Below are 115,343 nucleotides of genomic sequence, written 5' to 3' on the forward strand. Positions count from 1 at the left end.
AAGCAACGGCACGACGTTCTTTCTTATTATAAAGGATAAATTTGTATTCCAACGGGAAATTGATTTTACCGGCATCGACTTCTACCTGCCATTCGGGGAAGTTGATATCGCTCATCAGTACGGCTTTATTTGCATCCCAGTTCCCGAAAATAGGCTGATTACCACAAATGCCCAGGCAATGATCGCTGTCGATGCAAGGCGCATATGCTTTTATCAGTAAACCCTTTTTATGACCTTTGGGGGCAGTGCTGCGTTCTCGATGGGCCAATAGGGATTCTGTGAAAGCAGAAGAATAGAAATATTGCTGTTCCGGTAGATTTTTCCAGCAATCTTCTATTTTATAGAGTTTCTTTGATGTCCCAGATACATAGAGGGTACGTGGAAGGCTGTTCCATTCGGTTCTTAAAGTTTTGCCGTCGCGATAAATGTGATAACTGTACTGGACAATACCGTTTTCTGGTATCTTGATGTCCACTTCTGCAGTCCAATGGATGCCGTCTACCGTTTGTAAGGGTAGGGCTTGTTCGGGCTGCTCGTTACCAAGTTCGGGGATTGAGCCTAACACTCTTACTTCTTCTCCCCAATTGGTTCGGTACTCGATATTAAATAATAGTATCATATATATTAGATTTAGAAATGACAATAGCTGTAATGATTATGCAAGTATAGAAAATTATCCTCATAATCATACAGCTATCGTTATCTAAGTCATTTAAATTCCTATGCAAACGTTTGTGTTTGGCCTGAGCCTATCCGCAACGTGATGCTCCACACGTTTTGCAGATGAGGCATCCTTCTTGATAAACTAATGTTTCGTTGCCGCAATTCGGACATTTCTTTCCTTTGGCTTCCGTTCCGTCCTGAACATATTTTTTCAGTGCGCGTTCCACACCGTTTTTCCAGGTATTGATGTTCTCACTGTCTAACTGCAAAGAACCTACCAACTTGATAACCTGCTCAATAGGCATGCGGTAACGCAATACACCGGAAATTAGTTTGGCATAGTTCCAATATTCTTTGTTGAACTTCTCGGAAAGACCTTCGATGGTAACCTTGTATCCTCGTTTGTTCTCGAATTGGAAGTCATAGCGTTTATTGCCGCTTTCATCGACTTTTTTGATGATATGTCCTGATGAAACGTTCTTCGGCAGGATGATACCTTCGTCGTCGTCCTGAAGACCGGTGAAGATTTCGTATGGATGTCCATCCAACAAACCGACGAATGCGACCCATTTCTCTTTGTTGTTCTGGAAGCGGACTACATCTGCGTCGAGCACTGCCGGGCGGGTTTCCACAACTGTAGGTGGTTTGCAGGGAGGAAGTCCTTCTTTCTTGTCGCTCTTGGTAGAGATGAGCACACCCGAACGGGAACCGTCACGGTATACCGTACAACCTTTACAACCGGACTTCCATGCTTCAACATATAAACGGTTCACTAAATCCTCGTCCACGTCGTTCGGCAGGTTGATGGTTACACTGATGGAGTGGTCTACCCATTTCTGGATACGTCCTTGCATCTTTACTTTCATCAGCCAGTCCACGTCGTTGGAGGTTGCCTTATAATATGGTGATTTTGCTACCAACTCGTCTATTTCCTCTTGGGTATAGCGTTTGGCGGGGTTGTATCCTTGAGCTTCCATCCAGGTAACAAACTTGGGATGGAAAACGATGTATTCTTCGAACGCATCTCCTGTTTCATCTACAAAGTCGATGTGTACGTTGGAATCATTCGGATTTACTTTACGGCGACGTTTGTACACAGGCAGGAATACAGGTTCGATACCGGAAGTAGTTTGTGTCATCAAGCTGGTTGTACCTGTGGGTGCAATGGTGAGACAAGCAATATTACGGCGTCCGTATTTCTTCATGTCTTCGTACAGTTGCGGATCGGCTTCACGCAGGCGGTTAATGAAGGGATTGTTCTTTTCACGTTCGGAATCGTATATTTCGAATGCTCCACGTTCTTTTGCCATTTCTACGGAGGAACGGTAAGCATTCAGGGCTACTGTCTTGTGTACTTTCTCTGAGAATTCGGTTGCTTCTTCAGTACCATAACGTAAACCTAATGCGGCAAGCATATCTCCTTCGGCAGTGATACCTACACCGGTACGACGGCCTTGACCGCTCTTCTTGTATATCTTTTGCCACAAAACGCTTTCTGTATGTTTCACGTCTTCGTTTTCCGGGTCTGCATTGATCTTGGCCATAATACGCTCGATCTTTTCCAGTTCCAGATCAATGATATCATCCATGATACGTTGAGCTAACGTCACATGCTTCTGGAACAGTTCAAAATCGAAATATGCGTCCGGTTTGAATGGATTGACTACATACGAATAAAGATTGATAGCCAACAGACGGCAGGAGTCGTAGGGACACAACGGGATTTCACCACAGGGGTTGGTAGATACGGTACGGTATCCCAAATCGGCATAGCAATCGGGCACGGATTCTTTCAGGATAGTATCCCAGAAAAGTACACCCGGTTCGGCGGATTTCCACGCATTGTGTACGATCTTCTTCCATAAATCGGTGGCGTTGATTTCTTTTTGGAAAGAAGGATTGCTTGATTCGATAGGATATTGTTGAGTATAAGGTTTGCCGTCAATGGCTGCCTGCATAAAAGCATCGTCCAATTTCACTGAAACATTAGCTCCGGTAACCTTTCCTTCTGTCATCTTGGCATCGATGAATGCTTCCGAATCCGGATGCTTGATGGATACGCTCAACATTAGTGCACCACGACGTCCGTCTTGAGCTACTTCACGTGTTGAGTTGGAATAACGCTCCATAAATGGAACCAGACCGGTTGAAGTTAATGCGGAGTTCTTTACCGGAGAACCTTTCGGGCGGATATGTGATAAATCATGACCGACGCCTCCACGACGTTTCATAAGTTGAACCTGTTCTTCATCAACTTTAAAGATTGCACCGTAGGAATCTGCTTCACCGTCTACACCAATCACGAAGCAATTGGAAAGAGAAGCTACTTGATAGTTGTTACCAATTCCTGTCATCGGGCTTCCTTGCGGGACGATGTATTTGAAGTGGTCGAACAATCCGAAAAGTTCTTCAGGACTTAATGCGTTAGGATATTTGGCCTCGATACGGGCTACTTCATTGGCTATTCTCCAATGCATATCTTCCGGAGACTTTTCGTAAATATTTCCGAAAGAATCTTTGACTGCATATTTGTTTACCCAAACCCTTGCAGCCAACTCGTCGCCTTGGAAGTATCGTAAAGATTCTTCGTAGGCTTCGTCATAAGAATAATTTTTCTTTTCCACGATGCTGTAAATCTTAGATTTAATTGAAAATAAGTAAAAGTGTAGAAGTCATACTTATTGTTAACAGATGCATTTGCAAATCTATGAATGTTTTTTGTTATAGCAAAATAAAAATAGATTTTTTTGTTGATAGAATGAAAGTTTTCTGTTTTGGTTTGTTATTCTTTTGATTTATAGGATTTTATTATATTTGAATAGATGAAAAGTTTTCCAAAAAGAAAATGAATGGTTTATTTGTAACAGTAACTTCTTGAACTTTTTAGGAAATCGCACTGAATATAAATAGGTATACGAAATAGCATATTGTGATTCTTTTTATATATTTGCAGAAAAAAGAAAGAATGGAAAGCTTAAAACAAAGAAGGACAATACGTAAATATCAACAGAAAGATATTTCTGCTGATTTGTTAAATGATTTGCTTGAAACCTCTTTCCGTGCTTCTACGGTCGGAAACATGCAGGTTTATAGTGTAATTGTAACTCGTGACTCAGAACGTAAGGCGAAGTTGGCACCGGCTCATTTTAACCAGCCTATGGTACAGGCCGCTCCGGTTGTTTTAACTTTTTGTATTGATTTGCGCCGTTTCAGTAAATGGTGTGAGCAGAGAAAAGCAGAACCGGGGTATAATAATTTTGAGTGGTTTGTAACCGGTTCGGTGGATGCGTTGCTGGTAGCTCAGACATTTTGTGTGGCAGCGGAAGAGAAGGGACTGGGGATTTGTTATTTAGGTACTACCACTTATAATCCTCAGATGATTATTGAAGCTTTGGAACTACCAGAGTTGGTTTTCCCGATTACTACGGTGACTGTGGGTTGGCCTGAGGAAATTCCCGCACAAGTAGATCGTCTGCCATTGGAGGCTATTGTACACAAAGAAACTTATCATGACTATACTTCAGCGGATATTGATCGTCTTTATGCATACAAAGAATCATTGCCGGAGAATAAACAGTTTGTAGCGGAAAATAATAAGGAGACTTTAGCTCAAGTGTTTACAGATGTACGCTATACAAAGAAAGATAGTGAGGCGATGTCTGAAAACCTTTGGCAGGTGATGAAAAAGCAGGGGTTTTAACCCTGTTTTTTCAGCGTTGCCTGAATTTCGTCAATCTCCGCACGGAAAGATTTATCGACTTCTTTCAGTTCCTTTATTGTTTTGCAGGCATGCAATACGGTGGCATGGTCTTTATTTCCAATTAATGTTCCGATTTTTGCTGTGGAGAAATCCGTATGATTTTTAGCGAGGAACATGGCGATTTGCCGGGCTTGTACTACCTCGCGCTTTCTGGATTTGGTATGTATGGCTGCCGTTTCCAGCCCGAAATGCTTACATACCGTATTGATGATATCGTCAATTGTCACGGATTTACTTTCACAGTTCACTACCTTACGAACGATACGTTGTGCTAGTTCCAGATCAATTTCTTTATTATAAATGGTAGAGTGTGCCATAATGGAAATTACGATACCTTCCAGATCGCGTACACTATTACCCACGTTCTCTGCGATATAATCGATAACTTCAGGAGGGAACTGTAAACCATCACGATGTATCTTGTTGCGGAGGATATTTTTACGCAATTCTACGGTCGGTTTTTCCAGTTCTGCCACCATTCCCCATTTAAAGCGGGTAATCAGTCGTTCTTCCATACCTTGCAACAAAACAGGAGCACGGTCAGAAGTCAGGATGAGTTGTTTCCCGTTCTGGTGTAAATGATTGAAGATATGGAAGAATGTATTTTGTGTCTTGGTGACCCCTGCAAATTCTTGAATATCATCAATAATTAAAACATCAATTGTTTGGTAGAAGTTAATGAAGTCATTAGTCGTGTTGTTACGTACAGAATCTGTATATTGTACCTGAAACAGGTGGGCAGATACATATAAAACCCGCTTATCGGGATATAATTCCTTGATTTTAGTACCAATAGCATTGGCAAGGTGAGTTTTACCTACACCGGATGCGCCATACAGGAATAGCGGATTAAAAATCGTTTTTGCCGGATTGAGTGCAACTGCTTCTGCAACACTACGAGATAACTTATTGCTATAGCCTTCAATAAATGTTTCAAAATTGTATTCAGGGTTCAAGTGTGGATCCAAATCCGGAACAGGAATTTGAGGGATTTGTTTATCCAATACTTGTTTTTGTGGAATAATAGTCCGCTGGGTAGATTCCAGATCAACGGTTTTCCGCGAACTTTTATCTACCATTACATTATACATCAACTTTGTTCCCTCACCGATTACCTTGTAAAGTGTTTTACGCAACAAGTCGACAAATTTGTCCTCTAGAAATTCATAAAAAAACTGGCTGGGCACTTGTACAACCAATGTTTTGTCCTCATATTTTAATGGAATAATGGGGAGAAACCAAGTTTTATATGTCTGCTCTGGAACATTGTCTCTAATAATTTCGAGACACCGATTCCACAACCCGACATGATCCTGTTCACTCATAACGGCTATAAATACATTTATTAATTAAGCAAAACTTCTACGCATGCAAAATTGGCAATCTTATTTGAAAAAAACAAATTACTTTTTTCTTGCGTAATTAGTAAAAGCAATAATTACTTTACTTTCAATGACTTATAAGTAGATATAAAAATAGCCCCTCACAGGGGGCTATTGCATTTGTGTAATGCCTTTTAAATCAGCTACGTAGGTGGTAAATTAGTTCGTGCCTCTCTTATAAACAGCCATCCCTGAAAGCCTTGTTTTTATTCTCTATATAGACTTGTTAGGGACTTTTCTTTCCAAACTTAAATTTCCTTTGTTATTTAGACAAAATCTATATAATCGGATTTGACTACTTATCTTTTTTACCAAACAAAGAGAAATGGACATATCGTTTCGGATGTGATTTCAAATCTTCCAATAGACTTGCTGCATTTGCAGTTGTGGCATTTAGGTTATTGTAAAGTGAGGGGTCATTGAATAATAATCCAATTGTATTATTCTTCTGGTTTAACTTATCTGTAATCATTTTTACATTAGCCAATGTAGAGTCTACTTTCTGCATGGCGGCTGCATAATCAATCTCTTTTAAGTTATTGGAAATGAGTATAAAGTTGTCCCCGATAGTATTGAGCTTTCCCGTGAGTTGCGGAATATCTTTGCCCATCAATGTTTGTAGTTGACGGCTGGTAGCGGTCATACTTGCTGTCAAATCTTGCACATTGTGAAGTGTTGCAGGGATAGCAGGATCGGACAATACTGCATTCAGTGATCCTAATATAGAATCCAATTTGGGTAGCATCTTTTCTATTTGTGGCATCATAGTAGCTACTTTTTCCATCATTCCATTATTAAGTACTCCGGGAATGGTATCTCCTATCTGATATTTCTCGCGTGGATTGTTGGCGAGGAGCAAATTCATCTTGACACCGCCGAGCATTTCAGCCATGAGCTCTGCCGTACTTCCTTTAGGAATACGTAAATCCGGATCAACATCTATCTCGGCAACTACTTTACCAGGTTGGGTATAGTCATAATATAAATCGCGTACGATACCTACACGAAAACCATCTGCAAATACCGGACTAGATTTGGTAAGTCCATTGACATTATGGAACTTTACGTAGAAATAGCTGGACGGTTTGAACATATTGATACCTTTCAGGTAATTGATACCATATACCAATATGCATAGGGCGGCTATACCCGCAATTCCTATTCTGACCTCTTTTGTGATATACTTCATGATGTATCTTTATTATTTATTTTTTTTCTTTTTGAATTCGTTGATGGCAGCATTGACGTTTGTTTTCTGACCATCTTTAAAGGCTATGATGAATGCATCCTTAAATTGAGCTGCAATGGTACGTTTAGTACGCACTACTTTATTATAATCGGGCGATGTACCATAAGTGTATTTATATAGTCCTCCTTCTTTATAATAATCCACATTCTTCAGTCCTTTCAGTCTTTTATCGTTTTTTGCTATAGGGCGTGAGGAAGTGAGTATTTGTATCTTAAACACGATACCTGTACGTTCTGTTTGATTGACAACGGCTTTTTCTACTTGTTGAGGAGATGGCGATACAGGGTTTACCTTTGATTGGGGAACCTTATTTTTTACTTTTGTATCGGCGGAAGCTACTGTTTCCTCTATTGCTTCCGGTATATCTTCCGGTAGAATGGTCTTACTGCTTCCATTTAGCCGTATTTCTTGTTCTCGCTTGTAGGTGAGGAAAGCACGAAAAATTCCGTTGGCAAGAGTTGTCGTACCGGTTTCACTGTTTAGATAGCGTTCCTCTTCAGGGGTTGAGATAAATCCCAATTCTACCAATATACTGGGCATGGCACTGGCCTTTAACACCAAAAATCCTGCTTGATGTACACCTCGGTCTATGCGGTTACAACTATGTCGGAATTGCTTTTGTACGAGTGATGCCAAATGTACACTTTGTGACATATATTTATCCTGCATGAATTCGAAAATGATGTAGGACTCGGCAGAGTTTGGATTGAAACCTGCATATCTTGTCTTGTAGTCACTTTCGTAAAGGATTACGGAATTCTCACGTTTTGCCACTTCAAGGTTAGCGTCAGACTTGGCAAGACCTAATGTCCAGGTAGATGCCCCTTTGGCAGTTCGGTTGTTTGCCAAAGCATTTGTGTGAATAGAGATGAATAAATCTGCTTTTGCGTTGTTGGCTATTTCGGCGCGGCGATCCAAAGGGATGAATACATCTCGTGTGCGGGTATAGATTACTTTCACATCCCCGCAATTCTTCTGAATTAGTTTACCGAATTTCAAGGCAACATTCAAATTGATATTTTTTTCTTTGGAGATTTTACCAATGGCTCCAGGGTCATGCCCCCCATGCCCCGCATCAATGACGACAACAAAATTTTTTGCTTCGGCACTGCCGGCACAGAAAAAAGAAGTGAGCAGCCCCAAGCAAATACTTGTATATAATATGTATCGTCTGTATAGTTTCATAAATAATATTGCTGCAAATGTAGTAGAAATTTATAGAAAACTCATACTTTGCCTTTAAGTTTTGTTCTCATTGTGTTCTTTTCGGTAGATTTAGTCTTGGCTTTATCTGATTTATTGAGAATATCAGTAACTTTGCTGCGGCTAATTTAAAAATAGATAAATATGATTCTTCGTTTTTTGAAGAACTGGACATTGCCGTTGGCAATGATGGCCGGCACTTTGGTATATTTCTTTTTTGCAAGAATTTCTTTTTTGGCACCGGTTAAGCCTTATGTAAATGTTTTGGTTGCCATCTTGACTCCGGCTTTGATTTTTGCCCAACTCTTACTTACGTTCTGCAAGGTGGAAGTGCATGAGTTGAAGCCAAAGTCGTGGCATGGTTGGTTATTGTTGTTTCAATCTGTTTCGTGTCTTGTGGTAGCAAGTATATTGATACTTTGTCCGATGGAAGAAGTCTACCGGGAGGTGTTTGAGGGAGCGATGGTTTGTCTTATCTGTCCAACAGCTACAGCGGCGGCCGTTATCACTGGTAAGTTAGGTGGCAGTGCAGCAAGTCTCACTACATATACATTGTTATCCAATCTATTGGCGGCTATATCAGTTCCATTAGTGTTTCCTTTGGTAGAACCGCATGCGGAAATCACTTTTTGGGTGGCATTTCTGAAAATTTTGAGCAAAGTGTTTCCACTTTTACTGTTTCCTTTTTTCTTGGCCTGGTTTTTACGTGTGTTTTTACCTAAAGTGCATCATTTCTTATTGGGTTTTCATGATGCTGCTTTTTATTTGTGGGGAGTGGCACTTGCCATTGTTTCAGGGCAAACGGTACGTTCATTGATGAATAGCGAAGCTCCGGTTTTTGTAGAAGTACTGATTGCTTTGGCAGGCTTGGTCGCTTGTTGTATTCAGTTTTATTTAGGGAAAAAAATAGGCGGACATTACAAAGAACGCATCAGTGGTGGGCAGGCGTTGGGGCAGAAAAATACGGTACTTGCCATCTGGATGGCCTATACCTATCTCAATCCGCTTTCTTCCGTAGGGCCTGGGTCGTATGTATTGTGGCAAAACATCATCAATAGTTATCAGTTGTGGAAGAAAAGGAGAAAAAGTGAAATGTATAGTGATGTAAGGAGATAAACTATGATAAAATTAAAATAACGTCTTTATGGGAGACTCCAACTCTAACAGCTTCTTTTTTGCGTCGAGCCCACCGGCATAACCTGTAAGTGAATGATTGCTGCCAATGACACGGTGGCAAGGTACAATAATAGAAATTCCATTTGCTCCATTGGCGTTAGCAACGGCACGAACAGCGCGAGGAATATTCAAACGCTTTGCTAATTCGCTATATGATATGGTGGTGGCGTATGGTATTTTCAACAACTCATACCAGACATTTTTTTGAAATTCCGTACCAGCAAAAAGCAATGGGAGATTAAACGTGGTTCGTTTTCCTTCGAAATATTCGTCCAATTGTCTACGGGTTTCTTCAATGACAGACGATGAACTTTCTTCATAACCAGTTTGTAGCATTTTCCTCAATCTTATATCTACTATATCTCTGTGCTTTTCTGTCGCCCAGTCGCATAAACAAAGTTTATCTTCAAAAGAACCAAGCATTAAATCTCCGCAGGGAGAGTGATAACGTTGTATACGTATTTTATTCATCATATCCCAATTTTTTTTCGTTATAATCGGAGGCAATATAAGTAGGTCTTCTTTTCGTTTCTTTAAAGATACGTCCGATGTATTCGCCTATCACTCCAAGGGAGAATAATTGAATGCCACCTAAGAAGAGAATTACTACAATCAGAGTAGGGAAACCAGCTGCCTGGTCACCATAAACAATCGTTTTTATCAGAAAGTAGATAGCATAGATAAAACTGGAGATGGAGAATAATACTCCACAAATGGTGGCGATACGCAGTGGAGCGGTAGAGGAGGAAGTGATACCTTCAATTGCCAAGTTCAGCAGTTTAAAAAAGCTCCACGAAGAATGTCCGGCAAGGCGATCTCCACGATCGAATTCTATACTTTTCTTCTTGTAACCAATCCAACAGAACAACCCTTTGGTATAGCGTTCTTGTTCACGTAAACGGCGAAGTGTCAATACGCATCGACGGTCAAGTAAGCGGAAATCTCCTACATTGGGTAGTATATCTATACGGCTCATCTTCTGCAATATTTTATAGAATGCTAAAGATAATCGCCGGCGTAACCAACTTTCTTCTCCGCGATTACGACGTTTGGCATAAATATCGTCGTATCCTTCTTCCCAATATGTCAACATTTGGTCTACGAGTTCGGGAGGATCTTGCAAGTCGGCGTCCATCACTACACAACAATCTCCCGTGGTATAGTCAAAACCAGCCAACATGGCAATTTCTTTACCAAAGTTACGTGAGAGGTTTACGTAATTCACCCTTTTATCAGTCTGTCGAAGTTGGCGGATACTTTCAAGAGTTCCGTCACTGCTACCGTCATTAATGAATAAAATCTCCCACTCGTACGTATTGTTCCGATTGATAAGTTCTATCAAACGTTTGTAGAGAGCAGGTAGCATTGCTTCTTCATTGTATACCGGAATTAATAGGGTTACTTTCTTCATTTCACACAAGAGTATGATTAAATACTTCGCAAATATATTACTTTTACGGAAGTATATGGCATTATTATTTGAAAAACATGAATTACCGATGAAAGATAAAGAAGGTAAGGATACGATGATGGAGCGGTATACGCAGTGGGTTATTATAACGCCTTTTGTTTGAAGACAAAGCGTACCAGTAAAAAGTTGACGGGAATGGCGATGGCGAATACCGGGATAGGGGCGAATGGCTTGGAAAGCCCCATCCATAAAAAGAAGTTCAATAATCCCATATGTAGGAGGTAATTTATCAGATGTGCTCCACCGAATCCGAGTAATTTTCCCCAGGAAGGCTTTTTATAGAATGTGAAGTAGGCGGTCAAATAGAAATTAACGGTGAAACTGAATGCATAACCGAGCGTATAAGCAATGTTGACATTGATGATCCGTTGTAATAGGAAATAAAGTCCGTAATGCAAAGCTGTTGCCAGAATCCCTACTAAGGCGAAACGTATAAACTCCGGTAATTGTTTCAGTTGCTTCATCTTCTGATTTATAGTTGTAATAGTTTTGTAATATGATTACGGCAACAAAGTTAGGTATTGTTGCAGAATAATTAGTACTTTTGTTCCTTGAAAACGTAAAAAAAGAAAAGTATGTCAGACAAAAAGAAGGCGTTCTGGTTCATAGCACTGCTCAGTGTGCTTGTAATAGTTCCCTTTCTGGGAGAAACCATTTTTTATTCTAAAGGAGAGCCGCGTGAAGCGATAGTAGCTTATACGATGTTGAAGAGTGGTAACTGGATACTTCCGGTAAATTATGGGGTCGAAATAGCTTATAAACCTCCTTTTCTTTACTGGGCGATTGCAGTTGTATCTTCCATCATGGGAGGAGTGACAGAATTCTCATCCCGTATGCCGTCGGCGCTGGCTTTTCTGGCTATGCAGTTGGTATTTTTTTCTTTTGTAGCTAAGCGAAAGAATATAAAAACGGCATTCTTGACTTCTATTCTTCTTTTGTCTTCCTTTGAAGTGCATCGGGCTGCAGTAGCTTGTCGACTTGATATGGTACAAGTCTCCTTTATTGTGATTGCTTTGTGTCTACTTTTCCGTTGGGATGAAAAAGGCTCTAAGGAGATACCTTGGTTGGCAGTGTTGCTAATGGCATGTGCCACTTTGACAAAAGGTCCGGTCGGTTCTATTTTTCCATGTGTGGGTATCGGCATCTATCAATTGTTGCGTGGGCGTTCGTTCGGTAAGACCTTTTTCTCTTTGTTGGGCATCGGATTACTTTCACTCGTTCCGTTGGGAATATGGTTCTGGGCTGCCTATCAGCAGGGTGGAGAGTCATTCATAAATCTGATGATGGAAGAGAATACTGGACGCTTCTTCCGTAAGATGTCATACGCTTCCCATGAAAATCCGTTGTGGTATAATTTTGTGACTATCATTTGGGGGTGGATACCGTGGACTTTAGTCTTGTTGATTTCTCTTTTTGGTTTGAAATGGAAAGAAATGCGTTTTTTACCGGAAGGTTCTTCGTGGAGTGAACGTTTTAATAAAGCTTGGACTAAATTTCGCTCCCAGTCTCCTCTTCATTTGTTTACATGGGTGGTTATCTTGTTCATTTTTATCTTTTATTGTATTCCGAAGAGTAAGCGTAGCGTATATCTGTTGCCTATCTATCCGTTTATGGCAATGCTGATTGCTGAATATTTTTTGGCATTGGTACAGCGCAAAGCAAAAGTTTTTAAGATTTCTGCCTATATTTTTGCTTCATTGGCTTTGTTACTTACGGTAACATTTATTATAGTGCGTTTCGGGCTAATTCCTGATAGTGTTTGGGGTACGGGTAAACATGCTGCCGAGAACATTGGATTTATGCATGCATTGGAAAATGTGGATTTACCCTTTTCTAAATGGTTGATTGTGGCATTACCGGCAATAGCGGGCATCTGCACATTGATAGCGTTGGTAAAGCGGGCGGATACACGTTCTTTACTGTACAGTATAGCCGGGTGCATTTTGTGTCTGTTTGTTTCTTTAGATGGCGTTTATCAGCCTACGGTGCTGGCTACGAAGTCGGACAAACGTCTGGCCGAACAAGTAAATACATATGTACAGGATGGATTTATGTATTCGTATACTCCCCCACTCATCCGTTTTTATTGTACTAATTACTATTTGAACGACCGGATGAGGGATTTCGTTCCTGGTCTTTCCGGTACAGGATATGTAATGCTTTCTAAGTGGACTAAGGAGGAATTTTTGAAGAAATATTCAGATGAGTATCGACTGGAGGAGGTTTACACTACTCCTTATCGCAGTTGTGATTTACGTGATAAAATATTGATTTATAAATTCAGTGAGAAATAAAATGAACCCGCTAGAATTGATTGATAAATATTATCCGGAGGCGAATGAACTGAAACATATATTGCTGACTCATAGCCGTTCGGTGGCAGACAAAGCTCTGTGGATTGCCGATCAGCATCCGGAATTGTTGTTAGACAAGGATTTCCTGTACGAAGCGGCCATATTGCATGACGTAGGGATTTTCCTGACGGATGCCGATGGTATTTATTGTTTCGGTGATAAACCTTATATCTGTCATGGCTATTTGGGAGCCGATTTAGTGCGTTCTGAAGGTTATCCTCGCCATGCTTTGGTTTGTGAAAGACATACAGGAGCTGGACTTTCATTAGATGAAATCCTTGCACAAGAACTTCCTGTGCCACACCGTGATATGCTTCCGGTAAGCTTGGAGGAACAAGTTATTTGTTTTGCAGATAAATTCTATTCTAAAACGCGTCTGGAGTATGAAAAGAGTGTAGAAAAGGCACGTAGGAGTCTCGAACGGTATGGTGAAGCAGGATTGCAACGTTTCGACCATTGGTGCGAACAGTTCTTGTAGCAATCTAAATTTCTTTAAAAAGGGAGATTATACCGTATAAAATACGTACTTTTGCCCCTTCAAGCGTAAACTATTAGTTAATGACGCCATTGAAAGCAAATACATTCATATCATTCATACTACTATTCGTCTTACTCTTTCTTTCCGGTGAGGCAGTTTCCCAGCGTCGCCGGGGTGGAATTGTACCTCCGGAGAATCTGCAGGCTGATACCTTACGAAGTGATTTAGTGGGGAAGAAGTCTATGCGTGCTCGTTCGAGGGTAAATGGGATTTCACAAACAGATTCTTTGGAAGTAGATTCTGTAGCGGTTCCCGAGAAGAAGAAACAACCACTGGATGCTCCTGTTACATACGAAGCCAATGATTCTATCGTCTTTGCTCAAGGTGGATATGCACATTTATACGGGCAGGGTAAGGTTAATTATCAGCAGATAGAATTGGCTGCTGATGTCATTACCATGAATATGGATAGTAGTACAGTGTATGCTCATGGTGTAGAAGATTCTTTGGGTGTAGCCCAAGGTACTCCGGTTTTTAAAGATGGAGAGACTCCTTATGAAACGAATACTATCCGGTATAATTTCAAGAGTAAGAAAGGCATTATCAGTAATGTTGTCAGCCAGCAAGGCGAAGGATATGTTACCGGTAATAATGCCAAAAAAGGTACTAATGATGAGCTTTACATGAAGAGTGGCCGATATACCACCTGTGATCACCACGAACATCCTCATTTTTATATGCAGATGACATATGCCAAAGTACGTCCGAAAAAGAATGTGGTGACGGGACCTGCCTATCTGGTGGTGGAAGATGTTCCTTTGCCACTTGCGGTACCATTTTTCTTTTTCCCGTTTTCAAGTAGCTATTCCTCCGGCTTTCTGATGCCTACTTATATGGATGACTCCAGCCGTGGTTTTGGTTTGACAGATGGTGGATATTACTTTGCCATCAGTGATAAGATGGACTTGAAGTTGCGTGCGGATATTTTTACCAAAGGTTCTTGGGCATTGAATATGGAGTCCAACTACGTGAAAAGATATAAGTACTCTGGTTTATTGCAGGCAAGCTACCAGGTGACGAAGACGGGAGATAAAGGTTTGCCGGATTATTCGGTTGCCAAGGATTTTAAAATTGTATGGTCTCATCGTCAAGATCCTAAGGCAAGTCCTAACTCAACTTTTTCTGCCAGTGTGAACTTTGCGACGAGTAGTTATGAGCGTACCAATATCGGTAATATGTACAATTCGAATGCTATGTCCCAGAATACGAAGACGTCAAGTATCAGTTATTCTCGCACTTTCCCTGACCAGCATTTGACTATTGCTGCAACAACCAATATAGCTCAGACTATGAAAGATTCTTCTGTAAACATGACATTGCCTGACTTGAATATCACATTGAGCACTATTTTCCCGTTTAAGAGGAAACGGGCTGTGGGAGATGAAAAATGGTATGAGAAGATATCTGTTCGATACAGCGGGCGTCTTTCAAACAGTATCAAAACCAAAGATAACCTGTTGTTCAAATCTAATTTGATAAAAGACTGGGAAAATGGGATGAAGCATGAAATTCCTATTAGCGCTACTTTTACTTTGTTCAAATACTTCAATGTCACACCCTCGGTCAGCTATACAGAACGTTGGTATACGCGTAAAGTTATGAAAGACTGGGAACCGAATGAAGCTGGTACCGGTGGACAAGAGGTGAATACTGATACGATTTACGGTTTCCATCGTGTATATAATTATAATGCCAGTTTGGGCATTAATACCAAGATATATGGTATGTATAAACCATTGTTTCTTCCTAAGAAAGAAATACAAATTCGCCATGTCATTACTCCCTCGATAAGTATCAGTGCAGCGCCGGACTTTGGTTCATCCCGTTATGGTTACTACGATTCTTATATCAAGACGTATGCCGACGGGAGGCGTGATACTGTGACTTATTCACCGTATGCCGGGCAGATGTTTGGTGTACCGGGGCGTGGAAAGCAGGGAAATATCAGTTTCAGTATTTCCAATAACTTGGAAATGAAGTATAAGGATAAGAATGACTCTATCAAGAAAGTCAGCTTGATTGATGAATTGGGTGCAAGCATAAGTTATAACATGGCTGCAGCAACGCGTCCGTGGAGTGACCTTAATCTGAATTTGCGTTTGAAACTTTCCAAAAGTTATACTTTCAGTATGAGTTCTTCATTTAAAACGTATGGTTATGCTTTCGATAAGAATGGTAATGTAGTACCTAACAATCGTACAGAGTGGTCTTACGGGCGTTTCGGTATTTTCCAAGGATATGGTTCTTCTTTCAGTTATACGTTTAACAACGATACCTGGAAAAAATGGATGGATAAGTTACATGGAGTAAAAGAGGATGACGCAGGCAAAAAAGGTGATGAAAATTCGGATCCCGAAGAAGGTGATGAAGAAAGTACTGAGAGTGGCATACCTAAGAAGAAGGTGGAAAAAGCTGCTGTGGATGCCGATGGATATCAAGTATTCAAAATGCCTTGGTCTTTGAACTTGAATTATAACTTCAATATTTCTGAAGATACCTCAAAACCTATCAATCGGAAAACGATGCGTTATCCTTATCGTTATACTCATAATCTGAGTGCTTCCGGTAATATTAAGATTTCCAATAAATGGGCCATCAGTTTCAATTCCGGTTATGATTTTGAGGCCAAGAAGATTGTACAAACCTCTTTTAATATTACTCGTGACTTACATTGTTTCAGTATGTCTGCCAGTCTTTCTCCTTTCGGACAGTGGAAATACTACAACTTTACTATTCGTGCTAATGCCAGCATTCTGCAAGACTTGAAGTGGGAGCAGAGAAGTCAGACACAAAGTAATATTCAGTGGTATTAGGTGATGGAAGTTGAGGTTTATGCTGAGAGATGTTCTTACCAAATAATTTCCGTTTCTCCGTGTGACTTTAAGTATTCATTTGTTTTGCTGAAATGCTTGTTCCCAAAGAACCCATTATAGGCCGAAAGGGGAGAAGGATGTGCAGAAGTCAGCACTAAATGCTTATTACGGTCGATAAACGCTCCCTTGCGTTGTGCATAAGCCCCCCAAAGAATAAAGACGAGATGCTCTTTTTGTTCTGCCAGTATGCGGATAGCGGCATCTGTGAATGTTTCCCAACCACGGTTTTGATGTGAACCGGCCTGATGGGCACGTACGGTAAGTGTAGCATTAAGTAGTAATACACCTTGTTCTGCCCAACGAGTCAGATTGCCGGTAACCGGTGCATCTGTACCTATATCCTCTTTAATTTCTTTGAAGATGTTGACTAAAGAAGGAGGGAAAGGAACACCGTCGTTTACTGAAAAACAAAGTCCATGCGCTTGTCCGGGACCATGATAAGGATCTTGACCGATAATCACAACTTTTACTTTATCGAAGGGACATAAGTTGAAAGCGTTGAATATTAATTTTCCCGGAGGATATATAGGACCATGTTGATATTCGGTACGTACAAACTCTGTTAGCATACGAAAATAATCTTTATCGAACTCGGGTTGTAAACGCACTTTCCAGCTTTCTTCTATCTGAACATTCATAATCGTAGTTGTTAGTAGTTTCGGATGCTAAGATACAAATTTCTTACTATAGAACACAAGAGTCCCACAGAGTTTTGCTTATTTTCTTTTAAACTCTGTGGAACTCTGTATACTCTATGGTGAAATGATTAAATCAAGTGTATATCATGCATCTTACATTCTTTACGCATATCTTCTGGCCATATGCTTGCCTGTATTTCTCCGATGTGCGCCTTGCGCAGATAGAACATACAGAGACGAGACTGTCCGATACCGCCACCGATAGAGAGTGGGAGTGTATCACTCATCAGGCGTCTGTGGAAATAGAGTTCCAGCCGTTTCTCTTCTCCTTCCTGTTTGAGCTGACGTTGCAAAGCTTCCTTGTCTACGCGGATACCCATCGAAGAAAGCTCTATACTACGTTGTAACACATGATCCCATAATAATAAGTCACCGTTCAGTCCGGGCAAATCATTCAGTCCGGGGGTAGTGTAGTCATCATAGTCCGGAGCACGTCCATCATGTTTCTTGCCGTCACTTAGTTTACAACCGATACCAATAATGAAAACAGCGCCATATTTTTTGCAAATGGCATGCTCACGACATTTCGGTTCTAATTCGGGATAGAGTTGGCGTAACTCTTCTGCATGGATAAAGTGTAGCTTTGGAGGCAGGCAAGGTTTGATTTGTGGGTACATTTCATATACCATATATTCTGTACGTACCATAGCGGCATAAATGCGCGTAACGATTTCTTTAAGGAACTCCACATTACGGTCTTCGACAGTGATAACACGTTCCCAGTCCCATTGATCTACATAGAGAGAATGTAGATTTCCCAGCTCTTCATCTGCACGGATAGCATTCATATCCGTATAAATTCCATAACCCGGTTCGATGTGATATTCAGCAAGCGTTAAACGTTTCCATTTGGCAAGAGAGTGTACTACTTCCGCCTGCGCGTCGCCCAGATCTTTAATAGGAAAAGAAACGGCACGTTCCACTCCATTGAGATCGTCGTTGATACCCATGCCCTTCAATACAAAGAGGGGTGCGGTGACACGACGCAGGCGAAGTTCGGAAGAAAGGTTCAACTGGAAGAACTCTTTTATCTGTTTAATACCTAATTCTGTTTGTTTTAAGTCTAATAAAGGTTTATATCCTTCGGGTTTTATCAGATAGCTCATAGGTTTATTATATATATCTTCTATTAAATTGTTCGGCAAAGATAGGAATAATATTAATACTTGCTTTGGTTTTAATCAAAAAAAGAGCAAAATGTATCAATATTCTCTCTGGGTATTTGCAAAATAATAATGAGGATAGGAACGGGAAGTAAATAGAAAAAACGAAAGAACGTTAGGAATATGCAGAGATTTTTTATACTTTTGTCCCCGCATTTAGGCCTGGTAGCTTAGTGAATAGAGCGTCAGATTCCGGTTCTGAAGGTCGTGGGTTTGAGTCCCACCCGGGTCACAATCGAATAAAAAGTCCTTATGAGTGTTATCTTATAAGGACTTTTTGTTTTCTGCCATAAATACCCTTTTCCCCTTTCTTTGTATAATCATAGTAATATGCCTATGTTTAATTAAGATTTAGATATAATCAATGCCGGTAATACGATGATATCCGTTTCATAGCTTGAAACCATTCTTTTCTTTTATCAGTTCCTCCCAGTTATCGCAAAATGCCTGCATAGATGGGAAAAGCAGGTCGGCTCCGGCATCCAGTAACACTTGTCCGTTCATTGGTCCTGTATTGACTGCAACAGTAAATATACCCGCTGCCGTTCCGGCTTGTACCCCAATGGGAGCGTTTTCTACAACGATGGCTTCATTGGCTTTTACTCCGGCTTTCTCCAGTCCCATCAGGTAGGGTTCCGGATGAGGTTTGCCATATTTCACGTCGAAAGCGGTCACCATGCGTTCACGTACAAATATACCGGGAAAATTATGGGCTAAGCGGTCGAGCAAGGAATGTTGTCCCGACCCGGTTACCAAAACGGGAATGATACCTGCCTCCTTTACCTTTTGTAATACCTCCCAAGCACCCGGCATACGCTCCGGATCGGGATTTTTGTTGAACTCGGCACTTTTCTCAGCATAAATGCTTTCTATCATTTCGGGAGTAGCGTCTTTGCCATACTGACGTTGATAGACAATATTGATGGTAGCGGCTCCGGTTCGTCCTTCGTGCATATAAGCTTCTTCACGGCTCAAGTGCAGGCCATGGCGCTCCATCACTTTGTGCCATGCGTCAGCATGATAAGGCATAGAGTTGAACAGTACGCCGTCCATGTCAAAAAGAACTGCTTTTAACTGGATATTGGAATACCCGTACTTTTCCAGATAACGGGCGATAGATTTCTCGAACATAAATACCTGTTATTTTATACCTTACAAAAATACAGAAAAAGCGCGGATAACACGGATTTCACAGATTTAGAGAAGTGATTACTTCACTGGTTTCCATGTAATTCGCGTAATCCGCGCCTTGAAAGGACGTATTATAGTCTTGCTTGAATAGCCTTGGATTCTTCTTCGTATCCCGGTTTGTTCAGCAATGCAAACATATTCTTCTTGTAAGCCTCTACACCCGGTTGGTTGAACGGGTTGACACCCAGGATGTAACCGCTGATACCGCAAGCTTTTTCAAAGAAATATAGCAAACCGCCGATACTTTCTTCGTTTAGTGCAGGGATAACGATACGCATGTTGGGTACACCACCGTCCACATGAGCCAACTGTGTTCCCAATTCGGCCATTTTGTTTACTTCATCCACACGCTTGCCGGCAAGGAAGTTCAGACCATCCAGGTTGGCTTCATCACTGGGCACTTGCAATTTATGCCGGGTGCTTTCTACTGAGATAACGGTTTCATAGATAGTACGTTCACCTTCCTGAATCCATTGTCCCATAGAGTGCAAGTCAGTAGAGAAATCTACGGCAGCAGGGAAGATACCCTTGTTTTCTTTACCTTCCGATTCTCCATAAAGCTGTTTCCACCATTCACTTACATAGTGCAATTTAGGATTGAAGTTTACAAGAATTTCAATCTTCTTACCACTCTTGTAAAGTTCGTTACGGGTAGCAGCATAGATCGCAGCCGGATTTTCTGCAAACGGAACATCAGCGCCGCAAGCTTTTTCCATAGTCACTGCACCGGCCACCAGTTTTTCGATGTCGAAACCTGCCACTGCGATCGGCAACAAACCTACCGGAGTCAATACAGAGAAACGGCCGCCTACATTGTCGGGGATGATGAATGATTTATAACCTTCATTGTCAGCCGTTACGCGGGCAGCGCCCTTTTGGGCGTCTGTGATGGCAACGATTACTTTCTTTGCCATATCCTTGCCGCGTTGATCCTCACATTGCTTCTTTAGCAAGCGGAAAGCCAAAGCGGTTTCAGTAGTAGTTCCTGATTTGGAGATATTGATAACACCGAATTTCTTGTCTTTCAGGAATTCTGTGAGTTCGTACAGATAATCTTCACCTATATTGTGTCCTGCATATAGGATAACAGGAGCTGTTTTCTTCTCCTGCAACCAAGTGAAACTGTTTGATAAAGCCTCGATAACGGCGCGTGCACCGAGATAACTTCCGCCGATACCGGCAACGACTATCACTTCGCAATTGTCACGCAGAACTTGTGCGGTAGTTTTCAGGTCGTCCAGATGCTCCTTGGTGATGGAAGAAGGAAGATGCAACCAGCCTAAGAAGTCATTACCTTTACCTGTACCATTCTCTAATGCTTCCTGAGCAGCCTTAACCTGTGTCTCATAAGCGAAAACATTCTCTTTGGAAATAAATCCTAAAGTCTTTTCAATGTTCAAACTAATCATAATATTCTAGGTTTTAAATTCAGTATTTCGTCCTTTCGGCTTACCGGGTTACCGGAACGAGTCGGTCAGTAACTTAATCTCAATCATTGGTGAGATGCGTTCATACAATATATTGTATACAGCATCCAGTATCGGCATATTGACATGATGGTGCTTGTTGATTTCCTTGATACATTTCGTACCATAGTAACCTTCCGCTATCATTTCCATTTCAATCTGCGCGCTTTTCACAGAGTAACCTTTACCGATCATCGTACCGAACGTACGGTTACGGCTAAAATTGGAATATCCTGTTACCAGCATGTCACCTAGATAAACAGAATCGTTGATGTTTCGGTTCAACGGATGCACTGTTTGAAGAAAGCGGTTCATTTCCTGTATAGCGTTAGACATCAATACAGCCTGAAAGTTATCACCATATTTCAGACCGCTGCAAATGCCGGCTGCAATGGCATATACATTTTTCAACACAGAACCATATTCTATACCGGCAACATCATTGCTGACGGATGTCTTGATGAACGAACTTGCCAGACGACGGGCAAAGGTACAGGCTTTATCGGTATCCGGACAAGCGATTGTCAAGTAAGAAAGGCGTTCCAACGCCACTTCCTCTGCATGGCAAGGACCTGCCAGTACGGCTATATTTTCGGAAGGTACGCCATATTCTTTCCTGAAGTATTCCGAGACAATCACATTGTCATCGGGAACGATACCCTTGATGGCGGTGATGATGAACTTATCCTTAATCTTTGTTTTGAGTTTCTTCAAGTGGGATTTCAGATAGGGAGAGGGAGTGACGAAGATAAGCGTATCCGATTCTTTCACCACATCATTGATGTTGGAATTGAAGTTGATGCGCTTCGTATCAAATTTTACGCCCGTCAGGTAGGCAGGATTGTGCCCAAGGCGTTTGAAATCGGCAATGCGGTCATCGCGTCGCATATACCAGTTTATGGTGTCTTGTTGTGCCAACACCATTTTGGCAATGGCTGTTGCCCAACTTCCTCCGCCCATGATGGCTATCTTACCGGGTAGTTTCATATCGAAATTAATAATTAAAAATTAAAAATTAAAAGAGGGAAAGGAGCACCTCTCCCTCTTTCGATCTTTAATCTTACTTATTTAATTTTTAATTCTTTAATTCTTGATTTTGCTGACCCAGTCAGCAACTTCATTCACGGTCGGGTTTGCCAACTCCAGTTTATACTTTTTGTTGATACCACAGATGTCCATATGCAATTTCTGCGGGTTCACATCTTTCATGTCGCCGACGAGATTATATCCCGCTTTCTGAATAACGGCTACCCATTCTTCGGGAATGCCCAATTCCATAAACTTGGCAGGCGCATCTTTCGGAACTACTTTCTCGGGACGCATTTGGGGGAAGAACAACACTTCCTGGATGAATGACTGTCCGGTCATCAACATTGTCAAACGGTCGATACCGATACCGATACCGGATGTAGGAGGCATACCATATTGCAGTGCTTTCAGGAAGTCCTGGTCGATGAACATTGCTTCATCATCTCCCTTTTCGCTCAGTTTCAACTGATCTTTGAAACGCTCTTCCTGGTCGATGGGATCGTTCAACTCGCTATAGGCATTTGCCAATTCTTTACCGTTCACCATCAGTTCGAAACGTTCGGTCAGTCCCGGTTTACTGCGGTGCATCTTGGTCAGCGGACTCATTTCTACAGGATAGTCGGTGATGAAAGTCGGTTGTATGAACGTACCTTCGCAGAATTCACCGAAAATTTCGTCAATCAATTTACCCTTACCCATAGTATCATCAATCTCCATTTTCAGCTCACGGCATATCTGGCGTATTTCGTCTTCGTCCTTACCATTGAGGTCGTAACCCGTCTTTTCCTGAATGGCTTCCAGAATGGGCAAACGGCGATAAGGAGCTTTGAAACTGATTGTTTTTCCGTCGATGGTGGTTTCCGTACAACCATTTACGGCGATACAGATACGCTCCAGCAATTTTTCGGTGAAACTCATCATCCAATTGTAATCTTTATATTGTACGTAGAGCTCCATACAAGTAAATTCGGGGTTATGGTTCTTGTCCATTCCCTCGTTGCGGAAGTTCTTTCCGATTTCATATACACCTTCGAAGCCGCCTACAATCAATCGTTTCAGATAAAGCTCCGTAGCGATACGCAGGTAGAGATCTATATCCAGCGAGTTGTGGTGGGTGATGAACGGACGTGCGCTTGCTCCACCGGGGATGGATTGCAGGATAGGAGTTTCTACTTCGGTATATCCGGCCTCGTCCAGTACGGCACGCATAGTCTTGATGACGGTGGCACGCTTTAGGAAGGTGTCTTTTACACCTTCGTTCACAATGAGGTCTACATAGCGTTGGCGATAACGTAGCTCGGGGTCTTCAAAGGAGTCGTAAGCCACACCATCCTTGTATTTTACAATAGGCAACGGCTTGATACTCTTGGAGAGTACGGTCAACTTCTTGGCGTGGATACTGATTTCGCCCATCTGGGTACGGAATACAAAACCCTCGATGCCGATGAAGTCGCCCAGGTCTAGCAAACGTTTGAACACAGTGTTGTACATTTCTTTGTTTTCGTCCGGACAGATATCATCACGGGTGATATATACCTGGATACGTCCTTTGGAGTCCTGTAATTCGATAAAAGATGCTTTACCCATGACACGGCGGCTCATCATACGTCCGGCTACGGACACTTGGCGCGGTTCTGCGTCGTCTTTGAATTCGGCTTTAATATCGGTAGAGAAAGCGTTGGTTACATACTCTGCTGCGGGATAAGGTTCGATACCCATCGCGCGAAGTTCATTCATGCTGTTACGGCGAATGATTTCCTGTTCACTTAGTTCTAAAACGTTCATATCGTTATTATTCAACTCAATTTGGGTACAAAAATACGAAACATTTTTCAGAAATGCGAACCTTTTGCTTAAATAAAGCGAACAAAGCGGTTTGTGGCATTGTAGTCAGTGGCAGTTCGCTGGGGGATAGTTGTTGACGGCGCAGGTATTGGTAATGAGGCTGTCTTATGTAAGGCTTAAACTTATCCAATCCTTACTATAAAGCTGTCTAAAGTAAAGGATAAACTTCATCTTAGCTGCTAAGATATACATCTTGGCTGCTCGGATGGCTATCTCGCGTGCTGAGATGTATATCTCGGCACGCGAGATGAAGATTAAATCAAGGTTTATAGCTCTTTACCGGTAAGATGAAACATTCCTTTGTCATGTTTGTAGGGAGTTTAAAGTCAATGTTAGAGGATTTGCTTGCTTGCCTTCCGGAATTTGAGTACTTTTGCACCCTCTTAAAGCATAAAGGTATTAGTATGACAGGACAAAAGACGCCCACAGCGTTGGGTACGGAAAGTATAGGTAAGCTGTTGATGCAATATGCCATACCGGCAATTATCGCCATGACGGCTTCTTCCTTATATAATATGGTGGATAGTATCTTCATCGGTCATGGTGTGGGAACAATGGCAATCTCCGGATTGGCGTTGACTTTTCCGTTGATGAACCTTGCCGCCGCTTTCGGGTCGCTGGTGGGCGTGGGTGCTTCCACGTTGATTTCGGTGAAGCTGGGACAGAAGGATTATGACACGGCGCAGCGGGTATTGGGCAATGTCGTTGTCCTGAATATCCTTTTAGGCGTTGCCTTCACGGTTGTGGTGATGGCTTTCCTTGACCCTATTCTCTACTTCTTCGGCGGTAGCGACCAGACGATAGGCTATGCCCGGGACTATATGCAGATTATCCTCCTGGGGAATGCCGTGACGCATCTGTATTTAGGACTGAATGCCGTGCTGCGTTCCTCGGGGCATCCGCAGGAGGCTATGTATGCCACGATAGCTACCGTGGTTATCAATACATTGTTGGATCCCTTGTTTATATACGGTTTGGGCTGGGGCATTCGTGGGGCGGCGATTGCTACCATTGTAGCGCAAATCGTCTCGTTGCTTTGGCAGCTTAAGTTGTTCGGCAACAAGGACGAACTGCTGCATTTCCATCGCGGTATCTTCCGCCTGAGACGCAAGATCGTATCCGATTCGCTCGCCATAGGCATGTCTCCTTTCCTGATGAACCTGGCAGCATGTTTTATCGTTATCCTCATTAACCAGGGATTGAAAGAATATGGCGGAGACTTGGCTATCGGGGCTTTCGGTATCGTGAACCGGCTGGTGTTTATCGTCGTGATGATTGTGATGGGGTTGAATCAAGGGATGCAACCTATCGCCGGATATAATTTCGGGGCGAAGCGGTATGACCGCGTGAATCGGGTGTTGAAACTAACGATAATCTATGCTACGGGGGTGACTACATTCGGTTTTTTCGTGGGGATGCTGATGCCGGATTTGGTGGTGGGCATTTTTACGTCAGACCGGGAACTGGTTGATATTTCGGCAAGGGGATTGCGGATTGTAGTGATGTTTTTCCCGATTATCGGTTTCCAGATGGTGACGGCGAATTTCTTCCAAAGTATAGGAATGGCGGGTAAGGCGATCTTTCTTTCCCTTACCCGCCAGATGATGATATTGCTTCCTTGTCTGCTCATTCTTCCTCGCTTTTATGGTACGGCGGGGGTGTGGTACAGTATGCCGGTGTCCGACCTTATCGCGAGTCTGATAGCTGCGGCGATGCTGATTTGGCAGTTCCGTATGTTCAGAGAGAAGGCTTAGTTGGAAAGTGCATGTTCCTCATAGCCTGCCAGGTTGTAGCAAACCGGGATTGTGCTATTTCCTACACGGTATATGCCGAATTTAAAATAATAACCTTCTTCGTCATTACGGCCTATCAGTATTTCTTCGTTGTCGACGATGTGTTTCTTGGTTTCTTTACCTTTTTCGGGATAAGTCATGGTAACATCCAGACGACCCGGTTTGAGGATTGTTTCCGCTTCTTTGCCATAGCTTGTCCAGTTAATATTCACCTCAAAAGTTATCCAGCAATCCTTAGGAAAACTTTCGAAAGGCATCTTATAGGCAATTGTGGAAACTTTATATCGTGAACTGACAGATTGCATGATGGCCGTATTGCCAGGATTGGCATTGCAACGGTCGGTCTTGTCACTCAACCATTTCCGGTCCGAGTTGGCTTTGATGTAAAAGTATCCTTGTGAGAAGCCGAAAGCGAGCGGAGGATATCCGCCTTGTTCCACCAGCCAGCCATTCGGTTTCCCCGCTTTGTACAAAGTATCACCTTTCGCGTTGACTTTGATTATCTTCTCGTGTGCGATATTCTTCTTGAAAATCATTCGTTTCTCCAGTTTGAGGAATTCTTTTACGCTCAGTCGCATTACCTTGCCCGACGGGTCGGAAACCAATGTACGGCTTGGCATGCCGTGCCATTGGGCGAAGATGGTGGATACATCTTTGTCTAATGTACGAGGTATGTAAACTGAGAAAGTGTAGCTCATGGATGAACCTTGTGGGCAACTGCCTTTCCCGTAATGGTATACGGTCTTCGTTTTTTGGGCGTTGGGATATTCGTCTGCCTGATGGTCACGGAAATCATTTGCTGTGGCGTAACAGTAACAGAGTTCGGCACGCCCTTTGGTCTCTCCCTTAGCGTAGCCTTCCAAGGTGTTGTCTTCCTCTTTCAACTCAAAACGATAGGATGGTTTACCCTGAAACAAACGGGTATAATCCAATTGGAGAGTATGCGGCTTATTTGTGCCGACTGCTACCCAACGGCCATCGATAATTTGATTTGTACGCGCCGAGTCGGCTTGAACGTTGACGCGTGCCGTCAGGGGAACTGATTTGCCGGATTGAGCGTGACATGTAACTGTTGCAGGCAAGAGGCAAAAGGTGATTAATATTGTTGCTTTCATTCTTTTTGATATTTATGTATTGTTATCAATTAATAAATCGTTAATCAGGACCGGAGTATGGAGACATCTGTTAAATGGGAACTATGAATATACGAACAAACAGCCTTATTCTCCCTTTTTTAGGTGCATGAAATTTTTGTGTTCACTAAGGTAACGGTATCATCGGTCTACGTCCGTAATTTAGTTTCAAGCCTTTTTCATAAGCTTCGGGCCCATGCAGGTTTTTAATGTCCAGTTCCCCTATATTTACGAGGATACCACGTGCCATAAGGCCGGCGTCTTCATTCTGAATACGTGGCAAGGTTTCTGCGGCTTCTTTCAGTTGAGGTAAGAACGGACGGATATAATCACGCATGGCAGGATCTAAAGATAGACATTCCAATAGAGAATACCCTATTTTTCTGTCTTCTTCCTTTACGGGAGTAATCAGGCGGGAAATACCTTCCTGCATTTTATTTAGATAAGAAACGGCATATGCTGCTTCGGAAGCGATGTAAGGATTGTTATCATAAAGAAGCGCTAACAGAGCTTGCGGACAAGTGGTAATTTGCTTTTCTCTGGCAAGTTGGGCATAACCTGCTACTCCCCAAAATCTCATATCGGGATGAGGGCTGGTAATGGCTTTCTCCAATAGCGGGAGGACGGCAGGGGTTGCTGTTCCTGCAGTTTCTACAAGTGTATATAGTTCTTCCAACGGATATTTCTCTTTGCGTACAGTTTCATAAAGGATATGCCCTGTGCGGGAATTCGGAAGGAAGAAACCTAGGTCTTGGGTGGAACGTATATGGTCTGACAAACCTTTGCGCATCTTTACCAATATATCTGCGTGTTCGGGAGAGGTGGATAGATCGTATAGTTCACCTGGGTCTTTTTCGAGGTCGAACAGCATTTCTGCCGGATGCGCTTTGAATGTCAATTCCCAGTCGGGATTGGTGTTGTGCCCTTCCAATACGAGTTTGTCCCATGCTTTATTAGAGGGCATACCCCATTGGTAATAGTTGCGCAAGGCAAACTGGCGATAAGGGATGTAACTGCGGATGTACTTGAAGTGTCCGTCGGTGACGGCACGTACAGGCATAAAGTGGTGCAGTTGGTTGGCGGCTAATGCAAACTGCATTTTGCGTTTTTCTTTGTTTGCGAATTGGCCGAAAAGCGCTTTACCTTGCATATGTTTAGGAGGTTTTATTCCTGCAAGGCTGAGTACGGTTGGACCTAAATCGGTAAAATTGACTAAGTTGAAATCTTTACCGGAGGTCCTGTCTGTTAGATGTCGCCATTTGGGAGGGAAGTAGACTATGAGGGGAACATTCAAGCCGCTTTCGTACAAATAGCCTTTACCGCGTGGCACACAACCGCCGTGATCACTGAAGAAAAATATAATAGTATTGTCATCTAGTCCTTTGTCCTTCAAATCTTTTAGATAGAACCCCAACCAGGTATCTACATCTTGTACGGCTTCCAAATGACCGGCATAGTCGGAACGTACTTCGGGCAGGTCGGGAACATAAGAAGGTAGCGTGAGCAATTCAGGATAAATACCTTCTTTGGTATAGTCTCTGCGTCCGTCGGTGTGGAAGGTGCGGATACGTCCCATGTGTGAGGTCACGGTATTGAATACGGCAAAAAAAGGTTGGGTTTTGCCACGTTTAGGGCTGTTATAAGAAGCTTTAGGCGTACATTCGTCCCAGCAGATTTTATTATCGGTGGTGGAGTTATAATGTGTCTTGCTGTTGTTTGTGCAATAATAACCAGCTTCGCGTAACTTCTGTGGAAAGAAGATGTCGGCAGGAGTATCGTAGGGCACAGGATGGATATCCATTCCATAGGTAGTGGAATAGCATCCGGTGATGAGAGAAGAACGGGCTGCCGAACTTTGCGGGGCTACAGACCATGCATTCATAAACTGTATACCTTGAGTTGCCAGACTGTCGGTATTGGGAGTATGTACGTCTTTGTTGCCGTAACAACCGAATTCGTACGCACTGGTGTCTTCAAAGGTTAGCCAGAGAATGTTGGGCTTTTCATCTTTTTTGTCTGTAGTTGCTGCTTGTGCGGAGTAAAATCCGCAAGTGGCAGTACATACTAGTAATGGTAAGTGTTTCATAATATTAAATGTTAATGTATGATTATTTTCTTTTGCTAAAATAGGGTGTTTGTGCCGAATATTTGCTTTTTTATGTTCAAAAGTCTACCAATATTGTTTTCGGAGGTAATGTTTCGACAAAATTAGTAAGGATTGAACAATATTAGGGTCTCACGTAGACATAAGTACGCAGGATATAAATAAAATAGGGCGATAATATGGGGATAAAGGCGTATTTTTGATTTGAAATCTAACATAGAAAAAATGAAAACCACGTTCTTCGTAATATTACTGTTATATGCTATATCCTTGCCTGCCCAGATACAGGACATAAACAATCAATCATTGGATAATTCTCTGCGTGGTGAAGCTGAGAAACTATTGACTGAGTGGATGGATACGCTGTTGACTTATCAGTGCGTAAATTTACACTCTGCATTGGATGGAGGTATTTTGTGTCCGGCATGTGCTCGTATACATGGGCGCATTGGCGATGCTGTACTTCCTCTGATGTATTTGGCGGACAAAACGGGTAATGATAAATATTTACATGCTGCTAAAAGTCTGATGGCGTGGATGGAAAATGTACATTACCCAGATGGTTCTTGGATGAATGATGTACATGTTTCGGACTGGAACGGTACGACCGTATTCGCAGCTATCGCCCTCTATGAAGCTTTGCATTATCATGGGCATTTACTGGATGACTCTACCCGGAATCATTGGAAACAGCGGTTGGCGGAGGCCGGTGAGTTTATCATGAATAATCCTTTTATCTACAGCCGCAAACGGGAGGGAATGAGGAATATGAATGTGAACTATTCCGCTTCCGCCACTTATGCATTGTATGCCATTGGAGAAATGTGCAATCGTTCCGGTTTCAAGGCACAAGCCCGGGAGATTGCCACTGATTTGAAAGGTTATTTCACGGAACATGAATACTTTGTTTTCGGTGAAGGTCCTAATGTACGGACTAAAACGAAGAATGGTTGCCTGCCTGTAGATTTGCTTTATAACGTGGAGGAAACCTTGCCCAACATGGCGTATTATGCCAAGATGGCAAAAGATACCGAATTGCTGTCGCTTATTGAACGCTCCATGAGTACTCATCTGGAATTTATGTTACCTGATGGCGCTTGGGATAATAGCTGGGGAACCCGTAGTTTTAAATGGACTTATTGGGGTGGGCGTACAAGCGATGGTTTTATGGGAGGTTATTATTCGCTGGCTACTCATCATCCCGAATACGTGGAGGCTATCCGCCGGAATATCGGATTATTGAAGAAAGCCACTTACGATGGATTACTTTATGGTGGCATGCACTATCGTGTTTCAGGTATTCCGCCCTGTATACACCATACTTTCGGACATGCCAAAGCTTTGGCGTCTTTTCTGGAACAGGCTCCGGTGGATATGGTTACTTCCAAAGAACTTCCTCGTGATGTACCTTATGGGGTAAAGTGTTTTCAGGATATCCGTACATGGTTGATCGCACAGGGATCTTGGCGTGCCACGTTTACCGGATATGATGCTGAATATAAGACGAAAGGAACACATCCCATAGGGGGAGCTCTTGCCTTGTTATGGCATGCGGAGGCAGGTCCTGTCTTTGCTGCGACAATGAATAAATATCAGTTGATAGAGGCTCCTAATATGCAGGGTAGTACTCGGAAATATCTGATGGGAGGTACTCCTCGTATAGAGTTGATTGAGGATGGAAATGTATATACTAATCTGGATGATTTAAACACGGACATTGTTTGCCATATAGATAAGAATAATTATTGTTTTCAAGTGAATACTCATTTGGTGGATATTAGTCAAAAATCTCCATCAGGAGGAGAAGTACCTGTAGTGGTGAATTATGTCTATTCGGAACAAGGGGTTCGAATCTGTGTGCGACATTGTCCTGATAGGGCTTATTTGGTATTGCCAATTATAGCATCGCCAGTTGAAACAGTAGAGATAAGCTCAAAGGCGATGCGTATTAATAGAAATAATGGTGTGCTGAATGTAAAATGTGAAGCGGGAACTGTTGAAGTAGGACCAACCGATGATGATGGGCGTATATTTAATCCCGTTCCCGGTTTTTCTTTTGTACCTTTACGTATTCTCCCCGATAGTGAAGATAAGAAAGTTCTGATAAATATCTATTTCTATTAATATATTTTGTTTATTTGCTTCATAATAGATTACGATTATGAAAATATTTCAATTTTTGTTAGTACTATTAGTTGGATTATTTCCTATGATGTTAAATGCTAATACTTCGGAAGATATCCATTTTACTCATATTGGTCTGGAGGAAGGATTATCGCATAGTACTATATTTGCAATTAATCAAGATAAAGAAGGAAATTTATGGTTTGCTACGTATGATGGGCTGAATAAGTATGATGGTTATAACTTTACGGTCTATCGTCATCAGTATATGAATTCCAATAGCATTGCCAGTGATATCTCACGTTGTATTGCAGTCGATGATGTTGACCGGATTTGGGTAGGAACACGCGAAGGTTTGTCTCTTTATAATCGTCGTAAAGATGCTTTTTCTAACTATTACTATAAAAAAAATGGACAGAACGTGGCTATTACCAGTATTGTTCCAATAAAACAGGATTTGTTAATGCTGGGTACAATGGAGGGCATTTTGATTTTTGATGTGGAAAGAGAATGTTTTCTGAGTGATACGTTATCCTCTTCGTTACATTTGTTAAAACCTACTGCTTTAGTACGTCAGGGTGATTGTGTTTATATCGGTGCTGAAGATGGAGTGTATACTTACTCTCTCACAGGGAATACATTGAAAAAGTTGGTAAGTATGCCCGAAGGGATAAGGGTACATTCTATTTTGTGCCAGATGTTCAGCAGAATATGGATGGCAACGGAAGGAAATGGCTTGTATTTGTATGATACCAATTCTAAAGAACTAAAAAATTATCGGTATGAAGATGGAAAATCCGGCCTGAACTCAAACTATGTGCGGTCACTGGAACTGGATACGGAAAACCGTTTGTGGGTAGGAACTTATAGCGGCCTGAATATTTATAAAGAAGGAACTGATCGCTTTACGTCTATAAGAAATTCTGAAATACAGGAAGGTAGTTTGTCACAGAATTCCGTGCGCTGTATATTCAAAGACTCGCAGGGAGGCATGTGGTTGGGTACTTACTGGGGTGGTTTGAATTATTATCATCCTTTGTGTAACCGTTTTCAACGTATCAAGCATGTACCTTTTTTAAACTCCCTGAGTGATAATGTGGTCAGTTGCATTGTAGAGGATAACGAACATAATTTGTGGATTGGGACAAGTGACGGAGGACTGAACTATTATGATAATGTTTCGAAGCAGTATAAGAATTATTTGTTTAATTCCACTCCGATGATGATGGATACTCCTTTTAAGGACATTAAAACTGTATATGTAGATGAAGCGCATGATAAGGTATATGTAGGAGCACATGCAGGAGGAATGATGGTATTGCACAGAAAGTCGGGATACGTTGAATATTATAATCGGAGAAACAGTAATATACCGAGTAATAACATTTATTCTATCCTTTCGGATGAAAATGGAGGACTTTGGGTGGCTTCATTGGAATATTTGTTACACTTTGATATAAATAAGCAAAATTTTACAATTATAGATAAAGATAAGAATGGAGAGAAACTCCAACAATACAATCGTCTTCTATTCCGTGATTCGAAGAAACGTATTTGGATAGGAGGAGAAAGGGGGATTTCTGTCTATAATCAAGTTGGTGGTTCTTTGTTGGCTAACAAAGAATATAATATCATTTCGGTTTTGAGGCAGGCTTTTGTGAATTGTTTTTACGAATCTTCATCAGGAACTATATGGGTTGGAACTCGCAACGGACTTTTTGCTTTGAAGGAAAGGAGCGGAGAGTTGCAGCAATATACCACAAACAATGGTTTACCGAGTAATGTTATTTATGGAATTCTGGAAGACGCTTACGGCAGGTTGTGGATAAGTACAAACTTGGGACTGAGTTGTTTGAACCCCGAAAATGGAAAATTCCGTAATTTTACGATTTTGGATGGTTTGCAGAGTAATCAGTTCAATGCAGGTTCTTATTGTCGTAAAGATAATGGTTATATGTTGTTTGGTGGTGTCAATGGCATTACTTCTTTCCGTCCCGAGACCTTGATTGACAATCCTTACGCTCCCAAACCTGTTATCAATAAGTTGTTTGTCTTTAATAAAGAAGTACTGCCCGATGATGAGACCGGTATCCTGAAAGAAAGTGTTGAATATGTAGACCATATTACGTTGACATCTTCCCAAAATTCTTTTGCTATATCGTTTGTTGTGTCTAATTATATTGCAGGTAGGCATAATACCTTTGCTTATAAACTGGATGGATATAATGATGTGTGGTACAAACAAAGTGACATAAGCCCGGTTTCATATTCCAATCTACCGGCAGGAGATTATACCTTTTATATAAAAGCGGCAAATAATGATGGAAAATGGAATGAAGAACCTACTACTCTTCATATCCGTATTCTACCTGTTTGGTATCGTACGTGGTGGGCTATAACTTTGTTTGCCTTATCTGCTGCTCTATTGATATTTGGTGTTGTACGTTTTTTCTGGTTACGTAAGAGTATGCAGGCTGAGATAGCTATGGAACGGATGGATAAAGAGAAACAAGAAGAAATCAGCCAGATGAGAATTCGTTTTTATGTTAATATATCGCATGAGTTACGAACTCCGCTGACGTTGATTGTTGCACCTTTACAGGAACTGCTTGGTCGTATTAAAGGGCATTGGGAACATGAACAGCTACTTTATATCCAACGAAATACAAATCGTTTGTTACACTTAGTCAATCAGTTGATGGACTATCGACGTGCGGAATTGGGCATTTTTGAACTTAGACCGGTATGTGCCAATGCTTATAAAAGGGTGATGAATTGCTTTATGAACTATGACAATCTGTCAAAGCGGAAAGATATAGATTATAATTTTTACACGGAATTGCAGGATGAAAATGTATTGTTTGATGAAAACTATTTGGATTTGATAGTGAATAACTTACTTTCAAATGCTTTTAAATATACAGAAGTGGGTGAAAGTATTACGGTAAAACTTTATAAAGAAGAAAACCAACTTGTGTTACAGGTAGCAGATACGGGTATAGGCATTCCCAAAGAAAAGCAGGAGAAGATTTTTGAACGTTTCTATCAGGTAGAAAATGGACGTGAAGGGAGTGGAATAGGTTTGTCTTTGGTACAACGCTTAGTAGAACTTCATCATGGACGGATTACATTGCAAAGTGAAGTGGGCAAGGGTTCCACCTTCACCGTTTATTTACCTCAGGATAAATCGGTTTATACACAGGAGGAACTGCTTAGTAGAGAAGGAGATGTGGAAGAGCAACGTGTGTATTCCACTAATGCGCATGATATCTATATCGGCGATGAAGAAAAGAAAGAGTTGGATATTGATGAAACCGTTGAAGAAGGTAGTAAACGTGGAACCATTCTGATTGTGGAGGATAATGAAGAATTGCGGCAATATCTGGTAAATGGTTTGTCCGATCAGTTTAACATGTTAGAAACAGAGAATGGACAAAAGGCATTAGATCTCTTGAAAGATGAAGATGTGGATTTGATTGTTACAGATGTGATGATGCCTGTGATGGATGGTGTCAAATTATGTAAGTGGGTGAAACAAAATCTGCGCACATGTCATATTCCTGTTTATATGTTGTCTGCTAAAGCAGATATGAAGTATCAATTGGAAGGATTACAGGTCGGTGCTGATGATTATATTTCCAAACCATTCTCGATGACTGTGTTGAAAGCTAAGATATTGAATATGTTACGTACACGTTATCGGATATTTGAACGTTATTCTAATATGACGGAAGTCGAACCGGAGAAACTTACCAATAATACGATGGATGAGGAATTATTACGGAAAGCCATAGCGGTTGTTGAAAAAAATATGGATAATGTGGAATTTTCTACAGAGTTGTTTGCGCGTGAAATGAATATGAGCCGTTCTAGTCTCCATCTGAAATTGAAAGCGATTACCGGTAAGTCGGCTATTGATTTCATCCATAAAATACGCTTCAACCGGGCTTGTCAATTGCTGAAGGAAGGGAAGTATACGGTTTCCGAAATCAGCTTTATGGTAGGCTATAATACCCCTTCTTATTTTGCGGCACGTTTTAAAAAGTATATGGGTTGCCTACCCACAGAGTATGGAAAGAAATAATATTTATTTTCGCATGAAAACACGTATCATTTTACTTTTAACAACAGTTCTGTTTTTATTTGTTTCGTGTATGCAACCCCTGATAGCAGGGCTCTCTGTATCTAAAGAAAAAAACATCCAAGATGGAGATAAAATCATCGAACTGTTCAAGCTAACGAATGCAAATGGTATGGTTATTAAAGTAACTAATTATGCTGCTTCATTGACTTATGTTTCTGCCCCTGATAAAGACGGACATTTCGAACCGGTAGTTTTAGGATTTGATAGTCTGAGAAATTATTTAGGTAAACACCCTAAATTCGGTGCTACAATCGGAAGATATGCCAATCGAATAAGCAATGCGGAATTTCACCTGAATAATCAGACTTATCATTTGGAGAAGAACAATAAGGAACACTCCATTCACGGAGGAACGCAAGGATTTAATCGTCAGGTATTTGAGATAGATACTTTTTATACAGTAAAAGATACAGCTGCTGTTATTTTTAAGTATCAAAGTGCTGATTTGGAAGGAGGTTTTCCCGGAGTGTTAAATCTTTTAGTGGCATATAAGCTGACCAATCAAAATGAAATTATTCTTGATTATACGGCTTCTACGGATAAACCTACGGTTGTCAATCTTACCAACCATAGCTATTTTAATTTGACCGGTTGTAGAGGAGCTGTACTCAATCATCTTTATAAGATAAAGGCGGATTTTATCACTCCGGTAGATACTGATGGCATTCCGACAGGAGAGTTCATGCCGATTGCCGGAACAGAATATGACTTTACTTCGCTACGAAATGTTGAAAATAGGGTAAAACAGTCGGGAAAGGGATATGATGTGAATTATAAACTTGATAAGTCACTTGATTCCTTGGAATTGGTGGCAACGGTGATTGACCCTGAGTCGGGTAGGGTATTGGAAGCCTATACTACAGAACCCGGGATGCAGTTCTACATCCCGAATTCAAATATGGACTATCTTACTGGACATGGAAATAAAATATATGGAAAATATTATGGATTTTGTCTTGAAATGCAGCATTTCCCTGATTCTCCCAATAAACAGCAGTTCCCCTCTACAGTTTTATTGCCCGGAAAGACTTATAAACAGATTACTATTTATAAATTTGCAACATTATCAGAACAATATAATTTAAACGACTAAAAACTTATTTGATTATGGAAATGAATGTATGGAAGAAGTGTGTATGTATATGTGGAATGTCACTCCTTATGATAACTACTTTATATGCATCGCAGGTTACGAGTAATGTCACTCCTGATGAACCAGTTAAAAAAACAAGAAGTACTACTTTTATCTATGAAAAAGATAAAACATGGGAACCTGCTGGTGAAGGTGTTACCAGGCAAATTATGGGTTATGACGGCCAAGTGATGTTAGTGAAGGTTAAATTTGAGAAAGGGGCTATTGGAACTCCTCATAAACATTATCATACACAAACTACATACGTTGCGAGCGGTAAGTTTGAATTTACGGTAGGGGGAGAGAAAAAAATAGTTGAGGCTGGTGATGGCATTTACATGGAACCGGACGTTTTGCATGGTTGTGTTTGCTTGGAACCGGGTGTTCTTATCGACTGTTTTGCTCCGATGCGTGCCGATTTTCTGAAATAGAATTGATACAACCGAATATTGATAGAAATTGAATACGTAAAATAATATAAGTCATTTGTTTCTTAGGGTGATAATGAGGAATGTTTGGATATCCGATATTCCTTTATTATCATCCTATTTTTTTGTTTGAAAAATGATACTTTCCGAGATATGTTTTATTGGTTGAATAGGTCTCTGAAGTGTCTAAAACCGCCTTTTAAAAGTGTTTGTTGTGACTTTTACACGAAATTAGGGTCGCATAAACAATATTTGCATGAGAGCTGAGGAAAAGTAGGGGGAATTAAAACAATATTTTCATATTGTGTTGATTGTCGGTGATACATTTGTGGTCGAGATAAAACTATATTAATGTTAACTTAGATTTAATTATTATGCACAGTTTAAAAGAATTGTTTTTGATCTTTTTCTTTGCTCTTGTAAGTATGGTCACATACGCGCAAAGTCAGACTGTTACCGGTAAGGTCGTTGACAGCGAAGGATATGAGGTAATTGGAGGTAGCGTTACTGTTAAAGGTGCCGCCGGTGTTGGAACGGTAACCGATATAGAAGGTAACTATACTTTAAAAGTGAATGACGCTTCTAAAGATGTATTGGTGTTCTCGTATGTGGGAATGACTACTAAAGAGGTGAAGGTCAATGGTCAGAAAGTTGTTAATGTAACGTTGCAGGTTGATGCCAAAGTATTGGATGAAGTAGTTGTTATCGGTTACGGTACAGTTTCCCGTAAAGATTTGACAGGTTCCGTTGTGTCGGTCAAAAGTGATGAATTGCTGAAAGTTCCGACTTCTGATATTTCGCAAGCATTGGCCGGACGTGTTGCTGGCGTACAGGTTACTCAGAGTGAAGGTGCTCCGGGTTCATCCATTTCTATTCGTGTACGTGGTGGTATCTCCATTACTCAAAGTAATGAACCTCTTTACATCATTGATGGATTTCCCAGTGAAGACGGTATGAGTAGTCTTGACCCTGCTGAGATTGAGACAATCGATATCTTGAAGGATGCATCTTCTACCGCAATCTATGGTGCACGTGGTGCAAACGGGGTTGTTGTTATTACTACAAAGAGTGGTGCCAAAAAGGGACAAAAGATGACTGTTTCGTTTGATAGTTATGTAGGGTTTAAGAAGATTGCCAGAAAACTGGATGTACTTTCTCCACAAGAATTTGTATTACTGGACTATGAACGTACTGTAGGGCTTTCTCAAGATCTGGAAAAAGATATAGCCAAGTTTGAGGAACGTTATGGTAAGTTTGGCGATATTGCTGCCAATTATGCTAATCGTGCCGGCATTGATTGGCAAGAAGAAGCTTTGGGACGTACGGCACTTACACAAAATTATCGTGTCAGTGTGGCTGGTGGTACCGATAAACTGAAATATAACGCTGCTTACTCTTATTTTAAAGATGAAGGTGCCATGGTATACAGTGGTAATAACAAGCACAACATCTCCATGAGTTTGAGTCATGATACCAATGAGCGTCTCTCTATCAATGCTCGCATTACTTTCGACCAAAGAAAAGTATTTGGTATGGGTACTTCAGAGAATGGCGACCGTTTCAATAAGTTACAGCATATTTTGCAATATCGTCCTACTATCGGTATCACGGGAGATGATCGTACTCTTGTTGAATCAGATGAAGACCCGCTTTTGGCTGATGATTCTGGTAACGTTATGCAAAATCCTTTATTGTCCGCCGCAGAAGAGACAAACAATAAAGAGTATCGTACATTCCAGGCAAATGGAGGGTTTAATTATAAAATACTTAAAGGTTTGAGTTTCCGTAACAGTACCGGTATGAATTATTATACTCGTCGTAATGAAATTTTCTATGGCGATAAATCTATTACAGCCAAACGTACTAATATTAATGGTAGTATCCAGAATACAGAAGGTGGTAGTTTCCAAATTTCAAATGTATTGAGCTATAATTTGGAAAAAGCCAAGCACAATTTAACGGTGATGGCAGGACAGGAATTTGTCAATCGTTGGACACGTGCTTTCAAAGCTTCGGCTACTAATTTCCCCAATGATGAAATTGGTTTGGGAGATTTGTCTTTAGGTTTACCGGGGACTCCGACATCCAGTCAAAATTATGATGATAAACTCCTTTCTTTCTTTGGACGTGTTAATTATGGTTTTGCTGACAAGTATTTGTTTACGGCTTCATTCCGTGCCGATGGTTCTTCTAAGTTTGGTAAGAATAATAAATGGGGGTATTTCCCTGCCGTCTCTGCTGCATGGCGTATTGGAGAAGAAGAATTTATTAAGAATTTAAATATTTTCTCCGATCTGAAATTCCGTATAGGCTATGGTATGGCTGGTAATAATCGTATCGGTAGCTACAACAGTCTGGCAATTTTGTCTTCCGTAACGGCTCCAAACGGTGATAGTACAACTCCTGGTTATGCATTTAGCCAGATCCCCAATCCTAATTTGAAATGGGAAGCCAATAAGACATTCAATATGGGCCTTGACTTGGGTTTCTTCAACCAACGTTTAACAATCTCTCCCGAGTTCTATATTAACCGAAGCAGTAATCTTCTGTTGAATGCCAAGTTACCATACTCATCCGGTCATAAGAGCATGGTTGTGAATGCAGGTGCTACAGAAAACGTAGGTATTGATTTGTCAATCAACTCTGTAAACATTCAGACAAAAGATTTTACATGGAATACAAATGTAACTTTCTCACACAATAAGAATACAGTAAAAGAGCTGACCGGTGAGTCTGTACAGTTATGGGAGGCCAGTTTCGGATATAATCAAAATACACATATTGTAGCTGTAGGGCAATCTATGGGACAGATGTATGGTTATGTTACTCAGGGTTTATACCAGGTAGAAGATTTTGATTTTGATGCAGCAACCAATACCTATTTACTTAAGAAAGGTGTTCCCTACAGTGGCAACCGTTCGGCTGTAAAACCCGGTATGTGGAAATTTGCAAATCTTGATGGAAATGCAGTAGTAGACAAGGATGGTACTCCACTTATCACGGAAGATGATAAAAAGGTTATTGGTAATGCTAATCCTAAGTTCTATGGCGGTATCAATAATACATTCAATTACAAAAACTTTGATTTAAGTATATTCCTTACTTATAGTTATGGTAACGATGTATTTAATGCCACAAAATTGACCAATACCAAGAGTGGTTCTAAAAATCAGAATGTATTGGCAGTTTGCGGAAGTGATAAACGCTGGATGACCGTTAATTCACAAGGACAAGTCGTTACTGATCCTACTGAATTGGCTGCATTGAACAGAGGTAAATCCGTAGCTGCATATTATGATATGGAGATTGGTGATACTTACATCCATTCATGGGCTGTAGAAGATGGTTCATACCTGAAGTTGAGCAATATAACATTAGGATACACATTCCCGCGCAAGTGGCTCACCAAAGCAGGAATTAATTCATTACGTCTGTATGCTACGGCAAACAATCTTTGGACATGGACAAAATACTCCGGTTATGATCCTGAAGTATCTACTATGGGTAACAGTTTGACTCCGGGTGTTGACTTCGGCGCTTATCCTCGCAGTCACTCTTATGTATTCGGTATTAACTTGACATTCTAATTCCAATTTAAAATTATACAGCAATGAGAAAATATAAATTTATATATATATTGAGCGCTTTGTTCGTTTTAGGATTTGTTTCCTGTGATGATTTGTTGACGGAAAAGCCTGATTCTTCTTACAAGGAAGAAGACTTCTTCACTTCCGAGGGAAATGCGCAAATGGCTATCTATGGCATTTATAATTCATTTGCCAAACCGGCACATTATGGACAAGATGAAATGGCAATGCCGGCTTCGGATGATACATATTATATTAATGGTACCGGAACAGACAATACACGCCGCGATATAGCTCATTATATGGTGAAGAATACCAATACATGGATACAATCTTTATGGGAACTCAAGTATCAAGGTATCGACAGGGCCAGCTATGCCATACATGGCATTGAAAACATGGCAGGATACAAAGACAATAAGAAACTGGTTGCTATGGTAGCCGAAGCGCATTTTCTGCGTGCTTTCCTTGCGTTTGACCTTGTTAAGTATTGGGGAGACGTTCCATATAAGACAACTTACACTTCTGGTCGTGAAGACGCTTTTCAGCCTCGTGTAAGCCGTGAAGTTATCTATGACGAAATTATCAATGATTTAAACTTTGCAAAGAATAACCTGGAATGGGCCGACGGTTCTTCTTCTCCCGAAAGAGCATCTCAAGGAGCTGCCCGTGCATTGTTGATGCGTGTTTATTTACAACGTGCCGGTTATAGTTTGCAGATGGATGGTAAATTGACCCGTCCGGATGATGCAAAACGTAAAGAGTATTTTGAAGCGGTTATTGATGAATGGGAAGCTTTTCAAGCCAAGAAATACCATGATTTCTATAAAGATGGATATTTGGAGCTTTTCAAAGGTTTCTCTAAAGGTACGCTGAACAATCAGGAGAGTTTGTTTGAGATAGCATTTTTTACACCTGATGGCAACAATGAGGGTGGTGGTACATGGGGTACTTATAATGGACCGTTGGTAGCTGCCCCGGGTATTAAGTCTACAGAAACAGGAAGCTATATGGGACGTGCTAACGCTTTTTTCCGTGTGGTACCTGAGTGGAAAAATTTCTTTGAAGATAAAGATGTCCGTAGAGATGTGATGGTTTGTACCTATCAATATAAGTGGAATGCTAATTCTTACAGTCACGTATTGACTCAAAATAAGAATGGCAAGGATTGGTATCCAGGTAAATGGCGTCGTGAATGGATGCCGTTAGGTTTTAAAAATCCTAATAATACCGATGTTAATTTCTGTGCGTTGCGTTATGCTGATGTTGTTTTGATGGCTGCCGAAGCTTATAATGAAACCGATAATACTCCTGAAGCTTGGAAGTTATTAAATAGTGTACGTACTCGTGCGAATGCTACCCCCATTACTTCTGCCAATTATGCCAGTCTGATGAAGGCCCCGAAAGTATTGGATCTTCCATTTATCTCGGATGCAGATGAGGCCGGTAAATTCCGTACTGCTTTATATTGGGAACGTGCTTTTGAACTGGCTTTCGAAGGGCAGCGTAAGTATGACCTTCTTCGTTGGGGTATTTTGAAAGAGGCATTGGTGTTGATGGGAAACGCCACCAGTGTGAATAAAGTAGCAAACCAGCCTTATCCTGCTTATAAGAATTTTGAAACGGGTAAACACGAACTATTCCCTATTCCATTGTCAGAGTTACAAAGTAATCCACTTTTGGAAGGCAAAAATAATCCGGGATATGAATAGTCCTGAGTAAAAAGTAATTTTGATGGAGAGGAGGTAATGAGGTAATATTTACTTCCTCTCTTTCTCTTTTATAGAAGGAATATTTTATTGAAATTGGATGAATGTTATGTAAAATTCAACAGAAGTGATATTATTCCACTGTTTTTGTGAGATTTTTTGGATATTATTGTCAATGAAAGACAGGGCTTCTCTGTAGATTTGCAGATAAACATGTATTACAAGAAACAAATGTATTGATATGAAGAAAATTTTATTGTTTTGTTGCGCAATTACTACGTTGCAGAGTTTCTATAGTTGTACTTCTACCCAGTCTAAGGAAGATTATACTTGGTTGAAAAATGCGATAGATGTATCGGCAGAACAACTGAAGGGAACGGTAACTGATGTAGGTGATTCTCTTTTATTGCCTCGCTCCATTTGGACAGGGTATGATATGGACTTTCTTTGCAGCCAGTTGCAAAGAGATCCTGCAACTTTTAAGGACTCTTTGCGGGTGAAACCAGTGAAGGATGTAATAGGTACCCGCCGTTATTGTTCCTCCGTCTATGATTGGACCAGTGGATTTTTCCCCGGTAACCTGTGGTATGCTTACCAGATAACGGGTGATGAGGATTTGAAAAAAGACGCTATTAAGTTTACAAACTATCTTTATCCGGTGAGAGAGTACAAAGGTACGCATGACATTGGCTTTATGATGAATTGCAGTTATGGCAACGCCTATCGGTTGTGTCCGGCAGACAGCGTTCGTCAGGCATTGATACAAACAGCCGATAATTTGTGTGAGCGTTTTGACCCGCAGATTGGTTGCATCCGTTCCTGGGATTTTGGAAAATGGAACTTCCCGGTAATCATAGACAATATGATGAACTTAGATTTGTTGTTCTACGTTAGTAACCTCACAAACAATCCTGAGTATAAAGAAATCGCATTGAAACATGCCGATACTACTCTGAAGAACCATTTCAGAGAAGACCATTCTTCTTATCATGTGGTAAGTTACAACAATGACGGAACCGTAGAACTGAAATGCACACATCAGGGAAAGAATGACGATTCTTCATGGGCACGTGGCCAGGCTTGGGGAGTATACGGATATACTTCTTGTTACCGTGAATCAAAAGATGAAGTTTTCTTACAACAAGCTAAGGACATTGCCAATCTGATTATGACACGTGTAAAAACCGAAGATGCCGTTCCTTTGTGGGATTATGATGCACCGGACACGCCCCAGACACCTCGGGATGCTTCTGCCGCTTCTATCACAGCTTCTGCATTGATAGAACTCAGCACGTTGGTAGAAGACGGACAAGTTTATTTGGACTATGCCGAGAAACTTCTCAAGAGCCTTTCTTCCGATGCGTATCTGGCTAAATCCGGTAGTAACCAGGGATTTATCCTGATGCACTCTACCGGATCACTGCCTAATGGCTCTGAGATTGATACTCCTATTAATTATGCTGATTATTATTATCTGGAGGCGTTAGTCCGTTATATGCAGGTAAAAGGTCTTGATTATAAATCTCTCTAATCTAAATTTATATACCATGAAAACGATAAAGTATATTTTGGGTATCATGTTCCTGATGATTGCCGTATGTACAGAAGCGCAGCAACTCAGGAAAGAAGCTTTCGACCTGTTGAACCTGGATTATCCGGGCTTGGAGAAGGTGAAAGCAGCCTGTGGCCAACAGCAATGGAATGAAGCGGCTCAGGCTTTGCTGGACTATTACCGGAACCGTACGGGAATTGTACATCCCGATCTGGACTTGAAGAACCTCAAAATCTCCAAAACCGAACAAAAGTGGGCGGATGATGCCTTGGAGCATACGTTTTTTGTACACTATGGCTATCAGCCATCTTTCAATTATGGAAAAGATATCAATTGGCAATATTGGCCGGTTCGAGATAATGAACTTCGTTGGCAGTTGCATCGCCATAAGTGGTTTACTCCGATGGGAAAAGCATATAGGCTCTCGGGCGACGAAAAGTATGCAAAAGAATGGGTATTACAATATATAGACTGGGTTAAGAAGAACCCTTTGACACAAGTAGAGAAAGAAGAATATGAACTTGTAAGTGCCGGTGAAGTAAAAGGTAATGCTGAAAATGTACGTTTTGCGTGGCGCCCGTTGGAGGTGAGTAACCGTTTGCAAGACCAGACCTCACAGTTCCTTTTGTTTATTAAGGCACAAGCCTTTACTCCGGAGTTCCTGACTGAATTTCTGGTTAATTATCATCGCCATGCATTGCATATCCTGGCAAACTATTCAGATCAGGGAAATCATTTACTCTTTGAAGCGCAACGTATGGTATATGCCGGTGCGTTCTTTCCGGAATTTAAAGAAGCTACGGGATGGAGAGAGAGTGGAATCGGCATTCTGAATCGTGAAGTAAAAAAACAGGTCTATCCCGATGGTGGTCAGTATGAACTCGATCCCCATTATCATTTGGCTGCTATCAATATTTTCTGTAAAGCTCTGCGTATGGCAGATGTCAACGGTTTTCGCCAAGAGTTCCCCGCTGAGTATATCAATACGATAAAAAAGATGATTGAGTTCTACTCTGGTATCTGTTTCCCCGATTACAGTAATCCTTGTTTCAGTGACGCCAAGTTGGGTGACCGTTCCGCCGAAATCCAGAATTATAAAGAATGGCTTTTGATTTTCCCTGATTGCGAGTGGATACGTTATTATGCGACAGAAGGTCGTGAAGGTACTCCGTTACCTTATCTTTCTCATGGTGCCTTGAAGTCCGGTTTCTTCACTTTCAGAAACGGATGGAAACAAGATGCCACGGTGATGGTAGTGAAAGCCGGTCCTAAAGGCGAATGGCATTGTCAACCCGATAACGGAACATTTGAATTGTGGTTCAATGGACGTAACCTGTTTCCGGATAGTGGCTCTTACGTATATGCCGGTGACAGTGAAGTGATGAAACTACGTAACTGGTTCCGTAGTACTGCCGTTCACAACACCTTGACACTGGACGAGAAGGATTTGCAAACTACCGAGTCTGTCACCAAGCTTTGGAAACCCGAAGGTGATGTGCAGATTTTGGTAACGGAAAATCCACATTATGCCGGGCTGAAACATAGACGTTCTGTCTTTTTTGTAGACCAATCCTATTTTGTCATTGTCGACGAAGCCGTAGGTGATGCCAAGGGTACTGTCAATCTGAACTATAATTTATGTGAAGGTACTGTCAATGTAGACGGGAAAAACAATATCCTGACTTCTTCCTACGAAGGTGCGAGCAATGTAAAGCTGCAATGTTTCTCTGAGAAGAAAATTTCTGCACGGCAAAAAGAAGGATGGCGTTCCATCGCCTACCGCCAACGTGTGCCTCGCACTTCCGTTTCATTTGATGTGAATAAGAACAGTTCGGAGCCTGTACGTTACATAACCGTTATTTATCCAACGAAAGACTCGTCTCTCTTACCCACATTCAAAGCTAAGTTCTTGAATAAGACTTTCGATGAGAAGGCTGTGAAAGTAGAGGTATCCGTTAACGGCAAGAAACGCCAATTGGAGTTTCATTTATAAGAAAAATTTATGATTATGAATCGATTGTCATATTTATTTTTACCTCTTACCGCCATCAGCGTGTCAGCCTGTAGTTCGGGTAAGGTCAAGGAAGAGGTAAAACGTCCGAATATCATCTTTATGATGACGGATGACCATACTACTCAGGCAATGTCTTGTTACGGCGGTCGTTTGCTGCAGACCCCAAACATGGACAGAATAGCCAACGAAGGTATCCGTATGGATAATTGTTATGCTGTCAATGCATTATCCGGTCCGTCAAGAGCTTGTATTCTGACAGGGAAGTTCAGCCATATTAATGGATTTACAGACAATGCCAGTACTTTCGACGGCAGTCAGCAAACGTTCCCAAAACTGTTGCAGTCAGCCGGTTACCAGACCTCCATCATCGGTAAATGGCATCTGATAACAGAACCTCAAGGCTTTGATTACTGGTGTATCCTGACCGGTCAGCACGAACAGGGAGACTATTATGACCCCGATTTCAATGAGAACGGAAAACAGGTAGTGGAGAAAGGTTATGCAACAGATATCATTACCGATAAAGCCATTGAATATCTGGAACATAGGGATAAGGATAAACCTTTCTGCATGATGTATCATCAGAAAGCTCCTCATCGTAACTGGATGCCGGCTCCCCGCCATCTGGGAATGTTCAATAATACGGTTTTCCCCGAGCCGGCCACTCTTTTCGACAATTACGAGGGTAGAGGCTCGGCTGCCAAGGAACAGGATATGTCCATTGAACATACTTTGACCAACGATTGGGACCTGAAACTGATGACTCGTGAAGAGCTGTTGAAAGATACCACCAACCGTCTATCGCAGGTTTATAGACGTATGCCTGCCGATGTGCAGGAAAAATGGGATTCTGTATATGCCCAGCGTATCTCCGAGTATCGTAAAGGTGATCTGAAAGGTAAAGAGCTGATTAGTTGGAAATACCAACAATATATGCGTGATTATTTAGCTACCGTCGTAGCAGTAGATGAGAACATCGGCCGCCTGCTTAATTATCTGGAGAAAACGGGAGAATTGGATAATACAATTATCATTTATACTTCCGACCAAGGTTTCTTCCTGGGCGAACATGGATGGTTCGATAAACGCTTTATGTATGAGGAATGTCAGCGCATGCCGTTGATTATCCGTTATCCCAAGGCGATAAAGGCGGGAACTACTTCAAGTGCCATTGCCATGAACGTGGACTTTGCTCCTACAATCCTCGACTTTGCGGGCGTAGAGTTGAACTCTACAGATGCAGAGGGCAACTTGGGGATGCAAGGTAAATCCTTGAAGCCGATTTTGACCAATGCCGGAAAAGTACCCGAAAATTGGCGTAAGGCTGCTTATTACCATTATTATGAGTATCCGGCTGAACATTCGGTGAAGAGGCATTACGGCATTCGTACGGCAGATTTCAAACTAATCCACTTCTATAATGATGTGGATGAATGGGAAATGTACGATATGAAGAACGATCCCGGTGAATTGAACAATGTATTTGGAAAAGCTGAATATGCCGATAAACAAGCCGAGTTGATGTCACTTTTAAAGGAGACACAGAAAGAATATAAAGACGATGACCCTGACGAGAAAGTGAAAGAATTGTTTAAAGGTGATAGGCGTTTTATGAAAAATAGATAATCTTGAAAATACTATGGATAGAAGAAGTTTTTTAAAAAACACAGGCTGGTCTTTTTTAGGACTGGCTGCTTCCGGTAGCTTGTTGTCTGCATGCCAGATGGGAAATGCTTCCGGTAAAAAAGTGATGCCGTCGGCCAGTAATCTGAAATATTTCTGGGGAGACCTGCACAACCACTGTAACATAACCTACGGACATGGTGACATGCGTTCTGCTTTTGAAGCGGCCAAGGCGCAGCTCGACTTTGTTTCCGTAACTCCACATGCCATGTGGCCCGATATTCCGGGAGCGGATGACCCGCGGTTGAAGTGGGTGATTGAATATCATACCGGAGCCTTCAAACGTCTGCGTGAAGGTGGATACGAGAAGTATGTGGCAATGACCAATGAATACAACAAGGAAGGAGAATTTCTTACCTTTATCGGTTATGAAGCTCATAGTATGGAGCATGGCGACCATGTAGCGCTGAATTATGATTTGGATGCTCCTCTGGTGGAATGTACTTCCATTGAAGACTGGAAGCAGAAGGCGCGTGGGCATAAAGTTTTCATTACTCCGCACCACATGGGATACCAGACGGGTTACCGTGGATATAACTGGAATTTCTTTACGGAAGGAGAACAAACCCCCTTTGTTGAGATGTATTCCCGACATGGGCTTGCAGAGAGCGACCAAGGTGATTATAATTATTTGCATGATATGGGTCCCCGTCAATGGGAAGGAACCATTCAGTGTGGTTTAGAACAAGGGAAGAAATTCGGAATCATGGGTTCTACCGACCAGCATGCCGGATATCCGGGCAGCTATGGTGACGGGCGTATCGGTATCCTGGCAGAATCTTTGACGCGCGATAAGATATGGGACGCTATGAAGAACCGTCACGTATGTTGTGCCACTGGTGACAAGATTAACATTGACTTCCGTTTGAACGACGCTTTCCCCGGCGATGTGGTACGTGGGAACAGCCGCCGTATTTATCTCAACGTTGAAGGAAATAGTTGTATCGACTATATCGACATCGTCAAGAACCGTAAGTGCATTGCCCGTTTAAGCGGTCCTTTGTTGCCCGAGACTCCCGAAGGAGACACGGTACGTTGTAAAGTGAAAGTGGAATTTGGTTGGAACCGTGAAGAAAAGTATGTACATTGGCAAGGTAAACTGTCTATTGATAAAGGGCAAATCAATGAGGTGATACCCTGTTTCCGCGGAGCCGCCTTCACTTCTCCCCAGCCTGGAGAAAGTGAATTTGAAACGAAGGTCAATCGTATCTTATCCGTAAGCGGTAAAGAGACAGAATTGGATATGTACAGTTCCAAGAACCCGAATACCACTACGCCTGCCATGCAAGCTGTTATCCTGGATGTTACCATGCCCAAGGACGGCGTGATTACGGCAGAGTTCAACGGTAAGAGGTTTGAGCACTCTTTGGGCGAACTGTTGGAAGGGTCACGTTCTCATTTCATGATAGGATGGCTCAGTGAAGCTATTCTCTTTAACCGTGCCATGCCCGAAAGTTGCTTCACGGTTGAACATTATCTGGAAGACAAAGAACCCGAAAGAGATACCGATTATTACTACGTCAGAGTTCGTCAGCGCGACCAGCAATGGGCATGGAGTTCTCCTATATGGGTAGAGAGAGTATAATATGCTTCATAAATACATTGTACTATGGAATATGCTATAGGTATTGATCTTGGCGGTACATCCATAAAATATGCTTTGGTAGATAAAGCGGGGTTTTCTTCCTTTGAGGGGAGATTACCCTCTTTTGCTTCTGTCTCGTCGGCGGAAGTGATAAGGCAACTGGTGAAGGCAGCTACCATTGTAAAGGATGAGGCTGGAAAACGAGATTGGGCGATAAAAGGCATCGGGCTCGGTACGCCGGGTATTGTGGACGAAACAAACCGCGTTGTACTGGGTGGTGCCGAGAATATAGTGGGTTGGGAGAATATTGACGTTGCCTCTTTGCTCGAAGAACAGACGGGCTTGCCGGTCATTGTAGGGAATGATGCCAACCTGATGGGGTTGGGAGAGACGAAATATGGTGCTGGAAGAGGTTGTACGCACGTCGTCTTCCTCACTGTGGGTACCGGTATCGGCGGTGCCGTAATTATTGATGGAAAACTTTTCAACGGATATGCCAATCGTGGCACGGAACTGGGGCATGTCCCTTTGATTGCAAATGGTGAGCGATGTGCTTGTGGAGCAGTAGGGTGTTTGGAACATTATGCTTCGACTGCAGCTTTGGTAAGACGTTTCACTGCATTGGCAACCGAACGTGGATTAAAGTTCGATGTGGAAATAGACGGTGAACTGATTGTCCGTTTGTATCACGAGGCTTTCCCTTTGGCTGTAGATTGCATGAACGAGCATTTCTACTACCTGGGAAGAGGTATTGCCGGGTTTATCAACATCTTTAGTCCGCAAAAGATAGTAGTCGGTGGAGGAGTTGCTGAATCGGGTACCTTCTATTTGGAGAAAATAAGGCAGGTTGTCAAAGAAAATACCATACCGGATTGTGCTTTGAACACCGAAATCGTGACAGCCGAATTAGGGAACAAGGCCGGTTTTATCGGGGCGGCATCGTTAATTTTATAAACTAAAAATACAATGAAAAATAACAAGAAATGGGGTATGCTGGCATTGATAATGATGTTCTGGTTTACTATTTCATTTATTACTAATATTTTGGGACCGCTCATCCCTGATATCATCCATAATTTTGAGCTGAAAGACCTGGCAATGGCCGGATTTATCCCGACTTCATTCTTTCTGGCGTATGCCATCATGTCCATACCGGCAGGAATTCTGATAGATAAATACGGAGAGAAATCGGTTTTGTTCACTGGCTTCCTCATGCCTTTCATCGGTACTATTCTGTTTGCCTGCTTCCCGTTCTATCTCATGTTACTACTGTCTTCTTTCATCATCGGTCTGGGAATGGCGATGTTGCAGACAGTGCTCAATCCCTTGCAACGTGCTGTCGGTGGCGAGGAAAACTATGCGTTTATAGCCGAGTTGGCCCAGTTTATGTTCGGGGTAGCGTCTTTTGTCAGTCCTTTGGTCTATACTTGGTTGATACGTGCACTGGCACCGGGAGTTTATGAATCGGGACAAAATCTGTTGCTCGATATTCTGGCAAAGGTCACTCCGGCCACTCTTCCGTGGGTTTCCCTTTATTGGGTATTCACGTTGCTGTTGCTCATCATGCTGGTAGTTGTGGCGTTGGTTCGTTTCCCGCGCATCGAGTTGAAAGAAGATGAACGCAGCGGTTCTTCCTCTTCTTATAAAACCCTGTTCAGGCAGAAATATGTATGGCTTTTCTTTCTGGGTATTTTCTGCTACGTCAGTACGGAGCAAGGTGTTTCCATCTTTATGAGTACTTTCCTCGAACAATATCATGGCATCGATCCTAAAACTGTTGGTGCACAAAGCATCAGCTACTTCTGGGGGGCTATGACCATCGGTTGTCTCTTTGGCATGTTCTTGCTGAAACTGATAGATAGTAAGCGCTTATTGCAGATTTCAGGAATACTCTCCATGATATTGCTTCTCCTGGCACTTTTCGGTACCGCTGAAATAGCGATATGGGCTTTCCCCGCAATCGGTTTCTGTATTTCTATGATGTATTCCATCGTATTCTCCTTGGCTCTGAATACGGTGACTCAAAATCATGGTTCCTTTGCCGGAGTTCTTTGCTCGGCAATCGTGGGTGGAGCTTGTGGCCCTTTATTCATTAGTCTGCTTTCGGATGCCACTTCATTGCGTGTAGGTATGTTGCTGGTATTGGTATTTATGGGATATATTACGTTTATCGGCTTTTGGGCACATCCTTTGGTAAACAATAAAACGGTTAGCCTGAAAGAACTGTTTACTTTCCGAAAATAAGTAGTCACCACTGTCTGATTATAGTATAAATTACAATATACTTATGAAAAAGCTATTATTCTGTCTTCCTGTAATCTGTTTGCTTTGGGCTTGTGGCAGTTCGGAGCAACCCGCAATAATCAAGGTTACCAATGAGACTTTGATGCACGAAGTCCGTGAGACTCCTTCTCCCATGGATGGCGCACGTGTTGCAATGAACCCGCCACGTTTCATGTGGCCGGATAAGTTTCCCCATTTGGGCGCTGTTCTGGATGGTGTTCCCGGCAAAGTGGATGAAAAGCCCAAAGTGCTTTATCGTATCCGTATTTCACAAGATAAGAATTTCAGTAAAGATGTCATCACAGGAGAGCGTGCCTGGGCTTTCTTCAATCCCTTCCAAACTTTGGCTCAGGGAAGGTGGTATTGGCAACATGCATACGTCACTCCTGCGGGGACGGAAGAATGGTCACCCGTCTATCAGTTTGAGATAGATGAGAATACTACGGAATTTAATCCGCCTGCTTTGGATAAAGTTCTCTCCATATATTCTCCCCGCCATCCGCGCGTACTTCTTGATGCCGATGATTGGGATGGTATCATAGCACGAAACAAGAACAATCCCGAAGCGAAAGCTTACATAGCCAAAGCTTCCCATTGTATAGCCCATCCCTTGAAGCATCTTCAGGAAGAGATTGATACTACTACTGTTGTCACCCTGACTAACATCGTTCAGCGTAAGTCTGCCCTTATTCGTGAAAGCCGCAAAATTGTGGACCGCGAAGAAGCCAACGTAGAAGCTCTGGTCCGTGCATATCTTCTGACCAAAGACGAGAAGTATTACAAAGAAGGTATCAAGCGCCTGAGTGAAATTCTTTCCTGGCAAAAAAGTAAATATTTTGCCGGAGACTTCAACCTGTCCACTTTGTTGTCTATGAGCACTTCCGCATACGATGGCTATTACAATCTGCTCACCCCCAAAGAAAAACTACTTTTGCAGGAAAATATCCGCAACATCGGCGATAAGTTCTTTAATGAGTACGTCAACCATCTGGAAAACCGTATCGCGGACAATCATGTCTGGCAGATGACTTTCCGCATCCTCACAATGGCTGCTTTCGCTACTGTCGGTGAACTGCCCGAAGCATCTACGTGGACCGATTATTGTTATAATGAATGGATTTCGCGCCTGCCGGGGCTGAATAAGGATGGTGCATGGCACAACGGTGATGCATATTTTCACGTGAATATCCGTACGTTGATAGAAGTACCCGCCTTTTTCTCACGCATATCCGGTTTCGATTTTTTTGCGGACCCATGGTACAATAACAATGCTTTGTATGTCATTTATCAACAACCCCCGTTTTCCAAATCGGGTGGGCATGGAAACTCTCACGAAAAGCAGCTCTCTCCCAATGGAGGCCGTGTGGGATATGCCGACGCCATTGCCCGTGAATGTAACAATCCGTGGGCGGCAGCTTATGTGTACGAAATCTTACAGGAAGATCCCGATGCCTTCTCAAGAGCTTTTGAGATAAAACCGGCGGATTTAGCCTGGTATCGTTGCACCACCCGGAAAAAACGTCCTGCTTATACGGTTCATCTGTCCGACCTTCCCGGATGTAAAGTGTTCAATGAAACGGGTACGGCTCTGATGAATACCGATATCGGCCATCATGCCGATAACGCGATGTTGTCTTTCCGTAGCAGTGCATACGGATCCACTTCCCATGCTTTGGCCAATCAAAATGCTTTCAACACTTTTTATGGCGGCAAGGCTATTTTCTATAGTAGCGGGCACCGTACCGGATTTACCGACGACCATTGTATGTACGCCTATAGAAATACGCGTGCTCACAATTCTATCTTGGTCAATGGTATGGGACAAAAAATAGGTACGGAAGGTTACGGATGGATCCCTCGTTATTATGAAGGCGAGGAACTCTCTTATGTAGTAGGGGATGCTTCTAACGCATACGGAGAAGTGGTTTCTCCTTTGTGGCTGGAACGTGGACGCTTGTCCGGTACCCGATATACACCGGAGATGGGCTGGGACGAAAATAAATTGGACTTCTTCCGTCGCCACATCGTCCAGTTGGGACGTTCCGGTCTTTTTGTCGTTTATGATGAATTGGCCGCTAAAGAACCTGTAAAGTGGAATTACTTATTGCATACGGTGGAACTTCCTATGGAAATTACCGGAGAAGAAGGAGGACTTCGTATTTTGGGTAAAAACAAAGCCGATGGCATATCAGTGGCTCATCTGTTCTCTTCTCAGGAGATGACTTATGCACAGACGGATACTTTCTTTGTGGCCGCTGTAGATTGGAAGAACCGTCTGGGTAAATCCATGGATAATCATTATCATTTCACGGCAACTACTACCCCCTGTACACGGACATGTTTCCTGAACGTGATAGATGTACATGGAAATAATCGTCCCGATATCATCGTGACGCGTGACGGAAACTCTATTCTTGCAGACGGTTGGGTGATAGAGTGCAATCTGGCAGGAGATAGTACACCTTATCTGCGTATACGGAATGACCATAAAAATGTTTCACTGGACTTTAACTATGATACCAATAAAGGCGTCACGACTATAATAGATCATGTGAATGGGAAAAAAGTAGAAAAGAAATTGGTTGACTTCTTACCAAGCTTTGAGATATAATATTTATATTTGCTATCCACTAACAGATAGATAAACGAGCGTATGGATAGTAAATTCGTAGTAAATATAGGCCGTCAGTTAGGAAGTGGCGGACGTGAAATAGGTGAGAAGCTTGCTGCCCGTCTGGGTATAGACTTTTATGATAAGGAGTTAATCAACCTTGCTTCAGAAGAGAGCGGCCTTTGTCGTGAGTTCTTTGAGAAGGCCGATGAAAAGGCTTCACAAGGAATTATAGGCGGTCTGTTTGGTATGAGATTTCCGTTTATCAGTGATGGAGCCATGCCGGCAACGAATTGTCTTAGCAACGATGCATTGTTTAAAGTGCAGAGCGATGTGATACGCCGGTTGGCTGCCGAAAAGTCTTGCCTGTTTGTAGGTCGTTGCGCCGATTATATTTTGAGGGATCATCCACGTTGTGTCAATGTATTTATTTCTTCCACCACTGAAGACCGTATAACTCGTTTGTGCCGTTTGCATTCTGTTTCAGAAAGTACGGCGGAAGAAATGATTCGCAAGGCAGATAAAAAACGCTCGGAATACTATAATTATTATAGTTTCAAAACATGGGGAGCCGCCGCAACCTATCATCTGTGTGTAGATTCGTCTGCGCTGGGGATTGGTGGAACGGTAGGATATATTGAAGAATTTGTAAAAAGAAAATTGGATTTGTAACTTCTTTAGTATTTTCGTTGCAGAGATATGGATTTTTTAGAGCTGAATTTTATTCAGCTCTTTTTTGTTTAGTACCTATTATTATCATTCTTTCCAATTGCTTTATTAGTTGATAAAAAGGAACCTATTGATTAGCTTTTTTAAGAGAGGCTGAAAAATGTAGAAGGAATATAATATTTTGATATCCAATATGCTATATCGTTTTTTAAACGTTGATTATATCAACGGTTTTTCCGGTTCTACCATTTCTGTAGATGATATTATGCAATACTCCGGTGCCGATAAGCTGCGGGTATATCCCGCTCTCTTTGAACTGGAACAAAGTGGATGGCTCGAAGTGGTGGAGAGGGAGGAACTGGGAGCGCCCACGGTGGTGCGCATGAGGAAAGATATGCATAGGGAGGATGCCCATGAGGAGAAATGCTCTTGCACGGAATGAGATAAAGGAATAAACGACAGGTAACAGTGGTTACTTTGTTTTAGGCGGCAGCCGGAACGGTTCTTGAGGAATTTGTTCCGGCTGCTTTTTTCTATAGATCTCTTTATTGTTCTGTTGAATGCAAGTATTTCTCGATTTTATATTTAAATGATTTCTCTCTTGTAATTCACAATGGGATTTTATATATGCAAAAAAGAGGACTCTGTTTCCAAAGTCCTCTTGCATCTTTTATCTTGTTTAAAATTTCACCTTACATCATCGTCAGCAATATCATCTGTCCCGTCAGGATACGCAGGAACATCGTCAGAGGATACACTGTAGAATAACCTACCGACGGAGCGTCGTTGCCTGATACTTGGTTGGAGTATGCCAATGCGGGGGGATCGGTATTACTACCGGCTATCAAACCCATAAGGGTGAAATAGTTGACTTTGCAATAGAGACGGGCGATGATACCGATAATAAGCAGAGGGATGACAGTAATCAGGAAACCGTAGCCGACGTATAACAGACCGTCTCCGTCTACTACCGTCTGAACGAAGTGTTCGCCCGCTTCGATGCCAACACTGGCAAGGAAGAGTACGATACCGATTTCGCGCAACATCAGGTTGGCACTCATGGTGGTATAGGTGACCAGATGTAGTTTATGTCCGAAACGTCCTATCAGGATGGCTACTACCAACGGACCACCTGCCAAACCTAGTTTTACAGGGGTCGGCATGCCGGGGAAGGCGAAGGGAAGGCTGCCTAAAAGAATTCCGAGGAAGATACCTACGAAGATGGTCACGATGTTCGGAGTGTCCAGACGCTTCAATTGGTTACCCAGTACGCTTGCCACACGCTCCACAGCATCTTGCTGACCTACTACCATTACACGGTCGCCTACTTGGAGAACGAGGTTGGGGTCGGCGAACAAATCCATACCTGAACGGTTGATGCGGGTTACGTTTACTCCGTAAAGGCTGCGGAAGTGCATGCTACCCAGTTTCTTGCCGTTGATATCTGTCTTGGTGACCAGGATGCGGCGCGATACCATCGGGGTGTCTTGCTTTTCCCAGTCCACTTGGATCTCTTTACCGATGAAAGCGGTTACGGCTTCGGCATCTTCTTCGGAACAAACGATGAAAAGCTGGTCGCCGATATGGAAAACGGTATCTTGGTTGGGTATGCTTACGTGACCGTTGTGGCGGATACGGGAACATACGAAAGGACGACCCAGAAAGTCTTTTATCTGGAGAAGTTTCTTGCCGTCGATGGATTCGTTGCGCACTTCAAGGTGCAGCATGTGCGGCTTGTGCTTCATGTCATTGTCCTGCTTGTTGAGATCTTCCTCTTCTTTAGCGAAGTTGATGCGGAAGATATAGCGGATGGCGATAATGGAACCGATGATGCCGACAACACCGAGTGGATAAGCGCAGGCGTAACCCAACGCAATGGGATCTCCGGTATAGTTAAGCTGATTCAGGGCTTCCTGGGCAGCACCGAGACCCGGAGTATTGGTGACGGCACCATAAAGGATACCGATTGTCATCGGCAGTTCCAGTCTGCCGTTGGCAATGAAATAGATACCCAGCGCCACAGCTATATTCAACACTACGATGCCTACCGCAAGCATATTCAACGTCATGCCCCCTTTCTTGAAAGAAGAGAAAAATGACGGGCCGACTTGCAGACCGATACAGAATACAAATAAAATCAAACCAAATTCGCGGATGAAGTGCAGAATATGTGTTTCTCCCGTGAAACCGAAATGTCCCATTAGGATACCGGCAAAGAGCACAAACGTAACTCCCAGCGATACCCCGAAAATCTTAATCTTACCCAACAACACACCCACAGAGATGACGAATGCATACAGACAGACAATGTGGGCGACAGATGTGGGGTCCCATAGCAAACTTTCTAACCAGTTCATAGTACCTTATTATATGTCGTTCTTAAATTTTGCGCAAAATTACTTAATAAAGGGGAGGTGGCAAAGGGTTTATGCTACTTTTTGCTATACAGGCTTTGCAAAAATAAATACATGATAATGAAATGTTCCGCTTCTGAATAATCACGGAGTCACGGGCAAGTGCAATTTTCACTAAAAAAACTTTTTGTTTTAAGTATTTCAGTATATTTGCAAGTCTCTTGATGACATTATGAAATACTATTCATCTATTTATAATTTTAAATAAACTATGGCAGACAGTAAAGAAAAACTCTTCTCAGACTTTTCACCCGTTTCCACCGAGAAGTGGATGGAAAAAGTTACCGCAGACTTGAAAGGCGCAGACTTTGAGAAGAAGCTCGTTTGGAAGACGAACGAAGGATTTAAGGTGAAACCTTTCTACCGGATGGAAGATCTTGAAGGACTTAAAACGACCGATGCGCTTCCCGGTGAATTCCCTTACCTTAGGGGTACCAAGAAAAACAACAATGAATGGTTGGTTCGTCAGGAAATTAAGGTGGGATGCCCTAAGGAAGCTAATGCCAAGGCGTTGGATATCCTGAACAAGGGGGTCGATTCGCTTTCTTTCCACGTAAAGGCTAAAGAACTGAGTGCGGAGTACATTGAAACATTGTTGAAAGATATCTGTGCCGAATGTGTTGAACTGAACTTCTCTACTTGCCAAGGACATGTAGTGGAATTGGCCGGACTTCTTGTGGCTTATTTCCAGAAGAAAGACTATGACCTCACCAAGTTGCAGGGATCCATCAACTACGATTACTTCAACAAGATGTTGGCTAAGGGTAAGGAGAAAGGGGATATGGTGGCTACTGCCAAGGCTTTGATTGAAGCTACCGCTGTTCTTCCCAAATACCGTGTGCTGAATGTGAATGCTCTGACGCTGAATAATGCCGGTTCGTATATTTTTCAGGAGTTGGGTTATGCGTTGGCTTGGGGTAATGAATATATGAATCAGTTGACTGATGCCGGACTTCCTGCTGCCATGGTGGCTAAAAAAATTAAATTTAATTTCGGCATCAGCTCCAATTATTTCCTTGAAATAGCCAAGTTCCGCGCTGCGCGTATGTTGTGGGCAAATATTGTAGCTTCATACAATCCCGAATGTTTGCGCGATTGTGAAAATAAGGGTGCCAACAACGAGTGCCGTTGTGCTGCCAAGATGAGAATACATGCGGAGACTTCTACGTTCAACCTGACCCTGTTTGATGCGCACGTGAATTTGCTGCGTACTCAGACTGAAGCCATGAGTGCCGCTCTGGCAGGCGTTGACTCCATGACGGTTGTTCCGTTTGACAAAACTTACGCTGCGCCTGATGATTTTTCTGAAAGATTGGCCCGTAACCAGCAATTGCTGTTGAAGGAAGAGTCTCACTTCGACAAGGTGATTGACCCGGCTGCCGGTTCTTACTATATTGAGAACCTGACTGTATCCATCGCTAAACAGGCTTGGGAATTATTCCTCGGTGTAGAGGAAGAGGGTGGCTTCTATGCTTGCGTAAAGAATGGCAAGGTTCAGGCTGCCGTGAACGAAAGTAATGCAGCTCGTCATGCAGCTGTTGCCAAACGTAAGGAAGTGTTGCTGGGCACCAACCAGTTCCCGAACTTCAATGAGATGGCCGGTGATAAGAAACCGGTTGCGGCCACTTGCTGCTGTGGTGGACATGATGCTTGCGAAAAAGATGTCCCGACATTGAGCTTTGACCGTGCCGCCAGTGAGTTTGAAGCGTTGCGTCTCGAAACGGAGGCTTCGGGTAAACGTCCGAAGGCATTTATGCTGACAATCGGTAATCTGGCTATGCGTCAGGCGCGTGCACAGTATTCTTGTAACTTCCTGGCCTGTGCAGGCTATGAGGTGATTGATAACCTCGGTTTCTCTACAGTAGAAGAGGGAGTAGAGGCCGCGATGGCTGCCAAGGCTGATATTGTGGTATTGTGCTCGAGTGATGATGAATATGCTGAATATGCTGTTCCTGCTTTCAAGGCTCTGAATGGCCGTGCCATGTTCATTGTTGCCGGTGCTCCTGCCTGCATGGATGAATTGAAAGCTGCCGGAATCGAGAATTTTATCCATGTACGGGTAAATGTATTGGAGACATTAAAAGAATTCAACGCTAAACTTTTGAAGTAAGTAGCTTCAATCGTAAATCATCAACGTACCTATGTGTGAAAGATAGATGGTCATGACCGTAGGGAATAAATCGTAAACTAAGATGAGAAAAGATTTTAAAAATTTAGATATATATGCTGCATTCAAACCTGCTAATGGTGCTGAGTGGCAGAAGGCTAACGGTGTGAAAGCCGACTGGAAAACTCCGGAACACATCGAAGTGAAGCCTGTTTATACAAAAGAAGACCTTGAGGGAATGGAACACCTTGACTATGCTGCCGGTATTCCTCCTTATCTGCGTGGCCCTTATTCTGTGATGTACACTTTGCGTCCTTGGACAATCCGTCAATATGCCGGTTTCTCTACCGCTGAAGAATCCAATGCTTTCTATCGCCGTAACTTGGCTTCCGGACAGAAAGGCTTGTCGGTGGCATTCGACTTGGCTACTCACCGTGGCTACGACCCCGATCACGAACGTGTAGTGGGCGATGTAGGTAAAGCCGGTGTATCGATCTGTTCGTTGGAGAACATGAAAGTGCTTTTCGACGGTATTCCTTTGAACAAGATGTCCGTATCCATGACAATGAACGGTGCGGTGCTCCCGATTATGGCTTTCTATATCAATGCCGGTCTGGAGCAAGGTGCCAAACTGGAGGAGATGGCAGGTACTATCCAGAATGATATCTTGAAGGAATTCATGGTGCGTAATACGTATATTTATCCGCCTGCATTCTCAATGAAGATTATCTCTGATATCTTTGAGTATACTTCCCAGAAGATGCCTAAGTTCAACTCTATTTCTATTTCGGGCTACCATATGCAAGAAGCAGGTGCCACGGCAGATATTGAGTTGGCTTATACCCTGGCCGACGGTTTGGAATACCTCCGTGCAGGTGTTGCCGCCGGGATAGATATCGATGCTTTTGCACCGCGTCTGTCATTTTTCTGGGCTATCGGTACCAATCACTTCATGGAAATAGCCAAGATGCGTGCTGCACGTATGTTGTGGGCTAAGATTGTGAAGCAGTTCAACCCGAAAAATCCGAAGTCATTGGCATTGCGTACGCACTCCCAGACTTCCGGTTGGTCACTGACCGAACAAGATCCGTTCAATAATGTGGGGCGTACTTGTATTGAGGCTATGGCTGCGGCATTAGGCCATACCCAGTCGTTGCATACCAATGCGCTGGACGAGGCTATTGCGTTGCCGACCGACTTCTCTGCACGTATCGCGCGTAATACTCAGATTTATATCCAGGAAGAAACTTACATCTGCAAGAACGTTGACCCATGGGGTGGTTCTTATTATGTAGAAACTCTTACCAACGAGCTTGCTCATAAGGCTTGGGAACTTATTCAGGAAATAGAAAAACTGGGTGGTATGGCTAAAGCTATCGAAACCGGTATTCCTAAGATGCGTATCGAAGAGGCTGCCGCACGTACGCAGGCTCGTATCGACAGTGGCTCACAGACTATTGTAGGTGTAAACAAGTATCGTTTGGAAAAAGAGGCTCCGATTGATATTCTTGAAATTGATAATACGGCTGTTCGCCAAGAGCAGATTGCCAATCTGAAGACTTTGAAAGAAGGTCGTGACGAGGCTGCCGTTCAGAAAGCACTGGAAGCTATCACCAAATGTGTAGAAACGAAGGAAGGCAATTTGTTGGAATTGGCAGTGGAAGCTGCCCGTGTTCGCGCTACTTTGGGAGAGATCTCGTATGCTTGCGAAAAAGTTGTAGGACGTTATAAAGCTGTAATTAGAACTATATCAGGCGTGTATTCATCAGAAAGTAAGAACGACAGCGATTTCCACAGAGCTTGTGAACTCGCTGATAAGTTTGCGAAGAAAGAGGGACGTCAGCCCCGTATCATGGTTGCCAAAATGGGTCAGGACGGTCACGACCGTGGCGCCAAAGTTGTAGCGACCGGGTATGCCGACTGTGGCTTCGACGTAGATATGGGACCATTGTTCCAGACTCCTGCCGAGGCTGCTCGTGAGGCGGTAGAAAACGATGTTCATGTAGTGGGTGTTTCTTCACTGGCTGCCGGACATAAGACTTTGGTTCCGCAGATAATTGAAGAACTCAAGAAGTTGGGACGTGAGGACATTGTTGTGATTGCCGGTGGTGTAATTCCCGCACAAGATTATGACTTCCTTTATAAAGCCGGTGTGGCTGCTATCTTCGGACCCGGTACTCCGGTTGCGAAAGCTGCTTGCCAAATTCTTGAAATCCTGTTGGATGAAGAATAAACAATGAAGTGAAATGTTAAAAAGGGACGGAATACTTTTGCAATTCCGTCCCTTTTTATTAATCTGTGTTATATAACATGCTTTTTTTCTTGGATATTTTGCAGATATGACAGAAGTCTATATCTTTGTAATGTGTTTTTCATAGTATTAGATTTAAGGTTAACAAAAGGTTGGAGTACGGCGGTACTCCTTTTTTTATGTTTATATGTGAAACTTGAACTTTTACTTTGCGATAACTTAGTCCTTTAAATCCAAATATCTTTTCATTGCCTACAGATAATAATAATCTGCATAATAATTTCGGTATAGTCAAAATATTTCTTGCCGTGGGGAGTTTTTTTTCATGCCATTAAATATTTTAGTGAATTTTGTTAATCTGAAAGCCTGCGAACAACACATGGTTTTCCAGAAGGCGCAATCCGAAATGTCCATCTCCCTCACGTTCTTTTATAGAGAGCCGGAACAGCTCTTCCCCATTAATACGATAGGAGGTAATTCCTTTTTCTACGCGGATTTGGATATGATACCATTGGTCGGGTAATAACAGATGTGCCTTGTCTGTGTACTCCTTGATGACGGGCCGTGACAATGTGTCATCGGTTTTAGCCGTACTGCCGAAGTATCTGCGGAAGCGGGTGGTAGAGTTGTGATTTCCGCCATAGCCCACATAGAACAGAGTCAGTGTTTTATAATGCTGGAAAATTCCATTTCTCCATCCGCTGCGTGCAAAGAAGTTACCGGGATTTTCGGGGTCGTTGGCACCCCAAAAACAGTTTAAGTCGCTGAGACGGTCGTACTGGCTACCCTGCATCGGCATTTTAACATGATAACTAATTTCATAGTCGCCTGTCAACCTTTGGTTATACCACATGGTAAGGCCTTTGGGGGTGGTTATCTCCAGGGTATCCTTGGATACGAGTATCTGCATTTTTCCGGAATGGTCTTCTATAGTCCAGTTCTTTAAAATGATCTGAGCCTGTATTATGAAAGGAAATAATATAAAGATACTTCCTGATAAAATACGATGTATGATGTTGCTTGTCATAAAGTAGTTTGATTCTAATTTTTAATCGATATGTATTGGGAGCATTCTTTACTTGTCTTTCATCTCTTTTGTTTCCCATTTGTCATTGAAGCGGTCGTATAGGATGGATGCATACTTGTCTTTACATTCATATACTTTGCCGTTGATGACCGGCTTTGCTTTTCCATAGCTAAAAGTGGCTTGCGACTTGTCGTTGTGAATAAATAGGCTTGCTGGGCGTTTAGTGTCCAGTTCGGCATTGATTGCCCAATCACCACATTGGAAATTGTTCCCGTCGGAGTGGAATATCTCGACAGCGTTATTTCCATCGGCCTCTATTTGTATGATAGTCAGGATACGGTTTTTCTTTCCGGGACCGAAACTGGCGGTTAAAGACCAGGGAGCAGTAAAGTCTTCACCACGCACGGCATTCTTTTGGTTGGGGGGAGCCGCAAATTTATCCGTTTGGGTTATCATGCATTTTTGTTCGCTGAACAAACGGGCAACAGACTTATACCGGTTGGTTTTGTCTTTAGTAGTCAGCGTAGCGGTTGATACATCAATATCAAACTTAACGGGGCTGTGTAATAACCAATCCCAATTGACAGCCTTATCGGCTTCCAGTTCGTCATAGATAACCACGATATTGGGATGTAACAAGAAGATATGACGGAGATATTTCCTTAGAGGAGTTTCTCCGAAACCATTCTCGCGCGATTGTTTTAGGTTATGATTAGCGAAATTCTTCTGCCACATGGGGTACTCGCTGATGCCACAATATGCATTGGAAGCGTCTCCTAAGGCGTATGAAATATGTTCGCCGTTGAACATGCGTAGTATGTTTCCGTAGGCGCGCGTTGTGAAAGGTTGTCCTATGCCGTCAATCAGCAATGTGTTGTGGGCGCGTGTGTTACGATAAGACAATAAATTGTGCGGATCGGAGAAGTTCATGTAATGTCCTACTGCATGATAGATGGCTTTCCCTCCATAATGCAGGTTGAAAGCATTCTGGTTGGAGTGCGTATGGCTACCCGAACCGAAAGGGCTGGAACGGAAACTCAAACTGATGTTGTGTTTATAATCTTTTAAATTACTATTGGCAATCATCTCGCCACAATCTTTGAACCATACAGCTTTGGGCAGACTGTCGGGTACTTCTGTACATTGAGGACGCTGTTTCCCGCTCGCCATACGATATAGGCGGGTTTCTGTTTCGGTTTTGTAACGGTCATTGATATTTGAATACCAGGTGGCATACGGGTCGCCCGTGTTACGTGCCAGAAAGTCGGCAAAAGCACTGCGGATGCGCAAAGGCTTGCCATTGTTCTTTTCGTGTCCGTCGCCAAAACCGGCACTGAGTGATTCTGGTTGCCAGCTGTATAGCATGGCAAGACCGACATTTTTATACCAAGGGTGTTGCATGAAATCGGTCTTTGTAAGATAGCTGAACAAACTGGGAACGTATGCCAGGGTTACGGCATTGGCACTGAAATAGCTGGTACCGTTGTGCCAGATGCCGTCACGGTTAAAGCCGGAAGCCGGTGCACGGGCGGTCCAGAGTTCATAACTGTATTCCAGATATTCTTTGGCAAGCGGATATTTGTCATACATCACCAGGGCAGCCTGCATAAAGTGGCGGAAAGCGAACTGCCAGAAATGATTGTCGAAGAGGTGAGTTTCCTCGTGCCCCAACATACGTCCTTGGTAGTATCGTGCCAACACATTCATGATGATATTTTCTATCTGTTTACGTTCCTCCGGTTTAAACCGGTCATAGCAATTCTCGTATGTGCAGGCCAATGTATAAATCAATTCACCTGCATTGAAATCATTGTTGATGACTTTGGTATCAGGTTCTACAGCCAACAGGCAACGTACGTTTTCTACCATTTTATTGGCATATACATCCAATTGCAACATTTGGTAGGCTGTATTCAGGTTGTCACAATATTCGCTTATCCGGGTGATTTGCCTATAGGGTTTGGTATCGTTGGCATAGTTCGTACTGAGTGCGGTACGCGAGTCATTTATCATATTCTCGAACTCGGGATGCTGTCGTACTTCCTTACGGGCATTCTCAAGATTACCATTGAGGAAGCAATAAATACGGGGATATTCTTTGGGTATATTATTCAGGAAAACGCTGAAAGGAGGAGTTACAAACTGGGGAATGGTATCGGTCACATTGAAACGGTAGGTTTCGCTCCAGGGCATCGCTTCACCGGACTTGCTGACGGAACGTACACGCCAGTACCAAGTTCCGTTTTCCAATATCCGATGGGGATTGAACATGCACCACGGGGCAGGAGCCGACAGGATGGAACTGCCGCCCGGGAAGTCCTTGCTTCGAGACAGGTTGAATTGCAGGAAGTCCGATTGCTTCATACTTTGTGGAACAAGTAGAGGGGACGGGTTGATGTACAAGGTATGTTCTTCTTGCGGAAATGGCGTTTCACGTTCATTCTCGTGGATACGCGAAATGTTTCCCGCGCAAATGTCGGCTACTGTCAGGCAAAGGACCATTAAGAATACACTCAGTTGTTTCATGTTATTATATTTTAAAGAATTCCAATATAAAAAGTGATGGAACAAAAATAGCGTATCCGGTCGAAGAACAGTAACAGGAATGTTTGGAGCATTGTCAGTAGATTACAAAAGACTTTCAATCATGTGGAATATACTTTTAATATTGTTGAAGTAGTCTTTTATAGGACTGGATATAGACCATTTTAAAAATGAATAATACAATATTGATAGGTTTGTGAATGATTTCTTCAGTAAAAAATACATAGACGATGAATGGGGTGGATAAAAGTGGGTATTTTTGTATAAACGGAAACAAAGTTATTATTCTCTAATTTAAGAAATACATTTATGAGCAAAATCTTATTTCTAATGATGTTTCTCTTTGTAATTAGTATGCCGGATACATCGGCACAAACCAAAGAGAAGGCGACCATCCGGTTGACCGAACAAAACCTGATGCACGAAATGCGTAAAACCTCTTTACCGCTGAACAATGCGATAGTGTCTGACCGTAAGGTATCCTTTCAGTGGCCTTTACCTAAAGATTTATCTGATAGGGAAAAAGGGGGGATCCGTTATAGATTACGTTATGCGAAATCTCCATCATTTGCTGGTGATATCATCGAAACAGAAACACGTTGGCCTTTCTTCAATCCCGACGAAAACCTAACCCCCGGTAAATGGTATTGGCAATATGGCTATATTACTGAAGGAAAAACGGACTGGAGCGAAATTCTATGTTTCACGGTGAAGGATAATCCTGAAACGTTTTGTCCGCCGTCATTAAAGATCCTGCAAGCCAAGATACCACAATACCATCCCCGGGTAGTACTTGACAGGAATGAATGGGAGAGTATCAGAAAACGTAGTGAAGGTACTGACGACCGTAAATCCTTTATGAGTCGTGCCTGTAAAATACTTGCTGTTCCCATGAAATCGGTGGATGATATCAATACTCATCTTGCAAAAGGATTGAAAAATGAGAAACAGCGCGAGGCTATGCTCACTCGTGAGAGTCGGCGTATCATTGACGCAGAAGAGTCCAATACTGACATTTTGATCCGTGCCTATCTACTCACTAAAGATGAGCATTATGCTGATGAAGCCATAAAACGCGTAATGAAAATCATTACTTGGGGCGATAGTGAAAAAGTAGTGGGTGACTTTAATGATGCTACATTACTCTCCATCGCTTCGCAGGCATACGATGTTTTCTATGATCGGCTGGATGAGAAGCTTCGCCGTGATTTGTTGAACTGCATACAGAAGTATGGTAGTGAAATGTATCAGCACTATCAGAATAACCTGGAAAATCATATCGCAGACAACCATGTGTGGCAGATGACTTTACGTATATTTACCATGGCTGCTTTCAGTGTTTATGGTGAACTGCCCGAAGCATCTGAATGGGTAGATTATTGTTATAATGTGTGGGTGGCACGTTTCCCCGGATTGAACAAGGACGGTGGCTGGCATAATGGAGACTCTTACTTTCATGTCAACATCCGTACGCTGGTTGAAGTACCCTATCTCTATACCCGTCTCACTGGTTTTAACTTCTTCGATGATCCTTGGTATCAAGGTAGCGTTAACTACGTTATCTATCAGCAACCGCCTTTTTCCAAGTCGGGGGGAAACGGTAGTTCGCACCAGAATGTATTGACACCCAGTGGTCCTAGGGTGAGTTATGCCGATGCCATAGCAAAGTTGACGGGGAACTCATACGCAGCGGATTACGTACGTATCATCAGGGCTAAACAGCCTGAAATACTTCAACAATATTGCATTTCCAAGGCAGGTGGACTTGCTTGGTTCCGTATGCAGTGTCATAAGCCTCTACCCTCCGGTATGGGACTGAAGGATATGCCTATGGGATGTATATTTCCACAAACCGGGTTAGCTTCTTTCTCTACTGACCTGAGTAATACTCCTAACAGCGCCATGCTCAGTTTCCGTAGTAGTCCTTATGGAAGTACTTCACATGCCATCGCCAACCAGAATGCTTTCAATACCTTTTGGGCAGGAGAACCTCTCTTTTACAGTAGCGGACATCATATTAGCTTTGTTGATCGTCATAGCGTTTATTGCCATCGTGCCACACGTGCCCACAACAGTATATTGGTGAACGGTATGGGACAACGTATCGGAACAGAGGGATATGGCTGGATACCGCGTTATTATGTAAGCGATAAAATCAGTTATGTGTTAGGTGATGCGTCTAATGCTTATGGTAAGGTTATCTCTCCCCTATGGCTGAAGCGCGGTGAACAGAATGATGTGGATTATTCTCCCGAAAATGGATGGGACGAAACGGGATTGAAGACTTTCCGACGTCACATCATTACTCTGGGTAGTAGCGGTTATACTTTCATATATGATGAACTGGAAGCTTCCGAACCTGTGACTTGGAGTTACTTGCTTCACACCATCACCAATCCAATGGAAATGAATAAGGCAAAAGACTATGTACATGTGCGGGCAGTCAGTAAACATGGACAGTCCGATGCTTATATTTATGCACCGGGCGAGCTGAAGACCGACACCACTAGCCGTTTCTTCGTGGAGCCGGTGAATTGGTTACGTGCCGATGCTGATGGTAACTTCAAGAAATATCCTAATCACTGGCACTTCACGGCTACTTCAGACAAACAGGTAGTCTATCGCTTTGCTACCATTGTCTATACTCATGCCAAGGATGGCGTCGAAGAAGCTGAATTCGCTCCCCGCCTTTTGAAGAACGGCAGTTGGCAGGTGGATGATTGGAATATCCAAGCGAATGTATCGATCCAAGGTGTTCCGTCATTTGAGGTGCGAAATACGGGCAAGGGCAATGAAGCGAGTATCACTTATAAAGATGGTGGTGAAACAGTTGTGTCCGACGGAAAGAGAACGGTGAGATTGAGAGACCAAGTACCCGAATTGGAGATATAGGGAACATGGAGTAATTCGAGCTCTCTTCTTTATAAAGAAGTATTCTCATTCTTGTGGAAAAAGGGTCTGAGGTATAAAATATACTTCGGGATGATAATTGGATATGAGTATTTATATATTAATTTAATAAAAAATGATGAAAACAAAGTATTTAATCCTGGTTACTGTTTTGCTACTGATGGGTGGTTGTATACCGGTGAACAAAGGAGCGAAACAAGTGGGCGAAGAAGAGGCTATGGATACTCTTTCGCAGAAAAAATATGAATATATTTCAACTGTTCGTCTCACTGTGAGTGAGGGCAAACGTCTTATTGCCAAAGGTATCGCTGCCAATAAGGATATACGTGAACGTTTGGAGAATGGAATGATTATCATTACTTTGGGGACTACCAATACCTATATTGCTGAAGAACTTGCCGGGTTTGATGCTCCACGTGGCAGTTTTGTTACCGGGCGGATCTATCCCAGTTCTAAAGAAGATTTTCAGAAAGGGATGAAACGCTGTTCCGAGATTATACTGGTCAAAGGAAAGATAATGGAAATGAGCTATGCGGATGCGCTTGCCAAGATGACCCCCCAGGACATTATATTCAAAGGCGCCAATATGGTGAACTATGCCAAACGTCAGGCTGCTGTATGTACGGGTGCGCCCGATGGAGGTACTGTGGCTCGCTTGCGTCGTTACACTGACAAAGGACAAGGACGCTGGATATGTCCCGTAGGTTTGGAAAAGAGTACAACGCAAGACCTTTTCGATATTCAGAAGATAACGAACGGTAGCCATGCCGAACGGAATAATACAGTGAAGTTGAATGTGACAGAGGGGAATATTTACACCGAGATAGAAGCTGTAAAGGAGTTTGCCGATGTGGATGTATTTGTTACTGCCAGAGGAGGTGTAGATGGTGCTGAGGGAGGCGTATCATTACTGGTATGTGGTCCTAAGGTTGAAGTACAGAAAGTGGAGCTTTTGGTGAAACAGATAAGTGGCGAACCGGATTTCATTGAGAGATGATTAAACGCCGGAAAATAGTTAAATCCCCCTACTCCTTTGTGGGGTAAGGGGATTCATATATAAAATGAAAGTTTATCTCATTTCCCATTTATCCTCAAATTGGTCATATAGTATGGGAGTCTCTTTGTCATGACAGATAAATCTTTTTCCATCGGCTTCTATTTCTTTCCTTCCATAACTGAAAAGAGTGGCATTGTTTTCATTGCTGATTTGTAACCGGGCGGTATGTCGGACATTCAGTTCTGCTTCGACCACCCAGCTGCCAATCTGGAATTTGTTTCCTTCAAGACGTACAATGTTGATAGGATGTTTGTCTGCATTATGTACATGGATAATGGTTAGAATACGGTTGGCTTTGGCATTTTTAAAGTTAGCGGTAAGTGACCATTCTTTACTGAAATCCTCACCGCGTTGGGCATGCGTAGTATCAAAATCTGCAACATATTTATCTGTCTGTTCGATGGTGCAGGGTGTGTTACTAAAAATCTCTGCTACGGCACAGAAATACTCTTTCTGGTTGAGGGTGGTAAGTTTGTTGCCATCGATATCGAACTTCACAGGACTGTGAAGCAGCCAGTTCCATGTTACAGCTTTCGAGGCTTCCAGATCATCATAAATCACTATGATATCGGGATAAAGGAAAAGGATGTGTCGTTTGAAGTTCTTTAAAGGAGTGGCACCAAAACCATTTTCACGCGACTGACAGAGCCCCTGCTGTGAAATCTTTTTGTGCCACATATGTACGTCACTGGTATCACGATAGGCATTTGAAGCGTCTCCCAAGGCGTATGCAATATGTTTACCATTGAATGCATGGGTGATTTTGCCGTAAGCTTGGGGGGAGAATGCCTGGCCTATACCATCTATCATCAGTGTGTTGTGTCCACGCGTGTTACGATAATTCAGCAAGTTGTGCTTGTCTGAATAATTGGAGTAGAAGCCTATGGAACGATAAACCGCCTTGCCACGATAATGCAGGTTGAAAGCATTTTGATTGGAGTGGGTATGATTGCCGGAGCCGAAAGTACTGGAGCGGAAACTCAGTGACAAATTATTCTTGAGATTTTTCAGGTCGGAATTGGCAATCAATTCACCGGTATCTTTAAACCAGATGGCTTTGGGAGCATCGGCGGGTAGTTCACTGTTCCGGGGGCGCGGTTTGTTTAGTACCATACGGTAAAGGCGTGTTTCGTCCTCACGAATATACCCTTGGTTTACAGAAGAATACCAGGCGGCATATGGGTCACCTGTGATACGAGCCAAAAGGTCGGCAAATGCACTACGTATGCGTAAAGGTTTAGGATTAGTCTGCTCGTGTCCGTCACCGAAACCGGCGCTCATGGATCCTGGTTGCCAAGTGTAAAGTAATCCCATACCGGCATTTTTATACCAAGGGTGTTGGAAGAAGTCAAATCCGGTGATATATGAGAAAAGGGCAGGTACATAATAATGTGTAATGGCATTGGCGCTGAAGTAACAGGTTCCATTGTGCCAGTTACCATCACGGTTGAAACCGGATGCCGGAGCACGGGCAGTCCACAATTCATAGAAATATTTCACGTAGGTCTTGGCTTGGGGATATTTCTCATAGAGAACAATGGCGGCTTGAAGGAAATGGCGGATACTGAACTGCCAGAAGTGTTCTTCATAGAGAAAGTTTTCCGGTATGCCTATCATTCCGTTCATGTGTTTGTAGAGAATGTATAGGATGATTTTCTCAATCTTCAGACGTTCGTCGGGGGTGAAGCGCTCATAGCAAGTTTCGTAAGTACAGGCCATGACATAAGCCATGTCTCCGGCATTGAAATCGTTGGCGAGAACCTTCTTATCCATATCGGCATTGAGGATACAACGCACATTCTGTACCATCTTATCGGCATAGAGGTCGCGTTGGAAGAGCTGATAGGCTGTGAGTAGTTTATCGGTGTTTTTGTACAGTTGACCGACTTGTCTGTAAATTTTCGTGTCGTTGCGGAAGTCCATAGACAACGCATCGCGCGATTCGGCAACTACCTCATCATATTCGGGATGTTGGCGAAAATGGCGGCGTGCTTCTGGCAATTGGTCTTGTAGAAAGCAGTAGATGCGGTTGTGTGTTTTAGGGATGTTATTCATGAACTTGTCTAACGTAGGAGTCACGAAGACAGGAGTATTTTTATCTACCGTGAATTGATAAGTCTTGCTCCATGCCATTTGTGTGCCGTCATTGCTGACTGAACGGAAACGCCAGTACCACACCCCGGGCTTTAGTTTGCGATGTGGATTGAACATATACCATGCTAAGGGTTCGGAAAGTATGGTATCCTCACCAGTAAAGTCTTTGTTCGGCGAGAGGTTGAATTGTAAGAAGTCAGCTTCTCTCATATTTTTGGGTACGATGAGAGGAGTAGGATTGATGAAAAGGGTATGTTCTTCTTGCGGAAAGGGAGTCTTACGCACAAACTCATGTACGCTTTTTAGGTCATTTGCATGGATGGAGACAAACGAGAGCGTGAAAATTACTAGTAAAAAAGTTGTTTTATTCATAAATGTCAGCCTTTTTGTTTAATGAATTATTAGATTTGTATGATGTATCTGTTTTAGTTACTGTAAAGATAATGATACAAAATCCTTTTTTACAGAGGCTGATGTTGAATAAAAAGTGGAACAAGTTTACCATTGTTTCACTTCTGTTGAATATAGTTTTAATTATGTATATTTACTTGATCTCTTTCCCTTTGGTATACTCTGATGGTAAACAGCCAAAGTATTTTTTGAAACTTGTAGCGAAGTAAGAAGGTGTATTAAATCCTACCATTGTACTGACTTCCGCTACGGTGTATCGTCCCTCTTTCAGTAGTTTACTTGCCTTGTTAAAACGCATCTTCCGGATAAATTCATTCGTCGATTCTCCTGTCAGAGCTTTCAATTTCAAGTGTAGATTGGAACGGCTCATACACATTTCGCGTGCAAATTCATCAGTAGAGAATTCTACATCATCCAAATGTTTCTCCATAATTTCTACCGCTTTTTTAAGTAGTTCCTCATCCATGGAATTGAGCGCAATCTTTTTCGGTTCGATATCCAGTGACTTGGAATAGTGTTCGATGGCACGATAACGTGTACGGAACAGGTTTCTGATTTTTGCTGTGATTACCGCCATGGAGAATGGTTTCGGAATGTAGTCATCTGCACCTACCTGTAGTCCTTCCAGTTGTTCCTTTATCTCGGTCTTAGCAGAAAGGATGATAACAGGAATATGACAAGTACGCAGGTTCTGCTTGATTTGTTTGCATAATTGCAGACCATTCATGACGGGCATCATTACATCGGTTAGTATCAGGTCAATTTTTTGCTCTTTTAATATACTGAATGCCTCCTCGCCATTCCCGGCTTTCAGTACGTGGTAGGTTTTGCTGAGTTCATCACACAGGTATTGCCGGATTTCCGTATTGTCTTCTACGATCAATATGTGCTCTTTTTCATGTTCATTGTCCACAGTGGTTTCAACTTCTTCTTTAGCAATTTCCGTATCGACTACATACATAGCTTGATTATTAGTTGTGTAGTTAGGTTGGTCTTCTTTCACCTCTTGTTCTGTAGCTCTTTCTTCGGGTTTATAGGCAGACTCTTTGGTTGGCAGATAGATGGTGAATGTACTTCCTGCACCTTCTTGGCTTTCCAGTTCGATATGTCCATGATGTAGTTCTACAAGACGTTGTACCAGCGACAGACCGATGCCACTGCCGATATGCTCATTGTCTACTTGATAGAAACGTTCGAATATTTTTCCCTGCTTGTCAATGGGTATTCCGTTACCTGTATCTTTTACTTGGAGTATTAACTGATTATCCTCTTCTTTCAAAGTGACAGTGACACTTTGTCCCTCGTCGGTATATTTGAAGGCGTTGGAAAGCAGATTATTCACAATAAGTTCCAAGTAATTGGGATCGCAAAGTACTTTTCTTCCTTCTACATTAGAATGAAAGTTATAAGTAATTCCTTTGCGTTGGGCTAATCGGTCGTAGAATAAGAAATCTTTTTCAATGACTTTGTGGATGAAATTGGATTTTACTTTAAGTCCGAATACTCCCAACTCCGCACGTCGGTAGTCCATTAATTGATTTACCAAATGTAGCAGGTGAGTGGTATTCCGTTGTACGTGTTCCAGTTGCTTGTGTATCCAGCGGTCACTAACGTTGTCCAGTACCTCTTGTAGAGGAGCTAGAATTAAAGTCAGCGGGGTTCGTAGTTCATGGGAAATGTTAATGAAGAAACGCAACTTCATTTCGTTCACCTCTTTCAGCCGTTCTTTGTCCACTCGTTCCATTTGTAACTGTGCTTCCATACTTTTTCGTAACCAGAAGTAACGGAAGATGAAAATCGTGATAGCAATGAATGCGATGGTAAACACTAAGATTGCCCACCATGTTTTATACCATACGGGTAGGACAATGATTTCCAATTCGGTAGGAACTTCATTCCATTTGCCGTCGCTGTTGGCTGCTTTCACCAAAAATAGATAAGTACCTTGTGGGAGGTTTGAGTAGGATACTGTACGTAGCGTACTTGAGTAGTACCATTCTTTGTCATAGCCTTTCAGCATATATGCAAATGTGTTGTGATCGCCTGAGATATAGTTGGATACTACGAAGTCCAGCGAGAACATGGATTGTCCGGCGCTCAAAGTAATGCTGTGCGTTTCACTGATGTTTTTTTTCAGTATTCCTGTTTCGTCACCTGGTTGAACGGTCTTGTTGAAGAGCCGCAAATGTGTGATGATTACCGGTGGAATATATGGATTATCCACCATCTGTTCGGGATAGAAAGTCGTGATGCCGTTGATACCTCCGAAATACATTTGTCCGTCTTTGGTTTGGTAACCGGCATTTTCCATAAACTGATTGCTTGGCAAGCCATCAGAAGCGATATAGTTTCTGAATTTTTCCGTTACCGGTTGCATGCAACTGAGTCCTTTGTTGGTACTTATCCAAAGTTTACCGAAGGAGTCCTCAAGAATGGCATGTATCACGTTGTTGGGGAGTCCGTGACGTGTGGTGTATTGTTTTACTTCTTTCTTATCTTCATCAAAACGGTAAAGTCCGCTACGTGTTCCTATCCAGAAGATACCATTGTGCGCTTCATATATGCAGTTAACGTATTTATTATTCAAGGAGTATTTTGCGGGTAATACCGGAGAAGCTGTCAATTCATTATTCTTTTCCTGATGTACAGCCAATCCTTTTTCACCTCCCAACCATAAACGATTTTTACTATCGCGCAATATCGTCATAATTCGTTCGGGTGTCATTGGCTGACCGTCTGCTTGCTTCTCAATACGAGTGAATATCTTGTTTTGGGGATTGAAACGCAATAGAATGTTCAAACCACTTAACCACAGTTCACCGTCCAGAGTAGGTTTAATGGCATAGATATTTTTAATTTCACGGTTATTCAGTGTTTCTATCCGTCCTGTATTGCGGTGTAGAATACTAAGACCGCCGGTATGTGTACCTATATACACTAAATTGTTCTTTTCGTCTACATAGAGTGCCTTGATATCATTGGATTCAAGTCCGTCTTTCATTGTATAATAGGTGAAACATTTGGTGTACTTATCATAATAATTTAAACCACCATTATTTGTTCCTATCCAAATGCCTTTTCCTTTTTCTTCTGTTATACAGTTTACGATACTATTGTTTAAAGAATTCTCATTTGTCTTGAATTGGATATTATGAAAACGGTTTTTTAAAGGATGATAATAATTTATGCCACCGAAATAAGTTCCCAACCACATACCTCCCTGTGAGTCCATGAAGATATTCCGTATAGAGGTTTGTGACAAACTACCGCTTATCGATAAGTCGCTGGTATAACTTTGAAAAGAATGATCTTTTTCATTATAAATATTCAGTGAGTTGATAGTGCCTACCCACAGTTTATTTTCAGAGTCGAGGGTAAGTGCCCGGATATAGTTTGAGCTGATACCGCCTTTTTCTCCCGGAGTATGGGAAAAATTGACAACATCATGAGTCTGAGGGTTAATAAGGAATAGGCCATCTCCTTCTGTACCCACCCATAGTTTGGTAGGAGACTCTTTTAAAATGGGACGGATATGTTTGCCTGCCAATATTTGAGGCATGATATTTATCAGTGTTTTCTGTGAGATTGAATAGACGAATGCGCCGTTGAAGCTACCTATATAAATGTCGTCTCCCTGCCTGTTGATACTTGAAGGTTTGATAGATGTGAGGGAAGCATGTAGCGGAGTATCGTTGAATTGTTGTGTCTCAGTGTCAAATAATAGTAATCCTTCTTCTTTACTCGAGAAAAGAAGCAACCGTTTTTCGTTGATTTCTACGATAGAGGATACCGGCAGTTTTTTGCCTTCTTTCTGATAGTAGAAATTATGGAAGTGATCTTTTTCTGTATCATAGAGAGAAAGGCCTTTTCCGGTTCCTATCCATAATCTGCCTTGTGAATCGACGATACAGGTACGGATAACATCGTTTCCTATACTATGTGGATTTTGCTCGTCATGTTGATAAACAGTGAAGTCGTAACCATCAAATTTATTGAGTCCGTCGTAAGTAGCAAACCACATATTTCCCTGTTTGTCCTGGGTGATGTCGAATATTGTGTTTTGTGACAATCCTTCGTTTACGCCAAGGTGGGTGAAACTGATACGTTCCGGTCTCTGCGCATAAGTAGGTAATAACAATAGGTTTACTATAAGGCATATAAGATATCTTACCATATTTGATGACTGATAGTGGTTGTTGGACAAAGATAGGGAATAAATCTCCACTTATCATTAAGTTATGGCATGAAAATGGAGATTTATTCCTTTACATTGAAGTTGGTATAACTTCTGTTTGTTGATAATCTTCAAGTATCGCAGTAACCCTTCCATGAAATAATAGTCGGCATACGAGAGTGATCCGTCCAGCTCACTGCTTCTAAGGAAGTTTCCGGTGGCATGCATCAGGATGAAGTTCTTGTGTGTTCCCGTTTTTTGCCAGATTAAGTACTGAGCTCCATCAGAGCTGATGCCATGATAGCGGTAGCCGAAGCATCCCGCATTGTAGAATGTTTGGGATCGGAATAGTCCCAGCCTGTTTTTGTGACAATATATTTCATTCAACCATCGACTGCCTTGTCCGTCAAGTTTATTTATACGTGGTTTCTTTCCAAGTGGATGCGCCCAATGCCTTTGATTTTGTATAATATAACGGGAGTATTTTGTTTCCTATGGGAGGAAACGGCTGTTTCTCCCTATGGAAACCCGCGTTTCCTTTTGCGGGAACTGCCGTTTCTCTACATGGGAACGGGCGTTTCTCTATATGGGAACCGACGTTTCTCTATATGGAAACCGGAGTGCCCTCCCATGGATACAGGAAGGACATCATTAAGGTGTATTTCCCATCAATGTTGGTGATGATACCGATATCGGTGCTACCTTTCAGAGTGATGTTGACGCCGATAACTTCCTTCCGAATGTTTTTCATATGGAGTTTATAGTATTATTTTGAACTTTTTCCTGTTGCTAAATTAAACTTTTTTGTCCTTTTCTCCTTTCTATCGTGTTTTGGGGATATTCCGTACTGTTAGATTTAACTTTCAGTTTTGTATCTTTGTCTTTCAATCCTGTATGAAGTTTGTGGGTATAAACAACAATGACAGCTACAGACATTCGTAGGGGGAATTTGCCTGGGCTGTCATTGATAAAGTAGAATATTACTGGTTAAGTTATCTCTCTTCTTTATACATTGTTGAGTAATTAACTATTTGGGAAGTATCTTTCCGGGAACATCATGTAACTTCGGACGTGTCGGCCGGATTTTATAAGTATTCATCCATTTTTCCAGAATGTCACGATGTTTTTGTGCCACTTCCTCGTAAGCGTTTTCCATCATGAGGTTTCTCATTTCACCCCGGTCGTTCTGCATGTCGAAAAGTTGTTCACGATGTCTGCCTTTGTCGTAAAGGACATATTTATATCGTTCGCTACGTACTGCCCAGCCTCTCGTCTTGCTGCCATCGAAACAGGTCTCTGTGATAACATAGTCCTGATGCGGATTTTGTGGATTTCCTTCTTCTACAACTTTACGGAAAGACTTGCCGACAGCACCTTGTGGCATCTTGGCACCTGCCCAGTCGCAGATGGTAGCGAAGAAATCAATCCCGTTGCTGATAAGTTGAGGTAATTGTTTACCTGCATGTTTCTTGCCGGGCAAAGTTATGATAAGAGGAATATTGATTACTTCCTCATACAAAGCCGACTTCTGGTTCCATCGGTGGGCACCGGTACCATCACCGTGATCACTGGAAAAGATTACAATCGTATTTTTCCAAAGATTGTTCTTGTCAATGGCATCGACAATCTTGCCTATTTCACGGTCCACCTTTTCCACCAGACGGTAGTAAGTGTAGCGATACATACGCCAGTCTTCCGGCGTGAAAGTAGCGGTAGGATAGACATTGAAATTATTGGCCCTTTCATTTTCAATGATATCGGCATCATACGGGTTCTTGGCAAAATTGGCGGGCAGTCCCGGACAATTACGTATTTCAGGTGTATCGATATTTCCATAAGGCAGATTTTGGCTGCGTGCATATTCGCAGACATTATGCGGATTGTCGTAAGAAGCCACCAGGAAGAAAGGCTTGTTGTGTTTGCGGGAAAGAAATTCTACACAAGCTTCGGCAAGTCCGTCATCACTATGTTTATAGATATTGTCGAAACCATATTGTTTGTCGGGAATATCGAGTTCGGGTACATGCCACTTGCCACCGTAGGCACATTCGTATCCGGCATTCTTTACCAATGTTCCCAGTGTTTGTGTCCTTAATGAATCAGGCATCGCTGCCCCGTTTACAGATAACCCCGCAGTACTGGGATAATGCCCTGTAAACATTGCCCCACGGGAAGGACCACTGAGTGGGGAAGTACAATAAGCGTTCGTAAACATCACACCGGCAGCGGCAAGTTTGTCAAGATTGGGGGTGTGTAAATCCGGATTGCCTGCACAACTCATGGCTTTGGCTGTGTGTTGGTCGGTGAAGATATAGATAATGTTAGGACGGTCGGCGGCAGAGGCCGCAGAAGAGCATAGCAGTGAAAAACATGCCAAATGCTTCATTGAAATTTGTTTTACCATATTATTAGTTTGAAATTTATCATTTTCCATCTTTGGCAAAATTACTCCTTTTCCCCTGTTTTCTCTATGCCAAATGTTTATTTAAATGTCAATTTTGTACAAGTTTCCTTGCCTTTCCCCCCTTTTTTGTACCTTTGCCATTCAAAACAACAAAAAGCAAATGATAGTTTGTATTGCCGAAAAGCCCTCTGTGGCGCGTGATATAGCCGATGTACTTGGAGCGAGAGATAAGAAGGATGGATACATCGAAGGAAACGGATACCAGGTAACCTGGACATTCGGTCACCTTTGTACGCTCAAAGAACCGCATGAATATACACCCAACTGGAAGTCGTGGAGTCTTGGGAGTTTACCTATGATCCCCCCTCGTTTCGGCATTAAGCTCATCAGTAATCCCACTTACGAGCGTCAGTTCAGTGTGATAGAGAACCTCATGCGGCATGCCGACATGATTATAAACTGCGGTGATGCCGGGCAAGAGGGGGAATTGATACAACGCTGGGTGATGCAGAAAGCTGGGGCGCGTTGCCCGGTGAAACGTCTGTGGATTTCTTCATTGACGGAAGAAGCCATCCGGGAAGGATTTGCCAAGTTGCGCGACGCTTCCGATTTCCAACCGTTGTATGAAGCGGGTTTGTCTCGTGCCATCGGCGACTGGTTGTTGGGAATGAATGCCACCCGTCTTTATACAATGAAGTACGGGCAAAACAGGCAGGTGCTTTCCATCGGGCGTGTACAGACACCTACATTGGCACTCATCGTAAATCGCCAACTGGAAATACAAAACTTCGTTCCCAAGCAATATTGGGAATTGAAAACAGTCTATCGCGACACTACTTTTTCCGCCATTCTCAAGAAAAGCGAAGAAGAACTGATACTGGAAGCCGAGAAGCAAAAAGAGAGTCCCTCTGCTGCCAAAGCCAAAAAGGAAGAGGAAAACCGGGGTATCGAACCGATTGCGGACAGAGAACGTGGGATGTCTTTGCTCGAACAAATCAAGAATTCTCCTTTTACCATAACCAACGTCACCAAGAAAAACGGTAAGGAAGCTCCGCTTCGCCTTTTCGACTTGACTTCCTTGCAGGTGGAATGTAATAAGAAGTTCGCCTTTTCTGCCGACGAGACGCTGAAAACCATTCAGTCATTATATGAAAAGAAGGTGGCTACTTATCCGCGTGTAGATACCACTTATCTGAGTGACGATATCTATCCCAAATGTCCCGGCATCTTGAAAGGATTGCGCGATTATGAAACTCTTACGGCTTCATTAGCGGGTACTACATTACCCAAGTCGAAGAAAGTTTTCGATAACTCCAAAGTCACCGATCACCACGCTATTATACCCACCGGACAGCATCCGCAGAATTTGACGGATATGGAACGCCGTGTGTTCGACCTGATAGCCCGTCGTTTTATAGCCGTATTCTATCCCGATTGTCTGTTTGCCACGACTACCGTATTGGGTGAGGTAGAAGGAATAGAATTTAAAGTAACCGGCAAGCAGATATTAGACCCGGGGTGGCGGGTTGTATTTGGCACTCCGTCGGCACAATCTCAGGAAGAGAAAGAAGAAAAGATTGGAGAAGAAGAAAATGTACTTCCGGCTTTCGTAGTAGGCGAAAGTGGTCCGCATATTCCCGATTTGTATGAAAAGTGGACGCAACCGCCCCGTCCTTATACCGAGGCGACTTTGCTGCGTGCCATGGAAACGGCAGGTAAATTGGTAGATAACGACGAACTGCGTGACGCGCTGAAAGAGAACGGCATCGGCCGCCCTTCCACACGTGCCGCCATTATAGAAACACTGTTCAAGCGTAACTATATCCGTAAGGAGAAAAAGAACTTGGTAGCAACTCCTACGGGGGTGGAACTGGTACAAATTATCCACGAAGAACTCTTGAAGTCCGCTGAACTGACGGGTATCTGGGAAAAGAAACTGCGTGAGATAGAAAAATGTACTTACAATGCCGGGCAATTCTTGGAAGAGCTGAAGCAGATGGTTACGGATGTAGTGATGAGTGTGCTCTCTGATAATAGCAACCGTCATATCACCATACAGGCGCCCGCCCCGGAAAAAGGCTCGAAGGCGACTACTGTGAAGGCTGCTGATGGCGACAAACCTAAAAAAGAACCGAAGAAAAGAGCTCCTCGGAAAACAACTGCCGAAAAGAAAACGGCGCAAACGCAAAGCGAAACGCCGTCTCCATCTGTTGTTCTGCAAGATGTTTTAGTCGGTCAGCCTTGCCCACTCTGTGGAAAAGGTACTATTATCAAAGGTAAAACAGCCTACGGTTGTTCCGAATGGAAAAACGGTTGTACCTACCGTAAAGCATTTAAGTAAATATATTTCCAAAGTGGCGCCGCCATTAACGCTTGCCTTACTTCCCCATTCTGTAATAACTTCTTTACTTCTGCGAGGGTAAGCAGGTGTACAGTCAGGCTTTCCGTATCTTCAAGGTGTTGCTCCGCAATTTTCTCCACATCGGTAGCCAGGAAACAATGGGTTATATTGGTGTGGGTACCCGGATTGGGAGAGATTTGCATAAATTCCTGCCACTCTCCGTTCCCGTAGCCCGTTTCTTCCAATAGTTCCCGTTGGGCGGAGACTAACGGAGAAGCATCTTCCTTTTCGCAGACTCCCGCACATAGTTCGTATGACGTTTCACGGATACCATGCCGGTATTGGCGGATGAAGACAAATTTGCCTTCCCGTGTGATGGCTATCGTATTCACCCAGTCGGGATACTCCAATATATAATAAGAAGGGATGTGATTACCGTTCGGCAATACTACATGATCCTTGCGCACCGTGAGCCACGGTGTTTTATGCAGATATTCACTGGAAATCACTTTCCAAGGTTCATTGGGATCTTCCATACTTAAGAAACTTTCATTTTAGTAATTCAGATGAAACTCTACAACTGCTTCAATGCCTTTTCTCATAATATCCAACGGAATATTTTCGTTGGGCGAGTGAATGGCGTTTGACTCCAGTCCAAATCCCATCAATACCGTCTTGATACCCAATACTTGCTCAAACGTAGAGATGATGGGAATGCTTCCTCCACGGCGTACCGCCAGCGGTTTCTTTCCGAATGCTTTGGTAAATCCCTTTTCGGCAGCCTGATAGGCGGGCAATGTAATAGGACATACATATCCCTGCCCACCGTGCATCGGCGTTACTTTTACCTGAACGGTATCAGGGGCAATACTCATGATATAATCTGCAAATAACTGTGATATTTTGTGATGATCCTGATGAGGAACCAACCGGCACGATACCTTGGCGTATGCCTTTGACGGGAGTACCGTCTTTGAACCTTCACCCGTATATCCGCCCCAGATGCCGCAAACATCGAAAGACGGACGGCAACTGTTACGCTCCAGCGTACTGTATCCCTTTTCTCCAAAAAGAGACTTCACACCGATTGCCTTTTTGTATTTATCTTCGTCGAAGGGGATGTGTGCAATCATTTCCCGTTCTGCCTGCGGAACCTCTTCCACGTCATCATAGAAACCGGGAACGGTGATACGTCCATCGGCATCTGTCACTTTACTTATCATTTGGCAAAGCACATTGATCGGATTGGCCACCGCACCACCGAAATGTCCAGAGTGCAGGTCACGGTTCGGACCGGTAACTTCTATTTCCCAATAGGCCAATCCCCGCAGTCCGGTGGTCAGTGAAGGCAGGTCTGTGCCCAGCATACTGGTATCCGAAACCAGTATGACGTCTGCTTTCAGCAGCTCTTTATGTTCTTTGCAGAAACCTTCCAGACTGGGTGAACCGATTTCTTCTTCTCCTTCAAATATGAATTTTACATTGTGAGTCAGCAGGCTATTCTTTACCAGATACTCAAAAGCCTTTACCTGTATAAACGATTGTCCTTTGTCATCATCTGCACCGCGTGCCCAGATATGTCCGTCGCGTATCTCCGGTTCAAAGGGGTTACTCTTCCAAAGTTCCAAAGGTTCGGCAGGCATTACGTCATAATGTGCATATATCAATACCGTTTTAGCTTCCGGGTCTATCATCTTTTGTCCGAATACGATCGGATTTCCTGCCGACGGCATCACGAGGGCCTCATCCGCTCCTGCTTCCAGCAACAATTGCGCCCAACGTTCCGCGCATGCCAGCATATCGTCATGATGTTCGGGTTTTGCACTGATACTGGGAATACGGATAAGACTGAACAACTCTTCCAGCATCTTAGGCTCGTTCTCGGATATATATTTCTTTATTTCCATAAGGTTACAGTTGTGTGGTGCGGTCTATCAAATAATAATCAAGTAGCGTCATCGCCGTCATAGCTTCCACAATAGGCACAGCACGGGGTAAAACGCATGGATCATGGCGTCCGCGTGCCTTGAGAGTAGTGTCTATGCCATCCATATTCACGGTATGTTGTTCCATCAGTACCGTTGCCACCGGTTTAAAGGCTACGCGGAAATAAATGTCCTGTCCGTTGCTGATGCCTCCTTGAATACCTCCGGAATGGTTGGTAAGTGTTTCAATACGTCCGTTATTATTATAGAATACGTCGTTTTGTTCCGAACCTTTCATCTTCAGACCTTTGAACCCCTCGCCATATTCGAATGCTTTTGCTGCGTTGATACTGAGCATACCGGCGGCAAGGGCGGACTGAAGTTTACCGTAAATCGGTTGTCCCAAACCGATAGGGCATCCTTTGACAACACATGTCACTACGCCGCCGATAGTATCGCCTTCCCCTTTTATCTTGAAGATGAGTTCTTCCATTTCTTTTGCCTTTTCCGGGTCGGGACAACGCACCGGGTTAGTCTCAATTAAGTCGAGATCATACGCTGTATAGTTATTTTCTAATTTGATGGGGCCTACCTGCGACGTATATGCGGTGATTTGTATGCCCAGTTGTTTTAACGCAATTTTGGCCAATGCGCCTGCCACCACGCGAGAGATTGTTTCACGGGCAGAAGAACGTCCGCCTCCCCGATGATCGCGAATGCCGTATTTCACCTTATAAGTATAGTCGGCATGAGAGGGACGATAAATTTCCTTCAAATTGTTATAATCATTGGAGTGTTGGTTTTCGTTCCATACGATGAAACCAATGGGACAACCTGTAGATTTCCCTTCGAATATACCCGAAAGGAATTCTACTTTGTCAGATTCTTTACGCGAGGTAGTGATACGCGATTGTCCGGGACGACGGCGATCGAGTTCTGCTTGTACAAAATCCATATCAATGGTAATACCTGCCGGAAATCCATCTATTACACCTCCGATACCTTTACCGTGTGATTCTCCAAAACTTGTAAGGCGGAGAATATTGCCGAATGAGTTGAACATATCAATTGCTTTAAGGGTTTATATATGAAGTTAATGTGCCAATATAACCTGGATAAAAGGCTTTTGACTCATTAAAGGTAACAATTAATTTTGTAAAACGTTGCAAAAATGATAATAAATCTCTCTTTTTCCTTTTTGGGGGATATAAAAAATATCTGTCAGTTATAGGGAAAATATATTTCTTGTGAAAGAAAAAAGTTTCCCATCATGCTAAGTAAATTGTAAATGAAGCTTTTGTTTATAGTTTATATTGTAAAAACGAAAGTTTTTGAAGGGCTTGAAGTAGGTTTTACTTGAACTTATGTGTCTTTTTGCTGGATATGAATAGAATTAGTTTGTATAGTAACTCAGGATATATAGTCTGGGAATTTATTGTGATATTAAAAAAAGAACATCCTTTTTATAGAAAAGACCTTGTGAAGGTTATGTAAAAAGTGTTACTTTGCGCCTTTGTATAAAAAGAGAAAATAAACTGCTTCTTATATAGGAGTATTCTATTAACTAAACAAGTATTTATATGAAAAAAAAATTGTTTTATTTGTTTGCATTGATCTGTTCAATGAGTCTGTTCATTGCTTGTAGCGATGATGAAAAACCGGAAGTTCCACCTACTGTTGAAGATATTGTAGCGGAATATTCAGGAGATGATTTGAAACTGACAGTTAGTGGAGCAGAAACTACTGAAGGTGCTAAGATTGAACTTGCTAAAGGTGAAAGTACTGATAAAGTAACTATTATTCTGAGTAATATTGTTCCGGGTGTTGAAGAATTTAAAATTCCTAATGCAACTTTTGCCGCAGAAACCAGAAGTATGTATATTAGTAAATTATCCGGTGAGATGTCAGATGATGTTTCCGGATATAATGTGAAGGTTGAAGGTACGGTTGATGAAAAAGTATTGACGGCTGATGTTACTTTGACCGAGATTGAGGGTGATATAGTGAATGTGACTTCCTTTTATAAGAAGGTATATAGAGGTGATATGAACATTGATGTTTCCAACATTCCTAATCCTGTAAGCATGGTGCAGCGTGTATATATTGAGAAACCATATTCTTATAAAATGGAAAAGAGAGATACTGCAATGGTAAAATTGCACATTAAAAACTTTGCTTTTGAGGATATAGCGTTGGGTGATATCAATGTAGATACTATTCCTGTAGTGAAGAGAGGCGATGTATATGGTTTTGAAGCAAAAGGCAGAAAAATTAAATTACAAGACCCCATAGGTGAAGTGACTGCTAATTTGAAAGGTGCCATTATTGGTGACGATATGACGTTGGCACTGGATATTGATGCGTTGGGTATGTTGAAAGTAAAGGTCGCTTTCAAGGGGGTAAATGTAGTTGAAAGTCAGACTGTAAGTATGGAAGAAATGACTATTACGAGTAATGTAATTATGGGGCAAGAGACGGCGTCAGGTTCATTAACGTTAAAAGTTTGGGGAGACACTCCCGATCAAGATTTACTTTTGACCCCTAAATACAAGATTAGCGATAATGGTACCGTAGGATACATTTTGTTACATAGAGACGGTCAGGAAGATGTATATTTGTCTCAAGATCAGGTGGATGGTAAGAAACCGATTGATTTCTCCGTATTAAAGAGCAAGGATGACTACATTCAATATCACATGTTGGCGGAAGACCCTAATGTTTCGAAAGACTATACAATTTATGTGGAGCGCTGGCTTGTGAATTTTACTTTTGATATGAAAGAATGGGTAGATGGAAATCCGAAGGGATTGACTTCGTCAAACGGGGCAGCCGAACTTTTGCCTTGGATGGGAATTAACTTGCCGGCTCCGGGTGCTCCGGTTACTAAGGCTGAAGATGGTTCTGCCCGTATCACCACCTTTAAGACTCTGAATAAGGCAGGGGCTAATCCTACTCTGATACCTGCCATAACATCAGGGACGTTGTTTTCAGGAGACTTTGAAATAGATACGAAGAATACACTGAAGAGTACCAAGTTTGGTGTCCCTTATAAAAATGCGAAACCTGTAAACTTTAAGTTTAAGTATAAATATACTCCGGGTGAAACTGTATATCAAAGTGTAGAAGAAAATAAAAAGAATGTAGCCAAAGTTGTTGAAGGTAAGGTAGATGAGTGCTCTATTGCTGCTTATCTATATGAAGTAAGTGATTACAGCGAGACTTTGGATGGTACTAACATCAATACATCCGAGAAAGTTATTTTGAGAGCTGCATTGGCTGATGGAACAGCTAAAAATGATTATGTAGAAGTGACTGTGCCGTTTGAGGAAATTGGAAATGGTTCTTATGATGCTTCTAAAAAATATAAATTGGCTATTGTTTGTACTCCGAGTAAATGGGGAGATCAATTTATGGGAGCTGATTTGAGTAGCTTGTATGTGAAATATTTGGCTGTAGAGTAAATATCTTGCAAGACATGATTTAAGAAATTTCCCTTACGCGATGCGGTTCAATTGCATGCGTAAGGGGAATTATTGTAGATATTACTTATAATCTATGGAATAAAAAGTCCCGACTAATTATAAGCGGGACTTTTTTTATTACGTTATTAATCAAATCCAGATAGAATATTCTAAACATTTAGAATGCATATCCAAACCCTGCATTCAGATAAATAGGATACATATTGAATGAAATTGTTTTGAAATCTTTCTTAAAGATGTTATTCAATCCCCAAACAATGTCTCCATGTACAGTAAGGCGTTTGAACGCTTTCCAATTAACTCCTACTTGTACACCCCATTGGAATGTACGCAGATCTTCCGAGAAATCATAAGGAGCAGTATTCTCATCTTTAAATTCAACTTTGGTTCCTGTGGGGTCACCTTTTCTTAAATATCCTTCGGAAACATAACCATTGAAATCACCGCTTGTTTTAAATGAGATATAAGGACCGGCACTAAGTTTTACGCGTTTGCTAAGTTGGTAAGCAGCCAATACTGGTATAGAAAAATAAGAAGCTCTGAATTTTGTTTTTACTTTTCCTGTCCAATTTCCTGAAAGTCGTTCACCACCATCACCAATGATTTCCATCCCATAATTTTTAACACGTGCATTGGCTTCCATTCCTTTATTCTCAAGTCGAAGCCCCAGTATCATACCCCATTTCTTTTGTTTACCGAGCCATTTTGTAATTTGTCCTTCAAGTGCCAGATTGACATTGGGACTATATCCTGTTAAAGCTCTGATTTCTTCAGGTAAAGGTAAGGGAGTGGCGCCACCTACATTAATACCAGCTCTGACTTCATATTCCAACCCATGTAGGGCAGACCAGATAATTCCATGATTGCGATCTTCTTGTGCCTGTAGTTTTACTACTGTGCCGATAAATGCCAAGCAAAAAAGTAATATATATCTTTTCATATTTATTCGTTTACATTGTCTGTATAACTCAATTCTACTTCGTCGATATATAAAGTACTACCGACTGCTCCTTCAAATAAATCTCCTTTTATACTTGAGGAGAATACAATAGCCAAATTATATTTTCCATCATCCAACTTTTGAAGATCTACAGTCTTACCTGGTTGTGTGATGAATGGAATATTAAATTCTGTCCATTGATCGGTTTCTTTTGCATTGTTGATACGTGCAATAGAAATGATTTTTGGGCTTGTAAATATGTTTGTTCCATCCAGCGTTTTTACGTAGTCGTCCGTTTCATAGAATACACCGTAAATGTCGCAAATATCTTTTCTATCGGAAACCGGTTTTCCGTCTACAGTGAATTCTGTTCCGGCTTTATATTTATAGTAACCTTTGAGTGAAGTTGGAATATGAGTGAAAGGAACACCAAATTTAGTCGCTTTTACTACCTCTGGAATAACAATCTTGAAACTACCGGTAAATAAGTTTCCGGCAGCAATGTACATTTTGAGTTTAGCACCTAAATCACCTGTACTTTTTGTTGTTAGTTTTACGCAATTCCCTTTTACTCCATTAGGAGCGGGACTGGTTGGATAATCATTCGGTTCGGCCTTTACACCTGTATAATCGAAACCCTCGTTGGCGTTAGTCCAATTCAGATAATTACCTATAGCATCTGTTTCCCTGAAGTTGTAGTATATGGTTTCTCCATTTTTATTTTTATACGGAATTGTCTCTTCAAAATGGTAAGAAGTTGGAATACCGGAAAATATAGCGCTTACTTCATATACTTTCTTCCAGTTTTTATCTTGTGAAGTAACTGTATATTTCTGTGGGTTGGTAAAGTCACGTACAGTTCCACTTGCGGGTTCGATGGTTGCACCTTCTGTTAGCGTAAATTCGGGAGCAAGTTTTGTAATATCCGCTCCTTTTTTTAAGGGTAAAACAATTTGCTCATTTCCAACAATAGGGTCACGGTTCAACACATCACCCGGAACTGTACAGCTTTCTATATCTGCTTCCGCATTTGGGGCCTCATCTTGAATACATGATACCGCTACGAAGCCTAAAAAGAGATAGGCTATCAGATTTTTAAGTCTCATACTTTTCTGTTTAGTTAATAACTGTTTGCTAATTAAAGTCTTTACAACTTTATGAAAACGAAATTTTGCCGACAAAGTTAGGTTTCTTTTTTGTAATTAAAGTATTTCTCCAATCCTTTTTGCTATTTTTGCATGATAAAAACCTGAAGAAGTGATGACAGAAACCGAAAGAAAGCGAATAATAGAGTTGGTAAAATGCGAGGTTATTCCGGCAATCGGGTGTACCGAGCCCATTGCGGTGGCTCTTTGTGTGGCAAAAGCTGCTGAAACATTGGGTATGAAACCGGAAAAGGTAAATGTTTTGCTGAGTGCTAATATCCTGAAGAATGCTATGGGGGTAGGGATACCCGGTACGGGAATGATAGGGTTGCCTATTGCAGTGGCTTTGGGGGCGTTGATCGGTAAATCCGAGTATCAACTGGAAGTATTGAGAGACAGCACGCCGGATGCGGTAAAAGAGGGAAAACGCTTTATGGATGAAAAGCGTATACACATATCTTTAAAGGAGAATGTCGAGGAGAAACTTTATATTGAGGTATGTTGCGAGACGGGAAAGGATAAAGCTACCGCTATTATAGCCGGGGGACATACTAATTTTATATATATAGCCCGGAATAATGATATTCTGTTGAATAAGCAAAATACAAATAACGGAGGAAAGGAGGAACAGACTGTAGATTTAAACTTGCGTAAAGTTTATGATTTTGCCATGACGGCTCCTTTAGAGGAGATCAGTTTTATTTTGGAGACCGCCCGTTTGAATAAAGCGGCTGCCGAACGTTCGTTTGAAGGGGATTTTGGACATGGGCTGGGAAAGATGTTGCGTGGCACATATGAACATAAAGTGATGGGAGACAGTGTGTTCTCTCATATTTTGTCTTATACATCAGGAGCGTGTGATGCCCGTATGGCAGGTGCCATGATACCCGTTATGAGTAATTCGGGAAGTGGTAACCAGGGGATATCTGCTACATTACCAGTACTGGTTTATGCTGAAGAAAATGAAAAATCAGAGGAAGAATTAATTCGTGCGTTGATGTTGAGTCATCTGACGGTAATTTATATCAAGCAAAGTTTGGGACGTCTGTCTGCTTTGTGTGGTTGTGTGGTAGCTGCCACCGGTTCCAGTTGTGGTATTACCTGGCTGATGGGCGGTACGTATGAGCAAGTGGCTTTTGCCGTTCAGAATATGATTGCCAATCTTACCGGAATGATTTGTGACGGTGCCAAACCGAGTTGTGCTTTGAAAGTGACTACGGGGGTGGCTACTGCTGTCCTTTCTGCTATTATGGCGATGGAGAACCGTTGTGTTACTTCTGTAGAAGGTATCATTGATGAGGATGTGGACCAGAGCATTCGTAATCTGACCAAGATTGGTTCAAAAGGAATGAATGAGACTGATAGACTGGTGCTGGAAATAATGACGGGGAAAAATTAGAAAATTGAGAATTAAAAAATAAGAGCTACGCTGTTTAAGTTAATTATTATTCGAACATTGCGCAGCTCTTATTTTTTAATTCTCAATTTCTTAATGGCAGCATCCTTCACCACATCCATGATCGTGGTCACCACATCCTCCGCCACAGTCATCACAACCGCAACTACAACCACCCCCACTCATCATACGGGCAACTTCTGCCAGTTCTTCGTTGGTAGCCGGACGGCTTTCAACGACCTCACCGGTAAAGTTCAGGTCACAACCTGCTAAAGGATGATTCATGTCCATTACAACTACGTCTTCCTTGACTTCTACTACACTTCCGTTGATGCGTTGTCCTTCAGCGGTCATCAAAGGAATAACTGCTCCTTCAATTACGCGTTCGTCATCGAATTTACCTTCAACAACGAAAATGTCTTTGGGGAGATCTATAACGTGTTCGTCATCGTATGCTCCGTATGCTTCGTCAGCCGGAATTGTGAAATCGAATTTATCACCCGGCTTCAAATCTTTTACTTGGTTCTCGAAAGCTTCCAAAGTTAAACCCAAACCGGAAATGAACTGGAAGGGATGGTCTGCGGATGCTTCTTCCTCAAAATCTCTTTCTCCGTCTTCGATTGAGTACAGCTTATATGCTACGGTGATGTACTTGTTTTCTACTGTTTCCATTAATTCTTGTTCTTTATTAATTATCAAACTTCTTCCTTTTAATATAGAAAGGAGTGACAAAGATAGTGCAATTTGAATGCAGAATAAAATATGCGGGCTTATTTTTTTATGTTGGAGTACAGCTTTATCTTTACTTTCAAGCAAAGATAAGGGCAATTTGTCGTTAATCAGAGGGTGTATAATAAAAAATGTAAGTAAGTTATATTTGAGCACAGAAAATAGATCTATTGGTGATAAAATAAGATTTAAAGACTCTGTTTCCTTACGATTATTCATGTTTTTCTTATTTTTTTCTTCAATTTGTTTGGAGTTTATAAAAAAGCATTTACCTTTGCAGCACAATTAAGCGGAATAACAACGAAGAATTTTAAAGATATTATAAGTTATGAATTTACATACATCTATTAACCTGGCAGTCTTGCATATTATTCGCGTCGTGGTCGTGGCATCAAGAGCGTGAGAGAGGTTATGTATGTATATGTACGTTATAAGATATTTATTAAGCCTTTCTCACTTGTGAGGGAGGCTTTTTTCATTAAAAGGAGATAGATAAGATGAAACATCAGTTACGCAGTTCGTTCAGCACACAAGGTCGCCGTATGGCAGGGGCTCGTGCATTGTGGACAGCCAATGGTATGAAGAAAGAACAGGTGGGCAAACCCATCATCGCAATAGTTAACTCGTTTACACAATTTGTTCCCGGTCATGTACATCTGCATGAAATAGGTCAGTTTGTAAAGGAGGAGATAGAAAAATTGGGATGCTTTGCCGCTGAATTCAACACCATTGCCATTGATGACGGTATCGCTATGGGACATGACGGCATGTTGTATTCGCTGCCTTCACGTGATATCATTGCAGATAGCGTGGAATATATGGTGAATGCGCATAAAGCGGATGCGATGGTTTGTATCAGTAACTGCGATAAGATTACTCCGGGGATGCTGATGGCTGCCATGCGGTTGAATATTCCTACTGTATTTGTTTCCGGTGGCCCGATGGAGGCCGGTGAATGGAATGGGCGACATCTGGATTTGATTGACGCCATGATTAAATCGGCCGATGAAAGCGTGAGCGATAAAGAGGTTGCCAAGATTGAGCAACACGCTTGCCCTACTTGTGGATGTTGTTCCGGTATGTTTACGGCTAATTCGATGAACTGCCTGAACGAGGCAATCGGGTTGGCTTTGCCCGGTAACGGTACGATTGTAGCTACCCATGAAAATCGTAAGAAACTGTTCAAGGATGCCGCTAAGTTAATCGTAGAAAATGCCTATAAATATTATGATGAGGGGGACGAAAGTGTATTGCCCCGCAGTATCGCTACCCGTCAGGCCTTCTTGAATGCCATGACATTGGATATCGCCATGGGAGGTTCTACCAATACGGTACTTCATCTATTGGCAGTGGCTCATGAAGCCGAAGCAGATTTCAATATGGATGATATTGACAAGTTGTCCCGCAAGACTCCCTGTTTGTGCAAAGTAGCGCCGAATACCCAGAAATATCATGTACAGGATGTGAATCGTGCCGGGGGTATCGTTGCCATTATGGCGGAACTGGCTAAAGCCGGTTTGGTAGATACGAGCGTAGGGCGCGTAGATGGAATGACGTTGGCTGAGGTGATTGATCAATATTGCATTACCAGTCCGAATGTTTGTAAAAAAGCGATTAGGAAATACTCCAGTGCACCCGGTGGAAAATTCAATCTGGAACTGGGTTCACAAGATGCAGTTTATAAGGAATTGGATACTGACCGTGCCGAAGGTTGTATTCGCGATTTGGAACACGCATACAGTAAGGATGGCGGGTTGGCCGTTTTGAAAGGTAACATCGCTCAAGATGGTTGTGTTGTGAAGACGGCAGGTGTGGACGAAAACATTTGGAAATTCACCGGCCCGGCTAAAGTCTTTGATTCGCAAGAAGCGGCTTGTGAGGGGATATTGGGAGGAAAGGTCGTCAGTGGTGATGTAGTCGTCATTACCAATGAGGGACCCAAAGGTGGTCCGGGCATGCAAGAAATGCTTTATCCTACCTCTTATATCAAGTCCCGTCATTTAGGCAAGGAATGTGCATTGATTACTGATGGACGTTTCAGTGGTGGTACTTCCGGTCTGAGTATCGGACATATTTCTCCTGAAGCGGCAGCCGGGGGGAATATTGGTAAAATTCAGGATGGTGACATTATCGAAATCGATATACCTAACCGTTCTATCAATGTAAAACTGACGGATGAAGAACTTGCTGCACGTCCTATGACGCCGGTAACACGTGATCGGGAAGTATCGAAAGCACTGAAAGCATACGCCAGCATGGTGAGTTCGGCAGATAAGGGGGCAGTAAGGTTGATTGACTAATGAATATATAAAAACGAGTTTCAATCGTAAATAGTCAAATCGTAAATATAGATATGGAAAACTTAATAACAGGCGCAGAGGCATTGATGCGCTCCTTGGAATATCAGGGAGTAAAAACCATTTTCGGTTATCCGGGTGGTAGTATTATGCCGGTATTCGATGCTTTATATGATCACAGAAAGAATTTAAATCATATTCTGGTTCGCCATGAACAGGGAGCTACCCATGCCGCACAGGGCTTTGCACGTGTATCCGGTGAAGTGGGGGTATGCTTGGTTACCAGTGGCCCGGGCGCTACTAATACTGTAACAGGTATTGCAGATGCCATGATTGACAGTACTCCGATAGTCGTTATTGCCGGTCAAGTGGGAACCAATTTTCTGGGTACGGATGCTTTTCAAGAGGTGGATTTAGTAGGTATTACACAGCCTATTACTAAGTGGAGTTATCAAATCCGTCGTGCCGAAGATGTGGCTTGGGCGGTGGCTCGTGCATTTTATATCGCGAATAGCGGTCGTCCCGGTCCGGTTGTATTGGACTTTGCCAAGAATGCTCAGGTAGAAAAAACTGAGTATCTACCGACAAAAGTAGATTATGTCCGTAGTTATCTGCCTGTTCCAGAAATGGAACCGGAAGCGATACGGAAAGCTGCCGAATTGATTAATGCGGCCGAACGTCCGCTGGTGTTGGTTGGACAAGGTGTTGAGTTGGGAAATGCGCAGCAAGAACTTCGTACTTTTATTGAGAAAGCTGGAATGCCAGCCGGTTGTACCTTGTTGGGACTTTCGGCATTGCCGACGGAACATCCATTAAATAAGGGTATGTTGGGTATGCATGGTAATTTGGGACCGAATATTAATACCAATAAGTGTGATGTCCTGATAGCTGTGGGTATGCGTTTTGATGACCGTGTCACAGGTAAGCTGGATACATATGCCAAACAGGCAAAGGTTATTCATTTTGATATCGATCCTGCGGAAATAGATAAGAATGTAAAGACAAATGTTGCCGTATTGGGTGACTGTAAGGAAACCTTGGCGGCTGTTACCAGGCTTTTGAAACCTGCGGAACATAAGGAATGGCTGGATAGCTTTATTCCATATGAGGAGGTGGAGGAGGAGAAGGTAATCCGTCCGGAGCTCCATCCGGTAGGTGATGCGCTGAATATGGGTGAAGTGGTACGTGCAGTGAGTGAGGCTACAAATAATGAAGCTATCTTGGTGACTGATGTCGGTCAAAATCAGATGATGTCTGCACGTTATTTTAAATATAGCAAGGAACGTAGTATCGTTACTTCCGGCGGATTGGGTACTATGGGGTTTGGCCTTCCTGCCGCTATCGGTGCTACTTTTGGAAGCCCCGACCGTATGGTGTGTGTATTTATGGGAGATGGTGGTTTACAGATGAATTTACAGGAACTGGGTACGGTGATGGAACAAAAAGCTCCGGTTAAGATGATTTTGCTGAACAATAACTTCTTGGGTAACGTTCGTCAGTGGCAAGCCATGTTCTTCAATCGTCGTTATTCGTTTACGCCGATGCAGAATCCTGATTATATGAAAATAGCATCTGCATACGATATTCCGGCACGCCGGGTATTCAATCGTGAAGAGTTGGAACAGGCTATTAATGAAATGATTGCAACAGATGGTCCTTTCCTTTTGGAGGCTTGTGTAGAAGAAGAAGGTAATGTGTTGCCAATGACTCCTCCGGGAGGTTCGGTTAATCAGATGTTGTTGGAGTGCTGAGATAATTACAAATTACGGATAAGTGACACTTTGGAGAACTTGAAAGTTTGTAATCGTAAACAGCAGCCTTGTAATTAGTAACTTGTAATTAGTAATTAGAGAAATGAACAAAACATTATATACAATTATCGTTCATTCGGAGAATTTCGCCGGTTTGCTGAATCAAGTGACGGCTGTATTCACCCGTCGCCAGATAAATATAGAAAGCTTGAATGTTTCGGCATCTTCCATTAAAGGAGTACATAAATATACCATTACCGCGTGGACAGATAAAGATACTATCGAAAAGGTGACAAAGCAAATCAGTAAAAAGATAGATGTACTGCAGGCTCACTACTTTACGGATGATGAAATCTATCAGCATGAAATTGCGCTTTATAAAATAACTACGCCTACACTTGAAGAAAAGCCGGAGGTTTCTAAGGTAATACGCAAGTATAATGCCCGGATTGTAGAGGTGAATTCCGTGTTTTCCATAGTGGAAAAGAATGGTATGAGTGAGGAAATTACCAACTTATATGAAGAGTTGAGAACTTTGGATTGTGTGCTCCAATTTGTGCGTTCCGGTCGGATAGCTATTACAACCAGTTGTTTTGAGCGGGTAAATGAATATCTGGCAGACCGTGAAGCGAAATATCGTCAAAGTAAAGAACAACAAGAATAATGAGTGAGAATAATAAAATAGGTACATATAAATTTGTGGCGGAACCGTTTCATGTGGATTTTACCGGGCGTTTGACCATGGGTGTGCTTGGTAACCATTTGTTGAATTGTGCTGGATTTCATGCCAGTGACCGTGGCTTTGGTATCGCTACGTTGAATGAAGATAATTATACGTGGGTTTTGTCTCGTCTGGCTATTGAATTGGATGAAATGCCTTATCAGTATGAAGACTTTTCCATTCAGACTTGGGTAGAGAATGTATATCGTCTTTTTACGGATCGTAACTTTGCAATTATCGATAAGGATGGTAAGAAGATTGGTTATGCGCGCTCGGTATGGGCAATGATCAGTATGAATACTCGTAAACCTGCCGATTTGCTGGCGCTACATGGTGGTAGTATCGTAGACTATGTCTGTGACGAGTCTTGCCCCATAGAAAAGCCTTCGCGTATTAAGGTGACGGCTACGGAACCCTCTACCATTTTGGAAGCTAAATATAGTGATATCGATATCAACGGGCATGTAAACAGTATTCGTTATATTGAGCATATCCTTGACCTGTTCCCGATAGAATTTTATAAAAAGAGCAGGATACGCCGTTTCGAGATGGCATACGTGGCAGAGAGTTACTATGGCGATGTGCTCACTTTCTATAAGGATGATGTTGGTAACGGTGTGTATGAAATAGAGGTGAAAAAGAATGCCGGAGAGGTGGTATGTCGTTCGAAAGTGATATTTACAGAGAAATAAATATATTAATCAATCAGTTGGCGTAAGCCACAAATAAAAATTAAACAAAAAATGGCACAATTGAATTTTGGTGGTGTTATGGAAAATGTAATAACCCGCGAAGAATTTCCTTTGGAAAAAGCACGTGAGATTTTGAAAGATGAAACAATCGCAGTTATCGGTTACGGTGTGCAGGGGCCTGGTCAGGCTTGCAATTTGCGTGACAATGGCTTCAATGTAATTGTTGGACAGCGTCAAGGTAAAACTTTTGACAAAGCGGTGGCTGACGGATGGGTACCGGGTGAAACTCTGTTCGGTATTGAAGAAGCTTGTCAGAAAGGTACTATTATTATGTGTTTGTTGTCTGATGCAGCTGTAATGTCTGTATGGCCGACTATCAAACCTTATTTGACTCCCGGAAAGGCTCTTTACTTCTCGCATGGTTTCGCTATTACTTGGAGTGACCGTACAGGTGTTGTTCCTCAAAAAGATATTGATGTTATTATGGTGGCTCCTAAAGGATCGGGCACTTCTCTCCGCACCATGTTCCTTGAAGGTCGTGGCTTGAATTCTTCATACGCAATCTATCAGGATGCTACCGGTAAGGCATTAGACAGAACTCTGGCACTGGGTATCGGTATCGGTTCTGGTTATATGTTTGAAACAACTTTCGTTCGTGAAGCTACTTCTGACCTTACCGGTGAACGTGGCTCTTTGATGGGTGCCATTCAAGGATTACTGTTGGCTCAATATGAGGTGCTGCGTGAAAATGGTCATACCCCTTCTGAAGCATTCAATGAAACAGTTGAAGAACTGACTCAGTCTTTGATGCCTTTGTTTGCTAAGAATGGCATGGACTGGATGTATGCCAACTGTTCGACTACTGCTCAACGTGGTGCTCTGGATTGGATGACTCCGTTCCACGATGCTATCAAACCGGTTGTTCAGAAATTGTATGCAAGTGTGAAGAGTGGTAATGAAGCTCAGATTTCTATCGATAGTAATTCTCAGCCTGATTATCGTGAGAAACTGAACGAAGAACTGAAAGCATTGCGCGAAAGTGAGATGTGGCAGACTGCTGTTACCGTTCGTAAACTCCGTCCGGAAAATAACTAATTCTTGTTATATAGGATAGAACAGATGAGAAAAACTTCCCTGTAAATAGTATTATAGGGAAGTTTTTTTTATATATTCTATCAATTTCTTATAAAAAACATGATAGCTCAATGTTGTTGCTTCTCCTAATATCACCAGTTTCATTCGTGCTCTTGTTATAGCTACATTCATTCGGCGCAGATCATTCAGAAATCCGATTTGGCCATCTTCGTTTGCTCTTACCAGACTGATGAAAATAATATCACGCTCTTGTCCTTGAAAACCATCGACGGTATTTACGGTGAATAGATTGCGGTAAGGACGGAGGGCAGAACTTGTTTTAATTTTATTCCGGAGATATTGTACCTGTGCTTTATAGGGGGAGATTATTCCGAAATCAATTCGTTCATCCAGAATACGGTCACCACCTATCCGCTTGATATAGGTTTCCAATTCTTGTAGTAGCAACTTGGCTTCTTCTTTGTTGATACGTCCAAACGTTTCACCAACAAACTCTTCTTTGAAATCCATCTCCGATGTATCAATCCAACTGATGGACGTATCCCAATCCAATATACCCCGATGACGTATTTCTGGCGCAGCCTGGAGTTCACCATTGTAGAACCAGTCGGAAGAGAAACGCATGATGTCTTCGTGCATCCGATATTGTACTTTTAATAAAGAAACGACAGCAGGTTTATTGGCAACTACTTTTTCCATTAATGTACGTTCCAATCCACTACGGGCGGCTTCATAACATTTTATAGTAGGAGGAAGTTGGCAATGATCTCCTGCCAATATTACTCGGTCGGCTTTACGGATGGCTATCCAGCAGGCAGCTTCCAAAGCTTGAGCGGCTTCATCAATAAACAAGGTACCGAAATGTTGTCCATTCAGTAGGCGATGATTACTACTGACAAGGGTTGAGGCGATGACATGGGCACTGTCAAACAGATCAGCATTGATTTGAATTTCCAATGCCGTAGCACGGTCGCGAAGGCGGCTCATCCGATTACGTACTCCTTCCCGTTCTTCATAACTACCTCGGCGGGCATGTCCTCCCATTTCACGCAAACTTTTACGGATACTCCATAATTCTGTGTAGAGGGGATGACTTTCAAAACGCCGCTCGTAAGTGAATGAAAGCATTTTATCATTGACGCGTGTAGGATTACCTATACGTAGCACATTAACGCCTCTATCTATCAGTTTCTCAGATATCCAATCGACTGCAGTATTACTTTGAGCGCAGACCATCACTTGTGGCTCTCGATGTAAGGTTTCGTAAATGGCCTCTACAAGGGTGGTAGTTTTTCCGGTTCCCGGAGGACCGTGTACGACGGCTACGTCACGGGCACATAGTACTTTGTTGACTGTTGTTTCCTGATTTGAATTTAACCATGGGAAGCGTACAGGATAGAGTTCACGGAAACCGGCCTTCAATGTTCCTAATAAAATATCCCGTAATTCTGCCAATCGATTTCCTTTGGCGCGAAGCACATCTTCCAACGCTTCGAACATGGTATGATAGGAGGTCTCGTCAAAATAGAGTTGTACACCCAAATTCTCTGCTTGCTGCACTTCCATGATGGATCCTGCACTGGGCATTACTACTACCATACGAGTTTCATCGGCATAACTGACAGTAGCAATAAAATTCATATAGGTGATTTTTCCGTCGACGGATTGACGGAAAAAAACGACGGGACGCCCGAATTCAAAATTGTGTTCTATGTCAGTCTCTTCCGAATGTGTAATTTCTATTACCAACTGATTGAGTGAATTGTAGTAACTTCGTCCAGAAGAAATAGGATACCAGCAAAGTCCACGTTTCACTTTCCGGGCAACACCCATATTTTCGGTCTGCCGTTTAAACTCCTCTTTCTCGTATTCGTATTCCATACGTAGCAAGAACTGGTGCTGCTGGAGGTGTATGATGGGAGACTGTATTTTGTTGGTCATATCTTGAGATATTATAAATGGGAATTTGCTGGGGTACTATGCCCCTAAATTATCATTAAATTTCTTACAAAGGTAATCATTCTCTCTCTTCAACAGAAGAAAAGTTTTATTTTGTTAAACATTTACCTCTTTTTATTTGTTTATAATATTAATTTGTAATCTTTACAATATTGAAAAATTAAAAACAAGTGGTTATGGTGTATGATTTGACAATGCTAAAGGCGTTTTATGCTGCTTATGCAGGGAAAATAAGACAAGCCCGAGCTGTTTTGAAACGCCCGTTGACGCTGGCGGAGAAGATTTTGTATGCTCATTTGTATAATACGGATGAAGTAAAGAATTATAAGCGTGGAGAAGATTATGTTACCTTCCGTCCTGATCGTGTAGCAATGCAGGATGCAACCGCACAAATGGCTTTATTACAGTTTATGAATGCTGGTCGCGACGAAGTTGCAGTGCCTTCTACTGTACACTGTGACCATTTAATTCAAGCTTATAAAGGCGCCAGGGAAGATATAGCTACAGCCACAAAGACCAATGAAGAAGTGTATAACTTTCTTCGAGATGTGTCTTCATGCTATGGTATTGGATTCTGGCAGCCCGGTGCAGGTATTATTCATCAGGTTGTTTTGGAAAACTATGCTTTTCCGGGTGGTATGATGGTTGGTACAGACTCTCATACTCCTAATGCTGGTGGATTGGGTATGGTGGCCATTGGGGTAGGAGGTGCCGATGCCGTGGATGTAATGACCGGTATGGAATGGGAACTGAAAATGCCTCACCTGATAGGTGTACGTCTCACCGGCAAACTGAACGGATGGGCAGCTCCGAAAGATGTAATTTTGAAATTAGCAGGTATCCTTACGGTAAAAGGTGGAACAAATGCCATTATTGAATATTTTGGTTCCGGAACAACTTCATTATCTGCCACTGGCAAGGCCACGATATGCAATATGGGCGCTGAAGTCGGTGCTACTACTTCACTCTTTCCTTTTGACGAGCGTATGGCGGCCTATCTGAAAGCTACCGGACGTGAAGAAGTAGCCGAACTGGCTGCTTCTGTAGCAGTCGACCTTTGTGCAGATGAAGAAGTGACCGATTGTCCTGAGAAGTATTACGATCGTATAATTGATATCGATCTTTCTACTTTAGAACCCTATATCAATGGACCTTTTACCCCTGATGCGGCGACTCCTGTTTCTGAATTTGCAGAAAAGGTCTTGAAAAACGGTTATCCTCGTAAAGTGGAAGTCGGACTGATAGGTTCCTGCACCAATTCTTCTTATCAGGATTTAAGTCGTGCCGTTTCTTTGGCGCGCCAAGTACAGGAAAAACGCTTGCACGTAGCTGTTCCCTTGATTGTCAATCCTGGTTCTGAACGAATTCGTACTACGGCCGAACGTGATGGAATGATTGATGTTTTCGAAAAAATAGGAGCAACGATTATGGCAAATGCCTGTGGACCTTGCATCGGACAGTGGAAACGTGAAACAGATAATCCTACCCGTAAGAATTCCATCGTAACCTCTTTCAATCGTAATTTTGCCAAACGGGCAGACGGTAATCCAAATACCTATGCTTTTGTTGCATCCCCGGAGCTGACAATGGCATTGACCATTGCCGGTGACTTGTGTTTCAACCCGTTGAAGGATATGCTGATAAACAATGACGGTATGAGGGTGAAACTTTCTGAACCAGTTGGCGAAGAACTGCCGTCACAAGGATTTGCAGCCGGTAGCGAAGGATATATAGCACCAAGTAGTGGAAGAAAAAATATTGTGGTAGACCCACATTCACAGCGTTTGCAATTGTTGGCTTCTTTTCCTGCATGGGACGGTACTGACTTGCTGAATATGCCTTTACTGATTAAAGTACAAGGCAAATGTACTACCGATCATATATCAATGGCAGGTCCGTGGCTTCGGTTTCGTGGACATTTGGAAAATATTTCCGATAATATGTTGATGGGGGCTGTCAATGCTTTCAATGGTGAAACCAACAAGATTTGGAATCGTTCTACCAATGCTTACGAAACTGTTTCGGGTACGGCTAAATTGTATAAATCGGAAAGAATACCCTCCATTGTCGTTGCCGAAGAAAACTATGGTGAAGGTTCTAGCCGTGAACATGCTGCCATGGAGCCGCGTTTCCTTAATGTGCGCGTTATTCTCGCAAAGAGTTTTGCCCGCATCCACGAAACGAACTTGAAGAAACAAGGTATGTTGGCACTGACTTTTGTTGACAAAGCCGATTACGATAAAATTCAGGAGCATGATTTACTTTCCGTTATTGGTTTGAGGGATTTTGCTCCGGGACGTAATCTGAAAGTTGTTCTTTACCATGAAGACGGAACTAAGGAGGATTTTGAGGTACAACATACTTATAACGAACTGCAGATAAACTGGTTCCGCGCCGGTTCTGCATTAAACGCACGATAGAAAATGGAAAAAATAACCGTACCTTTTATAATGGGTGATGGAGTGGGAACTGAGGTAACCCCTTCCATGCAAGCTATAGTGAATGCCGCCATCAGGAGAGCTTATGGTGACGGACGTGGTATCGAGTGGAAAGAAGTCTTGGCAGGTGAACGTGCGTTCCGTGAAATGGGGACGTGGTTGCCAGACGAGACGTTGGAGGCTTTCCGTAAATATAAAGTGGGTATCAAAGGTCCGTTGACAACTCCTGTAGGTGGTGGTATTCGTTCTTTGAACGTAATGTTACGCCAGACATTAGATCTGTACGTTTGCCTGCGTCCCATACGTTGGTATAAAGGAGTGATTTCTCCGGTGAAGGAGCCACAGAAAGTGAATATGTACGTATTTCGTGAAAACACCGAAGATATCTATTCCGGTATCGAGTGGGAAGCCGGAACGCCTGAAGCAGAGAAGTTCTACCATTTTTTGCATGATGAAATGGGAGTGACAAAAGTACGTTTCCCCGAAACAGCCTCATTCGGTGTGAAACCTGTTTCTAAAGAAGGGACGGAACGGCTGGTACGTGCGGCATGTCGGTACGCACTCGACAATCATCTGCCGTCAGTGACGTTGGTACACAAGGGAAACATTATGAAATTCACCGAAGGTGGTTTCAAGAAGTGGGGGTATGAATTGGCAGAACGTGAGTTCGGTAAGGAGATAACTGAGGGACGTTTGCTTATCAAAGATTGTATTGCTGATGCTTTCCTGCAAAATACGCTGTTGGTTCCCGAAAAATATTCCGTTGTCGCTACCTTAAATTTGAACGGTGATTACATTTCCGATCAATTGGCGGCTATGGTAGGAGGTATCGGTATTGCTCCCGGGGCTAATATCAACTACAAAACAGGACACGCTATCTTTGAAGCTACTCATGGTACTGCTCCTGATATAGCGGGAAAAGATATTGTAAATCCATGTTCCATCATTCTTTCTGCCGTGATGATGCTTGAATATTTTGGTTGGAAAAAGTCTGCCTCCCTGATAGAAAAGGCTTTGGAAAAGAGTTTTATGGAAGGACGTGCCACTGCCGACCTTGCCCGTTTCATGCCTGGTGGTGTATCTATGTCTACGTCGAACTTTACACGGGAGGTTGTGGAAAGAATTGAAAGAGAGAAAGAATGATGTATGATTATACGATATATGAAAACTGAATAATGTCATGAAGAAGGAGTATTTGATTTATAAACTTTCGGAGGACTTGAAAGAAGCCACCCGAATTGAAAACGAACTGTTCAAGAAGTTTGACGTGAAACGTGGATTGCGCAACGAAGATGGAACCGGTGTATTGGTCGGTCTGACCAAGATTGGCAATGTGGTAGGATACGAACGTATTCCCGGAGGAGGCTTGAAGCCTATTCCTGGAAAACTGTTTTATCGTGGTTATGATTTGGAAGACCTGGCACATGCGGTTATTAAAGAAAAACGTTTTGGTTTTGAAGAAGTGGCATATCTGTTGCTTTCAGGTAGGTTACCTGATAAGGAAGAGTTGAACTCTTTCTGTGAACTCATCAACGACAATATGCCGTTGGAACAAAAGACAAAGATGAATATCATTGAGCTGGAAGGAAACAATATTATGAATATCTTGGCACGTAGCGTACTAGAGATGTATCGTTTTGATCCGCAGGCTGATGATACTTCCCGTGATAATCTGATGCGACAAAGTATCGAACTGATATCGCAGTTCCCTACTATTATTGCATATGCCTATAACATGCTTCGCCATGCCACTCATGGTCGTTCTTTGCATATCCGTCATCCGCAGGAAAAACTGTCTATTGCCGAGAACTTCCTATATATGTTGAAAAAAGATTATACAGAGTTGGATGCTCGTACTCTCGATTTACTACTGGTACTTCAAGCTGAACATGGTGGCGGTAATAATTCAACTTTCACCGTACGTGTCACATCTTCTACAGGGACAGATACCTATTCGGCCATTGCTGCAGGGATCGGTTCTTTGAAAGGTCCGCTTCATGGTGGTGCTAATATTCAGGTAGCTGATATGTTCCATCATTTACAAGAGAATATTCAGGATTGGACGAATGTGGATGAAATTGATACTTACTTTACCCGTATGCTGAATAAAGAAGCTTACAACAAGACTGGATTGATTTATGGTATCGGTCACGCAGTGTATACTATTTCTGATCCGCGTGCCGTTCTGCTGAAAGAATTAGCTCGTGACTTGGCTCGTGAAAAAGGTAAAGAACGAGAGTTTGCATTCCTTGAGTTACTGGAAGAACGTGCTATCTCTACTTTCGGCCGTATCAAGAATAACGGGAAAACGGTTTCAAGTAATATTGATTTCTATTCGGGTTTTGTGTACGAGATGATTGGATTACCACAGGAAATATTTACTCCACTGTTTGCCATGGCACGTATTGTCGGTTGGTGTGCCCATCGTAACGAAGAACTGAATTTTGAAGGTAAACGTATCATTCGTCCGGCTTATAAGAATATACTAGAAGATACGATATATGTACCTATTAACAAACGTTAGTCGTTTGAAGTAAAATAATGGAGCTTATAGGGGATGCTACCAGGTTTAATAAACCGGAAGTATCCCTTTTCTTTGGATATTTTCTTCCCAGATAAGATGAAAAATGTTTTAATAATCTTTGGAAAACGATTTGAGTATTGTAAGTTTTTTCTATATTTGCTGTATTTAAATGAAAGAATATGAGCCGGGGAGATTTTCAGGCCTTTTTATGGGTAATGAGTGTGATAGCTCTTTTTGTCTTTATTGCACTCTATTTTATAAAAGCGGGGTATGGGATATTTCGAACAGCTTCGTGGGGAGCATCTATTAATAATAAATTGGCTTGGGTATTGATGGAAGCTCCGGTCTTTTTTGTGATGTCGGCTCTTTGGATATATAGCGGGATAGGGGTGACGATACCACAATTTATTTTCCTGTTATTATTTCTGCTTCATTATTTTCAACGTTCTTTTATTTTTCCATTGCTATTAAAAGGAAAGTCTCGTATGCCGATTGCTATTATGACGATGGGGATTGTATTCAATCTTTTGAATGGGATTATGCAAGCTGGTGGAATATTCTATTTCCCGATAAGTAAACTGTATGGGGATGGTTGGTATTATTTCCTTTCTCCATGGGCTATTGGAGGGCTTTTGCTGTTTTTTATAGGAATGGGAATAAATCTACATTCCGATTATGTGATACGTCATCTGCGTAAACCCGGTGATACAAAACATTACCTTCCGGGTAAAGGACTTTATCGATATGTCACTTCCGCCAATTATTTGGGTGAGTTGATAGAATGGATAGGGTTTGCAATATTGGTTGCTTCTCCGGCTGCATGGGTTTTTGTGTGGTGGACATTCGCCAATTTGGTACCTCGTGCTGATGCTATTTATAAACATTACCGTGAAGAGTTTGGTAATGAGGCTGTAGGGAAAAGAAAACGTATTATACCCTTTATATATTAAAGAATAAGGAATAATGAAAAGCTCAAAGTTATTTACACCTGTTACTTTCGGACCATTGACTTTGCGTAATCGTACTATTCGTTCGGCTGCCTTTGAGAGTATGTGCCCGGGTAATGTTCCGTCTGATATGTTGCTTAATTATCATCGTTCGGTGGCGGCAGGTGGTATTGGCATGACTACTGTTGCCTATGCTGCTGTTACACAAAGTGGACTTTCTTTTGATCGTCAGTTATGGATGCGTCCTGAGATTGTTCCTGGGCTTCGCAGGCTGACTGATGCCATTCATGCGGAGGGAGCGGCAGCAGGTATTCAGTTGGGACATTGTGGTAATATGTCTCACAAAAGTATATGTGGTTGTACACCGGTGGGAGCTAGCGGTGGTTTCAATCTTTATTCTCCAACGTTTGTGCGTGGACTACGTGCGGATGAACTACCTGAAATGGCGCGTGCGTATGGTCGTTCGGTAAATCTGGCACGTGAAGCCGGTTTTAATTCTGTAGAAATTCATGCCGGACATGGATATCTTATCAGCCAGTTTCTTTCACCTGCCACCAATCATCGGAAAGATGAGTTCGGTGGTTCATTGGAAAATCGCATGCGCTTCATGGATATGGTGATGGAAGAGGTGATGAAAGCTGCAGGTAATGACATGGCGATATTGGTAAAGGTGAATATGCGTGATGGTTTCCGTGGAGGGATGGAAATTGATGAAACTATGCAGGTGGCAAAGCGTCTGGAGCAATCGGGTGTTCATGCGCTGGTATTGAGTGGAGGTTTTGTCAGTAAAGCACCAATGTATGTGATGCGGGGGGAGATGCCTATTCGTAGTATGACGCATTATATGACTTGCTGGTGGTTGAAGTATGGAGTACGTATGGTAGGTAAATGGATGATACCTGCCGTGCCATTTAAGGAAGCTTATTTCTTGGAAGATGCCTTGAAGTTCCGTGCGGAGTTGAAGATGCCTTTGATTTATGTAGGTGGTCTGGTATCCCGTGACAAGATAGATGAGGTGTTGGATGACGGCTTTGAGGCAGTACAAATGGCGCGCGCGTTGCTTAATGAACCGGGATTTGTCAATCGTATGCGCGAAGAGGAAAATGCGCGTTGTAATTGCAGGCACAGCAATTATTGTATTGCACGGATGTATTCTATTGAGATGGCCTGTCATCAACATCTGAATGAGAAACTTCCTGCCTGTCTTAAGAAGGAAATAGAGAGAATAGAAGCGAAAGGCTGATAACTCATTGTTAATTATCAATTATCAATTAAAAAGGTGAAACTTGCGATTATAACCGGAGCAGATGGAGGAATGGGTATGGAAATTACTCGTGCCGTGGCTATAGCTGGTTACCGGATCATTATGGCTTGCCGAAGTTTGCAGGCAGCTGAACCTAAGAGACAATTACTGATACGTGAAACGGGAAACTCGTGTATTGAGGTAAAAGAGATAAATCTTGCTTCACTTTCTTCCGTTTCTTCTTTTGCAAATGAAATATTAGAACGGAGAGAGCCGTTGAGTCTGCTGATGAATAATGCCGGTACTATGGAAACAGAACGTCGTATTACTGAGGATGGACTGGAACAAACAGTAGGCGTAAACTATGTAGGACCTTATTTATTGACTCGTAAATTGTTGCCGTTGATGGGTGAGGGGAGTCGGATCGTGAATATGGTTTCCTGTACTTATGCTATTGGTAAGATTGACTTTCCCGATTTCTTTCTACATGGGAAAAAAGGTAGTTTCTGGCGTATACCTATTTATAGTAATACGAAGCTGGCTTTGACATTATTTACTATTGATTTGGCAAATCGGGTGAAAGACAAGGGGATAATAGTCAATGCTGCGGATCCGGGAATAGTTTCCACTAACATCATAACGATGCATATGTGGTTTGACCCGTTGACTGATATTTTTTTCCGTCCTTTTATACGGACTCCCAGACAAGGGGCGGCAACTGCTATCAGTCTATTGCTGGATGAAGAGACCGGGAAACGGACAGGAACCCTAAATGTGAGTTGTCATCCCAAAAAAATATCAGAAAAATATATGCAGCATGTGCAAATGCGCCAGTTGTGGAATGAAACCGAAAGGATAGTAAAGAAATGGCTATAAGAAATTTATTATAATTATACGGACTGGTACAGATGATGGTAGTTATAATCTGTCGGGTCCGTATAATGTATAGTATATGAATTAGATTGAGAGTTCTCTCAATACATTTACTAAATCTTTCTTAATGGGCTTGTCATTTTTGATTGCTTTGGTAAAAGGAACGTAAACAACCTCGTCATGTTCAATACCGATCATAACATTGCGCTGTCCTTCCATGATGGCATCAATAGCGGCAGCCCCCATACGGCTGGCGAGAATTCGGTCGTGAGCAGTAGGACTTCCTCCACGTTGCAAGTGACCAAGGATGGTTACGCGTACATCATATTCAGGATATTCGTTCTTTACACGTTCTGCATAGTGCATAGCACCACCTGTCAGTTCACTTTCAGCAACGAGTACTATACTACTGTTCTTTGATTTGCGGAAACCATTTTTAATGAATTCTTCCAATTGGTCGACTTCTGTACTAAATTCCGGAATGATAGCTGCCTCTGCACCGGAAGCTATGGCACCGTTCAAAGCGAGGAATCCGGCATCACGACCCATTACTTCCACAAAAAACAAACGTTCGTGAGAGGTTGCCGTATCACGGATTTTATCTACGGCATCCAGAATTGTATTTAATGCCGTATCATAACCTATTGTAGTATCTGTACCATAAAGATCGTTGTCGATAGTTCCTGGTAGACCGATACAAGGAACATCAAATTCTTGTGCAAAAATACGTGCACCCGATAGAGAGCCGTCACCACCAATGACCACTAGAGCATCTATTCCTTCTTTCTTCATATTATCGTATGCTATCTGACGACCTTCGGGAGTTTTAAACTCTTTACAGCGGGCTGTTTTCAGAATAGTACCACCTAATTGGATAATATTACTTACGTTTTGGCTTTTAAATTCTTTAATTTCACCGGTCACTAGACCTTTGTAACCTCTATATATACCTTTCACTTGTAGTCCGTTGTAAATAGCTGCACGCGTCACTGCGCGGATGGCAGCGTTCATTCCCGGAGCATCACCTCCGGATGTCAAGATACCGATGCACTTAACTGTTCCCATAACAATCTTTTTTATGTTAATAATTGGCGCAAAGATAGCAAAAAGCTAAGGCCATGACTAATAAATTACGTTAATTTGCTGTTCCAAAAGGATGACATTTTGGCTTAAAGGCGTGATTTGATTGCCTTGAATATTTCCTCCATTAACCACTTGGGCGTGGAGGTTGCTCCACATATGCCGATGGAAGCTGCTCCCATAAGCAGATTGTTATCAATTTCTTCGGCACTGTCTATAAAATGAGAATTTGGATTGACTGATTGGCATTCGTGGAACAGGATTTTCCCGTTAGAACTCTTTTTACCACTAACGAAAAATATCAGGTCGTGCGAAGCAGCAAATTTGCGGATATTCGGAATGCGATTGGCTACTTGCCGACAGATTGTGTCGTAATATTCAAAAGTGACATTCGGTGAAATATGCTCTTTAATATATTCAACGATTTTTTGAAATTCTTCCAGAGATTTAGTCGTTTGTGAATAAAGACGGATACTTTTGCTGAAGTCCAATTTCTTGGCTTCTTCTAGCTTTTCAATGACTATCGCTTTACCAGTAGTTTGTCCTACCAATCCTAGTACTTCAGCGTGACCGTTTTTCCCATATATCACGATTTGCTTATCTTCATTGCTTTCCTGTGTATACTCCTGTTTGATTTTTTTTTGCAGACGGAGTACAACAGGACAAGTTGCATCGATGATTTCAATGTTATTACGACGGGCAATGTCATAAGTTTCAGGTGGTTCACCATGAGCACGTAATAGTACTTTAACATCATGTAGATGATTGAATTCGTCATGGTTGATGGTGATAAGCCCCATTTCTTTTAGACGTTCTACCTCTCGGCTATTGTGTACAATATCTCCTAAGCAATATAATGTACCATCTTTGGCCAGTTCTTCTTCAGCTTTATTTATCGCAGTGACTACTCCGAAACAGAAGCCTGAACCTTCATCTATTTCTACTTTTATCATTTTTCTAGTTGTTGATTTATAGACAATAAATAAGAGCTCAAATTAGGTATAGCTTTTTCCGGCATTATGCTTTACACACTTTGTTGAATTGCTCTGACAACCATTCTTTTTGTTGGGAAATAGTCATATAGCTATTGTCAAGTAACAGTGCGTCATCTGCTTTGCGGAGCGGACTTACTTTCCGATTTTGGTCGATATAATCACGTTGTTTTACATTCTCCAGAATTTCGTCAAAACTAATATCTTCTCCTTTAGCCTTCAATTCATCATATCGGCGTTGTGCACGTATTTCAGGAGAAGCAGTTACAAAGATTTTCAGTTCTGCATCTGGGAAGACAGTAGTACCGATATCGCGGCCGTCCATTACGATGCCTTTGGCCTTACCCATTTCCTGTTGTTGCGCTACCATCGCTTCACGTACAAAACTCAAAGCGGCAATAGAACTTACATGAGAAGAAACGTCCATTGTACGAATTTTGTTTTCTACATTTTTTCCATTAAGATAGGTGTCTGGACGTCCTGTCTCCGAATTCAGATGGAAAGAAATATGAATATCGTTGATGTGTTTCTCTAGTCTTTTTGTATCAATTTTATCATTCTGGAAAATGCTATTTTCTATGCTATATAAGGTAACTGCACGATACATAGCACCACTATCTATATATATGTATCCAATTTCACGTGCAAGGTCTTTTGCCATAGTACTTTTCCCACATGAGGAAAAACCATCGATTGCAATTGTTATCTTTTTCATTTGAAATGATTTTATACTTTAATTTTATGAATTAGCTCTCTCTATAGAGGATTTTTCAATAATTCATTTAAAATTCTTGCCAAAGATACGGTATTTTTAAAATATCTCGTTACATTTGTGGCATAAAAGCATGTATACGCTTTTGAAGAATTAAAAAAACGAAAATGTATTGCTTATTGTGTAAAAAAACACATCTAAGCAAAAACAATCGTGGGAAAAGTGCTATATTTGTCCCAATGAGAAACACTAAAATTATATTATAAATTATGGAAATTAAAAAGACACCTAAAGCAGACTTGGAGAACAAGAAGTCAACTTGGATGCTCGTCGGTTATGTAATCGTGCTCGCATTCATGTTCATCGCGTTCGAATGGACTAAGCGTGACATCAAGATTGATACGAGTCAGGCAATCAGTGACCTCGTATTTGAAGAGGAAATTATTCCTATTACAGAACAACCTGAACAGGCTACTCCTCCGCCTCCTGTAGCACCTCCGATTGCTGAAACTTTGACAATCGTAGATGATGATGCTGATGTGGAAGAAACTACTATTGCCACTTCTGAGGAAACAAATCAGGCCGTAGAAATTAAATATGTCCCGGTCGCTGTTGAAGAAGAAGAACCGGAAGAACAAACTATTTTCGAGGTTGTAGAAAATATGCCCGAATTTCCTAATGGAGGTATGGCTGGTTTGATGCAGTACTTGAGTAAAAATATCAAATATCCTACTATTGCTCAGGAAAACGGAACTCAAGGTCGTGTAACTGTACAGTTCGTTGTTAACAAGGATGGTAGTATTGTTGATGCTAAAGTATTGAGAGGTGTTGATCCTTATTTGGATAAAGAAGCTATTCGTGTGATTAGTGCAATGCCTAAGTGGAAACCAGGTATGCAACGCGGTAAACCCGTACGTGTTAAATATACGGTGCCTGTAATGTTTAGATTGCAGTAATAAGATATCTATAAAGTGGAGAGGCTGCTGAAAAGCAGCCTCTTTTCATTCCTTGTTATTCCTCTAATTTTATAACTTATGTTTACATCTTCCGAGCTTCTCGAGAAAATAAATACTCATATTGCAGGTTTGCAGTTTACACGTACTCCACAGGGATTGTATGATCCGATTACTTATGTATTATCCATTGGCGGCAAAAGAATTCGTCCGGTATTGATGTTGATGGCTTATAATCTTTATAAGGATGATGTGACTCGTATTCTTTCACCGGCAACGGGGATTGAGGTTTACCACAATTATACATTGTTACATGATGATTTGATGGATCGTGCTGATAAGCGGAGAGGTAAGGCAACGGTACATAAAATATGGAATGACAATAGTGCTATTCTTTCGGGAGATGCAATGTTGGTATTGGCATATCAATTTATGGCGCAATGCCCAGTTGAATATTTGAAGGAGGTAATCAATCTATTTAGTTTGACAGCATTGGAGATTTGTGAGGGGCAGCAACTAGATATGGATTTTGAACAGCGGAACGATGTAGAGGATAAGGAGTATCTTGAGATGATTCGTTTGAAGACTTCAGTTCTTTTGGCTGCAAGTTTGAAGATCGGTGCAATTTTGGCAGGAGCTCCTTCTGAAGATGCTAAGAATTTGTATGACTTTGGCGTAAATCTAGGAATTGCTTTTCAGCTGAAAGACGACTTATTAGATGTGTATGGAAATACTGCTGTTTTTGGAAAAAATATAGGTGGTGATATACTTTGTAATAAAAAGACCTATTTGTTGATTAAAGCCTTGGAACATGCTGACGAGGAACAGAAGCACCGATTGAATTATTGGATAAATACTGTTTCGTTCGATGCTACTGAGAAGGTCGCTACTGTAACGGAATTGTATAATCAAATAGGGGTGAAAAAAATCTGCGAAGAAAAGATGGCTGAATATTGTGTAAAGGCTATAGAAAGTCTTGCTGCTGTGAGAATCGCTGATGAAAAGAAAAAGGAATTTAAAGAATTGATGAAAAAATTGATGTACCGTGAGGTATGATCTTCCTAACTTATTAAAAAATGCCTTATAGAAGATTACCAAATACAGACCAAGCAAGAATACGTGCATTGAAAGCTGTAGTCGTGAAAGGTGATATATATAATGTATATGATTTGGCCGTATCTTTAAAAACACTGACAGATGCCCGTAATTTTCTGATTAAATTTGAAGCGGCACAGTCTTATTATGCCGAATGTTTTGAACGGCAATCAAAAGCCGGACGGAAACACCAGGCTAATGTGAAAACTGCCCGGTTGTATCTTTCCCATTTTATACAAGTACTGAATTTAGCTGTTATTCGTTCGGAAGTGCGTACTTCTCACAAGGAGTACTACGGATTGGATTTAAAAAATAATAATGTGCCTGATTTATCGACTGAAACTTCTCTTGCAGAATGGGGACGGAAAATTATAAACGGTGAAAGTCTGCGAATTTCTCAGGGGGGAATTCCTATTTATAATCCGACTATTGCCAAAGTGAGGGTACATTATGATATTTTCATGGAAAGTTATGAACGGCAGAAAAATTTGCAGGCTTTAACAGCGCGTAGCCTGGAAGTTCTTTCGTCGATGCGAGCTGATGCAGATAGTCTGATTTTGAATATATGGAATCAGGTAGAAAAGAAATTTGAGGACGTTTTCCCGAATAAGAAGCGATTGGATTTATGTCGTGATTATGGGGTGATATACTATTATCGTACTGGTGAGAAACAGATAGAAGAAGTTGAAGTATGAGATTAGTGGATTCACATTCCCATCTTTTTTTGGAAGAATTTTCAGAGGATTTGCCACAAGTTATTAAACGTGCACGTGTGGCAGGGGTTACCCATATATTTATGCCCAATATAGATAGTAGCACAATTGAATCTATGCTACGCGTTTGTTCCGAGTATAAAGGTTATTGTTTTCCTATGATAGGATTACATCCTACTTCGGTAAATGCGGATTATAGGAAAGAGCTGGATTTTGTGGCGGAATATTTAACAATGCCAAATGAGTATGTGGCAATTGGTGAAATTGGGATAGATCTTTATTGGGATCGAACTTTTTTGGAAGAACAATTGATTGTTTTTGAACAACAGGTTGAATGGGCTTTGAAGTATGATTTGCCGATAGTTATTCATTGTCGGGAGGCCTTTGATTATATATATAGGGTATTGGAGCCTTATAAAACAACTCCCTTAAGAGGAATTTTTCATAGTTTTACGGGAACTATTGAAGAAGCTGTACGTATTCTTGATTTTCCAGGTTTTTATGTCGGAATTAATGGAGTGGTGACTTTTAAAAAGTCAACCTTACCGGAAGTTTTGCAAAGTATTCCTTTGGAACGTGTAGTATTGGAAACAGATTCTCCCTATCTGACTCCTGTTCCCAATAGGGGTAAACGAAATGAGAGCGCAAACGTGAAAGATACTTTGATAAAAGTTGCTGAAATCTATCATAAAGTGCCTGAGGAAGTAGGATGGATCACTTCTAATAATGCATTAAAAGTGTTTGCAATGCTCAAATAAGGTATTGAAGATTTTAAAGTTTATTAATTTTGAGATTTTATTCAAGATAAAAACTGGAGAATGCTACGGAAGAACAAAAAAAAGAATACATTTGTAGCTGAAAACGCTTGCAGTTCGCATTTTTTTTGTAATTTGCACCCGATTTCAGGGAAAGCGTGTACTGGAGAGATGCTCGAGTGGTTGAAGAGGCACGCCTGGAAAGCGTGTATACTCCTAAAGGGTATCCGGGGTTCGAATCCCCGTCTCTCCGCATGGATTGAAATAAGAAAAAACAACAAATAAATATAATAAGTAATTTAATTAATTAATCTTAAAAATTAGACACACAATGAAAAAGTTATTTGCAATTGTTGCTGTGATGGGAGTCTTAACATTTGGCTCAACTCAACTTGCTCAGGCTCAAGATGCTCCTGCAGCTGAACAAACAGAACAAGCTGCTCCTGCAGCTCAGGCAGCTCCTGCTGATGAAGCTCCTGCTGCTGTAGAAGTTGAAGAAGGTGGTATTCACAAAGAAATTAAAACAAAGTTTATTGAAGGTACTGCTTCTTTCATGAGTTTAGTTGCTATTGCATTGGTTATCGGCCTTGCATTCTGCATCGAACGTATCATTTATTTGAGCTTGGCTGAAATTAATACTAAGAAATTTATGGCTGCTATCGAAGCTGCTTTGGAAAAAGGTGACGTTGAAGCTGCTAAAGACATCGCACGTAATACAAGAGGTCCTATTGCATCTATCTATTATCAAGGTTTGATGAGAATTGACCAAGGTATTGATGTCGTAGAAAAGTCTGTTGTTTCTTATGGTGGTGTTCAAGCTGGTTATTTGGAAAAAGGTTGTTCTTGGATCACACTGTTTATCGCAATGGCTCCGTCATTAGGGTTCTTGGGTACTGTAATCGGTATGGTGCAGGCATTTGATAAGATCCAACAAGTAGGTGATATCTCTCCGACGGTTGTTGCTGGTGGTATGAAGGTTGCCTTGATTACAACTATTTTCGGTTTGATTGTTGCTTTGATCCTCCAGGTATTCTATAACTACATTCTGTCTAAGATTGAAGCTTTGACTAGTGAAATGGAAGATTCTTCTATCTCATTGTTGGATATGGTTATCAAATATAACTTGAAATACAAAAAATAATAGAAATGGCTAAGTTATCATATAAAGTATCATATTATGTACTGTACGTAATGTTTGCTGCCATCTTGGTAGTACTGGGTATGTTCTACTTTGGTGGAGATGCTCAGGGCGATTCAGTACTGATGAGCGTTGACTCAGAAATGTGGCAGCCTGCTCAGACCGATGCCTTGATTTACTTGATGTATGGTTTGTTCGGTTTGGCTGTAATTGCTACATTGGCTGCTTTTCTGTTCCAATTTGGAACAGCGTTGAAGGATAATCCTGGAAAGGCTTTGAAATCTTTGATCGGTGTAATTATTTTAGCTGTAGTTGTTATTATTGCTTGGGCAATGGGTAGTGGTGAACCTCTCAACATCCCAGGATATGAAGGCTCAGATAATGTTCCTTTCTGGTTGAAGATTACTGATATGTTCCTTTATACTATCTATATTTTGTTGGCTGCAACAGTGCTTTCAATGATTTTTAGTAGTATTAAGAAGAAATTATCATAACCAATTGAGGAAACTCAGTTAAAAGAGTAATTACAATGGCAAAAGGAAAAAGAAAAGTTCCTGATATTAACTCAAGTTCTACGGCAGATATTGCTTTCTTGTTGTTGATCTTCTTTTTGATTACAACGTCTATGGATACTGACCGTGGTTTGGCAAGACGTTTGCCACCACCACCGGAGCAAGAACAAAAGGATAATGACGATGTAAAATTGAAAGAACGCAACGTATTGCAAGTTTTCCTGAATATGAACGACCAGTTAATGTGTGGAAACGATTATATCAGTGTAGATCAATTGCGTGCAAAAGCAAAAGAATTTATTGCCAATCCGTATAATGATGAAACTAAGCCTGAGAAATATGCAAAAGATATTCCTTTCTTTGGCAACATGATGATTACGGAAAAGCATGTAGTTTCTTTGCGTTGTGACCGTGGTTCTTCTTATAAAGCATATATTTCTGTGCAGAATGAGTTGGTTGCAGCTTATAATGAGTTGCGTGACGAGCTTGCTCAAGAAAAATGGCAAAAGAATTATGCTGATTTGAACGAAGATCAACAAAAAGCAATTCGTGATATTTATCCTCAGAAGATTTCTGAGGCAGAACCTAAAAAGTACGGAGAAAAGAAGTAATGGGAAAATTTAATAAGACTGGTAAGAAAGAAATGCCGGCGTTGAACACTTCTTCTCTGCCTGACCTTATCTTCACCTTGTTGTTCTTCTTCATGATTGTAACAACCATGCGTGAGGTAACATTAAAGGTTGAGTTTAAGGTTCCGCAAGCTACTGAGTTGGAAAAACTTGAAAAGAAGTCTTTGGTTACGTTTATCTATGTAGGAAAGCCTACTGCCGAATTCCGTAAGAAATTAGGTAACGAAAGTCGTATCCAGTTAAATGACAGCTATGCAGAAG

Annotated in this window: 80 protein-coding genes and 2 tRNA genes (2 of these 82 only partly in view); 49 read left to right on the forward strand and 33 right to left on the reverse strand. The window is 42.0% G+C overall.

What is annotated here, in order from left to right; genetic code table 11:
- Together DXC10_RS07535 and DXC10_RS07540 are read right to left on the reverse strand one after the other, a co-directional pair.
- Positions 1–619, reverse strand: the 5' end (the start) of a protein-coding gene (locus tag DXC10_RS07535) for a 4-alpha-glucanotransferase (RefSeq protein WP_117737623.1). Its footprint begins 2,072 nt before the window's first position; only the first 619 of its 2,691 coding nucleotides appear in the window; it begins with the start codon at positions 617–619; its stop codon lies beyond the left edge, outside the window.
- A 130-nt stretch (positions 620–749) separates the two neighbouring features.
- Entirely contained in the window at positions 750–3,287 is a 2,538-nt protein-coding gene (locus DXC10_RS07540; RefSeq protein WP_101543829.1) for an adenosylcobalamin-dependent ribonucleoside-diphosphate reductase, read from the reverse strand.
- 341 nt (positions 3,288–3,628) lie between these two features.
- Between DXC10_RS07540 and DXC10_RS07545 the strand changes: the two genes are divergently transcribed.
- A complete protein-coding gene (locus DXC10_RS07545) occupies positions 3,629–4,363 on the forward strand; it encodes an NADPH-dependent oxidoreductase (RefSeq protein WP_117737624.1) in 735 nt (244 codons plus the stop codon).
- On the opposite strand, the gene dnaA is transcribed toward DXC10_RS07545, so the two are convergent.
- From dnaA to DXC10_RS07560, 3 genes are all read right to left on the reverse strand, one after another.
- The gene (dnaA, locus tag DXC10_RS07550) at positions 4,360–5,748 is read right to left on the reverse strand and encodes a chromosomal replication initiator protein DnaA (protein WP_101543833.1); all 1,389 of its coding nucleotides are present in this window, start codon (positions 5,746–5,748) and stop codon (positions 4,360–4,362) included. The genes DXC10_RS07545 and dnaA overlap by 4 nt on opposite strands.
- Positions 5,749–6,100: 352 nt before the next feature.
- Entirely contained in the window at positions 6,101–6,994 is an 894-nt protein-coding gene (locus DXC10_RS07555) for an MlaD family protein (protein ID WP_101543836.1), read from the reverse strand.
- Positions 6,995–7,006: 12 nt separating this feature from the next.
- Positions 7,007–8,239: an N-acetylmuramoyl-L-alanine amidase gene (locus tag DXC10_RS07560; protein ID WP_117737625.1), complete on the reverse strand. Its 1,233-nt coding sequence runs from the start codon at positions 8,237–8,239 to the stop codon at positions 7,007–7,009.
- A 162-nt stretch (positions 8,240–8,401) separates the two neighbouring features.
- On the opposite strand from DXC10_RS07560, the gene DXC10_RS07565 reads away from it, so the two are divergent.
- Positions 8,402–9,373 carry a transporter gene (locus DXC10_RS07565; RefSeq protein ID WP_101543842.1) on the forward strand — a complete coding sequence of 324 codons (972 nt, stop codon included), beginning with the start codon at positions 8,402–8,404 and terminating at the stop codon, positions 9,371–9,373.
- A 12-nt stretch (positions 9,374–9,385) separates the two neighbouring features.
- Here the strand turns inward: DXC10_RS07565 and DXC10_RS07570 are convergent, their stop codons facing one another.
- The 3 genes from DXC10_RS07570 to DXC10_RS07580 form a co-directional block, all read right to left on the reverse strand.
- Positions 9,386–9,907: a methylated-DNA--[protein]-cysteine S-methyltransferase gene (locus DXC10_RS07570; RefSeq protein WP_101543845.1), complete on the reverse strand. Its 522-nt coding sequence runs from the start codon at positions 9,905–9,907 to the stop codon at positions 9,386–9,388.
- The gene (locus DXC10_RS07575) at positions 9,897–10,844 is read right to left on the reverse strand and encodes a glycosyltransferase family 2 protein (RefSeq protein WP_101543847.1); all 948 of its coding nucleotides are present in this window, start codon (positions 10,842–10,844) and stop codon (positions 9,897–9,899) included. Before DXC10_RS07575 ends, DXC10_RS07570 begins: the two co-directional genes overlap by 11 nt.
- Positions 10,845–10,987: 143 nt before the next feature.
- Positions 10,988–11,368 carry a GtrA family protein gene (locus tag DXC10_RS07580; RefSeq protein WP_101543850.1) on the reverse strand — a complete coding sequence of 127 codons (381 nt, stop codon included), beginning with the start codon at positions 11,366–11,368 and terminating at the stop codon, positions 10,988–10,990.
- A 111-nt stretch (positions 11,369–11,479) separates the two neighbouring features.
- Here DXC10_RS07580 and DXC10_RS07585 point away from each other — a divergent pair, with 111 nt between their 5' ends.
- From DXC10_RS07585 to DXC10_RS07595, 3 genes are all read left to right on the forward strand, one after another.
- Positions 11,480–13,198 carry a glycosyltransferase family 39 protein gene (locus DXC10_RS07585; RefSeq protein ID WP_101543853.1) on the forward strand — a complete coding sequence of 573 codons (1,719 nt, stop codon included), beginning with the start codon at positions 11,480–11,482 and terminating at the stop codon, positions 13,196–13,198.
- Between the two features lies 1 nt (position 13,199).
- On the forward strand, positions 13,200–13,736 hold the full coding sequence (locus DXC10_RS07590; protein WP_101543855.1) for an HD domain-containing protein: 537 nt from the start codon (positions 13,200–13,202) through the stop codon (positions 13,734–13,736).
- 80 nt (positions 13,737–13,816) lie between these two features.
- Positions 13,817–16,609 (forward strand): putative LPS assembly protein LptD, encoded by a 2,793-nt coding sequence (locus DXC10_RS07595; RefSeq protein ID WP_101543858.1) that lies wholly within the window; start codon positions 13,817–13,819, stop codon positions 16,607–16,609.
- Between the two features lie 35 nt (positions 16,610–16,644).
- Here DXC10_RS07595 and ung read toward each other — a convergent pair whose 3' ends face one another.
- Together ung and asnA are read right to left on the reverse strand one after the other, a co-directional pair.
- Complete coding sequence (gene ung / locus DXC10_RS07600) at positions 16,645–17,307, reverse strand: uracil-DNA glycosylase (RefSeq protein ID WP_101543861.1); 663 nt, start codon at positions 17,305–17,307, stop codon at positions 16,645–16,647.
- A gap of 128 nt (positions 17,308–17,435) precedes the next feature.
- Entirely contained in the window at positions 17,436–18,473 is a 1,038-nt protein-coding gene (gene asnA / locus DXC10_RS07605; protein WP_101543863.1) for an aspartate--ammonia ligase, read from the reverse strand.
- Between the two features lie 216 nt (positions 18,474–18,689).
- On the opposite strand from asnA, the gene DXC10_RS07610 reads away from it, so the two are divergent.
- A tRNA-Arg gene (locus tag DXC10_RS07610) sits at positions 18,690–18,762 on the forward strand.
- 158 nt (positions 18,763–18,920) lie between these two features.
- Here the strand turns inward: DXC10_RS07610 and DXC10_RS07615 are convergent.
- The 4 genes from DXC10_RS07615 to lysS all read right to left on the reverse strand — a co-directional run bounded on the left by DXC10_RS07615 (position 18,921) and on the right by lysS (position 24,001).
- Positions 18,921–19,661: an HAD family hydrolase gene (locus DXC10_RS07615; RefSeq protein WP_101543865.1), complete on the reverse strand. Its 741-nt coding sequence runs from the start codon at positions 19,659–19,661 to the stop codon at positions 18,921–18,923.
- 131 nt (positions 19,662–19,792) lie between these two features.
- Positions 19,793–21,130 carry a glucose-6-phosphate isomerase gene (locus tag DXC10_RS07620; protein WP_101543868.1) on the reverse strand — a complete coding sequence of 446 codons (1,338 nt, stop codon included), beginning with the start codon at positions 21,128–21,130 and terminating at the stop codon, positions 19,793–19,795.
- Positions 21,131–21,178: 48 nt separating this feature from the next.
- Positions 21,179–22,174 (reverse strand): NAD(P)H-dependent glycerol-3-phosphate dehydrogenase, encoded by a 996-nt coding sequence (locus DXC10_RS07625; RefSeq protein WP_101543870.1) that lies wholly within the window; start codon positions 22,172–22,174, stop codon positions 21,179–21,181.
- Positions 22,175–22,270: 96 nt separating this feature from the next.
- Complete coding sequence (gene lysS, locus DXC10_RS07630; RefSeq protein WP_101543873.1) at positions 22,271–24,001, reverse strand: lysine--tRNA ligase; 1,731 nt, start codon at positions 23,999–24,001, stop codon at positions 22,271–22,273.
- 464 nt (positions 24,002–24,465) lie between these two features.
- Between lysS and DXC10_RS07635 the strand changes: the two genes are divergently transcribed.
- Positions 24,466–25,815, forward strand: a complete 1,350-nt coding sequence (locus DXC10_RS07635) for an MATE family efflux transporter (RefSeq protein WP_117737676.1) — start codon at positions 24,466–24,468, stop codon at positions 25,813–25,815.
- Here DXC10_RS07635 and DXC10_RS07640 read toward each other — a convergent pair.
- Positions 25,812–26,969 carry a heparin lyase I family protein gene (locus DXC10_RS07640; RefSeq protein ID WP_101543876.1) on the reverse strand — a complete coding sequence of 386 codons (1,158 nt, stop codon included), beginning with the start codon at positions 26,967–26,969 and terminating at the stop codon, positions 25,812–25,814. The genes DXC10_RS07635 and DXC10_RS07640 overlap by 4 nt on opposite strands.
- 145 nt (positions 26,970–27,114) lie before the next feature.
- On the reverse strand, positions 27,115–29,073 hold the full coding sequence (locus DXC10_RS07645) for a sulfatase (protein ID WP_117737626.1): 1,959 nt from the start codon (positions 29,071–29,073) through the stop codon (positions 27,115–27,117).
- A 243-nt stretch (positions 29,074–29,316) separates the two neighbouring features.
- Here DXC10_RS07645 and DXC10_RS07650 point away from each other — a divergent pair, with 243 nt between their 5' ends.
- The 15 genes from DXC10_RS07650 to DXC10_RS07720 all read left to right on the forward strand — a co-directional run bounded on the left by DXC10_RS07650 (position 29,317) and on the right by DXC10_RS07720 (position 55,054).
- A complete protein-coding gene (locus tag DXC10_RS07650; RefSeq protein ID WP_117737627.1) occupies positions 29,317–31,215 on the forward strand; it encodes a hypothetical protein in 1,899 nt (632 codons plus the stop codon).
- A gap of 37 nt (positions 31,216–31,252) precedes the next feature.
- Entirely contained in the window at positions 31,253–35,299 is a 4,047-nt protein-coding gene (locus DXC10_RS07655) for a two-component regulator propeller domain-containing protein (protein ID WP_101543882.1), read from the forward strand.
- A 70-nt stretch (positions 35,300–35,369) separates the two neighbouring features.
- Complete coding sequence (locus DXC10_RS07660) at positions 35,370–36,452, forward strand: aldose epimerase family protein (protein WP_233519891.1); 1,083 nt, start codon at positions 35,370–35,372, stop codon at positions 36,450–36,452.
- Positions 36,453–36,466: 14 nt separating this feature from the next.
- Positions 36,467–36,922 (forward strand): cupin domain-containing protein, encoded by a 456-nt coding sequence (locus DXC10_RS07665; RefSeq protein ID WP_101543884.1) that lies wholly within the window; start codon positions 36,467–36,469, stop codon positions 36,920–36,922.
- 371 nt (positions 36,923–37,293) lie between these two features.
- Positions 37,294–40,506, forward strand: a complete 3,213-nt coding sequence (locus DXC10_RS07670) for a TonB-dependent receptor (RefSeq protein WP_101543887.1) — start codon at positions 37,294–37,296, stop codon at positions 40,504–40,506.
- A gap of 23 nt (positions 40,507–40,529) precedes the next feature.
- Entirely contained in the window at positions 40,530–42,218 is a 1,689-nt protein-coding gene (locus DXC10_RS07675) for a RagB/SusD family nutrient uptake outer membrane protein (protein WP_101543889.1), read from the forward strand.
- Positions 42,219–42,456: 238 nt separating this feature from the next.
- Entirely contained in the window at positions 42,457–43,746 is a 1,290-nt protein-coding gene (locus tag DXC10_RS07680) for a DUF4995 domain-containing protein (protein ID WP_101543891.1), read from the forward strand.
- A gap of 16 nt (positions 43,747–43,762) precedes the next feature.
- Complete coding sequence (hepC, locus tag DXC10_RS07685; protein WP_117737628.1) at positions 43,763–45,760, forward strand: heparin-sulfate lyase HepC; 1,998 nt, start codon at positions 43,763–43,765, stop codon at positions 45,758–45,760.
- 15 nt (positions 45,761–45,775) lie between these two features.
- Positions 45,776–47,407: a sulfatase gene (locus tag DXC10_RS07690; protein WP_117737678.1), complete on the forward strand. Its 1,632-nt coding sequence runs from the start codon at positions 45,776–45,778 to the stop codon at positions 47,405–47,407.
- Positions 47,408–47,420: 13 nt separating this feature from the next.
- Positions 47,421–49,049, forward strand: a complete 1,629-nt coding sequence (locus DXC10_RS07695; RefSeq protein WP_180949211.1) for a Tat pathway signal sequence — start codon at positions 47,421–47,423, stop codon at positions 49,047–49,049.
- Positions 49,050–49,073: 24 nt separating this feature from the next.
- On the forward strand, positions 49,074–50,003 hold the full coding sequence (locus DXC10_RS07700; RefSeq protein WP_101543896.1) for an ROK family protein: 930 nt from the start codon (positions 49,074–49,076) through the stop codon (positions 50,001–50,003).
- Positions 50,004–50,015: 12 nt separating this feature from the next.
- Complete coding sequence (locus DXC10_RS07705) at positions 50,016–51,293, forward strand: sugar MFS transporter (protein ID WP_101543897.1); 1,278 nt, start codon at positions 50,016–50,018, stop codon at positions 51,291–51,293.
- 43 nt (positions 51,294–51,336) lie between these two features.
- Complete coding sequence (locus tag DXC10_RS07710; protein ID WP_101543899.1) at positions 51,337–53,943, forward strand: DUF4962 domain-containing protein; 2,607 nt, start codon at positions 51,337–51,339, stop codon at positions 53,941–53,943.
- Positions 53,944–53,985: 42 nt separating this feature from the next.
- A complete protein-coding gene (locus tag DXC10_RS07715; protein ID WP_117737629.1) occupies positions 53,986–54,615 on the forward strand; it encodes an AAA family ATPase in 630 nt (209 codons plus the stop codon).
- Between the two features lie 190 nt (positions 54,616–54,805).
- On the forward strand, positions 54,806–55,054 hold the full coding sequence (locus DXC10_RS07720) for a hypothetical protein (RefSeq protein WP_117737630.1): 249 nt from the start codon (positions 54,806–54,808) through the stop codon (positions 55,052–55,054).
- Between the two features lie 250 nt (positions 55,055–55,304).
- Here the strand turns inward: DXC10_RS07720 and DXC10_RS07725 are convergent, their stop codons facing one another.
- Complete coding sequence (locus DXC10_RS07725; RefSeq protein WP_101543906.1) at positions 55,305–56,969, reverse strand: putative transporter; 1,665 nt, start codon at positions 56,967–56,969, stop codon at positions 55,305–55,307.
- 268 nt (positions 56,970–57,237) lie between these two features.
- On the opposite strand from DXC10_RS07725, the gene mutA reads away from it, so the two are divergent.
- Positions 57,238–59,136, forward strand: coding sequence for a methylmalonyl-CoA mutase small subunit (gene mutA, locus DXC10_RS07730; protein ID WP_101543908.1), 1,899 nt, complete (start codon positions 57,238–57,240; stop codon positions 59,134–59,136).
- 82 nt (positions 59,137–59,218) lie between these two features.
- Positions 59,219–61,366, forward strand: a complete 2,148-nt coding sequence (scpA, locus tag DXC10_RS07735) for a methylmalonyl-CoA mutase (protein ID WP_101543910.1) — start codon at positions 59,219–59,221, stop codon at positions 61,364–61,366.
- 358 nt (positions 61,367–61,724) lie between these two features.
- On the opposite strand, the gene DXC10_RS07740 is transcribed toward scpA, so the two are convergent.
- Positions 61,725–62,411, reverse strand: coding sequence for a DUF6250 domain-containing protein (locus DXC10_RS07740; protein WP_117737631.1), 687 nt, complete (start codon positions 62,409–62,411; stop codon positions 61,725–61,727).
- A gap of 48 nt (positions 62,412–62,459) precedes the next feature.
- Positions 62,460–64,937, reverse strand: a complete 2,478-nt coding sequence (locus DXC10_RS07745) for a DUF4962 domain-containing protein (protein ID WP_101543914.1) — start codon at positions 64,935–64,937, stop codon at positions 62,460–62,462.
- 327 nt (positions 64,938–65,264) lie between these two features.
- Here DXC10_RS07745 and DXC10_RS07750 point away from each other — a divergent pair, with 327 nt between their 5' ends.
- Both DXC10_RS07750 and DXC10_RS07755 read left to right on the forward strand, forming a co-directional pair.
- On the forward strand, positions 65,265–67,847 hold the full coding sequence (locus DXC10_RS07750) for a DUF4962 domain-containing protein (protein WP_117737632.1): 2,583 nt from the start codon (positions 65,265–65,267) through the stop codon (positions 67,845–67,847).
- A 133-nt stretch (positions 67,848–67,980) separates the two neighbouring features.
- A complete protein-coding gene (locus tag DXC10_RS07755) occupies positions 67,981–68,862 on the forward strand; it encodes a hypothetical protein (protein ID WP_117737633.1) in 882 nt (293 codons plus the stop codon).
- Between the two features lie 72 nt (positions 68,863–68,934).
- Here DXC10_RS07755 and DXC10_RS07760 read toward each other — a convergent pair whose 3' ends face one another.
- From DXC10_RS07760 to DXC10_RS07780, 4 genes are all read right to left on the reverse strand, one after another.
- Positions 68,935–71,388, reverse strand: coding sequence for a DUF4962 domain-containing protein (locus DXC10_RS07760; protein WP_117737634.1), 2,454 nt, complete (start codon positions 71,386–71,388; stop codon positions 68,935–68,937).
- A gap of 172 nt (positions 71,389–71,560) precedes the next feature.
- Positions 71,561–75,601, reverse strand: coding sequence for a hybrid sensor histidine kinase/response regulator transcription factor (locus DXC10_RS07765; protein WP_117737635.1), 4,041 nt, complete (start codon positions 75,599–75,601; stop codon positions 71,561–71,563).
- A gap of 604 nt (positions 75,602–76,205) precedes the next feature.
- Complete coding sequence (locus DXC10_RS16310; protein ID WP_158557825.1) at positions 76,206–76,352, reverse strand: hypothetical protein; 147 nt, start codon at positions 76,350–76,352, stop codon at positions 76,206–76,208.
- Between the two features lie 276 nt (positions 76,353–76,628).
- Positions 76,629–78,005, reverse strand: a complete 1,377-nt coding sequence (locus tag DXC10_RS07780) for a sulfatase (protein ID WP_117737679.1) — start codon at positions 78,003–78,005, stop codon at positions 76,629–76,631.
- 160 nt (positions 78,006–78,165) lie between these two features.
- On the opposite strand from DXC10_RS07780, the gene DXC10_RS07785 reads away from it, so the two are divergent.
- Positions 78,166–80,346 carry a DNA topoisomerase 3 gene (locus tag DXC10_RS07785; protein WP_117737636.1) on the forward strand — a complete coding sequence of 727 codons (2,181 nt, stop codon included), beginning with the start codon at positions 78,166–78,168 and terminating at the stop codon, positions 80,344–80,346.
- On the opposite strand, the gene DXC10_RS07790 is transcribed toward DXC10_RS07785, so the two are convergent.
- Genes DXC10_RS07790 through aroC form a run of 3 tightly spaced genes read right to left on the reverse strand, consistent with a single transcriptional unit; the run spans position 80,325 to position 83,334 of the window.
- The gene (locus tag DXC10_RS07790) at positions 80,325–80,882 is read right to left on the reverse strand and encodes an NUDIX hydrolase (RefSeq protein WP_117737637.1); all 558 of its coding nucleotides are present in this window, start codon (positions 80,880–80,882) and stop codon (positions 80,325–80,327) included. The two genes, DXC10_RS07785 and DXC10_RS07790, sit on opposite strands and share 22 nt — an antisense overlap.
- Before the next feature lie 18 nt (positions 80,883–80,900).
- The gene (locus tag DXC10_RS07795) at positions 80,901–82,253 is read right to left on the reverse strand and encodes a dipeptidase (RefSeq protein WP_117737638.1); all 1,353 of its coding nucleotides are present in this window, start codon (positions 82,251–82,253) and stop codon (positions 80,901–80,903) included.
- Between the two features lie 4 nt (positions 82,254–82,257).
- Positions 82,258–83,334, reverse strand: a complete 1,077-nt coding sequence (gene aroC, locus DXC10_RS07800; RefSeq protein ID WP_101543938.1) for a chorismate synthase — start codon at positions 83,332–83,334, stop codon at positions 82,258–82,260.
- A gap of 517 nt (positions 83,335–83,851) precedes the next feature.
- Here aroC and DXC10_RS07805 point away from each other — a divergent pair.
- Positions 83,852–85,732 (forward strand): PCMD domain-containing protein, encoded by a 1,881-nt coding sequence (locus DXC10_RS07805; protein WP_101543941.1) that lies wholly within the window; start codon positions 83,852–83,854, stop codon positions 85,730–85,732.
- A 178-nt stretch (positions 85,733–85,910) separates the two neighbouring features.
- Here DXC10_RS07805 and DXC10_RS07810 read toward each other — a convergent pair whose 3' ends face one another.
- A complete protein-coding gene (locus DXC10_RS07810; protein WP_101543944.1) occupies positions 85,911–86,693 on the reverse strand; it encodes a porin family protein in 783 nt (260 codons plus the stop codon).
- A 2-nt stretch (positions 86,694–86,695) separates the two neighbouring features.
- Positions 86,696–87,799, reverse strand: coding sequence for a PCMD domain-containing protein (locus tag DXC10_RS07815; protein WP_117737639.1), 1,104 nt, complete (start codon positions 87,797–87,799; stop codon positions 86,696–86,698).
- A 154-nt stretch (positions 87,800–87,953) separates the two neighbouring features.
- On the opposite strand from DXC10_RS07815, the gene DXC10_RS07820 reads away from it, so the two are divergent.
- Positions 87,954–89,237: a serine dehydratase subunit alpha family protein gene (locus tag DXC10_RS07820; RefSeq protein ID WP_101543947.1), complete on the forward strand. Its 1,284-nt coding sequence runs from the start codon at positions 87,954–87,956 to the stop codon at positions 89,235–89,237.
- A gap of 90 nt (positions 89,238–89,327) precedes the next feature.
- Here the strand turns inward: DXC10_RS07820 and DXC10_RS07825 are convergent, their stop codons facing one another.
- Positions 89,328–89,906: a peptidylprolyl isomerase gene (locus DXC10_RS07825; RefSeq protein WP_101544243.1), complete on the reverse strand. Its 579-nt coding sequence runs from the start codon at positions 89,904–89,906 to the stop codon at positions 89,328–89,330.
- Positions 89,907–90,460: 554 nt separating this feature from the next.
- Between DXC10_RS07825 and ilvD the strand changes: the two genes are divergently transcribed.
- From ilvD to ilvC, 5 genes are all read left to right on the forward strand, one after another.
- Positions 90,461–92,263 carry a dihydroxy-acid dehydratase gene (ilvD, locus tag DXC10_RS07830; RefSeq protein ID WP_101543950.1) on the forward strand — a complete coding sequence of 601 codons (1,803 nt, stop codon included), beginning with the start codon at positions 90,461–90,463 and terminating at the stop codon, positions 92,261–92,263.
- A gap of 53 nt (positions 92,264–92,316) precedes the next feature.
- Complete coding sequence (ilvB, locus tag DXC10_RS07835) at positions 92,317–94,011, forward strand: biosynthetic-type acetolactate synthase large subunit (RefSeq protein ID WP_117737640.1); 1,695 nt, start codon at positions 92,317–92,319, stop codon at positions 94,009–94,011.
- 103 nt (positions 94,012–94,114) lie between these two features.
- Complete coding sequence (gene ilvN / locus DXC10_RS07840) at positions 94,115–94,675, forward strand: acetolactate synthase small subunit (RefSeq protein ID WP_101543955.1); 561 nt, start codon at positions 94,115–94,117, stop codon at positions 94,673–94,675.
- Positions 94,675–95,424, forward strand: a complete 750-nt coding sequence (locus DXC10_RS07845; protein WP_101543958.1) for an acyl-[acyl-carrier-protein] thioesterase — start codon at positions 94,675–94,677, stop codon at positions 95,422–95,424. The genes ilvN and DXC10_RS07845 overlap by 1 nt, the downstream gene beginning before the upstream one ends.
- Positions 95,425–95,475: 51 nt before the next feature.
- Positions 95,476–96,519: a ketol-acid reductoisomerase gene (ilvC, locus tag DXC10_RS07850; RefSeq protein WP_101543959.1), complete on the forward strand. Its 1,044-nt coding sequence runs from the start codon at positions 95,476–95,478 to the stop codon at positions 96,517–96,519.
- Positions 96,520–96,570: 51 nt separating this feature from the next.
- On the opposite strand, the gene DXC10_RS07855 is transcribed toward ilvC, so the two are convergent.
- Entirely contained in the window at positions 96,571–98,460 is a 1,890-nt protein-coding gene (locus DXC10_RS07855; protein WP_233519892.1) for an AAA domain-containing protein, read from the reverse strand.
- A gap of 194 nt (positions 98,461–98,654) precedes the next feature.
- Here DXC10_RS07855 and DXC10_RS07860 point away from each other — a divergent pair, with 194 nt between their 5' ends.
- From DXC10_RS07860 to DXC10_RS07885, 6 genes are all read left to right on the forward strand, one after another.
- Positions 98,655–100,898, forward strand: a complete 2,244-nt coding sequence (locus tag DXC10_RS07860; protein ID WP_117737641.1) for an aconitate hydratase — start codon at positions 98,655–98,657, stop codon at positions 100,896–100,898.
- A gap of 3 nt (positions 100,899–100,901) precedes the next feature.
- Positions 100,902–102,059 (forward strand): NADP-dependent isocitrate dehydrogenase, encoded by a 1,158-nt coding sequence (gene icd, locus DXC10_RS07865; protein WP_101543963.1) that lies wholly within the window; start codon positions 100,902–100,904, stop codon positions 102,057–102,059.
- 37 nt (positions 102,060–102,096) lie between these two features.
- Positions 102,097–103,440 carry a citrate/2-methylcitrate synthase gene (locus DXC10_RS07870; RefSeq protein ID WP_117737642.1) on the forward strand — a complete coding sequence of 448 codons (1,344 nt, stop codon included), beginning with the start codon at positions 102,097–102,099 and terminating at the stop codon, positions 103,438–103,440.
- 179 nt (positions 103,441–103,619) lie between these two features.
- Positions 103,620–104,390: a DUF1295 domain-containing protein gene (locus tag DXC10_RS07875; RefSeq protein WP_117737643.1), complete on the forward strand. Its 771-nt coding sequence runs from the start codon at positions 103,620–103,622 to the stop codon at positions 104,388–104,390.
- 13 nt (positions 104,391–104,403) lie between these two features.
- Entirely contained in the window at positions 104,404–105,630 is a 1,227-nt protein-coding gene (locus DXC10_RS07880) for an NADH:flavin oxidoreductase (protein WP_117737644.1), read from the forward strand.
- A gap of 36 nt (positions 105,631–105,666) precedes the next feature.
- Entirely contained in the window at positions 105,667–106,506 is an 840-nt protein-coding gene (locus tag DXC10_RS07885) for an SDR family oxidoreductase (RefSeq protein WP_101543971.1), read from the forward strand.
- Between the two features lie 81 nt (positions 106,507–106,587).
- Here the strand turns inward: DXC10_RS07885 and pfkA are convergent, their stop codons facing one another.
- The 3 genes from pfkA to cmk form a co-directional block, all read right to left on the reverse strand.
- Positions 106,588–107,568 carry a 6-phosphofructokinase gene (gene pfkA, locus DXC10_RS07890; protein ID WP_101543974.1) on the reverse strand — a complete coding sequence of 327 codons (981 nt, stop codon included), beginning with the start codon at positions 107,566–107,568 and terminating at the stop codon, positions 106,588–106,590.
- 104 nt (positions 107,569–107,672) lie between these two features.
- The gene (locus DXC10_RS07895) at positions 107,673–108,536 is read right to left on the reverse strand and encodes a 4-hydroxy-3-methylbut-2-enyl diphosphate reductase (protein ID WP_101543988.1); all 864 of its coding nucleotides are present in this window, start codon (positions 108,534–108,536) and stop codon (positions 107,673–107,675) included.
- 64 nt (positions 108,537–108,600) lie between these two features.
- Positions 108,601–109,290 (reverse strand): (d)CMP kinase, encoded by a 690-nt coding sequence (gene cmk / locus DXC10_RS07900; protein WP_117737645.1) that lies wholly within the window; start codon positions 109,288–109,290, stop codon positions 108,601–108,603.
- 266 nt (positions 109,291–109,556) lie between these two features.
- Between cmk and DXC10_RS07905 the strand changes: the two genes are divergently transcribed.
- The 9 genes from DXC10_RS07905 to DXC10_RS07945 form a co-directional block, all read left to right on the forward strand.
- The gene (locus DXC10_RS07905) at positions 109,557–110,243 is read left to right on the forward strand and encodes an energy transducer TonB (RefSeq protein ID WP_101543991.1); all 687 of its coding nucleotides are present in this window, start codon (positions 109,557–109,559) and stop codon (positions 110,241–110,243) included.
- Between the two features lie 78 nt (positions 110,244–110,321).
- Positions 110,322–111,296: a polyprenyl synthetase family protein gene (locus tag DXC10_RS07910; RefSeq protein WP_101543993.1), complete on the forward strand. Its 975-nt coding sequence runs from the start codon at positions 110,322–110,324 to the stop codon at positions 111,294–111,296.
- A 20-nt stretch (positions 111,297–111,316) separates the two neighbouring features.
- Positions 111,317–112,030: a hypothetical protein gene (locus DXC10_RS07915; RefSeq protein ID WP_117737646.1), complete on the forward strand. Its 714-nt coding sequence runs from the start codon at positions 111,317–111,319 to the stop codon at positions 112,028–112,030.
- Complete coding sequence (locus DXC10_RS07920; protein ID WP_101543996.1) at positions 112,027–112,806, forward strand: TatD family hydrolase; 780 nt, start codon at positions 112,027–112,029, stop codon at positions 112,804–112,806. The genes DXC10_RS07915 and DXC10_RS07920 overlap by 4 nt, the downstream gene beginning before the upstream one ends.
- A 162-nt stretch (positions 112,807–112,968) precedes the next feature.
- A tRNA-Ser gene (locus DXC10_RS07925) sits at positions 112,969–113,056 on the forward strand.
- Positions 113,057–113,134: 78 nt separating this feature from the next.
- On the forward strand, positions 113,135–113,944 hold the full coding sequence (locus tag DXC10_RS07930; protein ID WP_101543998.1) for a MotA/TolQ/ExbB proton channel family protein: 810 nt from the start codon (positions 113,135–113,137) through the stop codon (positions 113,942–113,944).
- 5 nt (positions 113,945–113,949) lie between these two features.
- Positions 113,950–114,435 carry a hypothetical protein gene (locus DXC10_RS07935; protein WP_101544000.1) on the forward strand — a complete coding sequence of 162 codons (486 nt, stop codon included), beginning with the start codon at positions 113,950–113,952 and terminating at the stop codon, positions 114,433–114,435.
- A gap of 35 nt (positions 114,436–114,470) precedes the next feature.
- Positions 114,471–115,064 (forward strand): biopolymer transporter ExbD, encoded by a 594-nt coding sequence (locus tag DXC10_RS07940; protein ID WP_101544002.1) that lies wholly within the window; start codon positions 114,471–114,473, stop codon positions 115,062–115,064.
- Positions 115,064–115,343 carry the 5' portion of a biopolymer transporter ExbD gene (locus DXC10_RS07945; protein ID WP_005657168.1) on the forward strand. Its footprint extends 185 nt past the window's final position, so the window shows 280 of its 465 coding nt (coding positions 1–280); the start codon lies at positions 115,064–115,066; its stop codon lies beyond the right edge, outside the window. Before DXC10_RS07940 ends, DXC10_RS07945 begins: the two co-directional genes overlap by 1 nt.

The sequence above is a fragment of the Bacteroides sp. OM08-11 genome (assembly GCF_003438665.1).
In the GTDB taxonomy this organism is placed as follows: domain Bacteria; phylum Bacteroidota; class Bacteroidia; order Bacteroidales; family Bacteroidaceae; genus Bacteroides; species Bacteroides cutis.

Bases quoted from the DNA above. Each gene is read 5' to 3' on its own strand.
- DXC10_RS07545 (WP_117737624.1), top strand. From the start codon at position 3,629: ATGGAAAGCTTAAAACAAAGAAGGACAATACGTAAATATCAACAGAAA.
- dnaA (WP_101543833.1), bottom strand. From the start codon at position 5,748: ATGAGTGAACAGGATCATGTCGGGTTGTGGAATCGGTGTCTCGAAATT.
- DXC10_RS07555 (WP_101543836.1), bottom strand. From the start codon at position 6,994: ATGAAGTATATCACAAAAGAGGTCAGAATAGGAATTGCGGGTATAGCC.
- DXC10_RS07560 (WP_117737625.1), bottom strand. From the start codon at position 8,239: ATGAAACTATACAGACGATACATATTATATACAAGTATTTGCTTGGGG.
- DXC10_RS07565 (WP_101543842.1), top strand. From the start codon at position 8,402: ATGATTCTTCGTTTTTTGAAGAACTGGACATTGCCGTTGGCAATGATG.
- DXC10_RS07570 (WP_101543845.1), bottom strand. From the start codon at position 9,907: ATGATGAATAAAATACGTATACAACGTTATCACTCTCCCTGCGGAGAT.
- DXC10_RS07575 (WP_101543847.1), bottom strand. From the start codon at position 10,844: ATGAAGAAAGTAACCCTATTAATTCCGGTATACAATGAAGAAGCAATG.
- DXC10_RS07580 (WP_101543850.1), bottom strand. From the start codon at position 11,368: ATGAAGCAACTGAAACAATTACCGGAGTTTATACGTTTCGCCTTAGTA.
- DXC10_RS07585 (WP_101543853.1), top strand. From the start codon at position 11,480: ATGTCAGACAAAAAGAAGGCGTTCTGGTTCATAGCACTGCTCAGTGTG.
- DXC10_RS07590 (WP_101543855.1), top strand. From the start codon at position 13,200: ATGAACCCGCTAGAATTGATTGATAAATATTATCCGGAGGCGAATGAA.
- DXC10_RS07595 (WP_101543858.1), top strand. From the start codon at position 13,817: ATGACGCCATTGAAAGCAAATACATTCATATCATTCATACTACTATTC.
- ung (WP_101543861.1), bottom strand. From the start codon at position 17,307: ATGAATGTTCAGATAGAAGAAAGCTGGAAAGTGCGTTTACAACCCGAG.
- asnA (WP_101543863.1), bottom strand. From the start codon at position 18,473: ATGAGCTATCTGATAAAACCCGAAGGATATAAACCTTTATTAGACTTA.
- DXC10_RS07615 (WP_101543865.1), bottom strand. From the start codon at position 19,661: ATGTTCGAGAAATCTATCGCCCGTTATCTGGAAAAGTACGGGTATTCC.
- DXC10_RS07620 (WP_101543868.1), bottom strand. From the start codon at position 21,130: ATGATTAGTTTGAACATTGAAAAGACTTTAGGATTTATTTCCAAAGAG.
- DXC10_RS07625 (WP_101543870.1), bottom strand. From the start codon at position 22,174: ATGAAACTACCCGGTAAGATAGCCATCATGGGCGGAGGAAGTTGGGCA.
- lysS (WP_101543873.1), bottom strand. From the start codon at position 24,001: ATGAACGTTTTAGAACTAAGTGAACAGGAAATCATTCGCCGTAACAGC.
- DXC10_RS07635 (WP_117737676.1), top strand. From the start codon at position 24,466: ATGACAGGACAAAAGACGCCCACAGCGTTGGGTACGGAAAGTATAGGT.
- DXC10_RS07640 (WP_101543876.1), bottom strand. From the start codon at position 26,969: ATGAAAGCAACAATATTAATCACCTTTTGCCTCTTGCCTGCAACAGTT.
- DXC10_RS07645 (WP_117737626.1), bottom strand. From the start codon at position 29,073: ATGAAACACTTACCATTACTAGTATGTACTGCCACTTGCGGATTTTAC.
- DXC10_RS07650 (WP_117737627.1), top strand. From the start codon at position 29,317: ATGAAAACCACGTTCTTCGTAATATTACTGTTATATGCTATATCCTTG.
- DXC10_RS07655 (WP_101543882.1), top strand. From the start codon at position 31,253: ATGAAAATATTTCAATTTTTGTTAGTACTATTAGTTGGATTATTTCCT.
- DXC10_RS07660 (WP_233519891.1), top strand. From the start codon at position 35,370: ATGCAACCCCTGATAGCAGGGCTCTCTGTATCTAAAGAAAAAAACATC.
- DXC10_RS07665 (WP_101543884.1), top strand. From the start codon at position 36,467: ATGGAAATGAATGTATGGAAGAAGTGTGTATGTATATGTGGAATGTCA.
- DXC10_RS07670 (WP_101543887.1), top strand. From the start codon at position 37,294: ATGCACAGTTTAAAAGAATTGTTTTTGATCTTTTTCTTTGCTCTTGTA.
- DXC10_RS07675 (WP_101543889.1), top strand. From the start codon at position 40,530: ATGAGAAAATATAAATTTATATATATATTGAGCGCTTTGTTCGTTTTA.
- DXC10_RS07680 (WP_101543891.1), top strand. From the start codon at position 42,457: ATGAAGAAAATTTTATTGTTTTGTTGCGCAATTACTACGTTGCAGAGT.
- hepC (WP_117737628.1), top strand. From the start codon at position 43,763: ATGAAAACGATAAAGTATATTTTGGGTATCATGTTCCTGATGATTGCC.
- DXC10_RS07690 (WP_117737678.1), top strand. From the start codon at position 45,776: ATGAATCGATTGTCATATTTATTTTTACCTCTTACCGCCATCAGCGTG.
- DXC10_RS07695 (WP_180949211.1), top strand. From the start codon at position 47,421: ATGGATAGAAGAAGTTTTTTAAAAAACACAGGCTGGTCTTTTTTAGGA.
- DXC10_RS07700 (WP_101543896.1), top strand. From the start codon at position 49,074: ATGGAATATGCTATAGGTATTGATCTTGGCGGTACATCCATAAAATAT.
- DXC10_RS07705 (WP_101543897.1), top strand. From the start codon at position 50,016: ATGAAAAATAACAAGAAATGGGGTATGCTGGCATTGATAATGATGTTC.
- DXC10_RS07710 (WP_101543899.1), top strand. From the start codon at position 51,337: ATGAAAAAGCTATTATTCTGTCTTCCTGTAATCTGTTTGCTTTGGGCT.
- DXC10_RS07715 (WP_117737629.1), top strand. From the start codon at position 53,986: ATGGATAGTAAATTCGTAGTAAATATAGGCCGTCAGTTAGGAAGTGGC.
- DXC10_RS07720 (WP_117737630.1), top strand. From the start codon at position 54,806: ATGCTATATCGTTTTTTAAACGTTGATTATATCAACGGTTTTTCCGGT.
- DXC10_RS07725 (WP_101543906.1), bottom strand. From the start codon at position 56,969: ATGAACTGGTTAGAAAGTTTGCTATGGGACCCCACATCTGTCGCCCAC.
- mutA (WP_101543908.1), top strand. From the start codon at position 57,238: ATGGCAGACAGTAAAGAAAAACTCTTCTCAGACTTTTCACCCGTTTCC.
- scpA (WP_101543910.1), top strand. From the start codon at position 59,219: ATGAGAAAAGATTTTAAAAATTTAGATATATATGCTGCATTCAAACCT.
- DXC10_RS07740 (WP_117737631.1), bottom strand. From the start codon at position 62,411: ATGACAAGCAACATCATACATCGTATTTTATCAGGAAGTATCTTTATA.
- DXC10_RS07745 (WP_101543914.1), bottom strand. From the start codon at position 64,937: ATGAAACAACTGAGTGTATTCTTAATGGTCCTTTGCCTGACAGTAGCC.
- DXC10_RS07750 (WP_117737632.1), top strand. From the start codon at position 65,265: ATGAGCAAAATCTTATTTCTAATGATGTTTCTCTTTGTAATTAGTATG.
- DXC10_RS07755 (WP_117737633.1), top strand. From the start codon at position 67,981: ATGATGAAAACAAAGTATTTAATCCTGGTTACTGTTTTGCTACTGATG.
- DXC10_RS07760 (WP_117737634.1), bottom strand. From the start codon at position 71,388: ATGAATAAAACAACTTTTTTACTAGTAATTTTCACGCTCTCGTTTGTC.
- DXC10_RS07765 (WP_117737635.1), bottom strand. From the start codon at position 75,601: ATGGTAAGATATCTTATATGCCTTATAGTAAACCTATTGTTATTACCT.
- DXC10_RS16310 (WP_158557825.1), bottom strand. From the start codon at position 76,352: ATGAAAAACATTCGGAAGGAAGTTATCGGCGTCAACATCACTCTGAAA.
- DXC10_RS07780 (WP_117737679.1), bottom strand. From the start codon at position 78,005: ATGGTAAAACAAATTTCAATGAAGCATTTGGCATGTTTTTCACTGCTA.
- DXC10_RS07785 (WP_117737636.1), top strand. From the start codon at position 78,166: ATGATAGTTTGTATTGCCGAAAAGCCCTCTGTGGCGCGTGATATAGCC.
- DXC10_RS07790 (WP_117737637.1), bottom strand. From the start codon at position 80,882: ATGGAAGATCCCAATGAACCTTGGAAAGTGATTTCCAGTGAATATCTG.
- DXC10_RS07795 (WP_117737638.1), bottom strand. From the start codon at position 82,253: ATGGAAATAAAGAAATATATATCCGAGAACGAGCCTAAGATGCTGGAA.
- aroC (WP_101543938.1), bottom strand. From the start codon at position 83,334: ATGTTCAACTCATTCGGCAATATTCTCCGCCTTACAAGTTTTGGAGAA.
- DXC10_RS07805 (WP_101543941.1), top strand. From the start codon at position 83,852: ATGAAAAAAAAATTGTTTTATTTGTTTGCATTGATCTGTTCAATGAGT.
- DXC10_RS07810 (WP_101543944.1), bottom strand. From the start codon at position 86,693: ATGAAAAGATATATATTACTTTTTTGCTTGGCATTTATCGGCACAGTA.
- DXC10_RS07815 (WP_117737639.1), bottom strand. From the start codon at position 87,799: ATGAGACTTAAAAATCTGATAGCCTATCTCTTTTTAGGCTTCGTAGCG.
- DXC10_RS07820 (WP_101543947.1), top strand. From the start codon at position 87,954: ATGACAGAAACCGAAAGAAAGCGAATAATAGAGTTGGTAAAATGCGAG.
- DXC10_RS07825 (WP_101544243.1), bottom strand. From the start codon at position 89,906: ATGGAAACAGTAGAAAACAAGTACATCACCGTAGCATATAAGCTGTAC.
- ilvD (WP_101543950.1), top strand. From the start codon at position 90,461: ATGAAACATCAGTTACGCAGTTCGTTCAGCACACAAGGTCGCCGTATG.
- ilvB (WP_117737640.1), top strand. From the start codon at position 92,317: ATGGAAAACTTAATAACAGGCGCAGAGGCATTGATGCGCTCCTTGGAA.
- ilvN (WP_101543955.1), top strand. From the start codon at position 94,115: ATGAACAAAACATTATATACAATTATCGTTCATTCGGAGAATTTCGCC.
- DXC10_RS07845 (WP_101543958.1), top strand. From the start codon at position 94,675: ATGAGTGAGAATAATAAAATAGGTACATATAAATTTGTGGCGGAACCG.
- ilvC (WP_101543959.1), top strand. From the start codon at position 95,476: ATGGCACAATTGAATTTTGGTGGTGTTATGGAAAATGTAATAACCCGC.
- DXC10_RS07855 (WP_233519892.1), bottom strand. From the start codon at position 98,460: ATGACCAACAAAATACAGTCTCCCATCATACACCTCCAGCAGCACCAG.
- DXC10_RS07860 (WP_117737641.1), top strand. From the start codon at position 98,655: ATGGTGTATGATTTGACAATGCTAAAGGCGTTTTATGCTGCTTATGCA.
- icd (WP_101543963.1), top strand. From the start codon at position 100,902: ATGGAAAAAATAACCGTACCTTTTATAATGGGTGATGGAGTGGGAACT.
- DXC10_RS07870 (WP_117737642.1), top strand. From the start codon at position 102,097: ATGAAGAAGGAGTATTTGATTTATAAACTTTCGGAGGACTTGAAAGAA.
- DXC10_RS07875 (WP_117737643.1), top strand. From the start codon at position 103,620: ATGAGCCGGGGAGATTTTCAGGCCTTTTTATGGGTAATGAGTGTGATA.
- DXC10_RS07880 (WP_117737644.1), top strand. From the start codon at position 104,404: ATGAAAAGCTCAAAGTTATTTACACCTGTTACTTTCGGACCATTGACT.
- pfkA (WP_101543974.1), bottom strand. From the start codon at position 107,568: ATGGGAACAGTTAAGTGCATCGGTATCTTGACATCCGGAGGTGATGCT.
- DXC10_RS07895 (WP_101543988.1), bottom strand. From the start codon at position 108,536: ATGATAAAAGTAGAAATAGATGAAGGTTCAGGCTTCTGTTTCGGAGTA.
- cmk (WP_117737645.1), bottom strand. From the start codon at position 109,290: ATGAAAAAGATAACAATTGCAATCGATGGTTTTTCCTCATGTGGGAAA.
- DXC10_RS07905 (WP_101543991.1), top strand. From the start codon at position 109,557: ATGGAAATTAAAAAGACACCTAAAGCAGACTTGGAGAACAAGAAGTCA.
- DXC10_RS07910 (WP_101543993.1), top strand. From the start codon at position 110,322: ATGTTTACATCTTCCGAGCTTCTCGAGAAAATAAATACTCATATTGCA.
- DXC10_RS07915 (WP_117737646.1), top strand. From the start codon at position 111,317: ATGCCTTATAGAAGATTACCAAATACAGACCAAGCAAGAATACGTGCA.
- DXC10_RS07920 (WP_101543996.1), top strand. From the start codon at position 112,027: ATGAGATTAGTGGATTCACATTCCCATCTTTTTTTGGAAGAATTTTCA.
- DXC10_RS07930 (WP_101543998.1), top strand. From the start codon at position 113,135: ATGAAAAAGTTATTTGCAATTGTTGCTGTGATGGGAGTCTTAACATTT.
- DXC10_RS07935 (WP_101544000.1), top strand. From the start codon at position 113,950: ATGGCTAAGTTATCATATAAAGTATCATATTATGTACTGTACGTAATG.
- DXC10_RS07940 (WP_101544002.1), top strand. From the start codon at position 114,471: ATGGCAAAAGGAAAAAGAAAAGTTCCTGATATTAACTCAAGTTCTACG.